The organism is Ralstonia sp. RRA (genome assembly GCF_037023145.1).
Lineage (GTDB): Bacteria > Pseudomonadota > Gammaproteobacteria > Burkholderiales > Burkholderiaceae > Ralstonia.
In genome coordinates this window covers 113,549-225,816 of sequence record NZ_CP146091.1, presented here as the reverse complement: position 1 = coordinate 225,816, position 112,268 = coordinate 113,549, and the positions used below count along the sequence as shown (strand labels likewise).

The following is a 112,268-nucleotide window of genomic DNA, read 5'->3' as shown; positions in this document are numbered from 1 at the left end:
CAAGCTGCGCACGCTGTTCGAGCAAGTACCGGTCGGCATCGCGCAAGTCAGCCTGGAGGGCCGCTGCCTGCGCGCCAACCCGTGGCTGTGCAAGCTGCTGGGGCAGCCTGAGGCCGCGCTGCAGCAGCGCACGCTGCTCGACCTCACGCACCGCGACGACCTTGCGCGCCACCTGCGCCAGTACGGCGAGTTGCTCGCCGGCACGGTGCCGACCTATGCGCTCTCGCTGCAACTGGTACGCGGCGATGGCTCGGCCGTACCGGTGCGCGTGACCACCTCACTGGCGCGCGATCCGGCCACTGAGGCGCCGTTGCACCTCATCACCGTGGTGGACTTGGTGCCTGAGGCAGGTGCTTCTTAACGCACCACCGTCACTTGACGTTGCATACGTCAACTTCTGACAAACCCGTCAATCGTTGCGACTGATTTTCCGGCATGCCTGGAGGGCCGGCTTAGACTCACCCTGAAATACCTTCAGTTAATTTCTGCACCTCCAGTAACTTACGCGTCGCCCGCATGATGCATCGCGGGCACGGCGCACAGAACAAGGAGACCGGTTTTGGCTTCATCTTCCGCCGCCCGCGCGGCACATCATCGACGTACGTTGCAGTGGGGCTACCGCTGGGCGCTATGGGCCGCGATTCTGTGGGGCGCCTGGTACGTGCCGGGCACGGCCGTCTGGCATGAATCGCCGTTCGGTGCGTTGGACCTCTCCGATCCGCGCGTCTTCCTCACCTGCGCGGCCGTCATCACGGCGTTCCACAGCTGCATGGTGGTGCTGTTCCAGTGGGTGTGGCTCGGCACGCTCGGCAAGCTGGGCGACTACTTCCGCACCATCGGCCAGTTCCGCAAGATCTCGCGCTGGTACTTCATTGCCGCCGTGGCCGGCGGGCTGATGGCCAACTTCGGCTCGTACCTGGCGATGGGCTACGTGGGCGCGGTGTTCGCGGCGGTGGCCGGCCTGCTGTATCCGGTGGTGGGCGCGACGGTGGCCAAGCTTTGGTACAACGAGCGCATCAGCGCGCGGGCGGCAGTAGGCATCGCAATCATCATCCTGGGCGGCGTGGCGATCTACGCGCCAGCGCTGATGGCCGAGTCGCACAGCGGCGGCAACCAGTGGATCGGCTACCTAGGCGGCGCCATGGCCGCCATCGGCTGGGGGCTGGAAGGCGCCATCGTCGGCCGCGCGATGGACGTGACCGACCCCGACTGCGGCGTCTCCATCCGCTACACCGCCGAGGCCATCTACTGGGTCGTCCTCATCCTGCCGGCCATCGCGCTATTCGCACATGTGCCAGTGCCCGTCACAACCATCGTCTCCGGCATCGTGCACAGCAAGGCGCTGCTGTGGCTGGCGGTGGGCGGGCTCACCTTCTCGTTCTGCGCGGTGGCCTGGTACAAGTCGTTCCCGCTGATCGGCGTGGGGCGCGGGCAGGCACTGGGCGCGTTCTACGCGATGTTCGCCACGATCTTCACCGCCGTCTTCACACTGCAGTTTCCGGAGTGGTACTTCCTGATCGGGCTGGCGCTGGTGATCTTCGGCGGCTTTGTGATGGTGTCGGAAAGCTCGGAAAACCTCGAAGTGATCCGCGGCACGGCACCTGCCATTCCCACCACAACAACAGCAACCACGGAGACACACGCATGAAGCTGCACATGAAGGGCTACATCCTGCAATTGCTGGCCGACGGCGACGGCCTGTGGGATGGCGACATCGCCCATCGCACCTGCATTGAATACGGCAAACCCGAAGACGAGTACTGGACGGGCAGCATCCGCGCCATCCTGGCCGACCTGTACTCCGGCGGCCTGGTGCAAACACCCGAAGACACGCTGGACGAAGCCACCGGCAAGGTGCACTTCCGCTATGTCATCACCGAGTTTGGCCGCCAGCGCATGGCGGATACCGGCCTGATCGAAGTCGAACCGAAGGAGACCACGCCATGACGAGCTACTGGGGCTACCCGTTTGCCGATGTGCTGGCGATCGCGATGATCGTCGGACTGAGCGCATTGGCGCTGTATCAGGCACGCACGTACACGCGGCAACTCTGATCGCGCAGCCACGAAAAAACGGCCCGCTGACAGTCACGTCAGCGGGCCGTTTTGCTTGGGCGCTGCTGGTGCGTCTTCTTATGCGCCCAGTGCCGGGTCTGACACGCTCGGGCGATCCGTTTCCACGTGGCCGGCCAGGCGGCGCTGGAAGCCGGCGTCGGTACTGGCCGTGATGGTCAGGTCGTACCAGGCGTGCTGGCCGCGCAGGTCCAGGTACACCGAGGCATCATCCCCACCACGCACTTCGCGCTGCACGGTGGCGCCCGTGTAGGCGTTCTTGATCGTGAAAGTCGTGTGCGCACGGCCGTGATTGATCAGGCGCAGCTCCAGGTTGCCGTTGGCCACGTCATAGCCTTCCTTCACTTCCAGCGCGCGGCGGCCTTGCGGATGCAGCAGGCCCGACAGCGTGAGCTTGCCGGCAAAGCGGCGCAGGAAACCATTCGGGCCGTGCACTGTGAAGTCGTATGCGCCACCGGCACCCACCGGCAGTTTGTCCGACAGGCGCTTGCCGGCTTCCACCGTGTAGGTGCGCGGCGCATCCACGCTGCCGGCCGTGTAGACGAGGAAGGCCGCGCCCACCTCGCCGGTGTTGACGAAGTCGAGCTGGAACTTGGCAGCGGCCTCGTCGTGGCGGCCGCGCACGAACAGCTCATACGGCAGCGCACGCGCCGGACGCACGCCGCGCTCTTGCTTGGGCACGGCTTGCAGCAGCGGCGGCAGCGGGATGTAGTCCGGATGACGCGCGTGGTCCTTCGGCACGTAGGCCGCGGTGCTTGGCAGCGCCGGCACCACCTCGTTGGGCGTGGCGAAGTTGAACGCGGACGTCAGATCGCCGCACACCGCACGGCGCCACTTCGAGATGTTCGGCGACTTGACGTTGTGCGTGCGCTTAAAGCGCTGCTCGATGAAGCGAATGATTGAGGTGTGGTCGAACGTTTCCGAGCAGACGAAGCCGCCCTTGGACCAGGGCGACACCACCAGCATCGGCACGCGCTGGCCGAGGCCATAGCTGCCCGCGCCGTACTTGGCATTGCCCGGGAAATACTCGCCCGTGGTGTCGACGGTGGACAAACCATTGCTGCCCGACGATGCGAACGGCGGCACGAGGTGGTCGAAGAAGCCGTCGTTCTCGTCGTAGGTGATGAAGACCGCCGTCTTGCTCCACACCTCTGGGTTGGAGGTCAGGATCTGCAGGACCTGGTCGATGTACCACGCGCCATAGTTGGCCGGCCAGTTCGGATGCTCGGAGAAGGCTTCCGGCGCGGCAATCCACGACACCTGCGGCAGCGTGCCGTTCTGTACGTCGCGCTTGAGGATGTCGAAGTAGCCGTCGCCGGCCGATGCGTTGGTGCCGGTGCGGGCCTTGTCGTACAGCGGGGTGCCCGGCTGCGCGTTCTGGTACTGGTGGAAGTACAGCAGCGAGTTGTCGCCGTAGTTGCCGATGTAGGCATCGCTCGTCCAGCCCCAGGAGCCGGCGGCGTTCAGGCCGGTGCCGATGTCCTGGTAGATCTTCCACGAGATGCCGGCGGCTTCGAGCACTTCCGGATAGGTGGACCAGCCGTAGCCGACTTCGGCGTTGTCGATCACCGGGCCGCCACCGACGTTGTCGTTGCCGACGTAGCCCGTCCACATGTAGTAGCGGTTCGGGTCGGTCGAGGTGGGCGTGGAGCAATGGTAGGCGTCGCAGATGGTGAAGGCGTCGGCCAGCGCATAGTGGAACGGAATGTCCTGACGCGTGAGGTAGGCCATCGTGGTGGTGCCCTTGTGCGGGACCCAGCCGTCGTAGCGGCCACCGTTGACGGCGGCGTGCGTGTCGTTCCAGCCGTGCGGCAGGTCTTGCAGGAACTGCAGACCCAGGTCCGGCGCACTCGGGCGGAACGGCAGCACTTCACCCACCCCGCCAGCGACCGGTTGGTGCCACACGTTCTTGCCGGACGGTAGCGTGATCGTGCGCGTATCGCCATACCCGCGCACACCCTTGAGCGTGCCGAAGTAGTGGTCGAACGAGCGGTTTTCCTGCATGAGGATCACGATGTGCTGCACGTCCTCGATATTGCGGTGCGCGGTATGGGCGGGAATCGCCAGCGCCTGGCGGATGCCTTCGGGCACCGCGCCCATGGCTGCGGATGCGGCAGCCAGTTGGGCGGCGGAACGGAGAAAACCACGGCGGCTCTTGGAGGTCATGTTCTCTACCTGATGTCTGTGTTGGGGGGTTGGGGGAACAACACGGGGCAGCGTCTGACTGATCGGGGCGTCAGTCGACGGTGTGCATCACGGGTGGCACCAAGCCGTCGCGCGCGATGGTGGGCAAAGCGGCAGCCTGCGTGGAAGACGGGGACGGGGACGGAGACAACGTGGAAGCCTGCGCCCGCACTACAGCAGGCACATGCGGGTCAGCGGTATCGCAGCCGGCCAGCGCACAGTTGAGCACCGCCGCAATGAGGATCGCGGGGCGAAAAAACGGTCGACTGGCAGCGCGGCTTGCATACACGGATGACCTCCAGATGACACTGGCGGCCTGGGCATGCAGCGCGCGCCTGTCACTCAACAGGCGCTAAGGTAGAAAGGAATCGTGTCGGCCACGTGACGGCGGCACACGCCATCAAGCAAACAGGTGAGGGGTCAGTCTTGGGGCCGGCTGGCACGCCGCTCCAGCTGGGTCTGCTCGGCCCGCCAGGCAAGGTAGCCGAGGCCGAGGAACGGCCACAGCCAGCCGATCCATTGCGACAGGCTGTTGAAATGGACAAAACGCCCGAGCCGCCAGGCCTGCGCCGACACCCACGAGTACGGACTCGGCGGCAGCACGTTCGACAGCAGGATCAGCACGATCAGCAGCGTCATCGCCAGCGCGCCGCGCAGCCAGCGCGGCAGGCGCACCAGCAGCACCAGCGCCAGCGAGCCCACCACCAGCCCGAAGCGCGCGCCCGACGAGAGCCAATCCCACGCGCCGGCCAGCGGGAACTGCAGCAGTGTCGCCCCGGCCTTCAACAGCAGCGCGCTCGCCAGCAGTGCCGCCAGCAGGCGCAGCAGCGGCGCACCACGACGCATGGCCACGGTGGCCAGCAGCCCGGTGCCGATCCAACTGCAGGCGGTAATGAGCGCCTCCAGCAATTCCTGGCGCTGCAGGGCCTCGGGGTGTGCCTGCAGCCGGTCATGCCAGTCGAACAGTTCCGGAAACCAGCTGTTGATGACGCTGGTGAGGAACGCGTCCGGCGACGGGTCCAGCACCATGCTGCGGATCACCCCGCCCATGCTGAAGAGAAATTCCTGCGGAAAGATCTGCGCGAACGGCCACAGCAACAGCAGCAGGATCGCAAAGGTGGCGTGCGGCTCGAACCAGCGGCGGCGCAGGCGGCGCAGCCCGCCCTGGTCGATCAGCCGCGCCGAGAACGGCAGCATGACAATCGCCCCCAGCAGCGCCCCCAGCGTATTGGTCGCCAGATCCACATTGGACGACACGCGCGTCGGCAGATACGTCTGGATGGCCTCCATCGCGCCCGAGAGCAGCAGCCCGGCCCCCAGCGCGATCAGCACCGCGCGCCAGCCGGTGATGCGCGGATGCAGCGCCAGCACCGTCAGCATGCCCAGCGGCATGTAGCCCCACACGTTGGTGACCACATCGAAGACGGTGTTGTAGCGCGGCAGCGGCGCGGTCAGATACGCAAACGGCGAGACGCCCATGTCCGTCCAGCCCGCGAACGGATACAGGCTCGCGTAGACCACCAGGAAGACGAAACAGGCCAGCCCGGCGCGGGCGAGCGGCGAGTGGCGATGGGGGGTGGGCGTGGAAGGTTGTGTGTGGAGGTCCGGCACCGGCGGAAGCTGCAGTCAAACTGGGGCGCAATGCCCATGATACCGTCCGACGCCGCCGGACGCGGACGGTTCCCTCTTCCGGCGGAAGGTCAGCGCGCGCGCACGGCCGGTTGCGACGCCGCCGTGGGCGTGCGGGCAGCCAGCGGGAGCCCAGCCACCCAGTCGAGCACCTCGCCGATGGCACGATCGGATGCCTGCGTGAGCGCCGCCACGCCGCCGGCCGCATCGGCGCTCGGGGCGGGTGCGTCGGCCTGCACCACACGCTGGTCGACCACCTCGCGCGACTTGAACACCGTCGCCCGCAGGCGTACCACTCCCCGGCTCGCACCCGGCTGGTCAAACACTTGCGAGAAGTCGACCAGTTCGACACGCAGCATCGGCACCTCCTGCCCGGCATAGCCGACCACCTGGCCGCGCGCGGCGGCGGCGTTGCGCAGGCGGGCGTCGAACAGATTCACCGGCGATTCCACCCAGCGGCTGTTGGCATAGGCGTCGGTACGCTGGCTTTGTGCGTAGGCGAGGCGGTAGTAGATGGCATTGCCGTCCATCCAGCTCGGGCCGGCAACCTCGGCCACGCGCAGTGCGGTGGGCAGGCGCACGCCACTGGCGGCCGTGGGCGCGAGGCCGAAATCGTAGAGCGCAGCCGGCGCAACCGGTGTGCTGGAGCACGCAGCCAGCGCCGTCACGAGCAACAGCGGGGCGGACAGCGCAAGCGCGCGGCTGAGTGTAGGACGCAAGACAGCAGACAACATCGGCATGGATTCTCCTCAGGGCTGGCGGGCAGCCGGCGCCGTGAAACCGGTCTCGCCGGGGCCGGGCGATCCGGGCGCGGGACCAAACAGCACGCTTTGCGGCCGGGCGTTGAAGCTCGTCACCGCGTTGTCGAAGCCGCGCACGGCCTGACGGGCCTCACGCGCAAAGCCATTGAGCTGCGGCAGCGTTTCGTACGTCAACACATTGGCGGCCGATTGCATCGACTGCGTGGCGGTGGCCAGGTTTGAGCCCGCGCCGGAAATCGTCGTCATCAGCGGGCCCTTGGGGTCGGACAGCGTTTGCGACAGCTTGCGCGTGGACGTGAGCGTGGCATCCAGGTTGTCGGCGATCTGCGGCAGCTTGCGCACACTCGGTTCAGCTTGCTGCGCGAGCACGGTGTAGGCGTCCATCGTCTTCTGGAACGACTGCATCGTGCTGGTGAGCTGCTGGCGGTGCTCATCGTCAAACATGATCGACAGCGAGTTCAGCGTCTGATCCAGTTTGGAGAGCATCTGGTCGCCGCGCTTGTCCAGCTCATCCAGGAAGCCCGCTTCCATGCGGATGCGTGCCGGGTCCCTGGCGGAGGTTGCGAGGTGCTCCGGATTGGGTGTGCGCTTGCTGCTGCTGTTACCCTGATCGAAACCGCGATCGTCCAGCTGCACGTAGGCAAGGCCGGTCACGCCCTGGTACGCCAGCCGCCCGTAGGTGGTGGTGGTGATGGGCGCATCCTTGTCGACCAGCACCCGCACGACGATCTGCCCCGGCACCTTGTCGTCAAAGCGGATGCTGTCGACCTTGCCAACATCCAGGCCGCGGTACTTCACGGCGGCCTGCGGGTTCAGCCCGTTGACCGTCGAGCGGGTGACCACGTCGTACGGCACGCGCACGGTCTGGTCGCGGTTGAACCACGTCACGGCCAGCGCAACAAAAATCACCAGCCCGATCGTGAACAGCCCGGCCAGGAATGCGTGGGCTTTGTTTTCCATCAATCCTCCTGCGTCGAAAGCGAGGCGGCGGCCACCGCTTCCGTCATCTCAGGGCCCAGTGCCATCAGGGCCCGCTTGCCCCGCTCACCCAGGAAGTACTCCTTGATGAACGGATGGTCGATCTGAATGATCTGCTCCACCGGCTTGGCCGCCAGCACCTTGCGGTCAGCCAGTACGGCAATGCGGTCGGACAGCGCCACCAGCGTGTCCAGGTCGTGTGTCACCATCACCACGGTCAGGCCCAACTCCTGGCGCAGCTCGCGGATGAGGGCAACGTAGTCGTCGGACGCGCGCGGGTCCAGGCCGGCGGTGGGCTCATCCAGGAAGACAAGCTCCGGCTCCAGCGACAACGCCCGCGCCAGCGCTACGCGCTTGATCATGCCGCCCGACAGGTCCGACGGCATCTTGTCGGCGTCGGTGGACTTGAGCCCCACCATCTGCAGCTTGAGCATCGCCACGCGCACGATGAAGGCATCGGGCAGCGTACGCAACTCGCGCATCGGCAATGCCACGTTGTCGATCACCGACAGCGCCGAAAACAGCGCGCCGTGCTGGAACTGCATGCCCCAGCGATTGCGCATCGACTGCAGATCGTTGCCGATCTGGCAGGTCAGCTCCTCACCAAAGATGTGGATGGTGCCCGAGGTGGGCTTCTCCAGCCCAACCACCTGGCGCAGCAGCGTGGTCTTGCCGCTGCCGGAGCCGCCCACGATGGAGAGCACCTCGCCACGAAAGACATCCAGGTCGATGTTGTCGAGCACCGTTGTGTTGCCGTAGCGCTTGGTGACGCTGCGCACCTGGATCACGCGCTCGCGCGCAGGCGTGAGGTGCGGCGCGGCCGGGTGGTCAAGCTGGGGATGGCGTGGCCGCGTCATATGCCGACGTCCTTGAAGAGGATGGCGAACACCGCGTCGGCCAGGATCACGATGGTGATCGACACCACCACCGAGGTGGTCGTGCCCTCGCCCAGGCTCTGCGTGTTCGGCTGGATACGCAGGCCGAAGTGGCACGCCACCAGCGCGATCAGCATGCCGAACACCACGCCCTTGCCGATGCCGAGCCACAGGTTGGCCACCGGCACCGCATCGGGCAGCGAGGTAATGAAATACGTCGGGCTGATGTCGAGCTGAAACTTGGCGGCCAGGATACCGCCGCCCAGCGCCAGCAAGTCGGTCCACGCCACCAGCAGCGGCATGGCAATCGCCAGCGCAATCACCTTGGGCAGGATCAGCCGGAAACCGTGCGAAATGCCCATCACGCGCATCGCATCCAACTCTTCGGTCACCCGCATCACGCCGATCTGCGCGGTGATGGCCGAGCCCGATCGCCCCGCCACCAGGATGGCCGCCAGCACCGGCCCCAGCTCGCGGATGATGGCCATCCCCAGGATGTTGACGATGAAGATGCTGGCCCCGAACACGCGCAACTGGTTGGCCGACAGGTAGCTCAGCACAATGCCGATCAGGAAGCCCACCAGTGCCGTGATGCCGAGCGCCCTGTAGCCGGTGCTGTAGATATTGGCGGAAATCTCGCGCCATGGGCCGCGGTGCGGCGCGCGCAGGAACCGCCAGAAGTCGAACATCAACTGGCCGACCATGGCGACGCCGTCGCGGGCGTGATCGAAGAAATCGAACATGCCGTTGCCGAGGATCACCACCGGGTTGATGCGCGGCGCCAGGCGTTTCTTCCAGCCACCCGGGTCGAGCTTGGCAACGCGGTCGATCATGCGGCGCTGGTCGGGGCGGGCGTCGAGGTGTTCGGGCCACGCGTTGCCCCAGGCGCGCCAGAGCAATTGCGCGCCGAAGTGATCGATGCGACCAACTTCGGTCAGGCACCACGCATTAGCGTTGTCCAGCCCGGCGCGAATCTGCTGGCGCGCGCTGCGCACGCCAGCCCGCTCGGCCAGCGCGAGCGTGGTCCAGTCGCCGGAGAGGAAGGCGACGGACTTCCCGTCGACAACGCGAACCTCAAGCTGGGGCGTACGGCAGGTGATCAAACGGGGTCTCCGGGGGTCGGGTGATGCCGGGTGATGCTGAGTATCGGTCGAATTGTAGCCAACACGCCGCCGCACGCTGTCACACTGTGGGGTTCACACGTCTCTTGGTGCAAGCGCCGTGCCCCAGTTTGGAGGCCCCGCTCGTACAATTCGCCCATTCCCTGCGCTAGCGCGAACCTGATCGATCGCCCTTTTTCCATGTCTCTTGCCGAACCCTCTGCGCGCTGGCGCCTCACGCGCGCACGCATCCAGCCCAGCGGCCCGGCCGCCGACTGGCCGGTCGAGGTGGTCGAGGCCACCGGCTCCACCAACGCCGACCTGATGGCCGCCGTGCGCGAAACCGCCTGGCCTGCACACACGGCCGGCGCCGGCCACGCACCGCTGTTGTCCGCCAGTGTGCTGGCCGCCCAGCGCCAGACCGCCGGACGCGGCCGCCAGGGCCGCCCGTGGGATGGCGACCACGGCCTGACCTTCTCCATCGCCTGCGCCTTTGCCGGTGAACCGGCGCTGCTGGGCGGCCTGAGCCTCGCCATTGGCGTGGCCGTGGCCGATGCCGTGGCACGCTACGCCGAAACCTATGGCGGCAGCGCACAGGCCCTGGCACTCAAATGGCCGAACGATGTGCAGATCGCCGGGCGCAAGCTGGCCGGCATCCTGGTCGAGACCGTGCGCACGGCACCCGGACAGACCTGGGCCGTAATCGGCATCGGCCTGAACCTGGAGCGCCCGCACGTGCTGGAAAGTACGCTGGGCCGCGAACTGTCGGGCGTGGAAGAACTGGTGGAAGCGCCCGAGCCGAACGGGGTGTTCTCCGCACTGCTCACATCGCTGGGGGAACACCTGCAGCGCTTTGGTGCGCAAGGGCTCGCGCCCTTCGTTGCGCCGTTCGCCGCACGCGATGCGTTTGCCGGCGAGCGCGTGCGCCTGTGGCAGGACGGCACCGTCGTGCTCGAAGGCGTGGCACACGGTATTGATGCGCAAGGTCGGCTGGCGATCGAATCGGGCGGGCGCGTGCAGTGGGTCCACAGCGGCGAGGTCTCGCTGCGCAGTGCAAAGGATGAGCAACTGCGGGAGCGGCCATGACACGCCTGAAGGCCCCGCACTCTGCGCCCGCGCGGCCGCTGTTGCTGGTCGACGCCGGCAACACGCGCATCAAGTGGGCATGGATTGCCAGCGATGTCGATGCACTCCCCGTGGAGCCCGGTGATACGCCGTGGCAGCACGCCGGTGCCCGCTCACACGATCAACTTGCTGAACTCGTTGAAGACTGGCGCGATTGCCATGCACTGGGTGTGGCACCGCCCGAGGTGTGGATCAGCGCGGTGGCCGGCCCCGCGCTGCGCGACGCACTCACCGCACGCATCGCGCGCGTGTTCGACGGCGCGCGCGTGCGCATTGCCACATCGGAAGCCGAGACCGCCGGCCTGCGCAATGGGTATCGCGAACCCACGCAACTCGGCACCGACCGCTGGGTGGGCGCGGTGGGCGCACGCAGCCTGTGGCCCGACACCGCCCTGCTGCTGGTGACAGCCGGCACCGCCACCACACTCGACATCGTCTCGCCCGATGGCCTGTTTGCCGGCGGCCTGATCCTGCCCGGCATCACGCTGATGATGCGCGCGCTCTCGCGCAACACGGCACAGTTGCCCGAGGTGGATATCAGCTACCTCAGCGCGCGCGATGCCGTTGCGCCGCCGTGGGCCGACAACACGCAGGATGCCATCGCCCTGGGCTGCGTCACGGCCCAGGCTGGTGCCATCGCGCAGACGTGGCAGACGCTGCAATCGCAATACCCCGGCCCGGCACGCTGCGTGCTGAGCGGCGGTGCACGTGCCGCCCTCGCCCCGCATCTGCGCATGCCGTTCCAGATGCACGATAATCTTGTGCTGCTTGGCCTACAGGTGCTGGCGCGCGCAAACCGGGAAGGTGCGGCGACGCTGGCGTGAGGGCCACCGTTTTCGTATTACCGTTGTTGCTGTCGCCGTGTTCCTGCATTCTGAGCCACCGTCCGAATCCCTCTCCGTCCGCACCATGACGCTTCGCCTCGCCCTGCTGCTCTTGCTGCTCGTCAACGGCGTGTTGCTGGCGGCCAATACCGGCGTATTCGGGCCGAACGTGCCCTCGGCCTGGTTCGAAAGCGACCGCGAGCCCGAGCGCATGCAGCGCCAGATCCGCACCGAAGGGATCCGCATTCTTGAGCCAGTGCCCGCCGCCAGCACTACAGCGCCCCAGACTGCGCCAGCGTCGTCGCCCGCAGCATCCGGCGCCTCGGCTGACACCAAGGCCAGTGCCGAACACACGGCGCTTGCCGCAGACACGGCGGGCAGTTGCACCGAACTCGGCGGCCTGACCGACGCGCAGGCTGCAAAGGGCGTCGATCAGCTCAAGCAAGTGGCTGGCGTACAGGTCGAACGCATCACGCGCCAGGAAGACAACCGCTGGTGGGTCCACATGCCCGCCCGCGACACGCGCGACGACGCCGAGCGCAAGGTGGCCGAACTCAAGCGCCGCAACGTGGCCGATTCGGCCATCGTGCAGGAAGGCAATACGTTTGTGGTGTCGCTGGGCCTGTTCCGCGACAAGGAGCGCGCGCAGCAGCTTCTGGATGAGTTGCGCGCCAAGGACGTGCGCACCGCTGTGGTTACACAAACGCGCCGGCTCGGCGCGCAGACCTCGCTGCGGGTGACCGCCACCGCCGATGCGGCCTCGGGCGTTGCAGCGCAACTCGCTACCCTCAAGAAGACGCTCGGCGCCGACGAACTGCGCGCCTGTGCCACCTCTGCGGCAAACGTCACCGCATCGCGCTAAGCGCTCAGGACGTCGCGCGCACGCGCTTGAGCAGCGCGGTGGTCGAGCGATCGTGCTCGAACGGAATCGCCAGCGCCGTGCCGCCCCAGCTGCGCACCACGCGCGTTTCCTCCAGCGCATCGATATCGTAGTCGCCGCCCTTGACGTAGATGTCGGGGCGCACGTGTTGAATCAGTTCGACCGGCGTGCGCTCGGCAAACAGCACCACCAGGCTCACCGATTCGAGCGCGGCCAACACGGCCAGGCGATCTTCCTGCGTGTTGAGCGGACGATCATCGCCCTTGCCCAGCATGCGCACCGAGGCATCGGTATTCACGCCCACCACCAGCGACGCACCCAGCTCACGTGCCTGCGCCAGATACGTGGCGTGACCGCGATGCAGGATGTCGAACACGCCGTTGGTGAATACGATCGGGCGCGGCAAGGCGCGCACGCGAGCCTCTACATCAGCGGAGTCGCAAATCTTCTGTTCAAAGGCGGGCGCGGGCTGGCGAACGGTCATGGCGCAGAGACAATCGGAGTGGAAAACAAAACGGCCCATCGAATCGATGGGCCGCCGCAGTTGGCACAGGCCAGTGGCAAAGATCAGGCCGCTTGTTCAGCGCCGCCGGCCGAGCCGAGCAGACGTGCGTTCAGTTCCTTGCGGTAGCGGTTCAGGTCTTGCACGGTTTCGAAGGTGCGCTCGAACAACAGACCCATGTTGTGCAGGATGCGCTCGATCACCTTCTTTTCCCAGCCGGCGTCGAACTTGATCTGCTCGTCGAGCCAGTGCTCGAGCCAGTCCGGGTTCGGCAGGCGGGATTGCACCGTGTCTTGCGGGAACAGCGCCTTGTTCACGTGCAGGTTGGTCGGGTGCAGCGGCTTTTCGGTGCGGCGGGCCGAGGCCATCAGCACGCCGATCTTGGCGAACGCGCTGCGGGCGTTATCACCGAACGTGCCCAGGTACTTCTTCATGTAGCGCAGGTAGGCGCCGCCGTGGCGGGCTTCATCTTGCGACAGATGCTTGTAGATCGACTTGATGACCGGCTCGGTGTGCCATTCGGAGGCACGGCGGTACCAGTGGTTCAGGCGGATTTCGCCGCAGAAGTGCAGCATCAGCGTTTCCAGCGGCGGGGCCGGATCGAACTCGAAGCGCACGTTGTGCAACTCTTCTTCGGTCGGCACGAGGTCCGGGCGGAAGCGGCGCAGGTATTCCATCAGGACCAGCGAGTGCTTCTGCTCTTCAAAGAACCACACGCTCATGAACGCCGAGAAATCGGAGTCGTGACGATTGTCGCGCAGGAACATCTCGGTGGCGGGTAGTGCAGACCACTCGGTGATGGCATTCATCTTGATGGTCTGCGCTTGCGCGTCGGTCAGCAGCGACGCATCGAACGTGTCCCACGGAATATCCTTTTCCATATTCCAGCGGACCGCTTCCAACGACTTGAACAATTCGGGATAGAGCATGGTAAGCCTTTGAATTTGCAGGCGGATTCTAGCAGACATGCTTGACCGGCCCCGGTTTTTCATGGTTACCGGGGCAAAGAACGGTGTCTGCCCGTTTCCTCATCACAACAGGCCTGCCGGTGCCACGCATGCAACGTGGCTTGGCGACCCCCTTGATACGCTGGGTTGTAGCGCATCGCCTCGCGGTATGCCGCGATGTGATCGGCGGCCGTCTGGTGAGCGTCGGGCCGTCGTCTTCTGTGGGGCAGGCCCGTTCGTCATCTGGAACGTCGGGCGCGCCTTCCAGTATAGGAAGCACCGCGCCTCAGATGCGAGACAAGCAATGGCTGGCGCGCAACGCATAAAGCACTTTTGGTGCAGCACGGCCCTGGGGCGTTATACCCTAGACTGAAGACAAATCATGCAATACCGCTTACCGCTGGCTTCCGGAGGCTTGCCATGTTGTTTTCCGCCATCGCCGTCACGTCGAATCGACACCCGCACTGGCGTCTGCACCCGCGCGCGTCGGGCGTACTGCGCCGGCACCACTTGCTGATCGTTGCGATCGCTATCGTCATCGCCATCATTGCCCTGCTGCTACCGCGCACCGGGCACGCGGCAACAGCGGCGCCCGCAGCGTCCGCGGCCCACCCGCCAGTTGTTGCCACGGCGGGCAACTGCCCCGCCAGCCTGAACTTCCGGGTCAAGCGACTGCAGGACGATGCACCGCAAGACCTCTGCCAGTACGCGGGCCGCGTGGTGCTGGTGGTCAATACCGCCAGCTATTGTGGCTACACGTATCAGTACGAAGGGCTGGAAGCGCTCTATGCAAAGTACCGCGACAAGGGTCTGACGGTGCTCGGCTTTCCGTCCAACGATTTCGAGCAGGAACCCGGCAATAGCAAGCAGATCGCCGATTTTTGCTACAACACGTACGGTGTGAAATTCCCGATGTTCTCGAAGACGGCGGTGGTGGGGCCAGGGGCATCGCCGCTCTACACGTGGTTGACCGAGCAGACGAAGCAACCGCCCAAGTGGAACTTCCACAAGTACCTGCTGGACCGCAGCGGCCGCGTAGCGGCGGTGTATCCAAGCAAGGTCGAGCCGGGCGATCCGGCGCTCACCAAGCGCATCGATGCGCTATTGGCGGAACCCGCGCCGCATTGATGGATCAGGCCGCACGCATGGTGTCCGGCACGACGCCGTACAGGAACGCGGCCAGCTCATCGCGCCGCGCCTCAACGTCGCGCTCACCCAGGTCGATCAGTTCCTGCGTGTACTCCGGCTCGAACAACAGATAGCTGGCGAACGCCGCACCGCGTGCCTCAGTACCACCCAGTGGCTTGAGCAGCGCGCGCACCGTGCTCGGCAGGCGCTGCACGTGGCGCGAGGCAATCAGCTCGATGCGCTCGGACGGCGCCATCACCAGCACTTCGATCTTGCGCCAGCCGTCGCGCGCGTCGGAAATCTCGGGGTTGCGGCTGACCATTGCGTTGATGTGCTGCAATCGTTCGATGTCGGCGGACAGCCCATCGAGAAAGATGCTCGCTAGCGCCTGCCCGGCAATCTGCGCCAGTGACGGATAGCCGGAAGCCGGCACCGTGTCGTACCACCCCGGTTGCGCACGCGAGGCCGCCCCCACCACCAGAATGCGATTCGCGCCCAGGTGGATGGCCGGGCTCAGCGGCGACATCTGCCGCATCGTGCCGTCACCAAACCACTCGTCGTTGCCTTCAAGCTGCACCGGTTCCGCCGGAAAGATGAACGGGATGCTCGACGAGGCCAGCATGTGCGACACGCCAATCTGGTCGGCTACCGCAATCCGCTGCGAACGCCGCCACGGCAGTACCACGTGCGGCGACTGATAGAACGTGACATGGCGCCCCGTTGTGTACGACAACGCGGTGATGGCCAGTGCGCGCAACGCACCGGCATCGAACGCAGCCTGCACCTGCTGGCCGTCGTGCTGCGACGCCAGCAGTTCACGCAGCGGCGTGTTGTCGAACAGGGCACGCGGCGTATGGCCGGTCAGCCAGCCAAAAGCCAGCGCGGTCAGCCAGCGCGTACCGCTTGCGCCAACGCGGCCGACATCGGTGCGATAGACGCGGTCCGCATGGAGGTTCGCCCAGAGCTCTGTGAGTGCCTCCGTAGCCTGCGTGAAGTCCTGCGCGCCACGCGCCATGCCCAGGCTGTTGATGGCTCCGGCTGAGGTGCCGCAGATCACGTCGAACGGCGTACGCACCACGCTTGGTGCGTACTCGCGCGCCAGTCGCGCAATGCCGCGCAGCACGCCCACCTGATAGGCGGCACGGGCGCCGCCGCCCATCATCAACAGCGCGGTGCTATCGACCGACATCGATCAGGGCGTGTCGTTGGCCGGCTTGTGCGGCGCAGTCTTGGCCGACGCCTTCTTGGCCGCGGTCTTGGCGGGGGCCTTCTTGGCGGCAGCTTTCTTCGTAGCCGGCCCGGCAGACTTGCCCGCAGGCGCCTTGGCGGCCGGCTTGGATGTCGCCTTGGCCGCTGCACGCTTCGGCGCGGCCGGCGCGGTCTTTTCTTCGATGTCCTCTGGCGCCGAGTCGAGCCCCTCCGCACCCGGCGCGCCGCCAAACCCAGGGAAGCCGCCGGGGAAGCCCGGCATCAGGTTCTGCGGCATGGGCATGGCAGCCGCGGCGGAACTGGCGATCTGGTTGAACTGCTGCTGCAGCATGTTCCACCACGGTGACGGGTCCAGCGCGGCTGCGGCTGCGCGCGCTGCAGCGTGGGCCTGAGCTTGCGCCTGCGCAGCGGACTGCGCCCGAGCCTCGGCTTCGTCATCGTCGGCGTCTTCGGCTTCGATCTCGGCCTCGTCTTCGGGGGTGGGCTCGTCAGCTTCGGCCGCTTTGGTGGTGGCGGTATGTGGCCAGGCCGGCTTGGACTCTGCGGCAGGCTTGGCCTCGCTGCCTGACAGCCCGTCGAAGGTGGCTTTCATCGCATCGGGCGACAGCGCCGAGCCGAACGTTTGCAGTGCGACCAGCGTGGCACGCTGCACCTCCAGCCCCTGGATGGCGGTGCGCAGCAGGCTGGCATTCAGCTGCAGCCAGCTCTCCACGGCGCGCAGGTCGTGGATGCGCTTGTCGAGCTCCTCCAGGTCCATCGGCGGCGCCGCAAAGTTGGCCATGCTGGGCATTCCCGCACCGGCCATCCCCGCCAGGCCGCCGCCCCACAGCTTGCGCAGAAATTCAAAGCCGCCTTCAGCGAAGTTGGGCATCTGGGTGAACATGGTGTCTCCTACAGGATCGGTCTTGGATCGGGCGCCGCTCAGGCGCCGTCGAACGTGGGTGGGCGCTTCTGGCGCAGGCTCGCAAGGCCCTCGCGCACGTCGGGGCCGGCAAACCCCATGAATTCAAGCGCCAGCGAGGTATCAAAGCTCGGCCCCGCCAGACGCAGCCAGTTGTTGAGTGCGTACTTGGTCCAGCGGATGGCCGTCTGTGAACCGGCAGCCAAACGCTCGGCTATCTCGAATGCGCGGTTGACGAGGTCCGACTCGTTCACCGCCAGCGACACGAGGCCGATGCGCTCGGCTTCGTCGCCCGTCACGGATTCGCACAGCAGCAGGTAGTACTTGGCCTTGGCCATGCCGCACAACAGCGGCCAGACAATCGCGGCATGATCGCCCGCTGCCACGCCCAGACGCGTATGGCCGTCAACGATGCGCGCATCCTTGGCGGCAATCGAGATATCCGCCAGCAGTCCGGCCACCAGCCCCGCGCCCACAGCTGGGCCATGCATGGCGCTGACGATCGGCTTGTCGCAATTGATGAGGTTGTAGACGAGGTCGCGCGCTTCGTGCCAGACACGGGTGCGCACCTCAAAATCGTCGGCCATCTGCTCGACCAGGTGCAGGTCGCCGCCGGCCGAGAAGCCCTTGCCCTCGCCGCGAATGAGCGCCACGCGCACCGAGGGCTCGGCGGACACGTCGCGCCAGATCTCGGCCAGTTCGCGGTGCAAGCTGGCGTCAGCAGTGGACAGCTTGCGGTTGGCCGACTGCGCGGCACCCATCACGATCTCGAGGATGGGGCCATGCTGAACAAGCGTGAGCGCCTGGTAGCGGGCGAAGCGGGGAGCGAGCGAGGTCGTCATGATGGATCGGAATGTGAATCAAGCATAGCGGATGAGGCCGCGCCTGCAACGCCGGATGTGCGTCATGGTGACTTTGCCTCGTCAGCCAGACGCCATTCGCCACGACGTATCTGCGCCATCACCCGAGCGCGCTGGTCCAGGCCGACGTGGTCCTGCGGGCTCATATTGACGACGCCGGTACTGGTCGGCAGGTCACGCACATGTTCCAGCGCATCGCGCAGCGCTTCACGAAAGGCTGGCGTGCCCGGCTTGGCGCGCTTGAGTGCCACCGGCACGGCGCGTTGCAGTAGCAAGCCGATGTCGCCCGTGTAGGCGGCGAAGATCGACACGGTGCGTTTGCCGAACGCGGCCTCGTAGCGGCGGGTGAAGTCGAGCGCCTGCGCCTTGGCCGGATTGCTGTCGGGCAACTGTGTGGCGACCATCACCGGCCCGGTGGGCACGTAAGCGCCCTCGCACTCCTTGCCGCAGAGCTTCACGAACTCGTTGTTGGACACGCCGTGGTTGAAGTAGATCTTGCCGGTGTAGCCGCGTTCGGCCAGCGCGCGTGCCGGCAGCGCGGCGGGCGTGCCCGAGCCACCGATGACCACCGCATCCGGTTTGCTCGCCAGCAGGTGCAGTACCTGGGCGGTCACGCTGTTGTCGGTGGGCGAGAAGCGCTCGGTGTCGGTGATGCGGATGTGCTTGAGATCGGCAAAGCGTTGCACCTCGGTCAGGAACGCCTCGCCCAGTGCGTTGGAAAACCCGATATAGGCGATGGTCTTCACGCCATGCGCGGCGGCGTGCTCGGCAATGAGCGACGCCATGTGCGAATCCGAATGCGGTGTCTTGAAGATCCAGCGGCGCTGCGCATCCATCGGCTCGATCAGCCGGGCGGACGACGCCAGTGAGATCACCGGCGTCTTGCCTTCGGCCGCCACGTCGATCATTGCCAGCGTGTTGGGCGTGGTGGACGAGCCGACGATCAGGTCCACGTTGGACTCGGTCATCAGCTTGCGCGTGTTGGTGACGGCGCGCGTGGTGTCGGAGGCGTCGTCGAGCACGATCACCTCGACCTTCTCGCCTGCGATCTCGCGCGGCCACAGCGTGGTGGCGTTCTTCTCAGGAAACCCCAGCGATGCCTGCGGGCCCGTGGCGGACACCGTCACGCCGATGCGGATGTCCGCCAGCGCGGTGGAGGAAAGCAACGCCAAACCCACCACTACGCTTGCATGTCGCCAATTCGGTCGCTGCATCAGTCGCCGCATGGGTGTCTCCTCCCGTGGTTTTGGGAGAAAGCGTAGCGGTTTTGCGGCGATTTGGCGATGCGGGCGCGCCCGGGCATCCAGCGCCTGCTCAGGCGGCTGCGGTCTGCTCCGGCACGCGCTCGCCCAGTTGGCGCAGTGCGTCGCCATAGGCATCGGCATCCATTTCCGCGCTGGACTTGGCCAAGTAGTACGCCAACCCAAAGCGCGACGACGTGCGCGTGAAGAGTTGGTAGAAATCGCCCAGATCATGCAGGCGCGCGACCTTCTGCCACGGGATCACCGCCGTCTTGCCGGAAGGCCCCTGTACCGACAGCGCCAACGGCGACAGCTCCCACCGATGAAGCCCCTCTAGGCGCGCGACACTGCTCTGCACCGATCGCCGCGTGATGTTCGTGACAAAGGGATCGGTGACCCGGTCGAGCCGTGCCCTGAGCCACTGGGCGATGCGCAGAATGAAGCGGACCACCGCTGCGCCGCAGCGCCACCAGAGCACACCGTAGATGAGCGCGACCACCGCAAAGGGCAGTGGCGTTCCGGTAACGCTCCCGCGAGACGGCATCGTCAGCGCCACCAGCGCGGCCCCCGCAAGGGGAAAGACCAGCAGCATGAACGCCAGAAACCGCTGAAAAAACGCATCAATGCGCGCCTGCATGGCCACCTTCCTGGCGGCGATCCGCGCAATGCGCTTGGTGGTGATGCGGTCAGCCAGCGCCTGGCATTGCTCGGCGCTGATCCGAAAACGTAATTCCATGGCAGTGCCCTCGGCTCGGTTCGGCCGTGATTCTAGGGCCGCACCCGCCGAATGAGAATCTAGGCAGCCAGTGCCGTCAGCCCCGCGCGCGGCAGCGCATCCTGCACCAGCGCGCGCATCGATTCGAGCACGACGGGCTGCGGCATCAGACCAAAGTTATGCAGCGCCATGACGTGGTCGACGCCCATGTCGGACAGCCGCGCGAGCTTGTCAGCCACCGCATCCGGTGTGCCGAACAGGGACAACCCGCTCGCCAGCACATCGTCATACGTTTGCCGACGCGCGTAGAGCCGCGTCGCGACATACAGGTCGAACGGCGCCGCAGCAGCCTCGCGCACCGCAGCGTCCGTCGGGCCGACATGCGTGTGCAGCGCCACCGCCGCCATGCCGCGCGTGTCGTGGATGCCGGCTTCTGCCAAACCGCGCCGGTAGTCGTCCATCAGCAAGCGAATATCGTCGAAGCCATCCACCGAGGCATACGGCACGAACAGCATGCGCCGCCCCTGCCGGCCGATGTGATACGCCGCCTCGCGCCGCAGGATCGCCACGTGGATCGGCACCGTTGCCTGCACAGGCAGCACGTTCAGGCGCACGTCGCGCAGCGTGTGGAACTGGCCTTCGTGGTGCACGCGCTCGCCGGCGAGCAAACGTTGGACCAGCATCAGCGCCTCATCAAAGCGCTCGCGCTTGATGGCCGGGTCCACGTCGTAGCCCTCGAACTCGTGCTTCAGATACCCCGAGCCCACGCCCAGCGACAGCCGCCCGCCCGAGAGCGCGTCGACCATCGCGTAGTTCTCGGCCACGGTGGCCGGGTGGTGAAACGTGAGGATGGAGATGGCGGTGCCCAGCCTCAGCCGATGCGTCTGCGCGGCCAGGTGCGACAGGAAGACCGCTGGATTGGGTACGGCACCGTATTCGTGAAAGTGGTGCTCGGCCACCCAGAAGGTGTCGTAGCCCAGTGCCTCGGCGTGGCGCGCCTGGGCGATGACGTCTGCGTAGAGTTGCGGCAGACTGCGGTGCCGGTCCGGATAGTGGTCCTGCACGGAAAAGATCGACAGCTTCATGGCGTCTCCGGGGTTCTCGGTGTCTTTTCCAGCGCGCAGGGCCGCCGCGCCGGTTGTATCTTTTTGCGTAACGCGTATCTTATAAAGCGACACCCGAGACTTCAAGATGCTTCCTGAAGACACCCTACCGATTGGCGATTCCCCTGACGCGCTGCCCGCGGAAACGCTGGACGAAAATGCGCCCCCCGAGCGCACCAGCGCCGGTATCCAGTCCGCCGAAATCGCGCTGACGGTGCTGTCGGAGATGGCGCGCACGGGCGGCGCACACGCCGTCTCGGAACTGGGCCGCCAGCTGGGCATGCCGCGTGCCAAGGTGCATCGCTATCTGGTGTCGTTGGAGCGCATGGGCTTTGTCGAGCAGGACCCGGCCTCGGCACGCTACCGGCTGGGCGCGCAGGCATTGCAGGTGGGGCTGTCGGCGCTATCCGACGTGGACTTCGTGCGCGAGGGCAGCAACATGCTGCCCAAGCTGGCCGAGCGGCTGAACGAGAGCGTGTTCCTGTCGGTCTGGACCGAGCGCGGCCCGGTGATCGTGCGCTGGGAAGACGGCGGCCGGCCGGTGACGGTCAACGTGCGCGTGGGCTCGGCCATGCCGCTGCTGAACTCGGCGACGGGTCAGGCGTGCGCGGCCTGGATGCCCGAAATCCAGATCGTTTCGCTCATCGACCGCGAGCTGCGGGGCCCCGGCGCCGGCAAGGCGGGCCTGACGGATTGGCTGAACTGCCGCGCACGCTGGCAGACGGTGCGGCACGAGGGCGTGGCGCGCATCGCCGGCACGCTCATCAACGGCATCGATTCGGTGGCCGTACCGGTGCTGGATGCCCAAGGCAAGCTGGCGGGGGCCATCACGGCGTTGGGGTTGTCCAGCGTGTTCGATGCCACCCTGGAGGGGCCGGCCTCACGGCTATTGCGCGAGGCCGGACGGGCGCTGTCGCTGCGCCTGGGCTACCACGGTCAGGCCATGACAGCCGGTGCTGCGCAACCCAAGCGCGGGCGCCGTGCAAAGGCCGCACCTGAATCCGCGTAGCGCCCAGAACCTGTTCACGATCCGTAGCGAGCGGCACGAGGTTGGCCTGGGAAGCACAGCCGTACATGGGTACGGCGAGCATCGCAAGATCAAGATCGGGACGCGCAGCAGGATCGTGAGCAGGTTCTCAGCTTTGCGTGCCGGGCGCGACCACTTCCTGGTCGATCGCCCCGAAAATCGACACGCCGTTGGCGTCGAACATCTCGATCTTCACCGTGTCGCCATAGCGCATGAACTCGGTCGCGGGCGCGCCGGATTCGATGGTCTCCAGCATACGTTTTTCGGCAATGCAGGCGTACCCCTTGCTGCGGTCCACGTTAGAAATCGTGCCCGATCCGACGATGCTACCCGCGCACACGTTGCGTGTCTTGCAGATATGCGCGATCAGCTGGCCAAAGTCGAACACCATGTCGGTGCCGCACTCGGGCTGGCCCACCTTCTTGTTGTTCCAGCGCACCGTCATCGGCAGGTGCACGCGGCGCTCGCGCCAGGCATCGCCCAGCTCGTCGGGCGTCACGGCCACGGGCGAGAACGCGGTCGCCGGCTTGCTCTGGAAGAAGCCAAACCCCTTGGCGAGTTCCGCCGGAATCAGGTTGCGCAGTGACACATCGTTGGCCAGCACGATCAGGCGGATGCCTTCGGCGGCGGCGGCGGGCTCGGTGCCCATCGGCACATCGCCGGTGATGACGGCCACCTCGGCCTCGAAGTCGATGCCGAACGCCTCGCTGCGGCAGACGATGGGGTCATGCGCGCCAGCCAGGTCATCGGAGCCGCCCTGGTACATCAGCGGATCGGTCCAGAACTCGGGGGGCATCTCAGCGCCGCGCGCCTTGCGCACCAGTTCCACGTGGTTCACATAGGCCGAGCCGTCCGCCCACTGGTAGGCGCGCGGCAGCGGCGCCATGCAGTTGGCCGCGTTGAACGCAAACGGATGCCGGGCACGGCCAGTGTTGAGCTGCTCGTACAGTTCCTGCAGTTGCGGTGCATAGAAGACCCAATCGTCGAGCACGCGTTGCAGCGTTCCGGCGATGTGCGTGGCGTAGTGTGCGGTCTTCAGGTCGCGCGAGACCACGGCCAGTTGGCCGTCGCGCGAGCCATCCTTGAGGGTGGCGAGTTTCATGGGCGTCGTGTGCAGAGAAAGGCTGCGCGGATGGTACACCTTGCATCGGCTAAACTGGGCCGAACCGATCCACCGCACCTGCCCCATGTCCACGCTGCCCACCGACGCTGATCTCGACCTGGAGACCGATGTTGACGGCGACATCGCGTCCGACCTCATGTCCGACGAGTTGCCTGCGCGCTCGGGCATCCAGTCCATCGAGGTTGGCTTCCGGCTACTGGACGTGCTCACGCACACCAATGGTCCGATGATGCTGCGCGACCTCGCGCGCGCCGCGCCGATGAACCCGGCCAAGGCCCACCGCTACCTGGTGAGCTTCGCGCGGCTCGGACTGGTCACGCAAACACCCGAGGGCCGCTACGACCTCGGGCCCTTTGCGCTGGAAATGGGCCTGGTGAGCCTGAACCGGCAAGACCCGATGCGCCGCGCCCGCCCCGCTGCTGCCGCGCTGCGCGACGAAATCGATCACACCATCGGCCTGGCCGTGTGGGGCAACCTGGGCCCGGTCATCGTGCACTGGGAAGAGGCCAGCCACCCCGTCACGGTCAGCCTGCGCCTGGGCGATGTGATGCCGATGCTCAACTCGGCCACCGGCCGCGTGTTCGGCGCCTACCTGCCACGCGCGCAGACGCTGCCCTTCATCCAGCGCGAACTGGAACGCGCCGCCGCCAGGCATGACAACAGCGCGGACGACAACCCCGAACTGCCGCGCACGCTCGACGCCTACGACACCCTGTGCGCGGACGTGCGCACGCATGGCGCCTCGCGCATCCACGGCGGTGTGCTGCCGGGTATCAACGCGATGTCGCTGCCGGTGTTCGACGCCAACGGCCAGTTGTGCCTCGTACTGATCGCCCTGGGCGCGCAGAGCACCTTCGACACCACGTGGAGCAGCCCGCTGGAGCGGCGCTTGCGGCAGGCCGCACAACAGCTTTCCGCCGACCTTGGATACGTCGCCCCCCTTGCCTCGCAGTCCTGAAGACCAAACAGCCATGCGCGCACGCCGCTGGCGCCGCTGGGGGCTGATCGCACTGGCCGTACTGGTCGCACACGGCATTGCCGTCGTGTGGATTGCACGCAGCCACCCGATGGCGTGGCCGCCGGAGCCGGAACAGATCATTCCGACCTTGCTGCTGCAGCCGGAACCCGTCAAGCCGCCAGCACCACCCGCCGCCAAGGCGCAGCCGAAACCCTTGCCGCCCAAGCCGCGCTCGGCACCGCCGCAGCCTGCCCCGGCAGCAGTGCCGGCCCCCGAAGATGCTGACATCCCGACGGGGGCCGCCGCAGGCGCCTCTGCCGACACCGGCATGGTCCGCGACCTGAGTGGCGAGGGTGGACAAGGCAGCGCGCCGGCCGCACCCGAAGCGCGCTTCTCGCCGCCGCCCTCGACCACGCTGCATTACGCCACCTATGTCAACGGTGTGCGCAATGAGGATGGTGTGATCCGCTGGACCACAGACGGCAAAACTTACACGCTGTCGGTCGAAATTCCGCTGCCGCTGTTCTTCGGGTCGCTGGCCTTCCGCAGCAATGGCGTCATCGATACGTATGGCCTGACCCCAACACGCTATGAAGAAGTGCGCGGGCGCCGACAACCCGACGTGACGACCTTCCACTACACCGAGGCGGCGTCGGCGTCCGGTGTGTCGGGCGCCCCCACCATCACATTCACACGTACGCCCAACGTGCTGCCGCTGCCGGTGGGCACGCAGGATCGCTTCAGCGTGTTTCTGCAACTGACGGGACTGGCACGCGGCAACCCCGAGCGCTTCATCAGCCCGGGCCTGACGCTGGAAATCCCCATCGCCGATACCGACAGCGTGGAAGTTGCGCGCGTGCAGCATGTGGGCGAAGACACCATTGACACGCCGGGGGGCACGATCCGTGCACAGCACTTCGTACGGCTGCCGCGTCGTGAGGGCGATCAGCGGCGCGTCGAGATCTGGCTGTCTGCCGAGCGCGGCTGGCTGCCCGTGCGCCTGCGCCAGACCGAGCCCAGTGGCATGCAGTTCGAGCTCGTCTATCAATCCCAGGAAGGAGGCCAACCATGAGCGCCAATACCATCCCCGGTTCAGGCACCGTGCACGCCAACGGCATCGACATCTACTACCGCATCGACGGTGTCGATGGCCCCTGGGTCATGCTTGCGCACGCGCTGGGCGTCGACCACCAACTGTGGGACGGCATCGCCCAGCACCTTGCCGCGCGCCACCGCGTGCTGCGCTACGACGCACGCGGGCACGGCAAGACCACGGCGCCGCATGGCGCCTACACGCTGTTCCAGATGGCCGACGATGCGGCTGGCCTGCTTGATGCACTGGCGATTCCGCAGGTGCATTTCATCGGCCTGTCGATGGGCGGGATGGTGGCCCAAATCATGGGCGTACGGCATCCACAGCGGCTGCTCTCACTCACGCTATGTGACACCGTGTGTGTCACGCCAGTGACGGCGCATGCGATGTGGGACGAACGCATCGGCCAGGTCGAGGCGCACGGCATGGCTGGCATCGTCGAACCCACGCTGCAACGCTGGCTGACCACACCCTATCGTGAAGCGCATCCCGACGTGGCCGAGCGCATCCGCGCCCTACTGCGTGCCACGCCGCCGCACGGCTACGTTGGCGCATGCCTCGCCATCAAGGCACTCGACACGCGGGGCGGGCTCGCTCGCATTGCCTGCCCCACACTTGTCATGACGGGCGAGGAAGACGCCGGCGCCCCAGTGGAAGTCGCACGCGAGATAGCCTCGCGCATTCCCAACGCGCGCTTGAAAGTGATGCCGCGCGCAGCTCATCTCGCCCCCATCGAACAGGACGAGGCCTTCCTCACCGATCTGGATGAATTCCTCGGGCATGCGGGATGCGGCAGTCAGTGTGAAACGCCCTGACGGATGTTTGCCCTGCCGGTAGTTGCAGGCGCCACGCACACCGCCCGTCGTCTACCCGCCGAATGGCGGACGACGGCTTGCGCCTTTCGATGCAGACATGGAAAGGTCTTGTTACGCGATAACAACGTCCGTCACACATTCCGCCTCGCGTTCGCGAACTTTCTGACCCATGCTTAAGCCCAAGGAGTAGATGGGGCAAGACACGATCTGGAACGCGGGAAATGATCGGCCCTTGAAGTCAGGATCGCGAGCCCCATCTACCCGGTGCAGCAGTAGAGCAGTCCCCACAACAGCAAGACGATTGACGCCTCGGAGGTGCACCATGCAAATGATCTACAACAGCGACAACTACTGTGTTGTCGAGTTCGGTGTAGACGGCCAACACGCCATGCTTGCCGCAGGCGGCTACGAAATCGTCGACAAGAACCTCAAACGTGAAATCTTCCTCGGCGGCGAGCTTGCCGAGCATTTCCGCGAGGATGTGAAACGCCTGATCGCCAGTGAACCAACCGCAGAAGAAGTCGACGACTTTCTCGGCAAGTTCGACTCGGTGATGACGCAACCGGTGACAATGCACTAAACAGCGTGCATCGGGGCGGCGGCGAGGTTATCCAACTGCGCTAACCGCGCCCGCCCAACGAACAAGAAAAACGCCCGGAGCTTGGTGCCGCCGGGCGTTTTTTCATGTGTCAAACAACTATCGCACTGATAGCGTCAGGCTAAATGCGGCTTAGCACTGCTCCCACGGCATGCCTGCGTGGCGCCAGCCATTGAGCGTGTTGCGATGGCGCGTGCCATCCAGATCGCCCTCAAACCCGTGACGAACGACACGGACATCGCGGAACCCCGCGTCCTCCAGCGCATGCGCCGCTGCCGACGAGCGATTGCCGCTGCGGCAGATCAGCACGATCGGGCGATCGGTACCGTGTCCGGAAAGCTTGCGCACGGTCGGCACGAACTCCGGATTCACCTCCCAGTGCGGACCGTCGTTCCACGACACATGGTGCGAGCCGACCGGATGGCCGACAAACAGGTGTTCCATTTCGCTGCGACAGTCGATGAACAGCGCTGCGGGCGTGCGTTGCAGAAAGGCGTGGGCGTCGGTGGGATCGAGCAGTTGCATGGCGGCTATCAGGGTAGAGCTTATGGCGTGATGTGGATTATAGGAGCCCGATTGCCCACAACGGCGGCAAGTCATTGATGCGACTGGTAAAATTCGCCTTTGGCCGCAAATTTTGAATATCTGACCGGCCGCTGCACCTCGGAGTCCTTCATGACCGCGCCCCTGCCCTACACCCGTGCCGCCAACCTGCCCGCGCTGCTGCGCGAGCGCATCCTGATCCTGGACGGCGCAATGGGCACCATGATCCAGCGCTACAAGCTGACCGAGGCGCAATATCGCGGCGAGCGGTTCGCCGATCACCCGATCGACGTCAAGGGCAACAACGAGCTGCTGCTGCTCACGCGGCCGGAAGTCATCCGCGAGATTCACGAGCAGTATCTGGCCGCCGGCGCCGACCTGATCGAAACCAACACCTTCGGCGCGACGACCATCGCGCAGGAAGACTACAAGATGGCGGACCTGGCCTACGAGATGAACGTGGTGGCCGCCCGCATCGCACGCGAAGCCTGCGACAAGTACAGCACGCCCGAGCGCCCGCGCTTCGTGGCCGGCGCCTTCGGCCCGACGCCCAAGACGGCCAGCATCTCGCCTGACGTGAACGACCCGGGCGCGCGCAACGTCAGCTTCGATCAACTGCGCGACGCGTACTACGAACAGGGCAAGGCGCTGCTCGAAGGTGGCGCGGATGTGTTCCTGGTCGAGACCATCTTCGACACGCTCAATGCCAAGGCGGCGCTGTTCGCCATCGACCAGCTCTTTGAGGACACCGGCGAGCGCGTGCCCGTGATGATCTCCGGCACCGTCACCGACGCCTCCGGCCGTATTCTCTCGGGCCAGACCGTCGAGGCGTTCTGGAACAGCCTGCGCCACGCCAAGCCGATTACCTTCGGCCTGAACTGCGCGCTGGGCGCCGCGCTGATGCGCCCGTACATCGCCGAGCTGGCGAAGATTTGCGACACCGCCGTGTCTTGCTACCCGAACGCCGGCCTGCCCAACCCGATGAGCGACACGGGCTTTGACGAAACACCCGACGTCACCTCCAGCCTGGTCGACGAATTTGCGGCCGCCGGCCTGGTGAACTTGGTGGGCGGCTGCTGCGGCACCACGCCCGAGCACATCAAAGCGATTGCCGACCGCGTGGCCAATCGCAAGCCGCGCGGCTGGCCGGGCCAGTACAAGGACGCCGCCTGAGCCCGAGCCGATACGCCATCGCCCGCCTGCCCCTTATTTGCTTCAGAAGAACATGACCGACCATCCCATGCGCCTCTCCGGCCTCGAACCGTTCAACATCGGTGAGAGCACGCTGTTCGTCAACGTCGGCGAGCGCACCAACGTCACCGGGTCCAAGGCGTTCGCGCGCATGATCCTGAACAGCCAGTTCGACGAGGCGCTGGCCGTGGCGCGCCAGCAGGTCGAGAACGGTGCGCAGGTCATCGACATCAACATGGACGAGGCGATGCTCGATTCCAAGGCGGCGATGGTTCGCTTCCTGAATCTGATCGCCTCCGAGCCCGACATTGCGCGCGTGCCAATCATGATCGACTCATCCAAGTGGGACGTGATCGAGGCGGGTCTGAAGTGCGTGCAGGGCAAGGCGATCGTGAACTCGATCTCGCTCAAGGAAGGCGAGGAACAGTTCGCGCACCACGCCAAGCTCATCAAGCGCTACGGCGCGGCTGCGGTGGTGATGGCGTTTGACGAGCAAGGCCAAGCCGACACGTTCCAGCGCAAGACCGAGATCTGCAAGCGCAGCTACGACTTCCTGGTGAACCAGGTCGGTTTTGCGCCGGAAGACATCATCTTCGATCCGAACATCTTTGCGGTCGCCACCGGCATCGAAGAGCACAACAACTACGCGGTCGACTTCATCGAAGCCACGCGCTGGATCAAGCAGAACCTGCCGTACGCGAAAGTGAGCGGCGGCGTGTCGAACGTGTCGTTCTCGTTCCGCGGCAACGAGATGGTGCGCGAGGCGATCCACACCGTGTTCCTGTACTACGCGATTCAGGCTGGCATGGACATGGGCATCGTCAACGCGGGTCAGCTCGGCGTGTACGAAAACCTCGACGCCGAGCTGCGCGACCGCGTGGAAGACGTGGTGCTCAATCGCCGCCCGGATGCGACCGACCGCCTGCTGGAAATCGCCGACCGCTACAAGGGCGGCGGCACCAAGCGCGAAGAGAATCTCGCCTGGCGCCAAGAGCCGGTGGAAAAGCGCCTGGCTCACGCCCTCGTGCACGGCATCAACGACTACGTGGTCGAAGACACGGAAGAAGTCCGTCAGAAGATTTTTGCGGCCGGCGGCCGCCCGATCCAGGTGATCGAAGGCCCGCTGATGGACGGCATGAACATCGTGGGCGACCTGTTCGGCGCCGGGAAGATGTTCCTGCCGCAGGTGGTGAAGTCCGCCCGCGTGATGAAGCAGGCGGTAGCCCACCTGATTCCGTTCATCGAAGAAGAGAAGCGCCAGATTGCCGCGGCCGGCGGCGACGTGCGCTCGCGCGGCAAGATCGTCATCGCCACGGTCAAGGGCGATGTGCACGACATCGGCAAGAACATCGTCACGGTCGTGCTCCAGTGCAACAACTTCGAAGTCGTGAACATGGGCGTGATGGTCCCGTGCAACGACATCCTGGCGAAGGCGAAGGTGGAAGGCGCGGACATCATCGGCCTGTCGGGCCTGATCACGCCATCGCTCGAAGAGATGGCCTACGTGGCCTCGGAAATGCAGCGCGATGACTACTTCCGTGTGAAGAAGATCCCGCTGCTGATCGGCGGCGCAACGACGAGCCGCGTGCACACCGCCGTGAAGATCGCGCCGAATTACGAGGGCCCGGTGGTGTACGTGCCAGACGCCTCGCGCTCGGTGAGCGTGGCGTCGAGCCTGCTGTCGGACGAAGGCGCCGCGCGCTACGTCGAAGAACTGCATGCGGATTACGACCGCATCCGCACCCAGCACGCCAACAAGAAAGCCCAGCCGATGGTGTCGCTGGCCGCCGCACGCGCCAACAAGACCAAAATCGACTGGTCCAACTACACGCCGCCCAAGCCGAAGTTCATCGGCCGCCGCGTGTTCAAGAACTACGACTTGAACGAGCTCGCGCAGTACATCGACTGGGGCCCGTTCTTCCAGACGTGGGACCTGGCCGGCAAATTCCCCGACATCCTCAACGACGAGATCGTGGGCGAATCGGCCCGCAAGGTGTTCTCGGACGGCAAGAGCATGCTCGCGCGCCTGATCGCCGGGCGCTGGCTCACGGCCAACGGCGTGATCGCGCTGCTGCCCGCCAACACCGTCAACGACGACGACATCGAGATCTACACCGACGAATCGCGCTCGGAAGTCGCGCTCACCTGGCGCAACATCCGCCAGCAGAGCGAGCGCCCGATCATCGACGGCGTGATGCGCCCGAACCGCTGCCTGGCGGATTTCATCGCACCCAAGAGCACCGGCATTGCCGACTACATCGGCCTGTTTGCCGTCACCGGCGGGATAGGGGTCCAGAAGCGTGAAGCCGCTTTTGAAGCCGACCACGACGACTACAGCGCGATCATGCTCAAGGCGTTGGCCGACCGCTTTGCCGAAGCCTTTGCCGAATGCCTGCACGCCCGCGTGCGCCGCGACCTGTGGGGCTACGCACCGGACGAAACGCTCGACAACGACGCGCTCATCCGCGAGGAATACAAGGGCATCCGCCCCGCGCCCGGCTACCCAGCCTGCCCGGAGCACACGGTCAAGCGCGACATGTTCCGCGTGCTCGACGCGCAAGAGATCGGCATGGACCTGACCGAAGCGCTGGCCATGACGCCGGCCGCCTCCGTGTCGGGCTTCTATCTGTCGCACCCGGACAGCACGTACTTCACGCTGGGCAAGATCGGCCAGGATCAGGTGGACGATATGGTCGCCCGCAGCGGAGAAGACCGCGCGTTTGTGGAGCGAGCCCTCGCGCCGAATCTCTAATCTGTGACAAGACGTTTAGAACATGGCGGATCATTCGCCATGTCTTACGACTGTGAAGCCTTGCCGGCGTTGGCTTTGCCGGCATTTCAAGAGGGGGGATGCTTTCATTACAAAGGCTTACACCCCCTAACAGTCGTAACCGGAAGGGCTCCATACACTGAACCCATTCACTCAACACACACACAGAGTGATGCCGCGACGAATCCCTCGCGTGGCCGTTCAGAGAACATAAGGAGTCTCTCCATGAACAAGCTGCTGATCTCCCTGTCCGCCATCGCTATCGCTGCTGCCTCGGCTTACGCCAACGCACAAACTCCGTCGGCCAACGCAGGCGCTGCACTGCAAACCAACGGCACGGCCGCAGTCGCCCCGGCACCCGCCCAAGCGAATGTCGGCACAGGCCTGAAGGTCGACGCCGGCGCCAAGCTCGACACCGATGCGGCCAAGCACCAACTGACCACCAAGGCCGAACACGGCGCCAAGGCTGCACACGAGCACAAGGCCAAGGCTGAAGCCGGCGTGGACAAGACTGCAGACAAGGTCGGCGAATCGGTCGGCAAGGCTGAAAAGTCGGCCCACAAGACGGTGAAGGCTGCCAAGGCAGACGCTACCGGCAGCACCAGCGTTGACGCCAGCGTGAACGCCGGCGCGGCAGCGCAGAGCAAGTAAGCCAGCCAGACGTGCGCCGGGCTCCAAACCCGGCGTCAGTCCACAGTGGCCATCACGGGGCGGATACCACCGCCCCGTTTTCTTTTTTCTGGGCGCCCCCTGCATGTTGTGACTCGAGCACACTCGCAGGCACCAATGGAAGCCCAGAGAAAATCACCGGAACCGGCAAGGCGAATCGAACACGCGGGCGACTCCGGTTTCACGCTACAGTCCGATACAATTGCTGTCGTATCGAACCAACAAGCGCAGCGCGCACACCGGCATCCTGCCGGGCGTGCCGTCCACGAGGAGCAGCATGATTCGCGTCCTGATTGCGGACGACCATGAAATCGTCCGCGCCGGCCTTCGGCAGTTTTTGTCTGAAGAGCGGGACATCGAAGTTGCAGGGGAAGCAGCGAGCGGGGAAGAGGTGATGGAGCAACTCCGCACCGGCGCCTTCGACGTGGTCGTGCTCGACATCTCCATGCCCGACCGCAACGGCATCGATACGCTCAAGCTGGCGCGCCAACGCCATCCGGATCTGCCCGTGCTGATCCTGTCCACCTTTCCGGAAGACCAGTACGCGATCAACCTGATCCGCGCCGGTGCCTCGGGCTATCTGACTAAGGAAAGTGCGCCGGATGAGCTCGTCAAGGCTATCCGCACCGTGTCGCAGGGCCGCCGCTATGTGAGCCCGACCGTCGCCGAACTACTGATCGGCGGTCTGGAAAAGCCGACCGACCAGCCCCTGCACCAGACGCTGTCCAAGCGCGAATTCCAGATCTTCTGCAAGCTCGCGCGCGGGCAATCGGTGTCGATCATCGCGGAAGAGCTGTTTTTGAGCGTCAAGACGGTCAGTACCTACCGCACCCGCATCCTGGAAAAGATGGGCATGAAATCCAATGCCGATCTGACCTATTACGCCATCAAGAACGGCCTGGTGGAGTGACGCTTCACCGGGTGGAAAACCAAGGCAAAACGGCCCGGCCAAAACGCTAACCGGCCGGAAACCCTGTTGGCATGTAGGACAACGCCTGATACCACCCAGGCGGCCCGCTGGCTACCATCAACCCATGCTGGATCAAGCTGTCACCCTCTCCGCCCGTGGATTGCGCGTCCTCCTCATCGAGGACTCCCCCGTGCTTCGCGGCATGGTGCTGGAGTACCTCAAGGCATCCGCCTTCGTAGCGGTTGTCGAATGGGCCGACACGGAAGATTTGGCGCTGCACCAACTGGCGCAAGGCCACTACGACGTCGTGATCGTCGATCTGCAATTGCGCCAGGGGAATGGTTTCAAGGTTCTCCAAACGTTGCGCGATCAAGCATCGCCCAGCGTGCGCATCGTCTACACCAATCACGCGCAGGTACCGACCTATCGGCAGCGCTGCTTTGAAGCCGGCGCCAACTACTTCTTCGACAAGTCGCTCGAACTCGACAAGGTGTTCGAGGTGATCGAAGAACGTGCCGGCGTGGCACGCCCCCGTCAGCAGACCGTGCACCATCCGCACGCCTGAGATCTGCCTGCCTGCGGCCGCCATGCTGCGAAACCGAACATTGCCCACATTGCTTTCGACCCCCACAAGGAGCGTTTCATGAAGACCCTGTGTGCCGCAATTGCGTTGACGTGCATCTTCCTGGCCGGCTGCAACACCATGGCGGGTGCCGGCAAAGACATCCAGAATGGTGGTCAGAAGCTGGAAAATGCGGCTGACAACGCCAAGCAGAAGATGTAAGCGCCACGTTGTAAGACGCGCATGAAAAAAGCCCCTTAACTTGGTTAAGGGGCTTTTGCTTTTCTACTTTTCAGACCAGCGCGCCGCCCTCGCCCGAGCCCGGCGCCACACTACCGGGCAGTGTGTGCGGACCAGCAGGCCCGCTGTCGCTAACGCCCTCGCGATAGAACACCGCGTCAGTGGGGGGCAACTCAGCAATGATGGTCACCCCACCGCCGGGCGTGGAATCGATGGTCAACGTGCCGCCCAGCGCAATGGCGCGCTGCTCCATGCCCAGCAGGCCGTGATGGCCCACCATGCGACGGCGTTCGATATCGGCCGGGAAGCCACGGCCGTTGTCGCGCACGCGCAGGCGCACGCCCTCTTCGCTGGCATCGAGCGCCACGGACACCGTCGTCGCATGCGCATACTTCGAGGCGTTGGTCAGCGACTCCTGCACGATGCGATACAGCGCGATCGCCGCATCGTCGGTGAGCTTGGGCATCTCATCAGGCAGGCTGACCTCGGTATGCCAGCCGTTGCGCACGCCAACGTCCTCGGTCAGCTGCGAGAGCGCTTCAACCAAACCCAGGTTGAGCAGGATGGTCGGGCGCAGGTCTTCAATCAGGCGACGTTTGATCTGGATGCCCTGGTCCACATGCGACATCACACGCGTAATTTTTTCACCAACAGCCGGCTCGATGGACGTGATGCGTGAGCGCAGCCAGTGCAAGTCCATCTTGGTGGCAGTGAGGATGGCCCCCAGCTCGTCGTGCAGCTCGCGCGCAAGGCGCGTCTTCTCGTCTTCGGTCACGCGTTGCAAGTGGGCGGCCAAGTCAGACAGCTGACGCGTGCGTTCGCGCACCATACGGTCGAGCTTCTGGCTTTCCTCTTCGAGCAGGTCACGCTCCTGCTCGGTGGCGGCGAGGCGCTTGGCGTGCTGCATGCCCAACGTCACCAGCAAGATGATGTTGACCGCGGTGATGAGCGCGATGCCGTAGCGCGAGAGCGCCAGATCGCGCTCGGCGTGCTCCAGGCTGCGGGCCACGGTGCCGATCTCGCGCTGGCGCAGCCGGTCCAGGCCCTGCCGCACGGCTTCCATCGAAGCCTTGCCGAAATCGGTGCGGACGAGGTCGAGCGCCACCTCCAAGTCACGCTTGCCGTAAATCAGCGTGAGTTCCATCTCAGTGAGCTTGCGGCTGACCTGCAGCGCGGTCTCCGAGAACAGCTTGAGCGCTTCCGGATCGTTGGCGTAGTGATCGCGGATCTCCGCCATCAATGCGTGGATATGCGGAATCGCCTTGTTGTACGGATCGAGGTATTCGTCCTTGCCCGTGAGCAGGAAGCCGCGCTGCCCGGCCTCTGCGTTGACGAGTTCGGCAAGCAGTTCGTTGATGGCGGTTTCTGCCTGCTGAGACTGAATCACCTGCCGATACCCCTGGCTCAGGCGGATGTTGCCCGTCTCCGAGGCAATCAGCACGCCCAGCGTCAGCAGAATGCCGCCGGCGAGCAGCAGGGTGGAGCGCAAGGATGACCGCATGGCATGCAGACCCATGTGAACGCATGAAACGCATCCGGCCGCCCGACGCGGCGCACGTTGCGTGTGTTTTTTATGGCAATACCCATGATACCCCGTGGGCGAGCCTGGCGACACCTAGGACGCACCCGCGCAGGCACGCGGTGTGCTTAGGAGTACGCCAACAGGGAGCCTAGTCCTGGCGCAATGCAGCACAAGACACATCCTCCCTGCGATACACCGCATTCCTACCCCCTATCCGGAGGCAACAACATGCTGAAGTGGGCACTCATCTTCGCCATCGTTTCCGTGGTGGCCGGCGTACTGGGTTTTACCGGCATTGCCGCGGGCGCGGCGAGCATCGCCAAGATCCTGTTCTTCATCTTTGTCGTGCTGTTCGTGCTGTTCCTGGTGCTTGGCGTCACGATCTTCAAGGCGGTTGATTAGCACCGGCTGCGCAGACGAGAAGGCACGGCCCATGTCTTGCTAACTCACATGGCAGAGGGCCCGCCTTTTCATGATTCGCTGGGGCCGAAATCGCAATTGACCAACTGCGCCGCCGGTATGTGCTTGCCGCAGCGCCACGACGAGGAGCTTCGCCATGTCTCTCTTTGCCAGCCAACGCATTCGCAATCGGATCGATGACATCGACGACCGTGCACACCGCGCCATGCGCAGCGCCGGTGACGCCGTGGACAATGCCCGCCACGCCGCACGCCCCGCCGTGGACGACGTACAAAGCCTGTTGCGCTCTCTCGAAAGCGCCATCTACACCCTGACCGATGAGGGCAGCGCGGAAGCCCGCCGGGCCAGTCGCACGCTGCGTGCGCGCGCTGACCAGCTGCGCCGGGCTGCCAACGACCGTGCTCACCAGGCGCGTGACCGCATGGATTGGGCGCTGGGCCGCACGGAAGACACCATCACTTCAGCGCCGTTCAAGTCAGTGGGCGTGGCCGTGGCGATTGGCGCGGCGATCGGCCTGGTCGTGGCCCTGGCCGGCGGCAACCGGCGCGAGCCCAGCGAGTAACCCCAACCCCGGCCCGCACTCCCCCAACTCTGCAGGAGCCCTCACATGAGTTCGACGCTTGTCGCTGCCCCGGAAAGCAGCTTCCTCACCGATATCAAGACCTTGCGCGAACGTGCCCGCCAGCACATCCAGGAAGGCGCGGTGACCGAAGATTACAAAGCCGATCGAGAGACGGTGTTGCGGCTGCTGAATGAGGCGCTGGCCACGGAGTTGGTCTGCGTGCTGCGCTACCGGCGCCATCACTTCATGGCCCGCGGCATCAACGCCGAGCCCATCGCCGCCGAGTTTCTGGTGCACGCCAATGAAGAGCAGCAGCACGCAGACAGCATCGCCGCCCGCATCGTACAGTTGGGCGGCGAGCCCAACTTCAGCCCTGAAGGGTTAGCCACGCGCAGCCATTCGGAGTACGTAGAAGCCGATGGCTTGGTCGAAATGGTCAAGGAGAACCTGGTGGCCGAACGCATCGCGATCGACAGCTACCTGGAGATGGTCCGCTATATCGGCGACCGAGACCCCACCACGCGGCGCGTGCTGGAAGCCATTCTGGCCGTGGAAGAAGAGCATGCGGACGAGCTGTCCGACATGCTGCACGACCAGTAACAGCAAGACGCAAGACGGGAGAAGACCCAGCAAACAGGCGCGCTCGCCCCTTCCCTTCCCCCGCTGCCGGCCCCCATGGCCGGATGCCCGGACCAACCCGTTTGGCGGCCGGGCATTTTTTTGAGCGTTGCTCAGACGCCCCACATCACGGGCGTCTGCTCGACCTGCGATTCCTCCAGCATGTGCAGCAGCGGGTACGCGCGTTGACCGAGGTGCGGCGGCTCTTCCTCGCCGTCTTCGTCATCCTTGGCGGTCAGTTCGGCCACATGGATATGCGCCTGATGCGTATCGTCCTTGATGGCGCGCTTGAGGCGGTCGATGGCGTGGGGCATCTCTTCGGGCGTAATGACGCCGCGCTCGCCCAGCGTCTTGCCGATCACGCCCAGCAGCACCATGGCGAGGTCCTTCTGCATGGAGAACTTTTGCGAAGCGTGCGAAGTAAAGGTGATCATGATGTTGAGGTTTCCTCGGTTGGGTCGGTTTTGGGAGCCGAAGGTTGCCACGGCGGAGGGCGGATACGCCTGAGACTGCGGCTCACCTGATAAAATTTCGTACTTTTCCCCGAACAACGCAACTGGCGGCGCCGGAACTGGATTTCAACCGGTTTCAGCACTGCCGGCGTCATGGTTTCTTTATGCTGCCCTCCCACAAACAGACGATCGCCCAATTGCTGTCCGACGCCGTCGGCTCCCTGCTGCCCGAAGGCCAGGCCCGACCGGAGATCGTCCTGGAGCGCCCCAAGCAAGCCGCGCACGGCGACATCGCCTGTAACGTGGCGCTGCAACTGGCCAAGCCGCTGGGCAAGAACCCGCGCGAACTCGCCGGCAGCATTGCCGACGCCATCCGCGCCGATGCGCGCGGCCAGCGCCTGGTTTCCGCCGTGGAAATCGCCGGCCCAGGCTTCATCAACCTGCGCCTGTCGGCCGCCGCGCGTGCCGACGTGATTGCCGCCGTGTTTGCCGAGGGCGACCGGTTTGGTGCCGCCAACACGCATGACGGCGCGCCGGTGCTGGTGGAATTCGTCTCGGCCAACCCGACCGGCCCGCTGCACGTCGGCCACGGCCGCCAGGCCGCGCTGGGCGATGCGCTGGCCAGCCTGCTCGACTGGCAGGGCCACACCGTCCACCGCGAGTTCTACTACAACGACGCCGGCGTCCAGATCCAGAACCTGGCCGTCTCCGTGCAAGCCCGCGCGCGCGGCTTCAAGCCGGGCGACGCCAACTGGCCCGAAGCCGCCTACAACGGCGACTACATCGCCGACATCGCCGCCGATTACCTGGCCGGCAAGACCGTACGCGCCTCCGATGGCGAGCCTGTGACGGGCGCCGGCGATGTGGAAGACATCGAAGCCATCCGCCGCTTTGCCGTCACGTACCTGCGCAACGAGCAGGACATCGACTTGCAAGCCTTCGGCGTGAAGTTCGATCGCTACTACCTGGAATCGTCGCTCTACACCGAGGGCAAGGTGCAGCAGACGGTGGACGCACTCGTCGCCGCCGGCAAGACGTACGAGCAGGAAGGCGCGCTGTGGCTGCGCACGACCGATGACGGCGACGACAAGGACCGCGTCATGCGCAAGTCCGACGGCGCCTACACCTACTTCGTGCCCGACGTGGCCTACCACACCACCAAGTGGGGCCGCGGCTTCACGCAGGTCATCAACGTGCAGGGCAGCGACCACCACGGCACCATCGCCCGCGTGCGCGCCGGCCTGCAGGGCCTGAACATCGGCATCCCCAAGGGTTACCCCGACTACGTCCTGCACAAGATGGTCACCGTGATGAAGGACGGCGCGGAGGTGAAGATCTCCAAGCGCGCCGGTTCGTACGTGACCGTGCGCGACCTGATCGAATGGTCCAACGGCGATGCCGAATCCGGCGTCGACACCATCCGCGCCTGCGTGGAAGCCGGTGAGCCGAACTGGCCGTCGCACTTCACGCGCGGCCGCGACGCCGTGCGCTTCTTCCTGCTGTCGCGCAAGGCCGATACCGAGTTCGTGTTCGACGTGGATTTGGCGCTGAAGCAGAACGACGAGAACCCGGTGTACTACGTGCAGTACGCCCACGCGCGCATCTGCTCGGTGTTCGAGCGCGCCGGCGTTGATGCCGCCTCGCTCACCAGCGCCGACCTGGCCGCAGTGACGGGCCCGGACGTCAGCCCCCAGGCAACCGCCCTGGTGCAGCGCCTTGCGGCCTTCCCCGACATGCTGACCGATGCCGCGCGCGAGCTGGCCCCGCATGCCGTGGCCTTCTACCTGCGCGACCTGGCGGGCGACTTCCACGCGTTCTACAACGCTGACCGCGTGCTGGTCGACGACGAGACCGTCAAGCGCGCGCGCCTCGCACTGCTGGCCGCCACGCGCCAGGTGCTGCGCAACGGGCTGGCAGTGATTGGCGTCTCCGCGCCTCAAAAGATGTAAAGCCCGCAGCGACGACCGCAGTGACGACACACGGCGCTCTTATAATCGGGCGCTTCTAGAAGGATGGACATGGCACGCAATACGCAATCTTCCCGTGCCCGCTCGCAACGGGGCGGCACGTTTCTGGGTCTGGTGCTTGGCCTGATCGTCGGTTTGGCGATCGCCGTCGTGGTGGCGGTGTACATCACCAAGGCGCCGGTGCCGTTCGTGTCGCGCAACGGCGCGCAGCCCAAGCCGAGCGAGCCTGGCACCGTGGTCAACCCGCTGCCGACGCCCGCGCCGGCCGCACCGCAGGCCAGCGGCCCGGCCGCCGATCCGAACGCCCCGCTGTGGAGCCGCGTGCCGGCCAAGCCGGTCGACCAGGTGCCGGAGCCGAACGCCCCGCCGCCGGTAGCGACCACCCGCCCGGCCGAACCGGGCGCGACCACGCAGCCGGCCAGCACGCCTGCCGCGCGCCCGCCCAAGCAGACCACCCAGCCCACGCCGCCCGCAACGGCCTCCAACGAGAAACCCGTGGCGGACCCAATCGCCGAGATCGCACGCCAGGATGCCGCCAAGACGGGCTATTTCCTACAAGTGGGCGCTTACAAATCGGCCGACGATGCCGAGCGCCAGAAGGGCAACCTCGCCATGCAGGGCTTCGAGGCCAAGGTGACGCAGCGTGAAGTGAACGGCGCCACCATGTTCCGCGTGCGTATGGGCCCGTACAACTCGCTGGACGAGATGACCGCCGTGCGCAGCCGCCTGCAGGCTTCGGGCGTGGAATCGTCGGTCATCCGCTTCGCCCGCCAGCAGTGACATGAAAACACGCAGCCCGCTTGAACCCGGCGGGCTGTGATCTGTCAGAAACCTGAGATTCAGTTACGCTGGCACCCGCCTTGGGCTGCACAGATTCGGTTTCCCTGGCTTTCCCGCCTATTTCGTCCATTCGCCATGAAAAAACTCGCTGCTTTCCTGATCGCCCTCGCTACCGGCGCCGGTTTCCTGATGACTGCGCCGGCCCAGGCCGCGCCCACCGCCGGCAAGGAATACAAAGTGCTGCAATCGCCGCAGCCGGTGCCCGCAGGCAAGATCGAAGTCACGGAGTTCTTCTGGTACGGCTGCCCCCATTGCTACGACTTTGAAAACACCTGGACGGCCTGGGTGGCCAAGCAAGGCAAGGACGTGGTGATCAAGCGCGTGCCAGTGGCCTTCAACGCCAAGCTGGAACCGCATACGCGCATCTACTACACGCTCGAAGCGCTGGGCAAGCTGGACGCCAAGGATGCCAGCGGCCGCACGCTGCATGACCGCGTGTTTGACCAGCTGCACAAGAACTACCGCTCGATGTCGGAACTGGATGACATTGCCAAGTTCATGGCCGCCAATGGTGTCGACGAGAAGCAGTTCCGCGATGCCTACAACTCGTTCAGCGTAAACTCCAATACCAAACGCGCCGCACAACTGGCCGATCAGTACAAGATCGAAGGTGTGCCGACCATCGTGGTGCAAGGCAAGTACACCACGTCGCCGGCCGATGCTGGCAGCAACGTGGGCGCCGCGCAGACGCTCGACTACCTCGTCCAGCAGGTGCGCGACCGCAAACTGTGATGGATGACCGCACCTGGGGCCTCGCCCCAGGGCGAGATACCACCACCAGCGCCCGCCTCCGTGCGGGCGTTTTTTGTGCCAACTTTCCTTGCCCTCCTTCGACAGGACACCCGACATGAGTCAAACCGTCTTCATCACCGGCGCTTCCAGCGGCATCGGCCAGGCGCTGGCGCGGCAGTACGCTGCCCAAGGCGCCACGCTGGGGCTGGTTGCACGGCGCGTCGACGTGATCAAGGACTTCGCGCAGACGCTACCGACAGGCATCCGCGTACATTGCAATGCCGCCGATGTATGCAACGCTGAGTCGATGCGCGCCGCCGCTGAAGCCTTCATCGCTGAGGCTGGCGTGCCTGACGTGGTGGTCGCCAACGCCGGCATTTCGGAAGGCACCGACCTGCGCGAACCGGGCGATCTGGCAGCGTTTGCCCGCGTGATGGACACCAACTGGATGGGTACGCTCAACACCTTCCAGCCCTTCGTCGAGCCGATGCTGGCACGCGCCAAACCTGGCCAGCCCGGCGGCACGCTGGTCGGTATTGCCAGCGTGGCGGGTGTGCGCGGGTTGCCGGGTGCGGCGGCGTACAGCGCGTCCAAATCGGCGGTGATCAAGCTGATGGAAAGCCTGCGCGTGGAGTTTGGCCCGCTCGGTTTGCGTGTGGTGACCATCGCCCCCGGCTACATCCGCACGCCGATGACCGCGCACAACCCGTATCCGATGCCCTTCCTGATGCCGGTGGACGTGTTCGCACAGAAAGCCGTGGAGGCAATCCACCGCGGCGTGCGCTTTACCGTGCTGCCCTGGCAGATGGGGATCGTGGCCAAGCTGCTGCACGTGCTGCCGCGTTGGCTGTATGACCTGGCCTTTGCGCGCGCGCCGCGCAAACCCCGCAAACCTGAGATTTCGTCATGACGTTTACCGACGCGCTAGGCGTTGCTCACGCCCCCGTCGACATCACACCGCGCATCGCAAGCCTGGTGCCGTCCATTACCGACCTGCTGTTCTCGCTCGACCTGGGCGATCAGCTGGTCGCCCGCACCGGCTTCTGCATCCACCCGCGCGAGGCCGTGCGCAACGTGCCCAAGGTGGGCGGCACCAAGACGGTCAAGCTCGACAAATTGCGCGAGCTTGCGCCCACGCACGTCATCGTCAACATTGACGAGAACACGCGCCCGACCGTCGACAAGCTGCGCGAGTTCATCCCCAACATCATCGTCACGCACCCGTGCGCGCCGGAAGACAACCTCGCGCTATACCAGTTGCTGGGCGGCATCTTCCGCCGCGAGGCGCAGGCGCAGAAGCTGTCAGACACGCTCACGCAAGAGCTGGAAGCCCTGCGCGGCCGCCACTTCCTGCCGCACCGCGTGCTGTACGCCATCTGGCAGGACCCGTGGATGACGGTGTCGCGCGACACGTATATCTCGCGCATGCTCAAGCTCATCAATTGCCATACGTGGCCAGACGATCCTGCGCCCATGCAATGCGGCACCGAGAAGAGTGGCGACTGTGCCCGCCCCAACCGCCCCGACACGCGCTACCCCACCTTCCGCTGGAGCGACGAGGTGGTGCGCAACATCGACTGCGTACTGCTTTCCACCGAGCCCTACAGCTTTACCGAAGAGCACGTCGACGCGCTGGAAAAGCAGATCGGCAAGCCGGTCTCCCTGGTCGATGGCGAGATGGTGTCGTGGTACGGCAGCAAGGCCATTGAAGGCGTGCGGTATCTGGCGCAGTTCGGAAAGACATTGCGCCTGTAAAGCAGCAACCACCCAAAACAAAACCCGCCAGCAGGCGGGTTTTTCGTTGGTGGTGGGCCAAGTACCAAGTGCTAGCGCAGGAAGTTGTAGTCGTACTCCACCTTGGCAATCCGCAGGTGATACGTCGCATACCACTGCTCGCGCCCCATCTTCTGCGCGGTCAGGTGCTCGACCTGGTTCTTCCACTCGCGAATGGCCTCCAGCGACGACCAGTACGACACCGTAATGCCAGGTCGTCCCTGCTGCGTTGCACCCTCGTCGCGCACGGACTCGATGCCCAGGAAGCCGGGCATGTCGCGCGCCAGCTCGACCATGCGATCGGCCATCGCACCGTAGCCGTTGTCACCTTCGGTGCGCGTGGACGAGAAGATCACCGCGTAGTACGGCGCTGTGGGCGTGGCGGCGGGAAACGGCAGAACGGCGGCGCTGTCATCAAGAACGTCGTGCTGGTCGGCCATGTTGGGCTCCGGTGGAATGCGCTTTATGTTGCTACGTGAAAGCGGATGATGCCATCGGTGCCGGTCTCGCGCACCAACTCGCCCCGATGCCACAGGGCGTGCAGGTGTGCCAGCGCCTCGCCCATCGCAAAGGTCATCTGGTGCACGTCAAACTGGCGCTTGAAGATGACGTTGACGATGTCGCGTGCGGATTGCGGCGCAGCCTTGCACGCGGCCAGCGTATCGGCCAGGCGATCGACGTGGTGATCCCGCAGTTGGCGGATGCGCGTATGCAGCCCACGGAACGGCCGCCCGTGCGACGGCAGGATCAGCACATCTGCCGGCAGCGGCTCGTACTTGCCGAGCGAATCCAGATACAGCGTCAGCGGATCGGCCTCGGGTTCCAGATCGAACACGCTCACGTTGGTGGAGATGCGCGGCAACACCATGTCGCCAGAAATCAGCATGTTGGCGTCTTCACTGTAGAGCGCGACATGCTCGGGCGCATGGCCGAAGCCGGTGATGACGCGCCACTTATGTTGGCCGATGGTGACGACGTTGCCGTCCATCAAGCGGCGGTACTGGCCGGGGACGCCCGGCACCAGCGTGCTGTAGTAATCCTTGCGGTTGCGGATGCCATCGATGGAGGTGGGGTCCGTCAGGCCGTGGCGCTCGAAGTGGCGCGCGGCAAATTCGCCGCCGGCGTTCGAGGCACCCGTACCGCCCACCAACATGCGCGCGAACGCATAGTCGCCCAGGCTCATCCACAGGCGCACGTTCCAGCGTTTCTGATCGCCGCCCTCGCACAGCCAGCTGGAAAGGCCAACGTGATCGGGGTGGCAGTGCGTCACCAGCACGCGCAGCACCGGCAGGCCGTCGAGATGGTTCGCGAAGATAGTTTCCCAGTACCCGCGAATGGCTTCGTGGTTGATGCCGCAGTCGACGATGGTCCAGCCGTCTTGCCCATCCTGGTGATCGCGCAGCAGCCAGAGGTTGATGTGATCGAGCGCAAACGGCAGCGGCATGCGCAGCCAATAGATGCCGGGGGCGACTTCAAACCGCGTGCCGCCTTCAGGCAGCGTGTCGCCAAAGGGATAGTCGAGTTGGTGTTCGAGCGCGTTCATGGGTGTGGTCTCAAGTGCCGCCTTCGGAAGGCAGTCTTCATGCATTGCGGTTTGACGCCATTGACGCTAACGTAAACGTCAATTCGTCGCCGGTCTCCCATCTTAAGCGAAAACTTAAATTGGCTGCCCGATGCGCACCCGCCATCACAGGATCACCCGCCGTATGTCTGCTTCCACCCCGTCTGCCGCCGCTGAGCTTGCCGCTGATCTCGAATCCGGCGAGAGCTGCCTGAGTGACCCCGGTGACGATATCAGCTACACCATCACCGACCTCGCCCGCGAATTCGACATCACCCCGCGCGCCATCCGCTTCTACGAAGACCAGGGCCTGCTGGCGCCGGATCGCCAGGGCCCGGGCGGACGCCGCCGCGTGTATTCCGCCGGTGAGCGCACGCGCCTGAAGCTGACCCTGCGCGGCAAGCGGCTCGGCCTGTCGCTGGGCGAGATCAAGGAGATCCTTGATCTATATGAATCGCCGCGCGATACGGTGCCGCAACTGGAGCGCTTCCTGGCCTCGCTGGCGCAGCACCGCGCCGTGCTCACGCAGCAGATGGACGACCTGAACGCCCAGTTGGCCGAGATCGACCAGCACGAGCGCCAGTGCCGTCGCCTGCTGGAAGACGCCCAGGCAGGCACGGCCAAACCGCCAAAGCGACGCAAGGCAGCCTGATTCCGCAGTCTTACGTGGTTGACGCTTATTGACGTTTACGTAAACGTCAATACAATACGCAACACCCTGTAGCACCCTCCCGGCACCGGTGCGCCCGCCACAAGCGACACGCACTTCACAACGCCAGAACACTTACCCAGAGACACGCGCGGCCTGATTTCCATGCACGCGCCCAAGGAGACCCACCATGATTGAACTGCCCGGCCTGAAATTCGACTTGGGCGAAGACATCGAGATGCTGCGCTCAGCCGTGCGCGACTGGGCGCAGGGCGAGCTGGCACCGCGTGCAGGAGAAATCGACCGCACCGACCAGTTCCCGATGGACGCGTGGCGCAAGATGGGCGAACTGGGTGTGCTCGGCATCACGGTGGCCGAGGAATACGGCGGCGCCAACATGGGCTACCTGGCGCACATGATCGCCATGGAAGAAATCAGCCGCGCGTCCGCCTCGGTGGGCCTGTCGTATGGCGCGCACTCGAACCTGTGCGTGAACCAGATCCACCGCAACGGCACGGCGGCCCAGAAGGCCAAGTACTTGCCCAAGCTGGTGTCGGGTGAATGGGTGGGCGCGCTGGCGATGAGCGAGCCGAATGCTGGCTCCGACGTCGTCAGCATGAAGTTGCGCGCCGAACTCAAGGGTGACCGCTACGTGCTCAACGGCACCAAGATGTGGATCACCAACGGCCCGGACTGCGACGTGCTGGTCGTCTACGCCAAGACCGAGCCCGAGCTGGGTGCGCGCGGCATGACCGCGTTCATCGTCGAAAAGGGCATGAAGGGCTTCTCGGTGGCGCAGAAGCTGGACAAGCTCGGCATGCGCGGCTCGCACACAGGCGAGCTGGTGTTCGACAACGTGGAAGTGCCGGTGGAAAACATCCTCGGCCAGGAAAACGGCGGCACCAAGGTGCTGATGAGCGGGCTGGATTACGAGCGCGCGGTGCTCTCCGGCGGGCCGATCGGCATCATGCAGGCCTGCATGGACGTGGTCACGCCCTACATCCACGACCGCAAGCAGTTCGGCCAGAGCATTGGTGAATTCCAGCTCATCCAGGGCAAGATGGCCGACATGTACACCACGCTGCAGGCGTGCCGCGCGTACCTGTACACGGTCGGCAAGAACCTCGATTCGCTGGGCCGCGACCACGTGCGCCAAGTGCGCAAGGACTGCGCCGGCGTGATCCTCTACACCGCCGAAAAGGCCACTTGGATGGCCGGCGAAGCCATCCAGATCCTGGGCGGCAACGGTTACATCAACGAGTTCCCGGTCGGCCGCCTGTGGCGTGATGCCAAGCTGTACGAGATTGGCGCCGGCACCTCGGAAATCCGCCGCATGCTGATCGGGCGCGAGCTGTACGCAGAAACGATGTAAGGCGGGCGCCGGGCGGTCGTCGCGGACAGGCGGGTGGCACGGAGCCATCGGCCAAACGGATAAGGAGGCGGAACGGTTTCAGGGCGTGGACACAGCAGCAGAGGCCATACAATCTAGGTCTTCGTGGTTGGCTGCTTTTCTGATTGCTTTTCTGCCCTCCCCCGCGCACACGCCATGTCCCATTTCCCCAAGCTCCTGTCCTCGCAGATTGCCTTCGACGTCGCCCGCACGATGCTCGACGGGTTCGACAAGCACTACCGCTTGTTCCGCGAGGTGTGCATCCAGGCCAAGGTGGCGTTCGAGCACGGGGACTGGTCTGCCATGCAGCAATTGCAGCGCGACCGGATCGCCTACTACGACGAGCGCGTGCGCGAAGCGTCGGTCATCCTGGAAGACGAATACGACGCCGAGAACATCGACGACGAAATCTGGCGCCAGATCAAGCTGCACTACATCGGCTTGCTGACCAACCATCACCAGCCGGAACTGGCCGAGACCTTCTTCAACTCGGTGTGCACGCGCATCCTGCACCGCTCGTACTTCAACAACGATTTCATCTTCGTGCGGCCGGCCATCTCGACGGAATACATCGAGAACGAGGAGTCGCCCACCAAACCGACGTACCGCGCCTACTACCCCGGCTCGCGCGATGGCCTGGGCACCTGCTTCGAACGCATCGTGCACAACTTCCAGCTCAACGCACCATTTGAAGACCTGAGCCGTGACGTCGGCTACCTGGTGCGCGCAGTGGAAGAGCAGTTTGGCGATTTCCGTATCTCGCCGAATTTCCAGGTGCATGTGCTGTCGTCGCTGTTCTTCCGCAACACGTCGGCGTACATCATCGGGCGCGTAATCAACGGCGACAAGTCGTACCCGCTGGCCGTGCCGATCATGCGCAACGCCGATGGCCAACTGCGCCTAGACACCGTGCTGCTGCGCCCGGAACAGTTGATGATCCTGTTCTCGTTCACGCACTCGTACTTCATGGTGGACATGGAAATTCCGTCCGCCTACGTGACCTTCCTGCGGGATCTGATGCCGCGCAAGCCGCGCGCCGAGATCTACACCTCGCTCGGCCTGCAGAAGCAGGGCAAGAACCTGTTCTATCGGGATTTCCTCCACCACCAGCAGCACTCGTCGGACAAGTTCATCATCGCGCCCGGCATCAAGGGCCTGGTGATGCTGGTGTTCACGCTGCCGTCGTACCCATACGTCTTCAAGGTCATCAAGGACTACTTCCCGCCGCCGAAGGAAACCACGCGCGAGCTCATCAAGAGCAAGTATCAGCTGGTGAAACGACACGACCGCGTGGGCCGCATGGCCGATACGCTGGAATATTCCGACGTGGCCTTCCCGCTGTCGCGCTTTGATGAGGAGCTCATCAAGGAACTGGAGAAGCACGCCCCCTCGATGGTCGAATACCAGCGCGCCGAAGACGGCAGCGAAGAGATCGTCATCCGCCACGTCTACATCGAGCGCCGCATGACGCCGCTGAACATCTGGCTGCACGAAGGCACCGATGCGCAGGTCGAGCACGGCATCATCGAATACGGCAACGCCATCAAGGAACTGATCGCCGCGAACATCTTCCCGGGCGACATGCTGTACAAGAACTTTGGCGTGACCCGCCACGGCCGCGTGGTCTTCTACGACTACGACGAGATCGAATACCTGACCGACTGCAACGTCCGCAAGGTGCCACAAGCTCGCACCGAAGAAGAGGAAATGTCGGGCGAGGTCTGGTACAGCGTCGGCCCGCACGACATCTTTCCGGAGACGTACGGCACATTCCTGCTGGGCGATCCGCGCGTGCGCGAGTCCTTCCTCAAGCACCACGCAGACTTTTTCGATCCGGCCATGTGGCAGTCCTACAAGGACCGCCTGCTGTCCGGACACATTCACGATTTCTACGCGTATGACGCAAGCGAACGCTTCGTCAACCGATACGGCGCCAGCGCACAGGGGACTGCAGCCGAACAGACGACCGAACCGGTCACAACAACGCTGCAACGCGCCGCCGCCTAACTCTCTCAACACGACGGGAAACCATGCCACATCGCATCAAAGAACTCTTCGAGAACAACCGCAAGTGGGTCGAACGCGTCAACGCCGAAGATCCGGAATTCTTCTCGAGCCTGGCCAACCAGCAGAACCCGGAATACCTGTGGATCGGCTGTTCGGATTCACGCGTGCCCGCCAACCAGATCATCGGCCTGCCGCCGGGTGAGGTGTTCGTCCACCGCAACATCGCCAACGTGGTGGTGCACTCGGACTTGAACTGCCTGTCGGTGCTGCAGTTTGCGGTGGAAGTGCTGAAGATTCGGCACATCACCGTGGTGGGCCACTACGGCTGCTCGGGCGTGAAGGCGGCGCTGACCAAGCAGCGGTTCGGGCTGGCAGACAACTGGATTCGTCACGTGCGTGACGTGGCTGAACAGCACGAGACGTATCTCGGCACGGTGGTCAATGACCAGTCGCGACACGACCGCTTGTGTGAATTGAACGTGATCCACCAGGTCAACAACGTGTGCCTGACGACGGTCGTGCAGGACGCGTGGGATCGCGGGCAGCCGTTGACTGTGCATGGCTGGATCTATGGCGTGAAAGATGGGATGTTGCGCAATCTGGGCATGGCGGTGAATTCCAATGAGGAATTGCATGCGCAACTTTCGGATGCGTGGCTGAACTATGGGAAGGATGGGAGTGCACCGACTCCTACGGGATATTGAGTTTGTTGTTGGGAGTGGTCTTTTGTTGGTGGTCCATCCCCTGTTTCATCCCCTGCCGGGGCTGACTCACTTTCTTTGTCTTGCCAAAGAAAGTAAGCAAAGAAAGGCGCGCCCAAGATGGCGAAACACTCCTTGAATTTATGTCGCAGGGAGGGAGGAGAGGCAAACTCGCTTCGCTCAAACAGCCTCCCCTCTTTTTCCTCCCTGCAACAGAAATTCAAGGCGCCATCTAGGGCATCAACGGCCACACCATCTGGATACGAACGCTGTAGTGGGTACGCGGCAAGACGCAGAGCGAAGCAAGCAGCAACACAGCAACAAACAAGAGCCTGACGGAGCACGCACACCAACGGTTTGGCCGTTGACGTTCCTGCCCTAGATGGCGCCTTGAATTTGTGTAAGCGGGCGGAAGAAAGAACGGGAACTGTCTGAGCGAAGCGAGTTTTCCCGTTCTCCGCCCGGTTACACAAATTCAAGGAGGGTGTCGCCATCTCGGGCGCGCCTTTCTTTGCTTACTTTCTTTGGCAAGACAAAGAAAGTGAGTCGGCCCCGGCAGGGGACGAAACGGAGATGGACCAACAAGGCCCACCCAAGAGCAAGAGACACATAGAACCTGCACCACAAGTGCAGAACCATGTCGACAGCACACCAGGAGATCACCATGTCCGACCGCATCATCATCGCCTCCGCCGCCCGCACCCCCATGGGCGCCTTCCAAGGCGAACTCGCCTGCCTCACCGCCCCGCAACTCGGCGCCGCGGCCATCCGCGCGGCAGTCGAGCGCGCCGGCCTGAAGCCTGAGCAGATCGAAGAAGTGATCATGGGTTGCGTACTGCCCGCCGGCCAGGGCCAGGCCCCGGCCCGCCAGGCAGCACTCGGCGCAGGCCTGCCGCTATCGGTCGGCTGCACCACGGTCAATAAGATGTGCGGCTCGGGCATGCGCGCCGCGATGAATGCGTACGACGCACTGCTAGCGGGCTCGCTGGACGTGGTCGTGGCCGGTGGCATGGAAAGCATGACCAACGCCCCGTACCTAATCCCGAAAGGCCGCGGCGGCTACCGCATCGGCCACGGCATGATCTACGACCACATGATGCTGGACGGCCTGGAAGACGCCTACGACAAGGGCCGCGCCATGGGCACCTTCGGCGAGGACTGCGCCGAGAAATACGGCTTCACCCGCGAGGCGCAAGACCACTTTGCAATGACCTCCGTGCGCCGCGCACAAGAGGCCACCGAGTCCGGCGCGTTCCGTTGGGAAATCACGCCCGTGACCGTCTCCAGCAAAGCCGGCGACACCGTCATCGACACCGACGAAGGCCCGCGCCGCATCAAGGTCGACAAGATCCCTTCGCTCAAGCCCGCCTTCAAGAAAGATGGCACGGTGACAGCGGCTTCGTCATCGTCGATCAACGATGGCGCCGCGGCGCTGGTGATGATGCGCGAATCCACTGCCAAGCAACTCGGCATCACCCCGCTGGCGGTAATGCTGGGCCACACCACGCATGCGCAGGCACCGGGCTGGTTCACCACCGCGCCGGTCACGGCCATCGACAAGCTGTTCAAGAAGCTCGACTGGAACTCAGGCAACGTCGACCTGTTCGAGATCAACGAAGCGTTTGCCGTGGTGCCGATGGCGGCGATGCACGATCTGCACATCCCGCACGAGAAGGTGAACGTGAACGGCGGTGCGTGTGCGCTGGGCCATCCGATCGGCGCATCGGGTGCGCGCGTGATCGCGACGCTGCTCGGCGCGCTGCGCCACCGCGGCGGAAAGCGCGGCGTGGCGAGCCTGTGCATCGGCGGCGGTGAAGCCACCGCCGTCGGCATCGAACTCTACTGAACGGAACGGCCAGCACGACGATGACGATAGCGAATGCAACATCCCGCCGCACGCGCACCGCACTCATCCTGGGTGCGTCGCGCGGTATCGGCCTGGAAACCGTCAAGCAGTACCGTGCCGACGGCTGGCGCGTGATCGCCACCGTGCGCTCGAAAGAGGCCGCGCAGGAGCTGCAGACCCTGGGCGCGGAGACGCATGTGCTGGACCTGACCGACGCCAACGCCGTCGCCGGCCTCGTGTGGAAACTCGACGGCGAAGCACTGGACGTGGCGATCTACGTGGCGGGCATCTACGGCCCACGCACGCAGAACGCCACGCCCGTCAGCCAGGCCGACTTTGATGCAGTGATGCACACGAACGTGTGGGCGCCGATGGGCGTGCTGCCCGCCGTGCTGCCGATGGTGGAAGCTGGCCGCAATAGCGCGGATGAAGCCGGCGGCGTGCTGGCCGTCATCTCCAGCCGCATGGGTAGCATTGGCGATATGGGCAGCAGCACAGGCTGGTTGTATCGCACCAGCAAAGCGGCGGTGAATGCCGCTTTGCACGCGCTGTCGTTCGACGCCAAGAACGCGACGTGCCTGACCTTCCACCCGGGCTGGGTGCAGACCGACATGGGCGGCGCCAGTGCGGCCATCACGCCGGAAGTGAGCGTAGCCGGCATCCGCAGCGTGATCGCATCGGCCACGCGTGCCGACAACGGCGCATTCCGCAACTACGACGGCAGCGTCATTGAGTGGTGAGACCAGAACGATGCTGCTGACCCAAGAGCAGGAAATGATCCGCGATGCCATCCGCACCTTCGTGCGCGAGGCGATTACCCCACACGCCGCCGCATGGGACCGCGATGCAACGTTCCCGAAAGACGTGCACCGCCAGCTCGGTGAACTCGGTGCGTATGGCGTGGCCGTGCCGGAAGAACTGGGCGGCGCGGGGCTCGACTATTTGTCGCTCGCGCTGATTCTTGAAGAAATTGCGGCCGGCGATGGCGGCACCTCCACCGTCATCAGCGTGAACAACTGCCCGGTGTGCAGCATGCTGATGGCGTTTGCGAACGACGCACAGAAACAGCAGTGGCTCGTGCCGCTGGCGCGCGGCGAGATGCTGGGCGCGTTCTGCCTGACCGAGCCGCATGTCGGGTCGGACGCTTCGGCCCTGCGCACCACCGCCACGCGCGATGGCGACCACTGGGTGCTCAACGGTGTGAAGCAGTTCATCACCAGCGGCAAGCATGCCGACGTGGCGATCGTCATGGCCGTGACGGACAAGGCAGCGGGCAAGCGCGGCATCAGTGCATTCCTGGTGCAGACCAAGACGCCGGGCTACATCGTCGCGCGGTTGGAAGACAAGCTCGGCCAGCACTCCTCCGATACGGCGCAGATCGTGTTTGAAGATTGCCGCATTCCCGCCGATTGCCTGCTTGGCGAAGAGGGCGCGGGCTACAAGATGGCGCTGTCGGGCTTGGAAGGCGGGCGCATCGGCATTGCGGCGCAAAGCGTGGGCATGGCACGCGCAGCCTTCGAGGCAGCGCTGGCCTACGCCAAAGAGCGCGAAAGTTTCGGCCAGCCACTGTTTGCCCACCAGGCGGTGCAGTTCCGCCTGGCCGAGATGGCCACGCGCGTTGATGTAGCGCGGCAGATGGTCTGGCACGCCGCCAGCCTGAAAGACGCGGGGCTGCCGTGTCTGAAAGAGGCGGCCATGGCCAAGCTCAACGCCAGCGAGATGGCCGAGCGCGTGTGCTCCGACGCCATCCAGATCTTCGGCGGCTACGGCTATGTGAGCGACTTCCCAGTCGAGCGCATCTACCGCGACGTGCGCGTGTGCCAGATCTACGAAGGCACCAGCGACATTCAAAAAATCTTGATCGCCCGCGCATTGGCGTAGGCACTTTTGGGGAAGCCGCAGCACAACAGGGGGAGCACATCATGAACGGGGCCATCGATTTCTACTTCGACTTCTCATCGCCGTATGGCTACTTCGCCAGCACGCGCGTGGAGGAACTCGCCCAGCGCTACAACCGCGCAACGGCGTGGCACCCGATCCTGCTGGGGGTCGTGTTCAAAACGACTGGCGGCTCCCCGCTGCCGCAAGTGCCGCTCAAGGGCGACTACGCGTGGCGCGACTTCGAGCGCACCGCACGCTTCAACGGCATCGAATACCGCAAGCCGACACACTTCCCGCTGCCCACGCAATACGCAGCGCGCGCCACGCTGTGGGTGCACGACCACCACGGTGGCGACCGTGCCATCGACTTCGCCCGCGCCATCTACCGAGCGCTGTTTGTCGATGACATCAACATCGGTGAGCCGACCGAAGTGATGAAGATTGCCGACGCCATGGGCATCGACGGCGCAGCACTCAATGCCGGTGCAAGCACGCAGCAGATCAAGGACCAGCTCAAGGCCGAGATCGACCTGGCGATGTCGCGCGGTGTGTTCGGCTCACCGTACGTGATCGTCGATGGCGAAGCCTTCTGGGGCTTCGACCGCTTTGACCAGATCGAAGCGCTGCTGCGCGACGGTCGCGTCTGAAGGAGTATGAAGAACGCCATGGCCATGACGAAAGGATTCCGCGCACTGGTGGACGAAGCCATGGCGCAGGTGCAAACGCTCTCCGTGGATGAGGCGCGTGCCTTGCTCGACGCCCCGCACGTGCAGTTTGTCGACGTGCGCGAGATCCAGGAGTTGGCACGCGACGGCGTGATTCCGAACGCGTTGCATGCCCCGCGCGGCATGCTGGAGTTCTGGGTGGATCCGGACTCCCCGTATTACAAGCCGGCCTTTGCAGAGGCCAAGACCTTCGTCTTCTTCTGCGCGGCCGGCTGGCGCAGCGCGCTGGCCACCAAGACCGTGCAAGACATGGGCCTGGAGCGCGTCGCCCATATCGAGGGTGGATTCACCGCCTGGAAGGCAGCCGGGGCCCCGGTTGCCGCTTACGAAAAACCAACAAAGAAAGCATGACTGCAGTCTCTCAATCCGCCCCCCGCCATCCTCGCTTTGACGCCATCCTCTTCGATTGCGACGGCGTGCTGGTGGATAGCGAACCCCTCGTCAACAAGCTGATCTGGCAGATGCTGAATGAACTCGGCATCGAGATCAGCCAGGAAGACTCCATCAAGCGTTTCCTCGGCAAGGCCATCCGCGAAGAACTGGACGCGATTGCCGAGATGCGCGGCGCACCGCTTCCCGCCAACTGGCTTTCCACCTTCCACGCCCGCCGCAATGCACTGCTCGAAGCCGAAGTAGAAGCCGTGCCCCACATTGCGCACGCCATTGATGTGCTCTCCAAGCTGGGCCTGCCGATGGCAGTGGCCTCCGGCGCCGATCGCGTGAAGGTGGAGTTGCAACTGAACCGCACCGGTTTGATCGAGCACTTCCAGCCGACGCATGTGCGCATCTTCTCGGCCACCGAGGTCGCGCGCAGCAAGCCCGCGCCCGATGTGTACCTGCTGGCGGCCAGCAGCCTGGGGGTCTCGCCGTCGCGTTGCCTGGTGATTGAAGACAGCCCCACGGGTGTGACCGCCGGCCACGCTGCGGGCATGACCGTGCTGGCCTACGCTGGCCGCAATGCGCCCGGCCCGCTGCTTGCCGCAGGTGCTACGCAAACCTTCACCGATATGCGCCACCTGCCGGAGCTGCTGGCCTGATGTCCGCCGCCCAAGCCAAGCCGATCCACCCGACCGACGCCTGCCCCTGCGGTGGCGTTGCGTACGCGCGCTGCTGCGGCCCGTTCCATGCGGGCAAAGCGGTGCCGGCCACGGCCGAGCAATTGATGCGCTCGCGCTACAGCGCGTATGTGCTGGGCGACACGGCGTATCTGCGCAACACGTGGCACCCGTCCACCTGCCCCGCTGATCTGGAAACCAGCGAGGCGGACGCCACCGCCACGCGCTGGCTCGGCCTGGACGTCAAGCGCCACACACCGCAAGACGCTGTTCACGCGACGGTGGAATTCGTCGCGCGCTACAAGGTGGGCGGCCGCGCGCATCGCCTGCATGAAACCAGCCGCTTCGTCCGCCTGGACGCCAGCGGCGCTGAATCCGCCGAAGGCCGTTGGCTGTACGTCGACGGCACCTTCCCTGACTGAACCTGACCGCACTTCCTGCACTGCTGCCATGCCGACGCTAGACACCAAGCTGAACCCCCGTGCCGAAGACTTCAAGGCCAACGCCGATGCCATGCGCACCCTCGTCGCCGACTTGCGCGACAAGGTCGCCCGCATCGCCCAGGGCGGCGGTGACGACGCCCGCGCCAAGCACCTCGCCCGCGGCAAGCTGCTGCCGCGCGACCGCGTGCAGCAACTGCTCGACCCGGGCACGCCGTTTTTGGAGTTCTCGCAGCTGGCGGCGTATGGCATGTACGACGACGCGGCACCGGGCGCCGGCATCATCACCGGCATCGGCCGCATCTCGGGGCAGGAGTGCGTGATCGTCTGCAATGACGCCACGGTCAAGGGCGGCACCTACTACCCGATGACGGTGAAGAAGCACCTGCGCGCGCAGGAGATCGCCGAGCAGAACCACCTGCCCTGCGTGTATCTGGTCGACTCGGGCGGTGCAAACCTGCCGAACCAGGACGACGTGTTCCCCGACCGCGACCACTTCGGCCGCATCTTCTACAACCAGGCCAACCTGTCGTCGAAGGGCATTCCGCAGATTGCGGTGGTGATGGGCTCGTGCACCGCCGGCGGCGCGTATGTGCCGGCCATGAGCGACGAGTCGATCATCGTGAAGGAACAGGGCACGATTTTCCTGGCAGGCCCGCCGCTGGTGAAGGCCGCGACGGGTGAAGTGGTGAGCGCCGAAGACCTGGGCGGTGCCGATGTGCACACGCGCCTGTCTGGCGTGGCGGACTACTTCGCCAACAACGATTCGCACGCGCTGGCACAGGCCCGCAGCATCGTCGCGCACCTGAACCGTCGCAAGCCGGATCAGGTGCAGATCCACGCGCCGGTCGAGCCGCGCTATCCGGCGGAAGAACTGTATGGCGTGATCCCCACCGACACGCGCAAGCCGTTCGATGTGCGCGAAGTCATCGCCCGCATCGTCGACGACTCCGCCTTCGATGAATTCAAGGCGCGCTATGGCACCACGCTGGTCTGCGGCTTTGCGCGCATCTGGGGTTATCCGGTCGGCATCATCGCCAACAACGGCATTCTGTTTTCAGAGGCGGCTCTCAAGGGCGCGCACTTCATCGAGCTGTGCTGCCAACGCAAGATCCCGCTGGTGTTCCTGCAGAACATCACCGGCTTCATGGTCGGCCGCAAGTACGAGAACGAAGGCATCGCCAAGAACGGCGCGAAGATGGTGACGGCGGTGGCCACGGCGCAGGTGCCCAAGTTCACGGTCATCATCGGCGGCTCGTTTGGCGCAGGCAACTACGGCATGTGCGGGCGCGCGTATTCGCCGCGCTTCCTGTGGATGTGGCCGAACGCGCGCATCTCGGTGATGGGCGGCGAACAGGCGGCCAGCGTGCTCGCTACCGTGCGCCGCGACGGCATCGAGGCCAAGGGCGGCCAGTGGAGCGCCGACGAGGAAGCCGCCTTCAAGGCGCCGATCCGTGACCAGTACGAACGCCAGGGCCATCCGTACTACGCCAGCGCACGCCTGTGGGACGACGGCGTGATCGACCCGGCGGATACGCGCAGCGTGCTGGGCTTGGGCCTGTCGGCCAGCCTGAACGCGCCGATTGGCGATATGAACTTCGGCGTGTTCCGCATGTAAGCGGACCGCCATCAAACATCAGACAAGGAACTTGCAGTGAACAGCAACACCGCGCGAACGTGGCGCAGCGCCTGGACAGCTATCGGCTGTGCGCTGCTGCTTGCCGTCGCGCATGCGCAGGACAAACCGTTCAGCTCACCCAACGCATCAAACGCGTCCGGCATCAGCGAAGAGGTGGTGGAGGTACCCAAGTCAGCGGGCATCTTCACCATCAAGCTGGAGACCACCGTCTACAAGCCAGCAGGCGCCGGCCCCTTCCCGCTCATCGTGCTCAATCATGGCAAGTCGCGTGGGAACGCGACCTTCCAGTCGCGTGCCCGTTACAGCGAGCAGGCGGCGGCGCTGGTCGCGCGCGGCTACGTGGTGGCCATCCCGATGCGCCAAGGCTTCTCCAAGTCGGGCGGCGCCTATATCGGCAGCGGCTGCAATGTGGAATCGAACGGCCTCATCCAGGCCGAAGACGTGGTGGCCGCGCTCGACTACATGACCACGCAGCCGTATGTGGACCGCAGCCGCATCGTCGTCATGGGCCAGTCGCATGGTGGCCTAACCACGATGGCCTTCGGCACGGTCAGCTACCCCGGCGTGCGTGGCCTGGTGAACTTCGCAGGCGGCCTGCGCAACGACACCTGCGCCGCCTGGGAGAACAACCTCGTGCGCGCCTTTGAGACGTACGGCCGCCAGTCGCGCTATCCGTCGCTTTGGTTCTACGGCGACAACGACAGCTACTGGCCCAAGCCGATGCCCGAGAAGATGTTTGCGGCCTACACAGGCGCAGGCGGCAAGGCGCGGCTGGTGGACTACGGCAACTTCAAGGGCGACTCGCACGGCATGTTTGCCAGCCATGCCGGCCTGGCCATCTGGCTGCCGCAGGTCGATGCCTTCCTGCGCGAACTCGGCTTGCCTGCAGGCCCTCTCACACCTGCAGCAGAAGCCTCGGGCGCCGATGACCCCAAGGGCGACACCAAGGTTGACACCAACAAGGATTCCGAATGAACGCTTTCGAGACCCTCGCCTTCGCCCAGCACGGCGCCGTTGCTACGCTCACGCTCAACCGGCCGGATGTGCGCAACGCTTTCAACGAGACCGTCATCGCCGAGCTGACCGGTGCATTCCGTGCACTCAGCGATGAGCCCAGCGTGCGCGCCATCGTCCTGTCGGGCAACGGCCCGGCCTTCTGCGCCGGTGCCGACCTGAACTGGATGAAAAAGATGGCCGGTTACTCGGATGACGAGAACCGCGCCGATGCGCTGCGCCTGGCCGAAATGCTGCGCGCCATCTACACCTGCCCCAAGCCCGTGATCGCGCGTGTGCAAGGCGACACGTATGCCGGCGGCGTCGGCCTGGTCGCTGCGTGCGACATCGTCGTCGCCGTGGACACGGCCAACTTCTGCCTGTCGGAAGCCAAGCTCGGGCTGATTCCGGCCACCATCAGCCCGTACGTGATCCGCGCGCTGGGCGAGCAGGCTTCGCGCCGCTACTTCATCACCGCCGAGCGGTTCTCTGCTGCCGAGGCGCATCGCCTGGGCCTCGTGCACGAACTGGTGAGTGCTGACACGCTCGACACCAAGGTGAACGACATCACCGCCGCACTCGTCGCCAACAGCCCGAACGCCGTGCGCGAGAGCAAGCGCCTCGTGCGTGAAGTGTCCGGCGCCGCCGTCAACGACGCGCTGCTGGCGGATACCGCTGAACGCATCGCCGCCATCCGCGCTTCGGAAGAAGGCCGCGAAGGCGTGCAAAGTTTCCTGGGCAAGCGCAAGCCGAACTGGCTGCTGCCGGCCTGACCCGCATAACTAGAAACCACGCATTACTTGAAGGAAGTCCTCATGCAACCCACTCCGCTCAACTTCGTTCCGAACGCCGCCAAGGTGCCCGTCACGCCCGGCCAGGCCCCCGATGCACGCTGGAGCCGCGAAGCCATCGAAGCGCTGTTCGCGCTGCCGTTCAACGACCTGCTGTTCCAGGCGCAGCAGGTGCACCGCGCCAACTTTGATGCGAATGCGGTGCAGCTCTCGACGCTGCTGTCGATCAAGACCGGCGGCTGCCCGGAGGATTGCTCGTACTGCCCGCAATCGGCGCGCTACGACACTGGCGTTGAGGCCGAAAAGCTGATGCCGATCGACGAAGTGCTGGAAGCCGCATCGCGCGCCAAGCAAAACGGTGCGAGCCGCTTCTGCATGGGCGCTGCATGGCGCAACCCGAAGCCGCATCAGCTCGATGCCGTGGCCGACATGGTGCGTGGTGTGAAGGCGATGGGGCTGGAGACCTGCGTGACGCTGGGCATGCTCAAGCAGGAACAGGCTGCGCAACTGAAGGACGCCGGGCTGGATTACTACAACCACAACCTCGATACCGCGCCGGAGTTCTACGGCGAGATCATCACCACGCGCACGTATCAGGATCGGCTCGACACGCTGGAGCATGTGCGTGATGCGGGCATCAACGTGTGCTGCGGCGGCATCGTCGGGCTGGGGGAATCGGTGCACGAGCGTGCTGGCCTGATTGCCGAGCTGGCGAACATGGAGCCGTATCCGGATTCGGTGCCGATCAACAATCTTGTGAAGGTGGAAGGGACGCCGCTGGCGGGCAACGAAGAGCTGGATCCGTTCGATTTCGTGCGCACGATTGCCGTGGCGCGGATCACGATGCCCAAGGCGATGGTGCGACTTTCCGCTGGCCGCGAGGCGATGGATGATGCGTTGCAGGCGCTGTGCTTTATGGCGGGCGCGAATTCGATCTTCTATGGCGAGAAGCTGCTGACTACCGAGAACCCTGAGGCGGATGCGGATCGCAAGCTGCTGGCGCGGTTGGGGATGCGGGTTGAGGTGCAGGATCACATGCATCAGAGCGCTGATGCTGCGCACTCGCATTCGTCGCATTGCCATATCGACATTACGCCGGCTGATTGATGGGTTTTGTGGGGGCCGGTTTTTGTTTTTGTGTTGGTGGTCTGCCTCCCTTTCGCCCCCTGCCGGGGCCGACTCACTTTCTTTGTCTTGCCAAAGAAAGTAAGCAAAGAAAGGCGCGCCCGAGATGGCGAAAGACTCCTTGAATTTATGTCGCAGGGAGGGGAAGGGAAAAACTCGCTTCGCTCAAACAGTTTCCCTTCCTTTTTCCTCCCTGCAACAGAAATTCAAGGCGCCATCTAGGGCAGGGTACGGCCACACCATCGGAGCACAAACGCAGTAGTGGGTACGCAGCAAGACGCAAAGCTAAGCCGGCAAAAGCAGTCGGGGATCGCGGGCGAAGCGAAGCAGCAAACAGCAAACAGCAAACAGCAAACAGCAAACAGCAGCAAACAAGAGCCTGACGGAGCACGCACACCAACGGTTTGGCCGTTGACGTTCCTGCCCTAGATGGCGCCTTGAATTTGTGTAAGCGGGCGGAAAAAAGAACGGGAACTGTCTGAGCGAAGCGAGTTTTCCCGTTCTCCGCCCGGTTACACAAATTCAAGGAGGGGGTCGCCATCTCGGGCGCGCCTTTCTTTGCTTACTTTCTTTGGCAAGACAAAGAAAGTGAGTCAGCCCCGGCAGGGGATGAAACAGCAGATGCACCACAAGTGCAAAAGACGCAGAACACTGGAGACAAACACCAAATGATCACCAAACTCCTCATCGCCAACCGAGGCGAAATCGCCTGCCGAGTCGCCGCCACCTGCCGCAAGCTGGGCATCCGCACCGTCGCGGTCTATTCGGATGCCGACGCCAACGCCCGCCACGTCGCGGCTTGCGACGAAGCGATCCACATCGGCGAACCCGCCGCCCGCGACAGCTACCTGCGCGCCGACCGCATCCTCGAAGCCGCCCGCGCCACCGGCGCGCAGGCCGTCCACCCCGGCTACGGCTTCCTCTCGGAAAACGAAGCCTTCGCCAAAGCCTGCGCAGAAGCCGGCATCATCTTCGTCGGCCCGCCGGCCTCGGCCATCGAAGCGATGGGCAGTAAGAGCGCGGCCAAGGCGCTGATGGAAAAGGCCGGCGTGCCGCTCGTCCCCGGCTACCACGGCGACAACCAGGACGCCGCCTTCCTGCGCACGCAAGCCGACCGCATCGGCTACCCCGTCCTCATCAAGGCCAGCGCAGGCGGCGGCGGCAAGGGCATGCGCGTGGTGGAATCGAGCGATGCGTTCGAAGCCTCGCTCGCCTCTGTCAAGCGCGAAGCCTCTAGCAGTTTTGGCGATGACCGCGTACTGATCGAGAAGTACCTCACGCGCCCGCGCCACATCGAAATCCAGGTCTTCGCCGACAGCTTTGGCGATGCCGTCTACCTGTTCGAGCGCGACTGCTCCGTGCAGCGCCGTCACCAGAAGGTGCTGGAAGAAGCCCCGGCCCCCGGCATGACGCTGGACCGCCGCCGCGCGATGGGCGAAGCCGCCGTGGCGGCCGCGCGCGCCGTGGGCTACGTCGGCGCCGGCACCGTCGAGTTCATCGTCGATGAAGACGGCACGTTCTACTTCATGGAGATGAACACGCGCTTGCAGGTCGAGCACCCCGTCACCGAAATGATCACGGGCGAAGACCTCGTCGAATGGCAATTGCGCGTGGCGTCCGGCGAACCGCTGCCGCGCTCGCAGGACGAATTGCACATCCACGGCCATGCGCTCGAAGCGCGTATCTACGCAGAGAACCCGGACCGCGATTTCCTGCCCTCCATCGGCACGCTGAAGGTGCTGCGCACGCCCACGGCGGTGGAGTTCACCGTCGGCGCGCAAGCCAATGGCGAACCGGCAGCCATTCGCATCGACGCCGGTGTACGCGAAGGTGATGCCATCAGCCCCTACTACGACCCGATGATCGCCAAGCTGATCGTCTGGGGCCGCGACCGCGAAGAAGCGCTCGCGCGCATGCTGCAAGCGCTGGGCAGCTTCCATTTGGTCGGGCTGTCATCCAACGTAGCGTTCCTGCGTCGCCTCGTGGCATCGAAGCCGTTCGCGACGGCGGACCTGGACACGGGCCTGATCGCGCGCAACCACGACACGCTGTTCCCCGCCGCGCCCGAAGTGCCGCAAGACGCCATCGCTCTGGCCGTTGCTGCGCTGCTGGCACGGGAGGCACGCAGCCTGCGCACGGATACGCGTGATCCGCATTCACCGTGGGCACGCGGCAGCGGCTGGCGCCTGAACAGCGCGGCGGAACGCACGCTGACGTTCACGCACGGCGAACATGCAATCGACGCCACGCTCGTCTACGGCCGCGACGGCTCGCGCCTGAAGACCAACGGCAACGAAGCCCCCTTCACCTCGCAGCGCCATGGCGAGACCTTCACCGTCATGCTCGGCTCGCACAAGGCGACGGGGCAAGTGCACGCCGACGGCGACGCCTTCCACGTCTTCACCGGCGGCGCACACTGGACGCTGGAGCGCCACGACCCCCTCGCCCACGCCGGTGAGGCCGACGACGAAGGCGGCAAGCTGACCGCACCGATGCCCGGCAAGGTCATCGCCGTGCTCGCCACGCCGGGGCAGAGCGTCACCAAAGGCGCGCCGCTCGTCGTCATGGAAGCCATGAAGATGGAGCACACGCTCACCGCCCCGGCGGACGGAGTAGTCGAGTCCGTGCTGTATGGCGTGGGGGATCAGGTGACGGAGGGCGTGCAGCTGCTGGCGTTCAAGCCGGCGGAGTGACGTCACAGGGGGCCACCGCGCACGTCGGCGGCCCCTGCTACACTGCTTGACGTATACGTCAACCACGCACTCCGAAGTCGCCCCACATGCACATCCAGATCTACACGCCCGACGGCAAGCCCCAACCCTGGCTCGATGGTTTTGCGCAGGCGCTGCCTGATGCACGGCTGTCGGTGTGGGAACAAGGCGCGGCGCAGGACGCCGACTACGCCGTGGTCTGGCAGCCTCCCGCTGACATGCTGCGCGGGCGCACGGATTTGCGCGCGGTGTTCAACCTGGGCGCGGGTGTCGATGCCATCCTCGGCTTGCGTGCACAGTCGCCCGATGCCATTCCCGAAGGCCTGCCGATCGTGCGCCTGGACGACGCCGGCATGGCTGCGCAGATGGGCGAGTACGTCACGCACGCCGTGCTGCGCTTCTTCCGCCGGCTCGACGAATACGAGCGCCAGCAGCAAGCCAAGATGTGGCGCTTCCTCAAGCCGTTCAATCGCGACGAGTTTGTCGTCGGCGTGCTGGGGCTGGGCGTGCTGGGTACGCACATCGCCAAGACGCTGGCGGGCTTCGGCTTTCCGGTGCGCGGGTGGAGCCGTTCGGCCAAGAGCATCGAAGGCATCGACTGCCGCGCCGGCACCGATGCACTGCCGGAATTCCTATCCGGCACCCGTGTGCTGGTGAACGTGCTGCCGCTCACCGCCGACACCGAGAACGTGATCGACGCCAAGCTGCTCGCGCAACTTGCGCCGGGCGCGTTCCTCGTCAACGTGGCGCGCGGCAAGCACGTGGTGGAAGACGATCTATTGGCTGCTGTGCGCAGCGGACAGATTGCCGGCGCCGCGCTCGACGTGTTCCGCAAGGAGCCGCTGCCCGCCGATCACCCGTTCTGGACCGAACCGCGCATCCACATCACGCCGCACATTTCGGCGCTGACGCTGCGCGAGGTGAGCATTGCCCAGATCGCGCGCAAGATCCGCGCACTGGAAGCCGGCGAACCGATCGCCGGCATCGTCGATCTGCAACGAGGTTACTGAGATGAGCTATCCGCATTTTGTGAAGGTGGTCGAAGTCGGCCCGCGCGACGGTCTGCAGAACGAGAAGGCGCCGGTCTCCACCGACACCAAGGTCGAACTGGTGAACCGCCTGTCAGACGCCGGTTTCGTCAACGTGGAAGCCGCGTCGTTCGTGTCGCCCAAGTGGGTGCCGGCGATGGCCGACGGCGCAGACGTGATGGCGCGTATCCAGCGCCGGCCGGGCACGCTGTATTCGGTGCTCACGCCCAACATGAAGGGCTTCGAGGCCGCAGCCGCCGCAGGTGCGGATGAGATCGTGATCTTCAGCGCGGCCAGTGAGGCGTTTGCGCAGAAGAACATCAACTGCTCGATTGCCGAATCGATCGAGCGCTTCGTGCCGGTGGCCAAGGCTACCAAGGATGCGGGCATCCGCGTGCGCGGGTCGATCTCGTGCTCGCTGGGCTGCCCATATCAGGGTGAGGTGCCGGTGTCAGCCGTGGTCGACGTGATCAAGCGTATGGCCGATCTCGGCTGCGACGAGATCGACATTGCCGACACCATCGGCGTGGGCACCGCAGGGCGCGTGAAGAGCGTGATGGAGGCCGCTGCGGCAACGTTCCCGATCGATCGACTCTCCGGTCACTTCCACGACACGTATGGCCAGGCGCTAGCGAACATCCTCGCCAGCCTGGAAGTCGGCATCCACATCTTCCACGCATCGGTGGCGGGGCTGGGCGGCTGCCCGTACGCCAAGGGCGCGACCGGCAACGTGGCGACCGAAGACGTGCTGTACCTGTTGCATGGCCTCGGTATCCGCACCGGCATCGATCTGGATAAGGTCGTGCTGGCGGGGGATTTCATCTCGCAAGCGATTGGCCGCCCGACCGCTTCGCGCGCGGGCCGCGCACTGCTGCTCAAGCTGCAGGACCAGATCGCCCAGGCCTGTATCTGAACCAACAAAAGAACAACGACGATGACCGCTACCGATACGAACGCCCCTCTGCCTGAATCTGCCCAGCGCGTGGCCGACCACCTGCGCACGCTCGGCTACGAAAAAGCCATCGTGATGCTGCCGGCCACGGGCAAGACGTCTGCCGAAGCCGCCGCCGGCCTGGGCTGCTCCGTGGCGGAGATTGCCAAGTCGATCATCTTTCGCCGTGCCAAAGACGACGTGCCGGTGCTGGTGATTGCCAGCGGCACCAATCGTGTCGACGAGGCAAAGGTTTCCGCGCACGTGGGCGCACTGGCCAAGGCCGACGCCAAGTTCGTGCGCGAGAAGACGGGTTATGCGATTGGCGGCGTGTGCCCGGTCGGCCATGCGGTCAAACCGGTCATGCTGCTTGACCAGGACCTGTTCCAGTACGCCAGCGTGTGGGCCGCTGCGGGGCATCCGCACGCGGTGTTCAACCTCACGCCGGCCGAGTTGGAAGCGATGACCGGCGCGCCTGTGGCCGACATCGCCCAGCGTGATTGATCGAACATCGATGGACAGTTGCACCCGCGCACAACTGAAGCTCTCGCTGGGCAAGCTGCGCAATAGTCGTGCGCAGGCCGAGCGCGCGCAGCCGGTCACGTCGCCGTGCATCAGCGTTTGCAAGATGGATGACGCGCGTGGCCTGTGCCTCGGTTGCATGCGCACGATCGACGAGATCGCAGCGTGGTCCACCATGAGTGACGCTGCGCGACTTGCCGTGTGGGAAACGCTGCCTGAACGCGCGTGTACCTGGCTCAACGATATGCCCCGCGCCTGACCTCACACCAACATGGCCGAACACGACATCATCACCCTCCCAGATTCGATGCGCGTGTTCGAGCGCGGCTGGCTGTCGTCCAACAACATCCTCTTCTTCGACGACGACGCGCACGGCGGCTGCGCGCTGGTCGACTCTGGCTACCTCACGCACGCACCGCAAACGGTGGCGCTGGTCCAGCACGCGCTGCAAGGCAAGCCACTGCGGCGCCTGCTGAACACGCACCTGCACTCCGACCACTGCGGCGGCAACGCAGCGCTGCAAGCGCTGTACGACTGCCACACCCGCGTGCCCGCAGCACAAGTCGACGATGTGCGCCGCTGGGACACCGACGCTCTCAGCTATGGCCCCACCGGCCAGGAATGCGCGCGCTTCACACTGCCCGACAGCGACGCCGAGGCAAGCTTGGCTGACGGCATGACCGTGCACCTGGGCGGCTTCGACTGGCAGGTCATCAGCGCGCCGGGGCATGATCCTAATGCCGTCATCCTCTACAGCCCGGAGTCGCGCGTGCTGCTCTCAGCCGATGCACTGTGGGAGCGTGGCTTCGGCATCATCTTTCCCGAGCTGGAGGGCGAAAGCGGCTTTGCGGAACAGCAGGCAATCCTGGAGCGCATTGCACAGCTCGATGTGCGCGTGGTGATCCCTGGACATGGCAGGCCGTTCACTGAAGTCAACGCCGCCATCAACGCATCGCTCGGGCGGCTCGCGTATCTGCGTGCCGACCCCGAGCGCAATGCGCTGCACGCCATTCGCGTGCTGGTGAAGTTCAAGCTGCTGGAGCAGCAGGCGCTATCGCACGCAGCGTTGTTCGCGTGGTTCACGCAGACCACGCTGATGACAGGCCTGCAGGCGCGCTTCTTTGCGAGCCAGTCGATGACGGACCTGCTGGATGCCGCCATCGGCGCGCTGGTCAAGGCGGGTGCCGCCACGGTCGAGCAAGGGCAAATCCGCAACCGCGATTGAGCTGCCGGTCGCTACAATGCAGCGAAGCCGTTTCTCTTCGCCAGGCATGTCGACACCCGCAACACCCAACCCGCCAGAATCCACCACGCAAGCCGATGCACCGCGCCGCAAGCGCGGCCGCCCTGCGCAGGATGCCAATGAAGGCCTGCGTCGCGCACTGATTGAGCAATCCGCCAGACTGTTCCGCGAGAAGGGCTATGGCAACACCACGGTACGCGACATTGCCGCCGCCACGGGTGTACATGCGGGCAGCTGGTTCTATCACTTCAAGACCAAGCAGGACATTCTGCAGGCCGTGATCGAGCACGGCCTGACGGTGGCGCTCGCCGACATCGAAGCCATCGATGTCGAAGGGCTTCCGCCGCGCGAGGCCATGCGCCAGTTGGTGCGCGCGCACCTTTATACGATCCTCGCGCCCAACCAGGACTTCATCCCGGTGATGCTGTATGAGTGGCGTTCGCTCGATGCACAGGCGCAGGAACGCATCATCGCGCTCAAGGATCGCTACGAGGGCATCTGGAACCGCATCATCGACCGCCTGCATGCCTCAGGCGAATGGGCGCAACCAACGCCGGTGGACCGTCTGCTGATGTTCGGCGCGCTCAACTGGACGGCGCAGTGGTACCAGGCCGGCGCCGGCATCAGCATTGATGCGCTGGCCGATCAGGCGGTGCTCTTCATCCTGCGCACGCCGCCCCAGCCGGCGGCTTAGTCGTCCTTAACGGGCATCGCTCTCGAACAGCGTCTGATTGGCGCTGCGCAGCACGTGCTTCTGGATCTTGCCGGTGGCCGTCATGGGCAGCTTGTCGACCACGGCGATGTGCTTAGGCACTTCAAAGCTGCCGAGATGCTCGCGACAATGTGCCTGCAACGCTGTCGCATCCGCCTGCGCATCCGGCTTGAGGCAGACGAAGGCCGCCACTGCCTCCACCCAATGCGCATGCGGCAGTCCAACCACTGCGGCATTCGCCACGGCCGGATGGCGCAGCAGTACCTCTTCCACCTTGAGCGAGGGCACGTTCTCGCCGCCGGTCTTGATCATGTCCTTGATGCGGTCCTTGAACTGGAGCTGGCCGTCGGCGTCCCACATGCCCAGGTCACCCGTGTGGTGCCAGCCGAAGCGGCGCGCATTGGCTGTGGCCTGCGGGTCCTTGTAGTAACCGAGCATGACGTTGGGGCCGCGGTGCACGATCTCGCCCAGTTGGTTGGGGCCGAGCAGGTTGCCTTGGTCGTCCATCACCGCTGCCTCGTTGACCATGCAGGGCTGGCCCCAGTAGTTGCCGGTGCGCTGCAGTTGCTGGTCGGGCGCGAAGTACATCGTCATCGGGAAGATTTCGGTCTGGCCGGAGCCGAGTGCAAAGTTCTGGCAGACCTCAGCAATCAGCCGTTCGAGCAGCGGCTTGGCCATCGGCGCCATCGCGTATAGGCATAGGCGCAGGCTGGAGAGATCGCGTTGGGTACGCAACGGATGGTGCAGCAGCGCGGCGTACATGAGCGGCAGGCCGAACAGTTGCGTGATGCGCTCGTTGGCAATCGCGTCGAGCAGCGCCGTTGGGTCAAAGCCGCGCTGGATGACGAGCGTGGCGCCCACCGTCATCGCGGAAGCAGCGGTCGAAAACTGAGCGCAGTGGAACATCGGCAGGATGCACGAGAACACGTCTTTCTCGTTCAGGTTCAGGCCGGCGATGTTGGACATCAGCGCCGCGTGCACGGAGCGGTGCGAGTGCATCGCGCCCTTGGGCCGGCCCGTGGTGCCGCTGGTGTACATGATGAGCGCGAGATCGCGGTCATCGATCACCACGGCGGGCAGTGTGTCGGCGTGGCCTTGCAGCGCCTGCTCGACAGTCTGCGGGCCACCGGCAACCGGTTCGCCAAAACACTGGTGTGCGGGTAGACCGAGCGCCCCAAGCGTGTCACGCAGCACCGGGTACAGCGCCGCGTCGATCACCATGTGCCGCGCTTCGGCATGTTCGAGGATGTAGCGCACATCGTCCGGCCCAAGCATCGCGTTGATGGGCACCCACACCAGCCCCGCCTTGAGGATGCCGTAAGCCGCCACCAGGAACTGCGCCGAGTTGCCGCAAAGCATGGCGACCTTGTCACCCGGCTTGAGCCCGCTGGCCAGCAGGTGATGCGCGTAGCGGTTGCTGTCTGCATTGAGCTGGGCATGCGTCATGCGGCGCGGGCCGTCGACCAGCGCGACCTTCGCGCCGAACTTGCGTGCGCTGCGATGCAACGTATCGCCCAGCGTCACCCGGTTCAGCAGGTTGGCTTCAAGCGTGATGTCTGGCGTGGCTTCGGACATGGGACGTCTCCTGTGGACCGCATGAACTGCACGACGAAACGATGGACGACAACAACGACGATGCAGCCCTCAGGCCGCGGCAATCTCCATCAGCAACCCACCCGGCGCCACCTGTGCGCCGACCTGGGTGAACAAGCCCTTCACTTCACCAGCGAGCGGCGCGGCAATGCTGTGCTCCATCTTCATGGCCTCGACCACCAGCAATACTTGGCCGGCGGAGACGGCTTCACCTTCGGCCACGTGCACAGCCACCACACGGCCGTTCATCGGTGCGCTGATGCGGCCGCTGCCGGCTTGTGCGCCGTTGCGTTCCGCCTTGGCGTAGGTGGTGTCGATGACAACATGCTCGACGCCATCCAACACGAAGTGGCAAGCGGTTCCGGTGATCGCGTATTCGAGCGGATACAGCCTGTCGCCCAGTGCGAGCGTGAGGCGGCCACCGGCTTCGGACACGATCTCAGCCTGCGCGGTGCCACCGTCCCAGTTCACCTCCCAGCGTTGCGCGGCGAGCGCACGCACGCGCATCTCGATGGCTTCGCCGTCAAGCGTGAAGCGGCAGAGCGTGGGGTAGGTGCGGCTGCTGGCCCAACCTTGGAGCTCAGCGGGATAGCGGCGCGCGGTGTCCTTGCGCAAGTGCGTGAGCAGCACGGCGCCGGCCTGGCAGACCGCTGCATCGGGTACGGCCGCTTGGCGCATCACCGCCGGGAAATGCCGATCGATAAACGCGGTGGAGACGTCGCCAGCGAGGAAGGCCGGATGCGTCACGCATTGGCGCAGGAACGCGCGGTTGGTTGGCAAGCCCAGCAGCAGGCAGTCGTCCAGCGCGTACGCCAGCCGCCGGCACGCGTCGGTACGGTCGGTACCGTGCGCGACGATCTTGGCGAGCATCGAGTCGTAGTACGGCGAGACCACCAGTCCATCGGCGAGTGCGTGGTCTGTGCGCACCTCGCGCGGCGCACGCCAGCGGGCGACAGTACCGCTTTGCGGCAAGAAGTTCTGCTGCGGGTCCTCCGCGCACAAGCGCACTTCGATTGCGTGGCCGCCCTGCGCACGGCGCGCGTCAATCTCGTCCTGCGTGAGCAGCAACGGCTCGCCCAGCGCCACGCGTAGCTGCCATTCGACCAGATCGACGCCGACGATCGCCTCCGTCACCGCGTGCTCGACCTGCAGGCGCGTGTTCATCTCCATGAAGTAGAACGCGCCATCCGAGGCGAGCAGAAATTCCAGCGTGCCCGCGCCCACGTAACCGATCGCACGTGCCGCCGCCACGGACACGGCACCCATGCGTGCACGCAGTTCCGGCGATACGGCAGGCGACGGGGATTCCTCAATCACCTTCTGGTGCCGGCGCTGCACGGAGCAGTCGCGCTCGCCAAGGTGCACCACGTTGCCATGCGTGTCGGCAAACACCTGGATCTCGATATGGCGTGGCTCGATGATGGCCTTTTCGAGGATCAACTCGCCGGAAGCGAACGCGTTCTCCGCTTCGGAGCGTGCGGACTGCAACGCGGCAGCAAAGTCTTCTGCGCGATCCACGCGCCGCATGCCACGCCCGCCACCACCGGCTGCGGCCTTGATCATGACCGGGTAGCCGATGCGTTCCGCTTCCTGCTGCATGCGTGGATCGGATTGGTCTTCACCTTGGTAGCCGGGCACGCACGGCACACCGGCGGCCTCCATCAAGCGCTTGGCGCCGGCCTTATTGCCCATCGCGAGGATGGCCTCCGCAGGTGGGCCGATAAAGACAAGGCCCGCTTCTGCACAGGCATTGGCAAAGGCATCGCTCTCGGCCAGGAAGCCATAGCCGGGGTGCACAGCCTGCGCGCCAGACTTGCGCGCCGCCTCCAGCAACGCCGCAATGTTCAGGTACGACGCCTGCGGTTGTGACACGCCAATCGGCAAGGCCAGGTCCGCCGCGCGGCAATGCGGGGCATCACGGTCGGCATCGGAGTACACGGCAACGGTGCGCATGCCGAGGCGCCGCGCGGTGCGTTGGATGCGCAACGCGATCTCGCCCCGGTTGGCAACCAGTACTGTGCGGAAAGCAGCGTGCGGCGCGCCCATCGCTCAGCCCTTCTTGCCCGGCAGCGTGTTCATGTACTTGCAGATGATGCCGAGCATCACCTCGTCCGCACCGCCGCCGATGGAGCCCAGGCGCCCATCGCGGTAGAAACGCGAGACCGGGTTGTCCCACGTGAAGCCCATGCCGCCCCAGAACTGCAGGCAGGCGTCGGGCACGATGCGCGAGAGGCGCCCGGCCTTGAGCTTGGCCATCGATGCGAGTTCCGTCACATCCTGCCCGTTGATGTAGAGATCGCACGCGCGATACGTGAGCGCACGCAGCGCCTCCACCTCGGTCTTCAGTTCGGCCAGCTTGAAGTGCACCCATTGGTTATCGAGCAGGCTGGCGCCGAACAGCTTGCGCTCGCGGCCGTACTCGATGGTGCTGTCGATGCACATCGTCATCGTCTGCAGGCTGCTGGCTGCGGCCCACATGCGCTCCTCCTGGAACTGCAGCATCTGGTACGTGAAGCCCTTGCCCTCTTCGCCGATGCGATAGCGCTGCGGCACGCGCACGTCGTCAAAGTAGATGAGGCCCGTGTCCGACGAGTTCATGCCGATCTTGCGGATCTTCTTGCCGACCGATACGCCCTTGGTATTCATCGGCACGATGATGAGCGACTTGTTGCGGTGTGCCGGGTCGTCCGAGGTGTTGGCCAGCAGGCACATCCAGTCGGCTTGCAGGCTGTTGGTGATCCACATCTTGCTGCCGTTGATGATGTAGTCGTCGCCGTCCTTGCGCGCGGTGGTCTTGATGCCCGCCACGTCGGAACCGGCGCTCGGCTCCGATACGCCCACGCACGCCACCGCATCGCCGCTGATGGCGGGCGCGAGAAACTGTGCGCGCAGCTCGTCGGAGCCGAAACGCGCCAGCGCGGGCGTCGCCATGTCGGTCTGCACGCCGATCGCCATCGGCACACCGCCGCAGTGGATGTGGCCGAGCGTCTCCGCCATCGCCATCGCATACGAATAGTCGAGGCCCAGGCCGCCGAATTCCGTCGGCTTGGCAATGCCGAGAAAGCCCAGCTCGCCCATCTTCTTGAAGAGCGCCTTGGCGGGGAACATCTCCGCCGCTTCCCATTCATCGACGTGCGGGTTGATGTCGCTGTCGATGAAGCGTTTGAGGTTGCGCTGCAGTTCCTGATGTTCGTGGGTGAAGTGCATGGTGTCTCGCTCCGGTAGTCCTGGGCTGTTCGTATGGGATGGCGCTACGGTCGGGCAACGCCGAATTGGATGGGGTGCAGCGTGCGCCTGCGCGCTTCGTCGCACACGGCCAGCACGCAGGCCAGCACCTTGCGCGTGTCGCGTGGGTCGATCACGCCGTCGTCCAGCAGGCGGCCCGACACGGTGAACGCGCCGGACTGCCGCTCGAACGTGTCGATCACCTTGGCGCGCATCGCCTCGATGGCTTCGTGATCGACGGTCTGTGTCTTGCGCTGCATGCTCGCGGCCATGACGGTGGCCATCGTTCCTGCCGCCTGCTCGGCGCCCATCACGGCGGTCTTGGCGTTGGGCCAACTGAAGCAGAAATCTGGGAAGAAGCCGCGCCCCGACATGCCGTAGTTGCCCGCCCCGAACGACGCACCGCAATGCACGGTGATGCGTGGCACGGTGGCATTGGCCATGGCCTGGATCATCTTCGAGCCGTGCTTGATCATGCCCGCCTGCTCGGACTGCTTGCCGACGATGAAGCCCGTGGTGTTTTGCAGGTACAGCAGCGGCGTATCGGACTGGCAGCACGCCTGGATGAAGTGCACGACCTTCGTGGCGCCGGCCGGGTCCAGCGGACCGTTGTTGGTGATGATGCCGACTTGCATGCCGCAGATGGCGGCATGTCCGGTGACTGTGCCCGGCCCGTAATCCGGTTTGAACTCCAGGAAGTCAGAGCCATCGACAATGCGTGCGATCACCTCGCGCATGTCGAGCGGCTTGCGGTGGTCGGTCAGCGCAATGCCGAGCAACTCTTCCGCATTGAAGCGTGGTTGTGCATAAGTCCGATCAGCCGCCGGCACATCGCGATTCCAACCCAGCGCAGCAACGAGTTCGCGTGCGATGCGCAATGCATCCGCATCGTCTTCGGCCAGATACTCAGCGAGGCCCGAGGTGGTGGCATGCATCTCAGCGCCGCCCAGTTCCTCTTCGGTGGCGATTTCGCCGGTGGCGGCCTTGAGCAACGGCGGACCGGCAAGGAACGCGCGTGCGCGATCGCGCACCATCACCACATAGTCCGACAGGCCGGGCATATACGCCCCGCCCGCCGTGCTCGACCCATGCACCACGCTGATCACCGGAATGCCCGCCGCCGACAGCCGCGCAAGCCAGTAGAAACCGCTGCCGCCATGGATGAAGGTTTCCACGCGATACGTCAGCAGGTTGGCGCCGGCCGATTCGACCAGGTGAATGAACGGCAGCTTCTGTTCCAGCGCAATGGCCTGCGCGCGCTGAAATTTTTCGATGCCCATCGGCTGCACGGCGCCGGCATCGATGCCCGCGTCGTCCACGATGATCATGGCGCGCACACCGCTCACCCAGCCGATGCCGGCGATGAAGCCACCGCCGGGGATCGAGCGCGTCGGGTCCGCGTGGTCCAGGCAGAAGCCGGCCAGCGAGGACAGCTCAAGGAACGGTGCACCGGCATCGAGCAGGCGGCCGAGCCGGTCACGCGGCAGCAGTTGCCCGCGCTGCTCGAAACGCGCACGCGAGGCTTCGGACTTGTCGCGCGTACGGTTCTCCAGCGTGCGCAGTTGGTCGACGAGTTCCGTGAGCGCGGCGTGGTTCTGCTGGTACGCGTCGCTTTGCGGGACGATGCGCGATTCAAGCGCCGGCATCGTCGGTCTCCTTGTCCTGCAGCACCTTGGGCGTGGCGGCCAGGTGGAAGCCGTTGAACGGCGCGGCACCATGACGCGGTGCCTGCATGGGCGTACCGGGCCGCACGTTGGGCCGGCCACCGTCCACGCGCAGCGTTGTGCCCGTGATGAACGCCGCCGCTTCCGACAGCAGATACACGATCGCCGACGACACCTCCGCCTCGGTGGCAAAACGCCCGGCAGGCACGGTGCGCGGCATGCTGCGGATGGTCTCGGCCATCCACGGCGGATAGGCGTCCATGCCCGACGACGCCACATAGCCCGGCGCTACCGCATTCACGCGCACGCCGTACTGCGCCCATTCGAACGCGGCCGTCTCCGTAAAGTTGATCATGCCCGCACGCGCCGCACCGGAGTGCCCCATGTTCGGCATGCCACCCCACATGTCAGCGACGATGTTGACGATGGCGCCGCCGCGCTGCTGCATCGCCTGGTTCAGGCACTCGCGCGCCATCAGGAAGCCACCGGTCAGGTTGGTCTGCACGACCGCCTCCCAACCCTTGACGGAGATGTCCTTGAGCGGCGACGGAAACTGCCCGCCCGCGTTGTTGACCAGCGCGTCGATGCGGCCGTGCTCGCCGAGGATCTGCGCGATCGTTGCCTGCACGGCAGCCTCGTCGCGGATGTTGCAGACGTAGGCGTGCGCGGTGCCGCCGGCTTCGACGATCTCCGTGCGCACGGCAGCGAGCTTGTCCGCATTACGCCCCACCAGCGCCACCGCCGCGCCGAGCGACGCCAGCTCATGCGCCGTGCACCGGCCGATGCCGCTGCCGCCACCCGTTACCACCGCAACTTGCCCCAGGAATAGTCCCGGTCGAAAGACTGAGCGATACATGTGTGTCTCCTCAAACCCAACCAAGCTGGCGGGCAGCGAGATCACTCAGGACCTCCTCCGCGCCGCCGCCGATCATGTAGACCTTCACTTCGCGATAGATCCGCTCCGACTTCGTGCCGCGCATGAAGCCCATGCCACCCAGCAGTTGCACAGCGGTGTCCGCACAGAACTGCAGGCTCTGCGTGGCGAAGTTCTTGAGCATGCACAGTTGCGCGACGGGCGACTCGCCCGCCTGCATGCGGCGCATCAGGTCTTCGAGCAATGCGCGCGTGGCTTCAATGCGCGTGGCCATCGCCACCAGCTTCTGCCGCGCCACCTGGTGTTGCACGAGGCGCTTGCCGAAGGTTTCACGCTGGCTGGCCCATTCCACTGCTTCCGCCAAGCACGTGCGCGCAAGGCCGTAGGCTTGCATCGCCAACGCAAGGCGCTCGTGGTTGAAGTTGCGCATGACAAGCTCGAAGCCGCGGTTCTTTGCGCCGAGCAGATTGCCGATCGGCACACGACAGTTGTCGAAATGCAGTTGCGCCGTATCCGAACACCACCAGCCCATCTTCTTGAGCGGCGTGCGCGACAGGCCTGGCGTGTCACCATCCACCAGCAGCACGGAGATGCCGGCCGCTCCCGGTCCGCCCGTGCGTACGGCCACGGTCAGGTAGTCCGCGCGCATGCCCGAGGTGATGAAGATCTTGCTGCCGTTGACGATGTAGTGATCACCATCACGCACCGCACGCGCGGTCAGATTGGCGACATCCGACCCGCCCGACGGCTCGGTGATGGCCAGCGCGCTGATCTTCTTGCCCGAGAGGATGTCGGGCAGCACGCGCGCTTTCAGGTCCGCCGAGCCGCCCGCCACGATGGGCGGCGCGCCGATCGTGTGGCTGAACAGCGAAGCGAGCAGACCACCGCTGGCTGCACGCGTCAGCTCTTCGATCATCGCGAGTTCGAGGAACAGGTCGGCAGGCGTGCCGCCGTATTCCTCGGGAAAACCGATGCCGAGCAAACCGAGATCCGCTGCCTCGCGATACAGCTCGCGCGGAAAGGTTTCCGCCTCTTCCCAGGCATCGATGTTCGGCAACACCGCCTTGTCGACAAAGCGGCGCACGGTCTCGCGAAAGGTGTCGTGCTCGGCATTGAAGAGCACGGACGTCAGCAGGCCTGCGTACATGGTCGCCTCGTCGGTTAGGGGTGATCGACCGGCACGCGCACCGGCATCGTCAACAGCACCTGCGCCATGCCCTTGCCTAGCGGGTCGTTGCGCAGCGAGGCCATGCCACCGCCGCCCAGCGCCTGCTCGCAGACAAAGTTAAGGGCGTGAATGCCGGGCAGGTCGTAGCGTGTCACGGAACCCTTCACAACGTGTGCAAGGTAAGCGGCTACGGCGTCCTCAGTCAGCTGTGCGCGCAGCAGCGGCAGGTCTTCCGGCCGGCGTGCGATGACGCCGATGTTGGAGGTGTCGCCCTTGTCACCGCTACGAGCGTAGGCGAGTTCGATGAGCGGGACTTCACGTGTTGGGCCGCTCGGCAGTGCGTCCGTCACCGTCGCGGCGGTTGAGGCTTCCAATGGCGCGCCGCCCGTCGGTACAGCCACATCGAAGCTCTCGCCGCCGAGCAAGGTCACGCGCGGCTGCACGCGTGCCTTGTCGATCAGGAAAGCGTATTGCTTGACGGCAGGAACGACGCTCGGCCGCCCACCCGCGCCGGTCGTGCCAGGTGCCCACGATGTGCCGGCCGGCGCGATCTCGCGCGCGAACAGTTCGAGCGCTTGCTTGTTCGGGTGCGCAACGGCCAGCCACATCACCGATTCAAAACGCGGCACGCTTGGTTGATGCGGCCCGAACAGGTAGGCCGAGCCGAGCGTCTCGATGTGCGTGGCGCTGTAGTCGGGCAGGCCGAGCTTGCGGAACAGGCCGCGCGTGCGTTCCAGGATCGCCTCGGCTGTGCGATGCGCCTTGCGGTCTGCATCGATGCCGACGATGGTGAGCTGACCAGTGGCGCGGTAGCCGTCGGCGTAGGTGGCGCTCACCTTGTAGTCGGGTGTGGGGGCACGGCCGCGCGCACCCTGCACTGCAACGCGGTGCTCGCCGGCCTGCGTCATCGTCACCTGTGTGAAATCGCAGACGACATCGGGCAGTACATAGCGCGCAGGGTCGCCGATCTCGTACAGCAACTGCTCACCCACCGTGGCAGGCATCACCAACCCGCCGGTGCCTTCCGGCTTGCTGACGACAAAGCTGCCATCGCCACGACACTCGACGATGGGGTAGCCGCTGTGCGCCCAGTCGGGCACGGATTCCCAGTCGGTGTGCAAACCTCCGGCCCCCTGGCAGCCGCATTCGAGGATGTGTCCGGCGAGGCTGCCGGCGGCGAGCCGGTCGTAGTCATCCGCCGGCCAGTCGAACGTATGCATCAACGCGCCGAGCGTGACCGCGCTGTCGACACATCGTCCGGTGATGACCACCTGCGCGCCGGCATCGAGCGCCGCCTTGATCGGCAAGGCGCCCAAGTACACATTGGCGCTCACCACCTTGTCGGGCAGCGGACGGCCGCTTTGCAGCTCGCGCACGCCTTCGTCGCGCAGCGCGGGCAGCAACGGCATCACGTCGTCGCCCTCCACCACGGCAATGCGCACGCTCACGCCCAGCTCATCGGCCAGGGCTTGCAGCGCGGTTGCACACCCGCGCGGGTTCACGCCGCCCGCGTTGGCGATGATGCGGATGTTCTGCGCCAGCGCGTCCTTGAGCACCGCACGCATCGCCACGCTCACGAAGTCGGTCGCATAACCCAGCTCGGCGTTCTTCATGCGCGCGCTGGCCAGCAGCGACATGGTCAGTTCGGCTAGGTAATCGAAGACGAGGAAGTCGATGCGACCGGAGGCGACCAGTTGCATCGGCCCGGTAACACTGTCGCCCCAGAACCCACTGGCACCGCCGATGGAAACCGTGTCTTTGCGCATATCAGCGGGCCGTCCAGTTGGGGGCGCGCTTCTCGCGGAAGGCGGCCTGCCCTTCCTGTGCGTCCTCGGTCAGTGCAAACAGGCCAATCTGGCTTTCGGTAAAAGCCATCGCCTGCTCGAAGCTCAGATGCTCAACCTGCTTGAGCGTGTACAACCCGCGCCGGATGGCTGACGGCGATTTATCGAGCAGCCGCGCGAGCAGCGCATCGACAGCGGCATCGAGCGCTTCGGGCTCGGCCACGTCGTTGATCAGGCCGGCAGCGAGGGCGCGGTTTGCGCTCATGGGCTCGCCGGTCAGACACAGCTCGTTGAGCACGCGGCGCGGCAGTTGATGCTGCAACACGGCCAACACCTGCGCCGGGAACAGTCCGACCTTCACCTCCGGCAGCCCAAACATGGCGCTACGGCTGGCCACCGCCATGTCGCACATCGCCAGCAAACCCATGCCACCGGCCATGCATGCGCCATTCACCCGCGCGATGAGCGGCACCGTGCAGCGGCGCGCCTGCCGAAACAGATCCGCCAGGCCCTGGTGCGGCTGGGAATAGTCGAAGCGGAAGGATTGGCCGCTCTGCAGATCGGCCCCGGCACAGAAGGCGCGGGTGCCAGCCCCGGTCAGCACCACGGCGCGCACAGCGGTGTTGCGGCTGGCATCGGCCAGCGCCGCCGTCAGTGCTTCGAGCACCGCGCCGTTGATCGCGTTGCGGCGCTCTTCGCGCTGAATGGTCAACCACAGCGCCTGGCCGCGCTGCTCGATGAGGAGTTCCGGGTCCGTGCTCACGCGATGCTCACCTTCAAGAGAGATTCGGTTGGACAGCCTGCCCGGCAATACTAAATCATCTGCTTGAATAAATGGAAGTCTTCAAACACGAAACGTGCAGCGTTTTGCCGCACCCCGCAGCTCGCTGGGCATAACACATTGATTTATCGGAGATTTTCTTCATCCAATAAGGAAATCGACAGATTTCGCGTTGACTCCTTCACATGCGAACGATAACAATTCTCATTTGCATCAAACATGTAACAAGCTTTTTCAGGGGAGCGGGCACCAAGCCATGCAAGCAGCACAGACGGAACGCAAGCGCGCCGAACATTCGGTGGTGGGATACCTGACAGGGGCCATGAGCTTTGCCGTGGCGGCCACACCGGCCGTGGCGGAAACCAAGAAGGATTCGGTAACGGCCACCCTGCCGACCCACACGGTCACCGGCAGCAGTGGCTTCAAGACCGACGAAGCCTCGAGTGGCAAATTCACCGCGCCGCTGCTCGACACGCCCAAGTCCGTCACGGTGATCCCGGCGGAAGTGCTGCAGGACACCGGCTCCGTCACGCTTACCGAAGCGCTGCGCACGGTGCCCGGCATTGCATTTGGTGCGGGCGAAGGCGGTAACCCGGTGGGCGATCGCTCGTTCATCCGCGGCTACGACGCACAGGCCAGCACCTTCCTCGACGGGCTGCGCGACATCGGTGCGCAATCGCGCGAGATGTTCAACGTGGAATCGGTGGAAGTCATCAAGGGGCCGTCGGGCGCATATGAAGGGCGTGGCTCGGCCGGCGGGGCGATCAACATCGTCTCGAAGGCGCCCAAGCTGGAGCACTTCACCGAAGGCACAGTGTCGGTAGGCAACGCCGCGTACAAGCGCGCCACGGCCGATGGCAACTACCAGATCGGCGAGCACGCGGCCTTCCGCCTGAACGCGATGTATCACGACGCCGGCACGCCCGGCCGTGACGTGACGAGCTTCAGCCGCTGGGGCATCGCGCCGTCCATCGCCTTCGGGCTGGGCACGCCCACGCGCGCCACGCTGTCGTACTACCACCTGCAGTCGAACGACACGCCGGACACCGGCATCCCCTACAACAACGGCACGTTCAACCGCCGCACCGATGGCCGCCCGCAACTGTTCGCACCCGGCGACGGCTCGCCGGTGGGTGTCGGCCGCAACACCTACTACGGCCTGGGCCGCGACTTCCGCCGTGACCGCGTCGACATGGGCACGTTCTCGCTGGAGCACGATGTGTCCAGCGCGCTGAAGCTGCGCAACACCACGCGCATCGCGCGCACCAGCCAGGACTATGTCTGGACACAGCCCGACGACAGCCAGGGCAACATCTACTACGGCATGGTCTGGCGCCGCGCCAACACGCGCTACTCGGTGGCCAACACCGTCGCCAACCAAACGGAAGCGACCGGCAAGTTCGAGACCGGCGGCTTCAAGCACAGCTACGCAGCAGGCCTGGAGTTCTCGCGCGAGCACAGCAGCAACGACACCTACAACGTCCCGACCGGCAGCAACCGCTGCCCGAACGGGATCGGCGCGGCCGGCGGCTACAACTGCACGAGCCTGTTCAACCCGAACCCGAACGACCCGTGGACGGGCAACATCACGCTCGCCAACAACCCGGCCGAGACCACGGTGCGCACGCAATCGGCGTACGTGTTCGACACGATCGAGCTGTCGCCGCGCTGGCAGATCAACGGCGGCCTGCGCTTTGATCGCTACTCGGCATCGGCCACCACGTCGGCTGATGCGAAGGGCGTGCGCTCCAGCTTCTCGCGGGACGACAACCTGCTGAACTACCAGCTCGGCCTCGTCTTCAAGCCTGCGCAGAACGGCAGCATCTACGTAGCGTATGGCACGTCGTCCACGCCGTCGGGCTCCGTAGCCGGCCAGGGTGCCGATGGCAGCGCGCTCACGCCAGACCGCTCCGGCAACCGCGGCGACGTGCTCGCCCCCGAGAAGAACCGCGCCTACGAACTCGGCACCAAGTGGAACGTACTGGACAACAAGCTGGCACTCACCGCCGCCATCTTCCGCATCGAAACCACCAACGCACGCATCGTGCTGCAGGACGGCACCGCCGCCATGGCCGGCAACAAGCGCGTGGACGGCTTCGAGCTGGGCTGGTCGGGTGCGCTCACCAACAAGTGGCAGGTGTTTGGCGGCTACACGTACCTGAAGAGCGAGCTGCGCAACAACGGCGGCTCGGGCTCGGCCTTCGGCGCCACCAATGGCACCGAATTCCCCAACACGCCCAAGAGCAGCCTCAGCCTGTGGACCACCTACCAGCCGATGCCGAAGTTCACGCTGGGCGGCGGTGCGTACTACGTCTCGAAGGTGTGGGGCAGCGCCAACCCTGCCAACCCGAAGTGGGTGCCGGCCTACTGGCGCTTTGATGCAATGGCCTCGTACCGCATCGACAAGCACATGAACCTGCAGTTGAACGTGCAGAACCTGTTCGACAAGAAGTACTACAACCAGGCGTACGCATCGCACTACGCATCGCTCGCACCGGGGCGCGCGGCGATCCTGACGCTGGGTATCCGGTACTGATGGCAGCACTTGCCCAAACCACCGCAGCCGATGCTGCGGTGGTGGATGCCATCCACGCCGTGCTGACCGGCCCGGCCGATCGCGCGGCGGATTGGCTTGCCGGCGCCGCTCGTCGTGGTCATACCGAAGCGCAGACCATCCTTGGCCAATGGCTGCTCGATGGTCACGGTGTCGAACGCAATCACACCGAAGCCCTCTTCTGGTTCAAGACCGCCGCGGTGTCCGGCCACGCCATGGCCGCCAACATGCTCGGCCGCTGCTACGAGCACGGCTGGGGCGCCCCCGCCTGCGACAAGACCGCCGCGCACTGGTACGCCCGGGCGGCGGATGCCGGCCTCGACTGGGGCCAGTACAACTACGCCACCAGCCTGCAGCTCGGGCGCGGCGTGCCGCAGGACCGTGCGCAAGCTTTCGCCCTCTTCCAGGCCGCCGCTGCGCAAGGCCACGCCAAGTCGATTAACGTCGTCGGCGGCTTCTATGAAGACGGCTGGGAAGTCGAGGCTGACCTGGGGATGGCTCTGACCTGCTACCTGCGTGCGGCTGAGGGTGGTGACTTCCGTGGCCAGTTCAACGCGGCACGACTCTTCGCGCTCACCGACCGCGCCGACGAAGCCCTCACGTGGATGCGAGCCGTACCGCGCAGCGCGACACCCGCCTTCCTCGCCAAGGCGCATGACTTTCTGGCCGGCCACCCCGATGCGCGCCTGCGCACGTTGGCCAGCACACTCGAAACCGAATCGCCATGCTGTTGAAGATTCCCGCCGTCCTCACCAAGGATCAGGTTGCGCACTACCGCGCCATCATCGACGCAGCGGAATGGGTGGACGGCAAGGTCACCGCCGGCGCGCAGTCGGGCCAGGTGAAGCACAACATGCAGCTGCCCGAAGGCTCGCCCGCTGCGCGTGAGGTCGGCACCTTCATCCAGGATGCGCTGGCGGCCAACACGCTGTTCTTCTCGGCCGCGCTGCCCCTCAAGGTGTTCCCGCCGCTGTTCAATCGCTATGCCGGCGGACAGACCTTCGGCAACCACGTCGACAACGCTGTGCGCCATCTGCGCGGTACCGACTTCCGCATCCGCAGCGACCTCTCCTGCACGCTGTTCCTGGCTGAGCCCGAAGACTACGACGGCGGCGAACTCGTCATCGACGACACCTTTGGCGAGCATCGCGTCAAGCTCGCAGCGGGTGACATGGTGCTCTACCCGAGCAGCAGCCTGCACCGTGTCACGCCGGTCGCGCGCGGCGCACGGGTGTGTTCGTTCTTCTGGCTGCAGAGCATGGTGCGCAGTGATGCGCATCGCACGCTGCTGTTCCAGATGGATATGGAACTGCAGCGACTGATGGGGCTTTTAGGGCAGGACGACACGTCCGTCATTGCGCTAACGGGGACGTATCACAACCTGTTGCGGGAGTGGGCCGACGCCTAGCTCTGCGCCAAATACGCTCCAAGCTGGTCGAACGTACCGCCATACCCTTCGTTGAGCGAGGGCCGCAGGTCTTCGAAGTACTGGCGCTCCGCCGGCGTCTCGCCAAACGGCTGCGCGCGTAACTGCACCGTCGTCACACCATCACGCTCGGTGAACGTGACCGGTTCTCGATCTCCAGCGGACACAGCTCGCTGAACGGCGCCCGTGCGATGCCGCACTGCGCATTCGCAAACGAGTTCAGCCAGACGATGCGCTCACCCGCGACGATCTCGCGGTAGTTGAATCGCCCCCACATGGCGGGTGCGTCGCCAAAATGCATCGCGTAGTGGAAGAAACCACCGGGTTGGAACTCGAAGCGCAGCGCTTCGACGGTGCAGCCTTTCGGCCCCCACCAGCGCTCCAGTTGCGCGACATCGCTCCAGGCCTGCCAGACGCGCTCGCGTGGTGCCTTGAAGACGCGGGTGATCTCGAACGCCGCCTGCGCGGCGATCCGTTCATCGCTTTCGGTCATGACGCTTTCCTTTCGCAGAGGTGGGACCGTCCGATTGCAGCAGCGCATCGAGCCGGTCGAAGCTGGCCTCCCACACGTCGACGTAGTGCTCGACCCAGGTGGTCGTCGCCTTAAGCGTCGCAACTTCCAACCGGCACGGCCGCGTCTGCCCCTCCCGTCCGCGTGAAATCAGACCGGCGGTTTCCAGCACCTTCAGATGCTTGGAGATGGAGGGCTGCGCCAGATCGAACGGTTCAGCCAGTTCGTTGACGGTGGCCTCGCCTGCAGCAAGACGGGCGACGATGGCGCGGCGCGTGGGATCGGCCAGCGCGGCGAAGACGAGGTTCAGGTGGTCGGGAGACATTACATAGCCAATCAGGAATATATCCTGATCGGAATATAGAAACCCGCGCCCACGCCGTCAAGCTGGAAATCGCGTAGTGCCCTTTAAGCGAAGAAGCTGCGCATCTCCGTCAACAACGCCTCCGGCGCTTCCTCCGGCACATAGTGCCCGCATGGCACCGTGCCACCGCTCACGTCATTGGCCACGGCTTGCCACAGCTCCAACGGCTTGAAGCACCGCTGGATCACGCCATGCTCGCCCCACAGCACCCGCAGCGGCACGCTCACACGCTTGCCGGCGTCGCGATCGGCGCGATCGTGTTCAAGGTCGATGGTGGCCGCAGCACGGTAGTCCTCGCACATGGCGTGCACGCAGGCGGGCTCGCGCATGGCGGCAGCGTAGGTGGCCATCGCTTCCGGGGCGAACGGTTCGAGCCCCGCGTGGCGCAGGCCCATTAGCTTGCCGATGTAGAAGTCCGGCGTGGCATTGATGAGCGTCTCGGGAAACGGCGAGGGCTGGATCAGGAAGAACCAGTGCCAGTAGGCGGACGCAAACGCCATGTCGGTGTTCTCGTACATCGCCAGCGTGGGGGCGATGTCGAGCAGCATGGCGCGCTCCACGTGCACAGGGTGATCCACACACAGCCGATGCGCCACACGTGCGCCGCGATCATGCGCGCACAGCCGGAAGCGGCCGAAGCCGAGTGCGCGCATCACCTCTACCTGGTCCTGCGCCATCATGCGCTTGCTGTACTCCGCATGCCGGGCGCTGCCGGCCGGCTTGGATGACGCGCCGTAACCGCGCAAATCCGTCGCGACGACGGTGTAGTCGCGCGCCAGCTCCTGCGCCACCTTGTGCCAGATCACATGGCTTTGCGGATGACCGTGCAGCAACAGCAACGGCGGCCCGCTGCCACCAATCACACCGGCAATTTCCACCCCGTTGACCGTCTGGCGGAAGGGGCGAAAGCCAGGAAACAGCGCGGCATCTGCGGCGGCGGTGGCGGCGTCGATGGAAAGCGGCGTGGTCATGCAGGTCTCCGATGGTGTGTGATGCGCAAGGAATGCTCCGCATGCTAGCGCAGAAGCCGCCGGCACATTCGGCGGCAACACGTGGCGCCCGCTTCCTATAATCGAACGACGCTGTCTGCCTTCCTCTCCTCAGGAGACGCCATGCCCGCCGCCAAGCATCTGCCGCCCGCACTGCAACACCTGACGCTGCCGGTGATCGGCTCGCCGATGTTCATCGTCAGCTATCCGGAACTGGTGTTGGCGCAGTGCAAGGCCGGCATCGTCGGGGCGTTTCCGGCGCTCAATGCACGGCCGGCCGAGGTGCTGGACGAATGGCTCACGCAGATCAACGCAGACCTCGCTGCCCACCGTGCCGCACATCCGCACGCGGTGGTCGGGCCCCTCGCGGTCAACCAGATCGTGCACCACTCCAACGCGCGGCTGGAGCAGGACGTGGCCACCTGCGTCAAACACAAGGTGCCGATCTTCATCACCTCGCTGCGCGCGCCGGTCAAGGAGATCCTGGATGCGGTGCACAGCTACGGCGGCATCGTGCTGCACGATGTGATCAACCTGCGCCATGCGGAGAAGGCGCTGGAAGCCGGGGTCGACGGCCTGATCCTGGTGGCCGCGGGCGCGGGTGGGCACGCCGGCACGCTGTCGCCGTTTGCGCTGGTGGGTGAGGTGCGGCGCATCTTCGACGGGCCGATCGCGCTGTCGGGCGCCATCGCCACGGGGGATGCCATCCTCGCCGCGCAGGCCATGGGCGCCGACCTCGCCTACATCGGCACGCGCTTCATCGCCAGCAAGGAGGCGCATGCGGCGGAAAGCTATAAGCAAGCCATCGTGCGCGCGGCGGCGTCCGACATCATCTATACGAACCTCTTCACAGGGGTGCACGGCAACTACATCCGCGAGAGCATCGAGCTGGCGGGCCTGGACCCGGCAGCCCTGCCCGAGGCCGACAAATCGAAGATGAACTTTGGCGACGGCAGCTCCCGTGCCAAGGCATGGAAAGACATCTGGGGCGCCGGCCAGGGGGTGGGCCAGATTGCCGACCTGCCGCCCGCCGGCGAGATCGTCACGCGGCTCAAAGCCGAGTACGATGCCGCCAAATTGCGCCTCGCCCTGCATCTGCGGCTGTAGGCGCATCCGCATGCATCCTAGCGCGCACCCTACCGAGCGCACCCCACCGCACTTCGATTGACTTGCGAGGGCGGCACTTCTAAATTCAAAAGATGCTCAACAACAAGCGTGGCGTCGTGACGGGCGACCGCGCAACCGTATGCGCAAGCATCCTTTGGGGGGATGTTCGACAGGCGTCTGGTTTCCTGTTGCCGCGTACCGACAAGATGGAGAACACCATGACGCACTGCCATGCGCCCGTGCGCCCGCTCACAAGGCTGGCGGCGGTGGCGCTGAGCGCAGCGGCCCTGACCCTGACCGGCTGCGCCACCCAGAACCCCGACCCTGCCGCCGCCAACGAACTGCGCCTGCCGCAAGCCGGCGAGGCGCAAGTCCGCTCCGCCTATGTCTATGCGTTTCCGTTGATGATGACGGACGCGCTGATGCAGGTCACTTCCGCCATCGCGCCCGATGGGCGCTTCATGCACCAGCGCACGCTGGAAGACGAAGCCCTGCCCGCCGGTGTGCGCGCCCGTGTGGACGTGCTCGCCAGCAGCGCCTTCGTTGATTTGCGCAACGGGCCCGTCGTGCTGAGCGTGCCCGATGTCGGCCGCCGCCACATCTGGGTGGCCGTGCACGATGCCTGGACGGACGTGTTCGAATCCATCGGCAACCGCACCACGGGGGCACGTGCAGCCAGCTACGCCATCACGCCGCCGGGCTGGGAAGGCACACTGCCGGCAGGCGTCAAGCAGATTGCCGCGCCGACGAACCTGGTATGGGTCGTTGCCCGCACGCAGGTCGCAGGGCGGCGCGACGAAGCTGCCGCACGCCGCGTGCAGGATCGCTACCGCATCACGCCGCTGGACGCTTTCGGCAAACCCGGCGCACGCGAAACCGAGGCGGAAGCCAAGGCTGAGGCGACCAGCGCCACCGACATCGACGTCAGCCTGAGTGCTGCGCGCCGCCGTGTGACCGCGCTCGATGCCAACGCCTACTTCACCCGGTTTGCCGAACTGCTCAAGGACAATCCGCCGCACGCGGCAGATTCCACGATGGTGGCGTCGCTGCGCAACCTCGGCATCGTGCCCGGTGCGCCGTTTGACGCCAAGGCAGTGGATTCGACCAGCCTGAAGGTGATGGATGCCGGCGTGAGCGCCGCGCGCGAGACGCTCTCGATGGCGGCCAAGCAGCCGCAGATCACGCAGAACGGCTGGTTCATCCCGCGCATGATCGGCGCGTATGGATTGGACTATGCGCAACGCGCGATCGTCTCGTGGTCGGGCGGCGGTACCGACGTGCCGCAGGACATGCTGATCGCCACCGCCACAGCGGACGCCAACAGCCTGCCGCTGGACAGCACGCACCGCTACGTGCTGCATTTCGATCGCAACCAGCTTCCGCCGGAGAACGCCGGCTGGGCCGTGGCCGCCGTGCAGCAACCGCGCCGGACCGCCGAGCGCCCGAGCCTGCGCAACCTCCTCAGCGAAGCCGATCACCCGCGCCTGAACAGCGATGGCTCGCTCGACATCCTGATCCAGCGCGCGCCGCCCAAGGGCATGCGGAACAACTGGCTGCCACCACCGGTCGGCCCCTTCCTGCTGCGCATGCAGCTGACGTGGCCGAAGGAAGCGGCGCTGGATGGGACATGGCTGCCGCCTGCTGTGCAGCGGCGGGAATAGCGCGCCACGCTCGCCGGCCCAACGCTGGCGAGTGGTTCGCTTAAGGCTGCCCCTTGCAGGCAGCTGAGCACAGCACCTTGTCCACGCCCGCGAAAAAGCCATCGTAGACTTCCCGCTTCAGCACGGTCTTCGTGCGCGCATCGCCGTTGCTGTCCCACACTGTGCTGTCGAACCGGGCACGGACCAGCGTCGACTGACTACCCGTGCCCGCCTTGACCGCGATGACGGCCGACACGCGTTCGTGGTCCGGCTTGGCCGGAAACATGCCGGTGTAGTTCTTGAGCGCCCCACGCAGCAACTGGCGCCACTTGGGTACCAGCGTGTCACTCAGCCCTGCTTCCACCAGGCCGGTTTCGTTGTCGACCGACACTGGCGCGTAACCCAGTTCGGTCAACGCCTTGGCCACCGCACTCAGTGCACGATCCGGCGCGATGTTGGTGTACGTACGGTCGCGCATGGCTCGCAGGCTCTGCTGCTCCGCATCGGTCAGGTCCACGCTCACCTGGCGTGAGCTGTATCGCACCAGCGTTCCGCCGCTGCCGGTTTCACGCTCGTTGGGGGGTGGGCCTGAGCAGGCGACCAGTATCAAGATGATGCCGGCCAACGCCAGGTAGCGGCTGGCTTGACGGATCCTCCGCTGCATCCAAAGCGGCATCCAGCAACCGAACGGAAATGATCGCCACGCAGCGCGCTGCACCGATGTCTTGAGTAGGTTGGGTAATGCAATCATCATCTTCCAATCCAATGTGGCGCCTATGATAGGAAGCCGCTTTCATTGCCACAAACGAGTTTTTTTCCACGACGCTTTAGCTGTTCTTTGACATTGCGCCATGCGCCGACTCCCCCCTCTCAATGCCCTGCGCAGCTTTGAAGCTGCCGGGCGCCTGAACAGCCTGACCCTTGCCGCCGAAGAGTTGAATGTCACGCAGAGCGCGGTCGCCCAGCAGATCCGCGTGCTGGAAACATTCTTTGGACAGAAGCTCTTCGAGCGCGATGGACGCTCCCTGCGCCTGACCTTGCGGGCGCGGCACTACTTGGTGGATGTCGCAAGTTGCATCGGGCGTCTGACCGAGGCCACCGAGCAGATGTTCGAAGCACCGGACCGGCGCCAGATCCGGATCAATACTTCGTCATCGTTCGCCCATGGCTGGCTGCTTCCGCAACTGGCGCACTTTCATGTGCAGCACCCAGGCATTGAAATTGAGCTGGTGTCCACGCCTGACACAGACGTGGAGCGCATCGATGAGTCGAGCGATGTGGTCATCCGCCGCTACACGCCGGAGTTGCGACGGCGGGGGTTCGTGTCGAAGCCCCTGGTGGGCAACGTAGCGGTGCCGGTCTGTGCGCCGCATCATCCCGCGCTGGCGGCAGTGCACGCTCCGTCTGACTTGCGCCATGCACCGCTGCTGCACTACGCGGGCTTGCCGCAGGCTTGGCAGTACTGGTTTCACCAGGCAGAAGTCGCCATCGGCGAAACCCTGCGCGGGCCGTTCTACGACGAATTCGCCCTGCTGGTGAAGGCCGCGATGAGCGGGCTGGGGATCTGCCTGGCCCCGCGGGCAGTCATTCAGGACGACGTCAACCACGGGCGTCTGGTCATGCTGTTTCCGGAGGTCAAGCTGGAAGGGCCGCCGTTTCATTGCCTGTACCGGGATGCAGCGGACGACCGGTCGCTCAACAGCTTCCTCGCGTGGCTGTTCGAGCGCGCCGGCGAGGTGCATAGTCCCTCGTAGCCCGGGCGGCACTCGCCCCAGTTGCCGAGGCGAAGCGCCTTCCCTCAGGCGGTAGTGGCCGGTGCAGACCGTGGCCGCACGATACGTTGCCGAAGCGCGCGGTTAAGCGGCTCTGCGTAGTACCGCGCAATGCCCGCCGCCAGCATGAACGAGAACAGCATGAACGCCGCCAGCAGCACGAGTTTCTCGTCACCGAGAACCGTGGCGCGCGGGAACCCTGTTTTGAGTACCGCCAGCGGAATCAGGTGAAACAGGTACAGCTCGTAGCTGTTCTTGCCGCACCATGCCACCGCTGCACCAACGCGGTTGAAGCGCTGCGCACCACTCGCCACTGAACGCTGCACCGGCCACAGCAGCACCGCCGTACCAAGCGCCATCGCCGTCACACCCAGGACGTTGCTCTGTGCGATCGGCCACCACAGATAAAGAAACGTCATCAAGGCCACGACCGCGGTTTGTACGAACCAGGTCGTCATGCCGGCCAGGGCGAACCGCCTGGAAAGAACGGCAGCACCGCAACCGATGGCGATGCCGTCAAAGCTGGCGAAGTACGCGTAGAGAAATCCAGCCTCATCCCCCTGGTGGGTCAGCCGGTACAGCGGGCCGACCGCAATGATCGCCGCCCAGAACAGGCAGAGCAGCGACTCACGCCGAAGCACGAGACACAGCAACGGGAACGTGAGGTAGAACACCTCTTCCACTGAGAGCGACCACAAGACGCCCAACGGATAGTTGACCCATCCGACCCGCGCAATCAGCACGTTCATAGTGAAGGTCAGGCTCGCCAGATTGACGTGCCATAGCGGAACGGGCTCGCCCGTTGTGATGTGGTTCTGGAAGATCGCCACACCACACAGCGCGAACACGTTGACGATGGCGAGCAGCAACAGCAGACACGGCACGATGCGCGCGATGCGCAGTCCGTAGAACGCCCACGTGTCGATGCGCCCCAGTTGCCCCCAACGGCGCAGGGCATTCGAGGTGATCAGGTAACCCGAGACCACGAAGAACAGGGTCACCCCATAGTTGCCGTTGCGGGCCAGGGCCTGCACCAGTTCCGGCCCGAGCACGGCAGCAAGCGACGTATCGCTCAGGCGGTAGGCGATGTTGAAGTGATGAAACAGGACGAGCAGGATGGCGACCCCACGGATCACGTCGATCCGCCTGTTGCGCATATCGGTGGGCATGGTTGTCCTATCGCGTCACGCCATCGGCCAGCGATGGCAACTCGCTCAGCAGCGCATCGCGCGTACGCATGCCGGCGGGCGTCGGCTGCATTTGTGCGTCCTGGGTCAAGCGTGCGAACACCAGCGTGCGCGGCCCCTTCGTTGCCCAGCCGACAAACCAGCCGTAAGCGCGCGCGCGGTCGTAGTCGCCCTCATGCGTGATCGGCGCACCCGGAGAGCCCGTGCCCGTCTTGCCGTGAATTGCCCATCCATCCGGGCGCGTGGCGATTTCCGTCACGCGCCAGGTCATGTCCAGGGCGTTAGCGCTCACCGGGAGCGTGCGGTTGGCCACCTTGCGCAGGAAGGCCACCTGCTCCAGCGGCGAGATCTGCAGCGACGAGTTGATCCACGCACCGGCGTTACCGTTGTGCTTGCCCGGCTCGCCGGAGACGTCTCGGTTCCCGTAGTCGAACACGTCGGCGTAATGCTGGAAGCGGGTGTCGCCCAGCGACTGCGCCACCCGCTGCGAGAACCAGACCACCGAGTACTGGATCCACCGCGCGGGGTCCGTGGGCTGCTGCCACGCATCACCACCCCACGCGACATCGCCGTCACGGTAGGCCAGCGTGGGCGTATGTTCATCCTTGAGAATGCCGGCATCGAACCCCATCAGGCTGAGCGCGATCTTGAAGGTGGAGGCCGGCGTCACGCGCGTGGCGCAATCGCCCTCTTGCATCAACACATTGCCCGATGCCGCATCCGCAATAACGGTGCAGAGGGTTCGGGCATGCGCCGTCGGGCTCACCAGGTTGACGGCCAGGACGGCCGCCGCGATACACCAGCGTTTCATACGTCTCTCTCTTGAGAGTGCCCCGATCCGGTTGCCGATTCGGCAAGGATGAGGCGGGGTTGCAGGTTAAAACTTCAGACGAACGCCTCCCCACCCGGCCGAACGCAATCGGCCAGACAGGAAAACAAAACACGGGAACAAGGCGACGGACACCGGCCACTCAGGCGGGTGCCGTGGCGCGCAGGATGCAGATCAGGACATGGTCGGAACGGTCACAGCCCGGTGCCCATTGAGCAGGACCATCGTGATGCTGGTGCCCGCAGACCGGATCTGCATGATCAGGCAGCGGCCGGCGTCCTCGGTAAAGCCGGTCTTGGAGAGCTGGATGTCCCAGCCGCGCGCGCCGACCAGCGGATTGGTGTTGCGGTACTCCACCGGCTGGCCGTTGATCTGGAGGGTCTCGCTCGCGTCGGTGGTATCGCGGCGGATCTCCGGATAGTCCGCCGCTGCCTTGGCGATGATGGCAATGTCGCTGGCCGTTGACCGGTTGTGCGCCGACAGGCCCGTCGGTTCATTCAACGCGGTATGCGTCAGCCCCAGTGCGGCGATCTTTGCCTGCAATGCCCGCTCGAACGCAGGCAAGCCTCCGGGGTAGGTTCGCGCCAGGGCAAAGGCGGCCCGGTTGTCCGATGACATCAGGGCAAGCTGCATGACGTCGCGCAGCGGCAGGTTCGTCCCGACAGGCACCCCCGCGCGACGCAACGCCGGCGTGCCCGCATCGGCCGGGGCGATCTGCACCACGCGATCCAACTCGGGCCGCGCATCCAGCACCACCATGGCGGTCATCAGCTTGGTCAACGATGCAATCGGGACAACACTGTCTGCATCGCGCTGGAGCAAGACCTTGCCGCTGCCGTCTTCCACCACGTACACATGTTGGGATTGGATCAGGCCGACAAGCGCCTCGACCTTGCCGATGGCCGAAGCGTGGACGAGCATGCGCTGCGCATCATCCGACACCGACAACGCCTCGCGGGCAAAGGCGGCGCCAAAGTACTGCGGCACGATGACCGCCGACACCACCAGTGCAGTGCCCAGCGCCGCGGTCAAGCCAACCGAAGTCCATCCGGCGTGCCGCTGCGGCCTGACGAGCCGGCGGATGCGCTCCGACAGCGCGCCGCCATGCGCCCACAGTGCCGCGCCCGCCGGGGCCGCCTCCACGCCCTGCTGCTGACTCAGTTGATTGAGTGCCAGCGCCAGATGCCGCGGGTTGCCGGTCAGGCTCGCCGCCAGCGCATCCGCAATCAGCTCCCGCTCCACACGGATGCGGCCGGACAGCCACCACACGCCCGGGTGATAGAAGAGCAACGCCTCGATCGCCCGCTGCATGAGATTGACGAGATAGTCGAAACGGCGGATGTGTGCGACCTCGTGCGCCAGCAGCGCTTCGATCAGGTCCGGCGGCATCTGCGTCAACAGTGAGGCCGGCACCAGTACGACGGGGCGCCACCAACCGGCAGCGGCCGGACTGGGCAGGTTTGGCACTACCCGAAGCCGGACCGGGCGACGGATTCCGCAGCGTTGCGCAAGTGCAGACACACAGGCCTGCCACGCATCGTTGGCGCAGGCATGCGACGCATGCGCGAGCCGATGCACCCAGGCCAGGCCCACGATCACACGCACCATCATCAGGCCGACGCCGCACAGCCAGGCCATCACCACCCACAGCATGGGCTCTTGCGAGAAGGCGGGCGCTACGGTGTGCTGTATCCAGACGGGCAACGCTGGCACCGGGTTGATGGCGGCCATTGCCGCGAACTCGCGATAGCCGTCGACGAGCGGAACCACCACGCACAGCGCCAACGCCATGCACAGCACGATGTACCGGACCTGCGGACGACCGCCGCGCGTCAACCGCAGGAACAGCGCGGCGGCAAGACTGAGCAGTGTGCCCTTCCAGAGGAAGTGCAGCAGCGCCCAGCCCACTGCCGGAACCAGGATGGCAAGCGTTGTGCTCACAGGTCTTCCTCGCGCAGCAACGCCTCGATCTCGGCGCGCTCTTCCTTGGTGACATGCCCGCGCAACGCCGCAAGAACCAGCGCCTTGCCGGAGCCCGCAAACGCCTTGTTGATGAACTCGTTCAGCAGACCGCTCTGCAGAACGTTCTGGCGCTGCGCCGGCGCATACACGTGCGAACGCTCACGCTCGTCGCGTACCAGCATCCCCTTGGCATGCATGATCTGCAACTGGCGCAGCACCGCAGCGTAGGTCGTCTCCGGCTTCTCGACCTGCACCGCCTGATGGACCTGCTTGACCGTGCCCGGCCCCAGTTGCCACAGCACACGCAGGAGGTTCAACTCAGCAGTGGTGGGCTTGATGCGAGGCGAGGTCTTGGTCATGGCGATGCGTCGGTTCTGTAGCGATCGGCATGTAGACTAACTTTTCTAGAAAAACTTGTCTAGAAAATCCTGTCTACTTCCCGCACGACGTCTCGCGCAAAACCGCATAGCAATCGCCCCTTTAAATTCCAGTTTACTGGATGAAAATTTCCATTAAACTGACTCTCATGGATATCCACCACCGCATCGCCCACCGCCTGCGCGAACTGCGCGACGCGCAGGGCCTCTCGCTCGACGCCCTGGCCGAACGCAGCCAGGTCAGCCGCTCAGCCATCTCCCTGATCGAGCGCGGCCAGAGCAGCCCGACGGCCGCCGTGCTCGACCGGCTCAGTTCTGCGCTGGGCGTGACGCTCGCCTCGCTGTTCGAAGAAGGCGCGGCGCCGGCCGCCGAACCTTCGCCCGTGGCACGCGCGGCCGACCAGCCCGAATGGACCGACCCGGGCTCGGGCTACGTACGCCGCAACCTCTCACCGGCCGCGCGTTCGCCCATCCAGTTGGTGGAGGTGCACTTTCCGCCCGGCCAGCGCGTGGCCTATGACACTGGCGTGCGCGATGCCGAGGTCTACCAACAGGTGTGGATCGTCGAAGGCACGATGGAGATGACCGTCGGCGACGTGCACTGGCGCCTCGCCGCGGGCGATTGCCTGGCGATGCAGCTGGACCGCCCAATCGTCTTTCACAACCCGACGCAACGGCCGGCGCGCTATCTGGTGGCACTCACCACCGTCGCCTCGGTTGGCTGGAGAACCAAATGACCGACACCGTGATCGTGCGCCGCGTGGGCGCCAATGAGGCAAGCGCCTGCGTCAATGCGCTGGCCGATGTGTTGGTCGATTGCGTGGCGGGTGGTGCGTCGGTCAGCTTTATGTGGCCGTTGTCGCATGACAAGGCGCAGGCGTTCTGGCGCAACGTGGCCGAAGGGGTCGCTCGTAACGAGCGCGCGTTGCTGATCGCGGAAGATGCGGACGGCGCCGTGCTCGGCACCGTGCAGTTGGTTCTGGCGCAGCCTGAAAACCAGCCGCACCGCGCAGACGTGGCGAAGATGCTCGTGCACCGCCGCGCGCGTCGGCGGGGCATTGCGCAGCAATTGATGGCGGCGCTGGACGACATCGCACGCGCCGAGGGCAAGACGGTGCTGGTGCTCGACACCGTGACCGGCGGCGATGCCGAGCGGCTGTACACACGCGCCGGCTGGCAGCGCGTGGGCGTGGTGCCCAACTATGCCTTGATGCCCGACGGCGCGCCTTGCGGGACGACGTTCTTCTGCAAGGAATTGAACGCCGCCGCTTAACCCGTCAGATCGTCAGCGTGCCGCGGCCGACCTCGATCACGCGGCCACCCACGTGGATGGTGCCGTCGGCATCGACTTGCAGCGTCAGGTGACACGGCCGCCCCACCGCAGCACCCTGCTCGATGCGATAGCTTGCCGGCAGCGTGTGGCCGGTCGCACGCAGCCAGCCGCCCAGGTTGGCGCATGCCGAACCGGTGCCCGGGTCTTCCCACAGACCGGTGCCGTATTCGAAGAAGAAGCGCGACACCACCGGGTCATCGCTGCCCGGCTTGGGCATGGTGAACACGTAGGCATTGCGCCCATCATTGCGGCTGCGCGGCCACGCATCGAAGGCGGCGGGGTCTGGGCGGGCGCGCTCCACATCGGCACGCGTCTTGACCGGCACCATCAACTGCTCAATACCGGCATCGACCCAGAGCGGCGTGCCCGCCAGCGCGTCGGCATCCAACCCCAGCATCTTGGCGATGGCCGGATCTTCCTCCCGCGTATTCAGCGCCCCCGAGCGCGGCGGCACCAGAGACCACCCCTCGTCCTGCGCCGTCAGCGAGACGATGCCCGACTTGCAGCGCAGCGTCAGCTCATTGCCGGGGCCGTACAGCTCACGCACCACCTGCGCGGTGCCCAGCGACGGATGCCCGGCAAACGGCATCTCGTAGTCCGGCGTGAAGATGCGGAAGCGCGCCGTGGCGCCCTCTGTGTCATCGGGAAAGATGAAGGTGATCTCGGACAGGTTGAACTGGCGTCCGATGGCCTGCATGGTGGCGTCGTCCAGGCCGCGCCCGTCTTCAAAGACGGCGAGCTGGTTGCCGCCAAAGGTGGATTCAGCAAAGACGTTGAGCAGGCGGAAGGCGTAGCGCGACATGGTGGCGTCCGGTGTGTGGGAATGAAAAAACGGTGTGGCGATGCGTCATCATCAACGCACCGCCACACCGCCTCCATGCACACTTGCGGACAGTTTGCGCGAATCCCGCCTGACAGTTGGCGGGCAGCCGTTACAGCAGCCGGTAGTCGTCCGTACGGGGCGTGCCTTCCATCACAGCAAACAGCGCTGGTGGTGGCGCGGCGACCTTGCGTTCGGCAAGGTCAAACCACGCGCACATGCTGGTGATCTCCGCGCACAACTCGCCCGCTTCATCGCGGATGCGGTTGACCATGATGAACCGCGAGCCGCGCTCGTTGCGGCCCGCCGTCTCCACGCTCACGGTAAAGGTGTCCATCAATCGCAGTTCCTTGCGATAGGCAACGCGGTCTTCAAACACCACCGGCCCGAGCTTGTGCTGTGCAAAGGCTTTCGGCCCAAACCCGTGCTCAGTCAGAAACCGAAAGCGCGTGTGCGCCGCATAGTCCAGATAGCGCGTGTTCTTCAAATGCTGGTTGCCGTCCAGATCGGCCCACAGCACTTGGTACGTATAGATCGACATGGACAGCTCCGGGTGCAGGCGCTTACTTGCGGTAGTCGTACACGCCGCGACCGGTCTTCCGCCCCAGGTAGCCTGCCGCCACCATTTCGCGCATCAGCATGGCCGGGCGGTATTTCGGATCGGCAAACTCGGTGTACAGCACTTCCATTACAGCCAGCATGGTGTCCAGGCCGATCATGTCGGCCAGAGCCAGCGGCCCGATCGGGTGGTTGCAGCCAAGCTTCATGCCCTCGTCAATCTCTTCCGGGCTCGCCAGGCCCTCGCCCAGCACGCAGAACGCCTCGTTGATCATCGGGCACAGGATGCGATTGACCACAAAACCCGGGCTGTTCTTGACCGTGATCGGCGTCTTGCCGAGTTGCTTGGCCAGCGCCTCGACGTCGGCGTGCGTGGCATCGCTCGTCTGCAGACCGCGGATGACTTCCACCAGCGCCATCATCGGCACCGGATTGAAGAAGTGCATGCCGATGAAGCGGCTGGCATCCTGCAGCACGGCAGCCAGCTTGGTGATCGAGATCGACGACGTGTTCGACGCGACGATGGCGTGCGGTGCGGCCACCGCTTCGAGCTGCTTGAGGATCTTCACCTTCAGGTCGAAATTCTCGGTGGCGGCTTCGATGACGAGGTCGGCGCGCTTCAGATCGTCGTACGACGTCGAGCCCTGGATGCGTGCCAGCGCTGCCGTCTTGTCGGCTTCGGTCAGCTTGTCCTTCTTGATGAGGCGGTCCAGGCTGCCGGCCACGGTCGCAATGCCCTTCTGCACAGCGGCATCGCTGATGTCCACCATCACCACATCCAGCCCGACCACGGCGCACGCTTGCGCAATGCCGTTGCCCATTGTTCCGGCACCGACGATGCCGACGACTTGAATTGCCATGACTGCTCCTCGCTTGGTATTGGAATTGGCGTTTTGAATACAACAGGTTGCAGAGGATAAACGACACGGCGATGCGCAGAAAAGCCCGCCGGCGGGAACATCACATTCCACCCGATCACCGTATGATGGCTGCCGTCGCGCCACCCTTTTGAGCCCAGGCGCCAGGACGCTGGAAATGGACCGCTTTCTCAGTATCGAAGCCTTTGTGCGCGTGGCCGAAACGCGCAGCTTTGCCGAAGCCGCACGCCAACTCGGCGTGACCAACTCCGTGGTCACCCACCGCGTGCAGCAACTGGAGCGCTTTATCGAGGCGCCGCTGTTCCACCGCAGCACGCGGCATGTACGGCTCTCGGAAGTGGGCGAGACCTACTACAAGCAATGCGCCGAAGCCGTCTGCATGCTGACGGACCTGACCGACCAGATGCGCGGCCTGCGCGCCACGCCCGCCGGCAAGCTGCGCATCCGCATGCTGCCCGGTTATGCGCTGAGCCACTTTGCCGCGCCGCTGGCCAGGTTTGGCGCGCAGTACCCCGACATCCAGCTCGACGTGGTGGTGGACGACAGCGTGGTCGACCCGATTGCCGAGGGGTTCGACGTGGCCTTCCAGATCTTCCCGCCCATCAATGATTCGCTGATCGAGAAGCGCCTGTTCGTGCTGCGGCGCGTGTTCTGCGCGACGCCCGCCTACGTTGAGGAATACGGCCTGCCGCAGCAACCGGCGGATCTGCTGCAGCATTCACTCGCGCTGTACTCCGGCTACCCCACCCGCAAACGCTGGACGTTCACGCAAGGCGGTGAAGTGCGGGCGGAACTCGATCTGCCCGAGCAGGTGCGCTCGAACTCTGTGCACTTGCTGCGCGACTATGCGCTCACCAGTGCCGGCATTGCCTGCCTGCCCACGCTGGTGGTGAGTGACGACCTGATCGCGGGCCGGCTTGTACCGGTGCTGGCCGAGTACGACCTCGCCCCGCTGCATTTTTCTGCGGTTTATCCCGCAACGCAGCGACAAGCCGTCAAGGTGTGTGCGCTGATCGACTGCCTGGCCAACCATCACGCAGGAGAACTGGCCTGGGACGTGCCCCTGCTTGAGCGCGGCTGGGTCCGCTAGCGGCGGGCGAGCCGGTTCCAGCGGCCGGCGCGGGTGCAGGTTAGTCGCGCAATATTTCGCGAAGCAGCACGGATTGTTCGTCAATCGCAAAAACTGCACTCGCCATTTCTGACGTTGTGTACGGGGCGCAACTTCCTATGATGGATGGGCCGCTGATTGCCGTGGGTTCCGCACGGCACCCGCACAGCACCCGCATGACACCCATGCGACAACCACACGGCGGCACTCTCTCATTTGCATCACGCCCCCAAGGGATACGGCCATGACGAACCCCAAGCTGGAAGTCCTCACCCCGCAGAACTGTCAACTGATCTTCATCGACCATCAGCCGCAAATGGCCTTCGGCGTGCAATCGATGGATCGACAAACGCTGAAGAACAACACCGTCGGCCTTGCCAAGGCGGCGAAGATCTTCAACATCCCCACCACCATCACCACCGTCGAGAGCGAGAGCTTCTCCGGCTACACCTACCCTGAGCTGCTCGACGTATTCCCGGGCAAGGAACTGCTCGAACGCACCTCGATGAACTCGTGGGATGACCAGAAGGTGCGCGACGCGCTGGCCAAGAACAACCGCAAGAAGGTGGTCGTCGCTGGCCTGTGGACGGAGGTGTGCAACTGCACCTTCGCGCTGTCGGCCATGCACGATGCCGACTACGAGATCTACATGGTGGCCGACGCCTCGGGCGGCACCTCCAAGGAAGCGCACGACTACGCCATGCAGCGCATGGTGCAGGCCGGCGTGGTGCCCGTGACGTGGCAACAGGTGCTGCTGGAATGGCAGCGTGACTGGGCACACCGCGATACGTATGACGCCGTGATGAAGCTGGTGAAGGAACACTCCGGCGCCTACGGCATGGGCGTGGACTACGCCTACACGATGGTGCACAAGGCACCGCAGCGCACCGCCACGCCGCATGAGGCACTGGCGGCGGTGCCTGCCCGCTGATCGCGCTGTCACCCAAGCCACATCCCTGCCCTCGGGCGACGCCTGTGCAGCAACGCTGCTGTCGCACGCGCCGCCCGATTCGCCATCACGCACACCTCCATTCCCATCATGCAAACGATCACGACTCAAGACGGTACGCGCATCTTCTACAAGGATTGGGGCACCGGTAAGCCGGTCGTCTTCTCTCATGGCTGGCCGCTCAACGCCGACGCCTGGGACGCGCAGATGCTGTTCCTCGTGCAGAAGGGCTTTCGCGTCATTGCGCATGACCGGCGTGGCCACGGCCGCTCCGACCAGCCGTCGCAAGGCAACAACATGGATACCTACGCCGACGATCTGGCAGCCCTGCTCAACGCCCTCGACATCCAGGGTGCCACGCTGGTCGGCCACTCCACCGGCGGCGGCGAAGTCGCGCACTACATCGGCCGACACGGCACCAAGCGCGTCGCGCGCGCCGTGCTGATCGGTGCCGTGCCGCCCATCATGCTCAAGACGGCATCCAACCCGAAGGGCTTGCCGATGGAGGTATTCGACGGCATCCGCAAGGGCGTGGCGGACAACCGCTCGCAGTTCTATCGCGATCTCGCCACGCCGTTCTTCGGCTTCAACCGGCCGGGCGCGAAGGTTTCGCAAGGCACGATCGACGCCTTCTGGGCGCAGGGCATGACTGGCGGCATCCACGGCCAGTACCTGTGCATCAAGGAGTTTTCGGAGGTCGACTACACCGAAGACCTGAAGAAGATCGACGTGCCCGTATTGTTCCTGCACGGCGACGATGACCAGATCGTGCCGATCGACGATTCGGCCAAGCTGGGCGTGGAGCTTGTGAAGCACGGCACGCTGAAGGTCTACCCGGGCGGCTCGCACGGCATGTGTGTGACCGAGGCGGACAAGGTCAACGCGGATCTGCTGGCGTTCCTGTCGTCCTAAACTGGGTGAGCCGGTGCGCCAGCGCGCGTGCACCGGCCCCCGACGACTCCGACAACCGCCCGACTGGAGGCCTCATGAAGCCCTATCTCATCTCGATTGGCGTCGGCATGCTGGTCGGCGTCATCTATGCGTTGCTGCACGTACGCTCGCCTGCGCCGCCTGCGATTGCGCTGGTCGGGCTGCTCGGCATGCTGATCGGCGAGCAGATCGTGCCGACCGCGCAGCGCCTGCTGGCGGGGGAGCCGATCACAATGGCATGGTTCCGCCAGGAGTGCGTACCCAAGATCACGGGGGCTCCGCCCATGGCACCGGACGCCGATGTGGCGGTGGCGGCGGATCGCACACCGCCCAATCCAACGTAACTGGACAGAGGCGATAGCCATGACACGCCTTTCGCTCGATTCGACCAACGCCGCAGTACCAGCCGACACCACGCTGCATGCTGGCTTGCTGTTCCTGCGCGTCACCGGCAGCGCACTGCTGATTGCCGTGCACGGCCTGCCCAAGGTGCTGCACTACAGCCAAGAACTCACGCGCATCGAAGACCCGTTCCACCTGGGTGCCGCCCCCACGCTGTTGCTGGCGATCCTGTCGGAGACCGTGTGCCCGCTGCTGATTGCGCTGGGCGTGCTGACGCGCCTGGCGTGCCTGCCCATCATTGCCACGCTGCTGGTGGCGATGCTGGTGGTGCATCCTGACTGGTCACTCGCTGACGGGCAGTTCGGCTGGATGCTGCTGATCATCTTCACCACCGTCCTGATTGCAGGGCCGGGACGTTTCTCGCTGTTTCCCAAGTACTGACACCGACACCATGACTGCCGACCTCATCCTGCACAACGGCCGCATCCACACGGTCGACCGCGAACGCCCCACCGCCAGCGCCGTTGCCGTGCGCGATGGCCGCTTTATTGCCGTGGGCGACGATGCCACGGTGATGGCGCAGCGCGGCGCCACGACCCAGGTGATCGACCTGCGCGGGCGCACCGTCATCCCCGGCCTGAACGATTCGCACCTGCACCTGATCCGGGGTGGGCTGAACTACAACCTGGAGCTGCGCTGGGAAGGCGTGCCGTCCCTGGCCGACGCGATGCGCATGCTCAAGGAGCAGGCCGCGCGCACGCCGTCTCCGCAATGGGTGCGCGTGGTGGGCGGCTGGACGGAGTTCCAGTTTGCCGAGCGCCGCATGCCCACATTGGAGGAGCTGAATCAGGCCGCGCCCGACACGCCCGTGTTCGTGCTGCACCTGTACGACCGCGCACTGCTCAACCGCGCCGCGCTGCGCCAGGTCGGCTACACCAAGGACACGCCGAACCCGCCGGGCGGCGAGATCCAGCGCGATGCATCCGGCGAGCCCACCGGCATGCTGATCGCCAAGCCTAACGCGATGATCCTGTACTCCACGTTGGCCAAGGGGCCGAAGCTGCCGCCCGAGTACCAAGTCAATTCCACGCGCCAGTTCATGCGTGAACTCAACCGCCTGGGCGTGACCAGCGCCATCGACGCAGGCGGTGGCTTCCAGAACTATCCGGAAGACTACGAAATCATTCGCGAGCTGTCGGCGCAGAACCAGCTCACCATCCGCATCGCCTACAACCTCTTCACGCAGAAGCCGAAAGAGGAACTGGCCGACTTCAAGAACTGGACCGGTAGCGTGCAGTACCGCCAGGGCGATGATTTCTTCCGCCACAACGGTGCGGGCGAAATGCTGGTCTTCTCCGCAGCCGACTTCGAAGACTTCCTGCAGCCGCGCCCCGACCTGCCCGAGACGATGGAGCAGGAGTTGGAGACCGTGGTGCGCCACCTCGTCGCGCAGCGCTGGCCGTTCCGTCTGCACGCCACGTACGACGAATCCATCTCGCGCATGCTCGACGTGTTCGAGCGCGTGAACCGCGACATCCCATTCAACGGCCTGCCATGGTTCTTCGACCATGCGGAGACGATCTCGCCGAAGAACATTGAGCGCGTGCGCGCGCTCGGCGGCGGCATCGCCATTCAAGATCGCATGGCCTTCCAGGGCGAATACTTTGTCGACCGCTACGGTGCAGCCGCTGCTGAACAGACACCGCCCATCAAGCGCATGCTGGCCGAAGGCGTGCCGGTGGGTGCCGGCACGGATGCCACGCGCGTGTCGAGCTACAACCCGTGGACGTCGCTGTACTGGCTGGCGAGCGGGCGCACCGTCGGCGGCATGGCGCTGTATCCGGAAGGGCTGCCGCGTGAAGTGGCGCTGGAGCTGTACACGCACGGCAGCGCGTGGTTCTCGGCAGACCAGGGCAACAAGGGGCAGATCAAAGTCGGGCAGCTCGCCGATCTGGCGGCGCTGTCGGCGGATTTCTTCAGCGTGCCTGAGGCCGACATCAAGACCATCGAATCGGTGCTGACGGTGGTGGGTGGGCGCATCGTCTACGGCGCGGCGGAGTTCACCGAGTTCGGCCCGCCGCCGATTCCGGTGCTGCCGGAGTGGTCGCCCGTGTCGCGTGTGCCCGGGCACTGGCGACCGGCGGCGCCGCTGCAGCAGCAAGTGCACCACTGCGCGGGCACTTGCACGGTACACGGCCACGCGCATCAGAAAGCGCGCACGGCCAACGTGCCGACCACCGATTTCCGCGGTTTCTGGGGCGCCTTCGGGTGTTCATGCTTTGCCTTCTGAAATCGCAGCAACGCCGGCGGCAGCGTCGCCGTCGGCACGCTTCCTGATCGCGCAGGGCAGCCTGCTGGCCTTCGTGGCGGGTTATGTGGATGTGGTGGGCTTCGCTGCGCTGTTCGGGCTGTTCACCGCACACGTCACGGGCAACTTCGTGATGATCGGGCTGGAATTGGCCGGCACCGGACAAGGCGTGCTCGCCAAGCTGCTGGCGCTGCCAATGTTCGTGCTGGCCGTGGCCGCAACCAAGTTGGCGGTGGCGGCGCTCACGCGGCGCGGCGTGGCACCGCTGCGGCCGCTGCTGCTAGCCCAGGCAGCGCTGCTGCTGGCATTCATGGTGGCGGGGTTGCTAGCGCTGCCGATTCAATCGGCCGATGCACCGGCCACGATTGTCGTCGGGCTGATCGGCGTGGCGGCCATGGGCGTGCAGAACGCCAAGGCGCGCATTGTGCTGTCGGAACACGCGCCCACGACCATCATGACGGGCAACACCACGCAGATCGTGATCGATGTGGTGGAACTGCTGTCGCCAGGAAGTACGCAGAAGGAAGCGGCGCGCACGCGGTTGCGGAAGATGGTGCCGCCGCTGTGCGGGTTCGCCATTGGCGCGGTGTTGGGGGCGCTGGCGTTTTCTTTCTTGTCGTTCTGGTGTGTGCTGCCACCGGTGTTGATTTTGCTGGCGCTGGCACTCATGCAGCGCTAGGCCATCGCCCTGCCGCCTGTCAGACCTTGACGCGGTGGAACAGCTTGGAGAAATCGATCGCCTCCACTTGGCGCGGCTCAATCTCCAGCGCGGCGATGTACTCCCCAAGGTGCTCGCCCATCAGCCGGGCGGCGCGCTCGCCATCGCGGCGCTCCACCGCATCCAGAATGGCCAGGTGTTCGTCATGGCCGCAACTGGGGCGCGCCGGAGATTCATAAAGACCAATCAGCAGCGAGGTGCGCGCCACCAGCGTGCGCAGCATCGACGTGATGATGGGGTTGCCGTTGGCCTCGGCCAGCTGGATGTGGAAATCACCCGAGAGGCGAATCCAGTCCCGCCAATTGCCGGATTCGCGGGTGGCATGTTCGGCAGCCGCCAGCGTGCGCAACTCGGCTAATTGCTGCGCAGTCGCGTGCTGTGCCAGTTCACGTACCGAGCCGGTTTCCAGAATCAGCCGCGCACCAAAGACCTGCCGCGCTTCCGTGGCGTCGTGCACGGCAATCGTCGCGCCGCGGTTGGGCTGCAGCTCGACCACCCCTTCATGCGCCAGCTTCACCAGCACCCGGCGCAATGTCCCCCGCGTGATACCGAAGGCCTTGCAGAGTTGCGCCTCGACCAGGCGGGTGCCCGGCGGCAGCTTCTGTTCAAGGATGGCGTCGTACACCGCATCGGAAATGCGGGCGTCGACTTCGGCGTTGTTGCGGCGGGGGGTGGAGGTCATGGGCTCGGGCATCTCGTCATTCTAATCGAGCAAACCATGATTGGATTGTGCACAAACCTGAGGCCAATTCGGCCAACGTTGGTGCGACACCCTCAAGAAAAATCCCCCGCCCCCTAGTGTTTTTGCACCAGAAGCAAGCGAAACCCCGCGATTTTGCTTGGCACGGTTACTGCATAGTGACAAGCGTGATTGTGCACAATCCAAACGAAGCTTGTACTCAACATAAAACGCAATGCCGGGAGCGGCCACTGACCTTGCAAAGGCGGTCGCGCCAATTCTTTGAGGGGAATCACCTGTCATGAGCACCACTATCAAGCTGGGCGTTGCCGCCCTGGCATTCGGGCTGTCTGGCGTGGCCGCTGCGCAATCCAGCGTCACGCTGTCGGGCGTGATCGATACCGGCGTGAGCTGGACCAACCATGCCGGCAACGGCTCGCAAAGTCTGACCGGCGTGTCGGACAGCATCCTCGGCGTGTCTAACTTTGGCCTGAGCGGCAAGGAAGACCTGGGCGGCGGCGTGAGCGCGCTGTTCAACCTGCAGGCCGGTTTCAACCCGAGCAACGGGCGCATGTCGTCCAACGGCACGCTGTTCTCGCGCAATTCGTATGTCGGGCTGACGTCGGCATCCGGCACGCTCACCGCCGGCAAGCAATGGAACTTCAACGACGACTGGCTGGTGGGCAGCGTCTTCAAGGGCGGCTACAACTCGGGCTCAATCTTCAAGTTCAGCGAGTTCGACGCCGTGAGCGAGCTGTACAACAACACGGTGAAGTACGTATCGCCCACGCTAGGCGGCGCGCAGTTTGGCGCGATGTACGGCTTTGGCGAAACGGCAGGCTCGCTGTCGCAAGGCTCGCTGTTCAACCTGGCGGCACGCTATAGCGGTGGCCCGGTGTACCTGGCCGCCAGCTACGACCAGGAGCGCGATGGCAGCGGCACAGGCTCGCTCTACAAGCTCTTCACCGTGGGCGGCAGCTACACGTTTGGCGCGGCCAAGCTGCGGCTGGGCGCAGCGCGGGCGGATGTGGGCGGCACGGGGGCATTCCAGTCGATCCCGAGCATGTCGGCACGCAAGGCCTACGCAGTGGAAGGCGGCGTCGATTACGCCTTCACCACGGCCTTTACCGGCTCGGCCGACGTGCTGTATCGCCGTAACTCGACGCTGTCGAACAGCTCGATGGTCTATCGCCTGCTGGGGCTGTACAGCCTGTCGAAGCGTACGACGCTGGTCGCCAACGTGGCGTACCTGAAGAACTCGTCAAGCGCGACGGAAGCGCTGGTCAACACCACGTCGGGCGCCATCGGCGGCGGTGTGGCGGGGACGAGCCAGACGTCGGTCGCGCTGGGCGTGCGCCACACCTTCTGACCCACGCGCAAGCCACCACGCCACGTGCCCCGGTATGTGGCGCGGTTGCCCTCCGATGCGACGGCACGCACCAGAACGACGCATGCCACGCGTGCGCGCGGCGAAATGGCCACGCGCAGACAGGCACACCTATTGCACCACCCCGACATGACCCGCGCACCCACCGCCCCCACCGACTCCCTCGAACTCGTTGCGCTGACCAAGCGTTACGCACACGACGCTGTGGCCGTCGACGCCATCAACCTGCGCGTGCCGGCCGGCAGCTACTGTTGCCTGCTTGGGCCATCGGGCTGCGGCAAATCGTCCACGCTGCGCATGATTGCCGGCCACGAGCACGTGAGCGACGGCGACATCCTGCTGGGCCACCGCAACATCACCAACCTGCCGGCAGCCGCACGCGGCACGGCCATGATGTTCCAGAGCTACGCGCTGTTTCCGCACCTGAGCGCGCTCGACAACGTGGCCTTTAGCCTGAAGATGCGCGGCATCAGTGCGGGTGAACGGCGCAAACGCGCGCAGGCCCTGCTGGAGCGGGTGGCCATGGGGCACCTGGCGCAGCGTCGGCCAGGCGAGTTGTCGGGCGGCCAGCAGCAACGCGTGGCGCTGGCACGCGCGCTGATCATGGAGCCGCGCGTGCTGCTGCTCGATGAGCCGCTCTCCGCGCTCGACCCATTCCTGCGCACGCAGATGCGCGCCGAGCTGCGGCGCTGGCAGCAGGAGCTGGGCCTGACCTTCGTGCACGTCACGCACTCGCAGGAAGAAGCGATGGCGCTGGCCGATCAGATGGTGGTCATGAACCAGGGCCGCATCGAACAGGCCGGCAGCCCGCGCGAGGTCTACAACCAGCCGGCCAGCGCGTTTGTCGCCACCTTCATCGGCGGACACAACCTGCTGGAAGACGCGGATGGGCCAGTGGCCGTACGCATCGACCGCATGGCATTGCATGCCGATGAATCCACAGCCGGAGATCGGCCACGCGTGCGGGGCCGCATCTGCGACATCGAATACCAGGGCACGCACGTTCTGGTGGGGATGGAGGGCGTCACGCTGGCGCCCTCGCAACGCCTGACCGTGAGCCTGCCCGAAAGCGACAGCGCCATCCCCCACCTGACGCTGCATCAGCCGATCTGGGCTTCGTGGGATGCCGCGCAGGCACATCGCCTGCCCGCAGCCTGACACCCGGTCTCAACCATTCCAATCCGCAGCCTGACGGCTTCAGGCGATGCCTTCACCTTCCTATCAGGGGTTGCTTCATGTCTGACGATTCCATCGACTTCAAGGCCGGCCGCCGCACCGCACTCAAGGGCATGGCCGCCATTCTGGCCACCGGCGTGGCGCCAGTCGTCCTCGCGCAGGAAAAACCGACGCTGCGCTACCTCGGCACGGCGGTCAACCAGGACAAGGCCATCGCCGAGAAATTTGAAGCCGACACCGGCATCCGCATCCAGTATGTGGCCGTCACCACCGATGAGGTGACCAAGCGCGCCGTGACCGCGCCGAGCAGCTTCGACCTGATCGACACCGAGTACTTCTCGCTCAAGAAGATCGTGCCGACCGGCAACCTGCTGGGCATCGATGCGCGCCGCATCAAGAACGCCGACAAGATCACGTCGCTGTTCACCAAGGGCGAAGTGGCCGGCAAGAAGGTGGGCGACCAGGGCACCGCGCCGAAGAAGGTGATGTACCTGCCGGGCGCGAATGCAACCACGTTTTCCGCGTCGCCTACGCAGTTCATGACGTTGATCCCGACCGTGTACAACGCCGACACGCTGGGCATCCGCCCCGACCTCATCAAGCGCCCGATCAGCTCGTGGGCCGAGCTGCTGAACCCGGAATTCAAGGGCCGCGCGTCGATCCTGAACATTCCGTCGATCGGCATCATGGACGCGGCGATGGTGGTGGAGGCCAAGGGCATCCACAAGTACGCCGACAAGGGCAACATGACCCGCGCCGAGATCGACCTCACCATCAAGACGCTGATCGAAGCCAAGAAGGCCGGCCAGTTCCGCGCGCTGTGGAAGGACTTCAACGAAAGTGTGAACCTGATGGCCTCGGGCGAGGTGGTGATCCAGTCGATGTGGAGCCCGGCGGTGACGGCCGTGCGCAGCAAGGGCATCGACTGCACGTTCCAGCCGCTCAAGGAAGGCTATCGCGCGTGGGCAGCCGGCTTTGGCATTCCGAAGACGGTGTCGGGCAAGAAGCTGGATGCGGCGTACGAATTCATCAACTGGTTCCTCGACGGCTGGGCCGGTGCGTACCTGAACCGCCAGGGCTACTACAGCGCCGTGCTGGAAACGGCCAAGGCCAAGATGGCGCCATACGAGTGGGCGTACTGGATGGAAGGCAAACCCGCCGCGAAGGACATCAAGAGCCCCCACGGTGACGTGCTGGCCAAGGCCGGCAGCGTGCGCGATGGCGGCAGCTACGAACAGCGCATGGGCGGCATCGCCTGCTGGAACGCGGTCATGGACGAGAACGAGTACATGGTCCGCAAGTGGAACGAGTTTGTCGCTGCCTGATCGCCCCACCATCGTCATGACGCCCACCACACCGCCCACTCCGACCGCTGCCGGTACCTTGCGTCCGGGCCTGCAGGCGCTGCCGTTTGCGGCGGTGTTCGTCGTGTTCTTTCTCATCCCGCTGGGGCTGGTCGCGATGGTCAGCTTCTGGGATTTTAACGAGTACGCGCTGCTGCCAACCTTCACCTTGCGCAACTACGCCAAGCTGTGGGAAGGCTGCAGCCATCTCAATGAATACGGTGACTTGTGCGTGACGGCGTCGACGTATCTGTCGACGCTGCGCTTTGCGCTCGGCACCTGGGCGCTCACGCTGGTGCTGGGTTTTGCGCTGGCGTATTTCCTGGCGTTTCACGTGCGATCGGCTGCGGTGCAGACACTGCTGTTCGTGATCTGCACGGTGCCATTCTGGACCTCCAACGTGATCCGCATGATCTCCTGGATCCCGCTGCTGGGCCGCAACGGCCTCGTCAACCAGACGCTGCAGGCCATGCACCTCATCAACCAGCCGCAGGACTGGCTGCTGTATTCCAACTTCTCGGTGCTGCTGGCCTACGTGCACCTCTACACCATGTTCATGATCGTGCCGATCTTCAATTCGATGATGCGCATTGATCGCGCCCTGCTCGAAGCCGCGCGCGACGCCGGCGCCAGTGCGTGGCAAACGCTGTGGCACGTGATCGTGCCGCTCTCACGCAGCGGCATCCTGATCGGCTCCATCTTCATCCTGACCATCGTGATGGGCGACTTCGTCACCGTGGGGGTGATGGGCGGCCAGCAGATTGCGTCGGTCGGCAAGATGATCCAGGTGCAGACGTCCTACCTGCAGTTTCCCCTGGCGGCCGCCAACGCCGTCGTGCTGCTGCTGACGGTGCTGATGATCATCTGGGGCCTGACCCGCGTGGTCGACATCCGCAAGGAGCTCTGACATGCGCCCACGTTTTCGTGAACCACGCGCCCCTGGCTTCTGGCCACTGGCGTGTCTCTTCGCGCTGTTCGTGCTGTTTCTCTACGGCCCCATGCTGACGATCTTCGCGCTTAGCTTCCAGGGGCCGGAGGGTGGGCTGACGTTTCCGATGAACGGGCTGTCGCTGCATTGGTATCGGCAGCTTGCGGAGGGGCTCGGCGTGGTCGACATCGGCGCGGCATTCCGGCGTTCACTGGCGCTCGGTGCCGTGGTGATGGCGCTGACCATGGGGCTCTCGCTGCTGGCGGCATTGGCGTTTCGCAAGCGGCTGCGCGGCGGCGGTGCGCTGTTCTACGTGACGGTGGCGAGCCTGATCATGCCGTCGATCGTGGTGTCGCTCGGCATCGGCCTGCAGTTCCGGTTGGTCGATACCGGCATCAAGGCGCTGCTCACCGCCTTCGGGCTGGGAGAGCAGGCCGACAGCTTCGGCTCCTCGCTCGGGCTGTGGACATCTGCGCTCGGCGCGCATCTGACATGGACGCTGCCCTTCGGCCTGCTCATCATGTTCGCCGTCTTCAACCGCTTCAACCCCGCCTACGAGGAAGCCGCGCGCGACCTGGGGGCCACGCCGTGGCAGACCTTCCGCCACGTGGTGTTGCCGTTGATCGCGCCATCGCTCATCGGCGTGGGCACGTTCGGCTTCACGCTCAGCTGGGATGAAATCGCACGCACCTCGCAGGCCATTGGCGATGTCAACACGCTGCCGCTCGAACTGCAGGGGCTGACCACCACCGTCACCACGCCGGCCATCTACGCGCTGGGCACGCTCACCACCGTGGTGTCGTTCGTAGTGATGGGGCTGACGATGCTCGCCATCGTGCGGCTGCGCCGTCGCCAGAGCGCAGGACGCGTTGACTGAACCCACGCGAATGACCATGGCTCCTGAATCGGCCGGCCAGCGCCGACTGTTGCTGATCAACCCGAACACCACGGCCGCACTCACGCAGACGCTTGCCCGCTTCGTGCAAGCCGCGTTGCCGAGCGATGTGGTTGTGGAATCCGTCACCGCCCGTTTTGGTGCGCCGTATATCGCCACCGAAGTCGGCTACGCGGTGGCCGCGCATGCGGCGCTCGACGCGTGGACGACAGCGCTGCAGCGTCCACCCGACGCCGCCATCATCGGCTGCTTTGGCGACCCGGGGCTCTTCGCGCTGCGCGAGGTGGCGCCCTGCCCCGTCACCGGCCTCGCGGAAGCTGCGCTGATGGAAGCGGCCACGCACGGCACTTGCGCGGTCGTGACGGGTGGACATGCATGGGGGCCGATTCTGGAGCGCTTGCTCCCAACGCTGGAACACGGCCACACCGTGCGCGACATCCATACCGTGGAACTCGACGGCGCAGCGCTGTATGCGGCGCCAGACGCAGCGGAGCAGATCCTGCTGGGCGCGTGTACAACGGTGCTGCGCCGCCAGCCGGTGGATGCCATCGTGCTGGGTGGTGCCGGGCTGGCGGGCATGGCGCAACGCCTGCAGCCCTACGTGCCCGTACCGCTTATCGATAGCGTGACAGCTGCGGCGCGCCAGGTGTGGGATGCACCGCGCGGGGGGCATGGTGCGCTACCGGCGTGGGTCGCGCACGCCATGCAGGCGTGAGCTCACACAACGCAGCTACATGTTGCGACGGTACTGCCCGCCCACCTCAAACAGCGCATGCGTGATCTGGCCGAGCGAGCAGACGCGCACCGCCTCCATCAGCACCGCAAACACGTTCTGATCCTCAATCGCAGCGCGCTGTAACCGTTGCAACATGGCGGGCGCCTCCCCCGCATGCCGCGCATGGAAATCCTGCAAGCGAGCAAGCTGACTCTGCTTCTCCTCCTCGCTTGAGCGCGCCAGTTCAATATGCGGCGGCACCACGTTTTCCGCCTCCGGATTGCGGAACGTGTTCACCCCAATGATCGGCAGCGAGCCATCGTGCTTGCGCTGCTCATACAGCATCGACTCTTCCTGAATCTTGCCGCGCTGGTAACCAGTCTCCATTGCACCCAGCACGCCACCGCGCTCGGCAATGCGCTCGAACTCCTGCAGCACGGCCTCTTCCACCAGGTCGGTCAGCTCGTCGATGATGAAGCTGCCCTGGTTCGGGTTCTCGCACTTGGCCAGCCCCCACTCGCGGTTGATGATGAGCTGGATGGCCAGCGCGCGCCGCACCGATTCCGCCGTGGGCGTGGTGATGGCCTCGTCGTAGGCATTCGTGTGCAGGCTGTTGCAGTTGTCGTAGATGGCGATGAGCGCCTGCAGCGTCGTGCGGATGTCGTTGAAGGCAATCTCCTGAGCGTGCAGGGATCGGCCCGACGTCTGCACGTGGTACTTCAGCTTTTGGCTGCGCTCGTTCGCACCGTACTTGTCGCGCATCGTCACCGCCCAGATGCGTCGGGCCACGCGGCCGAGCACGTTGTATTCCGGGTCCATGCCGTTGGAGAAGAAGAACGACAGGTTGGGCGCAAAGTCATCGATGTGCATGCCACGCGCAAGGTAGGCCTCGACATACGTAAAGCCGTTGGCGAGCGTGAATGCGAGTTGCGAAATCGGGTTCGCCCCGGCCTCGGCAATGTGGTACCCCGAGATCGACACCGAGTAGAAATTGCGCACCTGCTGGTGCACAAAATATTCCTGGATGTCGCCCATCACCTTGAGCGAAAACTCCGTCGAGAAGATGCAGGTGTTCTGCCCCTGATCCTCCTTGAGGATGTCCGCCTGCACCGTGCCGCGCACGTTCTGCAGCACCCATGCGCGGATCTTCGCCTCCTCATCGGCCGTCGGCTCGCGCTGGTTGTCGTCGCGGAATTTGGCAAGGTTCTGGTCGATGGCGGTGTTCATGAACATTGCCAGGATCGTCGGCGCAGGGCCGTTGATTGTCATGGAGACCGACGTATTCGGGCTGGTCAGATCAAAGCCGTCGTACAACACCTCCATGTCGTCGAGCGTGGCGATCGACACGCCCGAATTGCCGACCTTGCCGTAGATGTCGGGGCGCACGGCCGGGTCTTCGCCGTACAGCGTGACCGAGTCGAACGCGGTGGATAGCCGCTTGGCCTCCATACCCTCGGAGACGAGCTTGAAGCGGCGGTTTGTGCGGAAGGCATCGCCCTCGCCCGCGAACATGCGCGTGGGGTCTTCGTTCTCGCGTTTGAAGGCGAACACGCCGGCGGTATAGGGGAACGATCCGGGCACGTTCTCGCGCATCAGCCAGCGCAGCACTTCGCCGTCGTCTTCGTAGGGCGGTAGCACGACCTTGCGGATGACGGTGCCGGAGAGCGTGGTGTGCGTGAGCGCGGTGCGGATTTCCTTGTCGCGGATTTTGACGACGTACTCTTCGCCGGAATACGCGCGGCGCAGGTCCGGCCACATGGCGAGCAGCTTGCGTTCGGTGGCACCGAGTTGCGCATCGCGCTCGGCGGCTTGCTTATCGAGCGCGGAGAGCGTCTGCACGCTCGCACCTGCGCGTTCCAGCATGAGCCGGCTGGCCTGCAACTGCTGACGCTCGCGCGCGAGGCAGCTTTGCATCTGCACGCGGCGGTGATAGCCGCGCACCGTATCGGCCAGTTCCGCCAGATAGCGCACGCGCGCAGGCGGCACGATGGCGTCATGGCTGGTCGAGCATTTTCCCGCTGGGCGCGGCAACGTGCGATCGTTCAGCGCCATACCGCGCTCAGCCAGCCCGTCCGTCAGCCGGTCGGCCAGCGCGTGATACAGCGCCGTCACGCCATCGTCGTTGAAGTGCGAGGCCTGCGTGCCGAACACCGGCATGTCTTCGGGCCGGGCGTGCCATTGCTCGCGGTTGCGCTGCACCTGCTTGGCGACATCGCGCCATGCGTCCTGCGCGCCCTTGCGGTCGAACTTGTTGATCGCCACCAGGTCGGCAAAGTCCAGCATGTCGATCTTTTCCAACTGGCTGGCGGCGCCAAACTCGGGCGTCATCACGTACAGCGACAGGTCGACGTGCGGCACGATGGCCGCATCGCCCTGGCCGATGCCGGAGGTCTCCACGATGATGAGGTCGAAGCCCGCCGCGCGGCAGGCGGCAATCGCGTCGGGCAGCGCCTCGGAAATCTCGCTGCTCGCCTCGCGCGTGGCCAACGAGCGCACGAAGATATTCGGATGGTTGATCGCGTTCATGCGGATGCGATCGCCCAGCAACGCGCCACCCGACTTGCGCCGCGATGGGTCAATCGAGATGACAGCGATGCGCAGCCGGTCTTGCTGATCGAGCCGGAAGCGGCGGATCAGCTCATCGGTCAGCGACGATTTACCGGCACCGCCCGTGCCCGTGATGCCGAGCACCGGCGTATGCGTCACAGCGGCGCGCTCGTGCACGGCTTGACGCAATGCCGGATCGACGCGGCGCGATTCCAACGCTGTAATCAGTTGCGCGAGTGCACGGCGATCGCCGTTGACGATCGGCTCCAGCGTGGTCGGCGCATAAGTGGAGAGGTCGATATCGCAGCGCCGCACCATGTCGGCAATCATGCCGGCCAGGCCCATGCGCTGGCCGTCTTCTGGGCTGTAGATGCGCGCCACGCCGTAGTCCTGCAGCTCACGGATCTCGGTGGGCACGATCACCCCGCCGCCGCCGCCGAACACCTGGATGTGCTCACCGCCGCGCGCGCGCAGCGCG

The 112,268-nt window shown here is 65.0% G+C and carries 110 protein-coding genes and 1 pseudogene (2 of these 111 running past the window's edge); 69 read left to right on the top strand and 42 right to left on the bottom strand.

Annotated features, from left to right (window positions below; all coding sequences use genetic code 11):
- From V6657_RS01095 to V6657_RS01085, 3 genes are all read left to right on the top strand, one after another.
- Positions 1-361 carry the end of a helix-turn-helix transcriptional regulator gene (locus tag V6657_RS01095; protein ID WP_082170154.1) on the top strand. The gene continues 1,085 nt to the left of window position 1, outside the view, so 361 of the gene's 1,446 nt are visible here — the last part of the coding sequence; its start codon lies beyond the left edge, outside the window; the stop codon is at positions 359-361.
- A gap of 198 nt (positions 362-559) precedes the next feature.
- The gene (locus V6657_RS01090; protein ID WP_021196283.1) at positions 560-1,648 is read left to right on the top strand and encodes a DMT family transporter; all 1,089 of its coding nucleotides are present in this window, start codon (positions 560-562) and stop codon (positions 1,646-1,648) included.
- Positions 1,645-1,947 (top strand): hypothetical protein, encoded by a 303-nt coding sequence (locus V6657_RS01085; RefSeq protein ID WP_048933308.1) that lies wholly within the window; start codon positions 1,645-1,647, stop codon positions 1,945-1,947. Before V6657_RS01090 ends, V6657_RS01085 begins: the two co-directional genes overlap by 4 nt.
- Before the next feature lie 185 nt (positions 1,948-2,132).
- Here the strand turns inward: V6657_RS01085 and V6657_RS01080 are convergent, their stop codons facing one another.
- From V6657_RS01080 to V6657_RS01055, 6 genes are all read right to left on the bottom strand, one after another.
- Positions 2,133-4,238 carry a phospholipase C, phosphocholine-specific gene (locus V6657_RS01080; protein WP_048933307.1) on the bottom strand — a complete coding sequence of 702 codons (2,106 nt, stop codon included), beginning with the start codon at positions 4,236-4,238 and terminating at the stop codon, positions 2,133-2,135.
- A 438-nt stretch (positions 4,239-4,676) separates the two neighbouring features.
- Positions 4,677-5,882 (bottom strand): VanZ family protein, encoded by a 1,206-nt coding sequence (locus V6657_RS01075; RefSeq protein ID WP_048933306.1) that lies wholly within the window; start codon positions 5,880-5,882, stop codon positions 4,677-4,679.
- 74 nt (positions 5,883-5,956) lie between these two features.
- Positions 5,957-6,625, bottom strand: a complete 669-nt coding sequence (locus tag V6657_RS01070) for an ABC-type transport auxiliary lipoprotein family protein (protein ID WP_048933305.1) — start codon at positions 6,623-6,625, stop codon at positions 5,957-5,959.
- Between the two features lie 9 nt (positions 6,626-6,634).
- A complete protein-coding gene (locus V6657_RS01065; RefSeq protein ID WP_048933304.1) occupies positions 6,635-7,606 on the bottom strand; it encodes an MlaD family protein in 972 nt (323 codons plus the stop codon).
- Positions 7,606-8,481 carry an ABC transporter ATP-binding protein gene (locus V6657_RS01060; protein WP_048933303.1) on the bottom strand — a complete coding sequence of 292 codons (876 nt, stop codon included), beginning with the start codon at positions 8,479-8,481 and terminating at the stop codon, positions 7,606-7,608. The genes V6657_RS01065 and V6657_RS01060 overlap by 1 nt, the downstream gene beginning before the upstream one ends.
- A complete protein-coding gene (locus V6657_RS01055; protein WP_048933302.1) occupies positions 8,478-9,602 on the bottom strand; it encodes an ABC transporter permease in 1,125 nt (374 codons plus the stop codon). The genes V6657_RS01060 and V6657_RS01055 overlap by 4 nt, the downstream gene beginning before the upstream one ends.
- A 198-nt stretch (positions 9,603-9,800) precedes the next feature.
- Here V6657_RS01055 and V6657_RS01050 point away from each other — a divergent pair, with 198 nt between their 5' ends.
- The 3 genes from V6657_RS01050 to V6657_RS01040 all read left to right on the top strand — a co-directional run bounded on the left by V6657_RS01050 (position 9,801) and on the right by V6657_RS01040 (position 12,410).
- Positions 9,801-10,685 (top strand): biotin--[acetyl-CoA-carboxylase] ligase, encoded by an 885-nt coding sequence (locus V6657_RS01050; RefSeq protein WP_048933301.1) that lies wholly within the window; start codon positions 9,801-9,803, stop codon positions 10,683-10,685.
- The gene (locus tag V6657_RS01045) at positions 10,682-11,548 is read left to right on the top strand and encodes a type III pantothenate kinase (protein ID WP_048933300.1); all 867 of its coding nucleotides are present in this window, start codon (positions 10,682-10,684) and stop codon (positions 11,546-11,548) included. The genes V6657_RS01050 and V6657_RS01045 overlap by 4 nt, the downstream gene beginning before the upstream one ends.
- An 85-nt stretch (positions 11,549-11,633) precedes the next feature.
- Complete coding sequence (locus V6657_RS01040) at positions 11,634-12,410, top strand: SPOR domain-containing protein (protein WP_048933299.1); 777 nt, start codon at positions 11,634-11,636, stop codon at positions 12,408-12,410.
- Between the two features lie 4 nt (positions 12,411-12,414).
- Here V6657_RS01040 and rfaE2 read toward each other — a convergent pair whose 3' ends face one another.
- Positions 12,415-12,912, bottom strand: coding sequence for a D-glycero-beta-D-manno-heptose 1-phosphate adenylyltransferase (gene rfaE2, locus V6657_RS01035; protein ID WP_048933298.1), 498 nt, complete (start codon positions 12,910-12,912; stop codon positions 12,415-12,417).
- Positions 12,913-12,995: 83 nt separating this feature from the next.
- Positions 12,996-13,898, bottom strand: a complete 903-nt coding sequence (locus tag V6657_RS01030) for a ferritin-like domain-containing protein (RefSeq protein ID WP_248694798.1) — start codon at positions 13,896-13,898, stop codon at positions 12,996-12,998.
- A gap of 399 nt (positions 13,899-14,297) precedes the next feature.
- On the opposite strand from V6657_RS01030, the gene V6657_RS01025 reads away from it, so the two are divergent.
- Positions 14,298-15,005 (top strand): glutathione peroxidase, encoded by a 708-nt coding sequence (locus V6657_RS01025; RefSeq protein WP_048933296.1) that lies wholly within the window; start codon positions 14,298-14,300, stop codon positions 15,003-15,005.
- Positions 15,006-15,009: 4 nt separating this feature from the next.
- On the opposite strand, the gene V6657_RS01020 is transcribed toward V6657_RS01025, so the two are convergent.
- From V6657_RS01020 to V6657_RS00995, 6 genes are all read right to left on the bottom strand, one after another.
- Positions 15,010-16,194 (bottom strand): patatin-like phospholipase family protein, encoded by a 1,185-nt coding sequence (locus V6657_RS01020; RefSeq protein ID WP_048933295.1) that lies wholly within the window; start codon positions 16,192-16,194, stop codon positions 15,010-15,012.
- 3 nt (positions 16,195-16,197) lie between these two features.
- Positions 16,198-17,097 (bottom strand): PhaM family polyhydroxyalkanoate granule multifunctional regulatory protein, encoded by a 900-nt coding sequence (locus V6657_RS01015; protein ID WP_048933294.1) that lies wholly within the window; start codon positions 17,095-17,097, stop codon positions 16,198-16,200.
- 38 nt (positions 17,098-17,135) lie between these two features.
- Positions 17,136-17,957, bottom strand: coding sequence for an enoyl-CoA hydratase/isomerase family protein (locus V6657_RS01010; RefSeq protein WP_048933293.1), 822 nt, complete (start codon positions 17,955-17,957; stop codon positions 17,136-17,138).
- A 62-nt stretch (positions 17,958-18,019) separates the two neighbouring features.
- Entirely contained in the window at positions 18,020-19,189 is a 1,170-nt protein-coding gene (locus V6657_RS01005; protein ID WP_048933351.1) for an ABC transporter substrate-binding protein, read from the bottom strand.
- Between the two features lie 100 nt (positions 19,190-19,289).
- Entirely contained in the window at positions 19,290-19,952 is a 663-nt protein-coding gene (locus V6657_RS01000; RefSeq protein WP_048933292.1) for a hypothetical protein, read from the bottom strand.
- A 59-nt stretch (positions 19,953-20,011) separates the two neighbouring features.
- Positions 20,012-21,016, bottom strand: coding sequence for an LLM class flavin-dependent oxidoreductase (locus tag V6657_RS00995; RefSeq protein WP_048933291.1), 1,005 nt, complete (start codon positions 21,014-21,016; stop codon positions 20,012-20,014).
- A gap of 106 nt (positions 21,017-21,122) precedes the next feature.
- Between V6657_RS00995 and V6657_RS00990 the strand changes: the two genes are divergently transcribed.
- Positions 21,123-22,043 carry an IclR family transcriptional regulator gene (locus tag V6657_RS00990; protein ID WP_048933290.1) on the top strand — a complete coding sequence of 307 codons (921 nt, stop codon included), beginning with the start codon at positions 21,123-21,125 and terminating at the stop codon, positions 22,041-22,043.
- Between the two features lie 127 nt (positions 22,044-22,170).
- Here V6657_RS00990 and V6657_RS00985 read toward each other — a convergent pair whose 3' ends face one another.
- On the bottom strand, positions 22,171-23,163 hold the full coding sequence (locus V6657_RS00985) for a fumarylacetoacetate hydrolase family protein (protein ID WP_048933350.1): 993 nt from the start codon (positions 23,161-23,163) through the stop codon (positions 22,171-22,173).
- 85 nt (positions 23,164-23,248) lie between these two features.
- On the opposite strand from V6657_RS00985, the gene V6657_RS00980 reads away from it, so the two are divergent.
- The 4 genes from V6657_RS00980 (at position 23,249) to V6657_RS00965 (ending at position 26,630) form a co-directional block, all read left to right on the top strand.
- On the top strand, positions 23,249-24,142 hold the full coding sequence (locus V6657_RS00980; RefSeq protein WP_048933289.1) for an IclR family transcriptional regulator: 894 nt from the start codon (positions 23,249-23,251) through the stop codon (positions 24,140-24,142).
- A 13-nt stretch (positions 24,143-24,155) separates the two neighbouring features.
- Positions 24,156-25,214: a DUF3108 domain-containing protein gene (locus tag V6657_RS00975; protein ID WP_048933288.1), complete on the top strand. Its 1,059-nt coding sequence runs from the start codon at positions 24,156-24,158 to the stop codon at positions 25,212-25,214.
- Complete coding sequence (locus V6657_RS00970) at positions 25,211-26,050, top strand: alpha/beta fold hydrolase (protein ID WP_048933287.1); 840 nt, start codon at positions 25,211-25,213, stop codon at positions 26,048-26,050. The genes V6657_RS00975 and V6657_RS00970 overlap by 4 nt, the downstream gene beginning before the upstream one ends.
- A 322-nt stretch (positions 26,051-26,372) precedes the next feature.
- On the top strand, positions 26,373-26,630 hold the full coding sequence (locus V6657_RS00965; RefSeq protein WP_021196257.1) for a DUF3567 domain-containing protein: 258 nt from the start codon (positions 26,373-26,375) through the stop codon (positions 26,628-26,630).
- Between the two features lie 150 nt (positions 26,631-26,780).
- Here V6657_RS00965 and V6657_RS00960 read toward each other — a convergent pair whose 3' ends face one another.
- Positions 26,781-27,173 carry a rhodanese-like domain-containing protein gene (locus V6657_RS00960; RefSeq protein ID WP_048933286.1) on the bottom strand — a complete coding sequence of 131 codons (393 nt, stop codon included), beginning with the start codon at positions 27,171-27,173 and terminating at the stop codon, positions 26,781-26,783.
- 150 nt (positions 27,174-27,323) lie between these two features.
- Between V6657_RS00960 and V6657_RS00955 the strand changes: the two genes are divergently transcribed.
- From V6657_RS00955 to V6657_RS00930, 6 genes are all read left to right on the top strand, one after another.
- Positions 27,324-28,364, top strand: coding sequence for a homocysteine S-methyltransferase family protein (locus V6657_RS00955; protein WP_048933349.1), 1,041 nt, complete (start codon positions 27,324-27,326; stop codon positions 28,362-28,364).
- A gap of 52 nt (positions 28,365-28,416) precedes the next feature.
- Positions 28,417-31,134 carry a methionine synthase gene (gene metH, locus V6657_RS00950; protein WP_048933285.1) on the top strand — a complete coding sequence of 906 codons (2,718 nt, stop codon included), beginning with the start codon at positions 28,417-28,419 and terminating at the stop codon, positions 31,132-31,134.
- A 243-nt stretch (positions 31,135-31,377) separates the two neighbouring features.
- Positions 31,378-31,803, top strand: coding sequence for a hypothetical protein (locus V6657_RS00945; protein WP_048933284.1), 426 nt, complete (start codon positions 31,378-31,380; stop codon positions 31,801-31,803).
- 295 nt (positions 31,804-32,098) lie between these two features.
- On the top strand, positions 32,099-32,731 hold the full coding sequence (locus tag V6657_RS00940) for a response regulator transcription factor (RefSeq protein WP_009277190.1): 633 nt from the start codon (positions 32,099-32,101) through the stop codon (positions 32,729-32,731).
- A gap of 124 nt (positions 32,732-32,855) precedes the next feature.
- Positions 32,856-33,296: a response regulator gene (locus V6657_RS00935; RefSeq protein WP_048933283.1), complete on the top strand. Its 441-nt coding sequence runs from the start codon at positions 32,856-32,858 to the stop codon at positions 33,294-33,296.
- A gap of 78 nt (positions 33,297-33,374) precedes the next feature.
- A complete protein-coding gene (locus V6657_RS00930) occupies positions 33,375-33,515 on the top strand; it encodes an entericidin A/B family lipoprotein (protein ID WP_048933282.1) in 141 nt (46 codons plus the stop codon).
- Between the two features lie 70 nt (positions 33,516-33,585).
- Here V6657_RS00930 and V6657_RS00925 read toward each other — a convergent pair whose 3' ends face one another.
- A complete protein-coding gene (locus V6657_RS00925) occupies positions 33,586-35,034 on the bottom strand; it encodes a CHASE3 domain-containing protein (RefSeq protein ID WP_048933348.1) in 1,449 nt (482 codons plus the stop codon).
- Positions 35,035-35,283: 249 nt separating this feature from the next.
- On the opposite strand from V6657_RS00925, the gene V6657_RS00920 reads away from it, so the two are divergent.
- From V6657_RS00920 to V6657_RS00910, 3 genes are all read left to right on the top strand, one after another.
- Positions 35,284-35,457 (top strand): DUF1328 family protein, encoded by a 174-nt coding sequence (locus V6657_RS00920; RefSeq protein WP_021196248.1) that lies wholly within the window; start codon positions 35,284-35,286, stop codon positions 35,455-35,457.
- A gap of 154 nt (positions 35,458-35,611) precedes the next feature.
- Positions 35,612-36,037, top strand: a complete 426-nt coding sequence (locus tag V6657_RS00915) for a DUF883 family protein (RefSeq protein WP_048933281.1) — start codon at positions 35,612-35,614, stop codon at positions 36,035-36,037.
- A 45-nt stretch (positions 36,038-36,082) separates the two neighbouring features.
- Positions 36,083-36,637 carry a ferritin-like domain-containing protein gene (locus V6657_RS00910; protein ID WP_048933280.1) on the top strand — a complete coding sequence of 185 codons (555 nt, stop codon included), beginning with the start codon at positions 36,083-36,085 and terminating at the stop codon, positions 36,635-36,637.
- Between the two features lie 131 nt (positions 36,638-36,768).
- Here the strand turns inward: V6657_RS00910 and V6657_RS00905 are convergent, their stop codons facing one another.
- Positions 36,769-37,089 carry a DUF1840 domain-containing protein gene (locus V6657_RS00905; protein ID WP_048933279.1) on the bottom strand — a complete coding sequence of 107 codons (321 nt, stop codon included), beginning with the start codon at positions 37,087-37,089 and terminating at the stop codon, positions 36,769-36,771.
- A gap of 182 nt (positions 37,090-37,271) precedes the next feature.
- Between V6657_RS00905 and argS the strand changes: the two genes are divergently transcribed.
- From argS to V6657_RS00880, 5 genes are all read left to right on the top strand, one after another.
- A complete protein-coding gene (gene argS / locus V6657_RS00900; RefSeq protein WP_048933278.1) occupies positions 37,272-39,056 on the top strand; it encodes an arginine--tRNA ligase in 1,785 nt (594 codons plus the stop codon).
- Positions 39,057-39,125: 69 nt separating this feature from the next.
- On the top strand, positions 39,126-39,854 hold the full coding sequence (locus V6657_RS00895) for an SPOR domain-containing protein (protein ID WP_048933347.1): 729 nt from the start codon (positions 39,126-39,128) through the stop codon (positions 39,852-39,854).
- A gap of 135 nt (positions 39,855-39,989) precedes the next feature.
- On the top strand, positions 39,990-40,646 hold the full coding sequence (locus V6657_RS00890) for a thiol:disulfide interchange protein DsbA/DsbL (RefSeq protein WP_021196243.1): 657 nt from the start codon (positions 39,990-39,992) through the stop codon (positions 40,644-40,646).
- Positions 40,647-40,761: 115 nt separating this feature from the next.
- A complete protein-coding gene (locus V6657_RS00885; protein WP_048933277.1) occupies positions 40,762-41,556 on the top strand; it encodes an SDR family oxidoreductase in 795 nt (264 codons plus the stop codon).
- Positions 41,553-42,401, top strand: a complete 849-nt coding sequence (locus V6657_RS00880; protein ID WP_048933276.1) for a helical backbone metal receptor — start codon at positions 41,553-41,555, stop codon at positions 42,399-42,401. Before V6657_RS00885 ends, V6657_RS00880 begins: the two co-directional genes overlap by 4 nt.
- Positions 42,402-42,472: 71 nt before the next feature.
- Here V6657_RS00880 and V6657_RS00875 read toward each other — a convergent pair whose 3' ends face one another.
- Positions 42,473-42,859: an antibiotic biosynthesis monooxygenase gene (locus tag V6657_RS00875; RefSeq protein ID WP_048933275.1), complete on the bottom strand. Its 387-nt coding sequence runs from the start codon at positions 42,857-42,859 to the stop codon at positions 42,473-42,475.
- Positions 42,860-42,882: 23 nt separating this feature from the next.
- Positions 42,883-43,962, bottom strand: a complete 1,080-nt coding sequence (locus V6657_RS00870; RefSeq protein WP_048933274.1) for an MBL fold metallo-hydrolase — start codon at positions 43,960-43,962, stop codon at positions 42,883-42,885.
- Positions 43,963-44,125: 163 nt separating this feature from the next.
- Here V6657_RS00870 and V6657_RS00865 point away from each other — a divergent pair, with 163 nt between their 5' ends.
- The 22 genes from V6657_RS00865 to V6657_RS00760 all read left to right on the top strand — a co-directional run bounded on the left by V6657_RS00865 (position 44,126) and on the right by V6657_RS00760 (position 66,351).
- A complete protein-coding gene (locus V6657_RS00865) occupies positions 44,126-44,632 on the top strand; it encodes a MerR family DNA-binding transcriptional regulator (protein WP_048933273.1) in 507 nt (168 codons plus the stop codon).
- A 187-nt stretch (positions 44,633-44,819) separates the two neighbouring features.
- Complete coding sequence (locus V6657_RS00860; protein ID WP_048933272.1) at positions 44,820-46,001, top strand: isovaleryl-CoA dehydrogenase; 1,182 nt, start codon at positions 44,820-44,822, stop codon at positions 45,999-46,001.
- A gap of 174 nt (positions 46,002-46,175) precedes the next feature.
- Positions 46,176-48,026 (top strand): bifunctional isocitrate dehydrogenase kinase/phosphatase, encoded by a 1,851-nt coding sequence (aceK, locus tag V6657_RS00855; protein ID WP_048933271.1) that lies wholly within the window; start codon positions 46,176-46,178, stop codon positions 48,024-48,026.
- A 23-nt stretch (positions 48,027-48,049) separates the two neighbouring features.
- Entirely contained in the window at positions 48,050-48,730 is a 681-nt protein-coding gene (gene can / locus V6657_RS00850) for a carbonate dehydratase (protein WP_048933270.1), read from the top strand.
- 661 nt (positions 48,731-49,391) lie between these two features.
- Positions 49,392-50,573 carry an acetyl-CoA C-acetyltransferase gene (locus V6657_RS00845; protein ID WP_048933268.1) on the top strand — a complete coding sequence of 394 codons (1,182 nt, stop codon included), beginning with the start codon at positions 49,392-49,394 and terminating at the stop codon, positions 50,571-50,573.
- A gap of 26 nt (positions 50,574-50,599) precedes the next feature.
- On the top strand, positions 50,600-51,313 hold the full coding sequence (locus V6657_RS00840) for an SDR family oxidoreductase (RefSeq protein ID WP_048933346.1): 714 nt from the start codon (positions 50,600-50,602) through the stop codon (positions 51,311-51,313).
- A gap of 10 nt (positions 51,314-51,323) precedes the next feature.
- Complete coding sequence (locus V6657_RS00835; RefSeq protein WP_048933267.1) at positions 51,324-52,454, top strand: acyl-CoA dehydrogenase family protein; 1,131 nt, start codon at positions 51,324-51,326, stop codon at positions 52,452-52,454.
- A 41-nt stretch (positions 52,455-52,495) separates the two neighbouring features.
- A complete protein-coding gene (locus V6657_RS00830) occupies positions 52,496-53,101 on the top strand; it encodes a 2-hydroxychromene-2-carboxylate isomerase (RefSeq protein ID WP_048933266.1) in 606 nt (201 codons plus the stop codon).
- 18 nt (positions 53,102-53,119) lie between these two features.
- Positions 53,120-53,530 carry a rhodanese-like domain-containing protein gene (locus V6657_RS00825; protein ID WP_048933345.1) on the top strand — a complete coding sequence of 137 codons (411 nt, stop codon included), beginning with the start codon at positions 53,120-53,122 and terminating at the stop codon, positions 53,528-53,530.
- The gene (locus V6657_RS00820; RefSeq protein WP_048933265.1) at positions 53,527-54,216 is read left to right on the top strand and encodes an HAD family phosphatase; all 690 of its coding nucleotides are present in this window, start codon (positions 53,527-53,529) and stop codon (positions 54,214-54,216) included. The genes V6657_RS00825 and V6657_RS00820 overlap by 4 nt, the downstream gene beginning before the upstream one ends.
- Complete coding sequence (locus V6657_RS00815; RefSeq protein WP_048933264.1) at positions 54,216-54,656, top strand: YchJ family protein; 441 nt, start codon at positions 54,216-54,218, stop codon at positions 54,654-54,656. The genes V6657_RS00820 and V6657_RS00815 overlap by 1 nt, the downstream gene beginning before the upstream one ends.
- 28 nt (positions 54,657-54,684) lie before the next feature.
- Positions 54,685-56,292 (top strand): carboxyl transferase domain-containing protein, encoded by a 1,608-nt coding sequence (locus V6657_RS00810; RefSeq protein WP_048933263.1) that lies wholly within the window; start codon positions 54,685-54,687, stop codon positions 56,290-56,292.
- A gap of 36 nt (positions 56,293-56,328) precedes the next feature.
- A complete protein-coding gene (locus V6657_RS00805) occupies positions 56,329-57,288 on the top strand; it encodes a prolyl oligopeptidase family serine peptidase (RefSeq protein ID WP_048933262.1) in 960 nt (319 codons plus the stop codon).
- Positions 57,285-58,079 carry an enoyl-CoA hydratase/isomerase family protein gene (locus V6657_RS00800; RefSeq protein ID WP_048933261.1) on the top strand — a complete coding sequence of 265 codons (795 nt, stop codon included), beginning with the start codon at positions 57,285-57,287 and terminating at the stop codon, positions 58,077-58,079. The genes V6657_RS00805 and V6657_RS00800 overlap by 4 nt, the downstream gene beginning before the upstream one ends.
- Before the next feature lie 42 nt (positions 58,080-58,121).
- Positions 58,122-59,204: a biotin synthase BioB gene (gene bioB / locus V6657_RS00795; protein ID WP_048933260.1), complete on the top strand. Its 1,083-nt coding sequence runs from the start codon at positions 58,122-58,124 to the stop codon at positions 59,202-59,204.
- A 686-nt stretch (positions 59,205-59,890) separates the two neighbouring features.
- Positions 59,891-61,915, top strand: a complete 2,025-nt coding sequence (locus tag V6657_RS00790) for an acetyl/propionyl/methylcrotonyl-CoA carboxylase subunit alpha (protein ID WP_048933259.1) — start codon at positions 59,891-59,893, stop codon at positions 61,913-61,915.
- Between the two features lie 86 nt (positions 61,916-62,001).
- Positions 62,002-62,943, top strand: a complete 942-nt coding sequence (locus V6657_RS00785; RefSeq protein WP_048933258.1) for a glyoxylate/hydroxypyruvate reductase A — start codon at positions 62,002-62,004, stop codon at positions 62,941-62,943.
- A 1-nt stretch (position 62,944) separates the two neighbouring features.
- Positions 62,945-63,874 (top strand): hydroxymethylglutaryl-CoA lyase, encoded by a 930-nt coding sequence (locus V6657_RS00780; RefSeq protein ID WP_048933257.1) that lies wholly within the window; start codon positions 62,945-62,947, stop codon positions 63,872-63,874.
- A gap of 21 nt (positions 63,875-63,895) precedes the next feature.
- Positions 63,896-64,396, top strand: a complete 501-nt coding sequence (locus V6657_RS00775; protein ID WP_039599414.1) for a YbaK/EbsC family protein — start codon at positions 63,896-63,898, stop codon at positions 64,394-64,396.
- Between the two features lie 10 nt (positions 64,397-64,406).
- Positions 64,407-64,673, top strand: a complete 267-nt coding sequence (locus V6657_RS00770) for a DUF1289 domain-containing protein (protein ID WP_048933256.1) — start codon at positions 64,407-64,409, stop codon at positions 64,671-64,673.
- Positions 64,674-64,685: 12 nt separating this feature from the next.
- Positions 64,686-65,639, top strand: a complete 954-nt coding sequence (locus tag V6657_RS00765) for an MBL fold metallo-hydrolase (RefSeq protein ID WP_048933255.1) — start codon at positions 64,686-64,688, stop codon at positions 65,637-65,639.
- A gap of 46 nt (positions 65,640-65,685) precedes the next feature.
- Positions 65,686-66,351, top strand: coding sequence for a TetR/AcrR family transcriptional regulator (locus tag V6657_RS00760; protein ID WP_048933254.1), 666 nt, complete (start codon positions 65,686-65,688; stop codon positions 66,349-66,351).
- Between the two features lie 6 nt (positions 66,352-66,357).
- On the opposite strand, the gene V6657_RS00755 is transcribed toward V6657_RS00760, so the two are convergent.
- The 8 genes from V6657_RS00755 to V6657_RS00720 form a co-directional block, all read right to left on the bottom strand.
- Positions 66,358-67,944 (bottom strand): AMP-binding protein, encoded by a 1,587-nt coding sequence (locus V6657_RS00755; RefSeq protein WP_048933253.1) that lies wholly within the window; start codon positions 67,942-67,944, stop codon positions 66,358-66,360.
- Between the two features lie 69 nt (positions 67,945-68,013).
- Entirely contained in the window at positions 68,014-70,008 is a 1,995-nt protein-coding gene (locus V6657_RS00750; RefSeq protein WP_048933252.1) for a biotin carboxylase N-terminal domain-containing protein, read from the bottom strand.
- Between the two features lie 3 nt (positions 70,009-70,011).
- Positions 70,012-71,169, bottom strand: a complete 1,158-nt coding sequence (locus V6657_RS00745) for an acyl-CoA dehydrogenase family protein (protein WP_048933251.1) — start codon at positions 71,167-71,169, stop codon at positions 70,012-70,014.
- 44 nt (positions 71,170-71,213) lie between these two features.
- The gene (locus V6657_RS00740) at positions 71,214-72,833 is read right to left on the bottom strand and encodes a carboxyl transferase domain-containing protein (protein ID WP_048933250.1); all 1,620 of its coding nucleotides are present in this window, start codon (positions 72,831-72,833) and stop codon (positions 71,214-71,216) included.
- Positions 72,820-73,707: an SDR family oxidoreductase gene (locus tag V6657_RS00735; protein WP_048933249.1), complete on the bottom strand. Its 888-nt coding sequence runs from the start codon at positions 73,705-73,707 to the stop codon at positions 72,820-72,822. The genes V6657_RS00740 and V6657_RS00735 overlap by 14 nt, the downstream gene beginning before the upstream one ends.
- A 10-nt stretch (positions 73,708-73,717) precedes the next feature.
- Positions 73,718-74,872 carry an acyl-CoA dehydrogenase family protein gene (locus V6657_RS00730; protein WP_048933248.1) on the bottom strand — a complete coding sequence of 385 codons (1,155 nt, stop codon included), beginning with the start codon at positions 74,870-74,872 and terminating at the stop codon, positions 73,718-73,720.
- A gap of 14 nt (positions 74,873-74,886) precedes the next feature.
- Complete coding sequence (locus V6657_RS00725) at positions 74,887-76,659, bottom strand: acyclic terpene utilization AtuA family protein (RefSeq protein WP_048933247.1); 1,773 nt, start codon at positions 76,657-76,659, stop codon at positions 74,887-74,889.
- A gap of 1 nt (position 76,660) precedes the next feature.
- Complete coding sequence (locus V6657_RS00720; protein ID WP_048933246.1) at positions 76,661-77,440, bottom strand: enoyl-CoA hydratase/isomerase family protein; 780 nt, start codon at positions 77,438-77,440, stop codon at positions 76,661-76,663.
- 274 nt (positions 77,441-77,714) lie between these two features.
- On the opposite strand from V6657_RS00720, the gene V6657_RS00715 reads away from it, so the two are divergent.
- Genes V6657_RS00715 through V6657_RS00705 form a run of 3 tightly spaced genes read left to right on the top strand, consistent with a single transcriptional unit; the run spans position 77,715 to position 81,420 of the window.
- Complete coding sequence (locus tag V6657_RS00715) at positions 77,715-79,994, top strand: TonB-dependent siderophore receptor (RefSeq protein ID WP_048933245.1); 2,280 nt, start codon at positions 77,715-77,717, stop codon at positions 79,992-79,994.
- On the top strand, positions 79,994-80,746 hold the full coding sequence (locus tag V6657_RS00710) for a tetratricopeptide repeat protein (protein WP_048933244.1): 753 nt from the start codon (positions 79,994-79,996) through the stop codon (positions 80,744-80,746). Before V6657_RS00715 ends, V6657_RS00710 begins: the two co-directional genes overlap by 1 nt.
- Complete coding sequence (locus V6657_RS00705; RefSeq protein WP_048933243.1) at positions 80,737-81,420, top strand: Fe2+-dependent dioxygenase; 684 nt, start codon at positions 80,737-80,739, stop codon at positions 81,418-81,420. Before V6657_RS00710 ends, V6657_RS00705 begins: the two co-directional genes overlap by 10 nt.
- Here V6657_RS00705 and V6657_RS00700 read toward each other — a convergent pair.
- The 4 genes from V6657_RS00700 to V6657_RS00685 all read right to left on the bottom strand — a co-directional run bounded on the left by V6657_RS00700 (position 81,417) and on the right by V6657_RS00685 (position 83,284).
- Positions 81,417-81,557, bottom strand: coding sequence for a hypothetical protein (locus tag V6657_RS00700; protein ID WP_248694799.1), 141 nt, complete (start codon positions 81,555-81,557; stop codon positions 81,417-81,419). The two genes, V6657_RS00705 and V6657_RS00700, sit on opposite strands and share 4 nt — an antisense overlap.
- Complete coding sequence (locus V6657_RS00695; RefSeq protein WP_248694800.1) at positions 81,554-81,931, bottom strand: SRPBCC domain-containing protein; 378 nt, start codon at positions 81,929-81,931, stop codon at positions 81,554-81,556. Before V6657_RS00695 ends, V6657_RS00700 begins: the two co-directional genes overlap by 4 nt.
- A complete protein-coding gene (locus V6657_RS00690) occupies positions 81,915-82,274 on the bottom strand; it encodes a metalloregulator ArsR/SmtB family transcription factor (RefSeq protein WP_048933242.1) in 360 nt (119 codons plus the stop codon). Before V6657_RS00690 ends, V6657_RS00695 begins: the two co-directional genes overlap by 17 nt.
- Positions 82,275-82,357: 83 nt before the next feature.
- On the bottom strand, positions 82,358-83,284 hold the full coding sequence (locus V6657_RS00685) for an alpha/beta hydrolase (RefSeq protein WP_048933241.1): 927 nt from the start codon (positions 83,282-83,284) through the stop codon (positions 82,358-82,360).
- Between the two features lie 141 nt (positions 83,285-83,425).
- On the opposite strand from V6657_RS00685, the gene V6657_RS00680 reads away from it, so the two are divergent.
- Together V6657_RS00680 and V6657_RS00675 are read left to right on the top strand one after the other, a co-directional pair.
- Positions 83,426-84,409 carry a nitronate monooxygenase family protein gene (locus V6657_RS00680; RefSeq protein WP_048933240.1) on the top strand — a complete coding sequence of 328 codons (984 nt, stop codon included), beginning with the start codon at positions 83,426-83,428 and terminating at the stop codon, positions 84,407-84,409.
- A 218-nt stretch (positions 84,410-84,627) separates the two neighbouring features.
- The gene (locus V6657_RS00675) at positions 84,628-86,070 is read left to right on the top strand and encodes a DUF1254 domain-containing protein (RefSeq protein ID WP_048933344.1); all 1,443 of its coding nucleotides are present in this window, start codon (positions 84,628-84,630) and stop codon (positions 86,068-86,070) included.
- A gap of 40 nt (positions 86,071-86,110) precedes the next feature.
- Here the strand turns inward: V6657_RS00675 and V6657_RS00670 are convergent, their stop codons facing one another.
- On the bottom strand, positions 86,111-86,713 hold the full coding sequence (locus V6657_RS00670) for a hypothetical protein (RefSeq protein ID WP_274923309.1): 603 nt from the start codon (positions 86,711-86,713) through the stop codon (positions 86,111-86,113).
- A 187-nt stretch (positions 86,714-86,900) separates the two neighbouring features.
- Here V6657_RS00670 and V6657_RS00665 point away from each other — a divergent pair, with 187 nt between their 5' ends.
- Positions 86,901-87,803, top strand: coding sequence for a LysR substrate-binding domain-containing protein (locus V6657_RS00665; RefSeq protein ID WP_048933239.1), 903 nt, complete (start codon positions 86,901-86,903; stop codon positions 87,801-87,803).
- Positions 87,804-87,889: 86 nt separating this feature from the next.
- On the opposite strand, the pseudogene V6657_RS00660 reads toward V6657_RS00665, so the two are convergent.
- From V6657_RS00660 to V6657_RS00645, 4 genes and pseudogenes are all read right to left on the bottom strand, one after another.
- Positions 87,890-88,990: pseudogene (locus tag V6657_RS00660) on the bottom strand (acyltransferase); the annotation flags it as partial.
- A gap of 7 nt (positions 88,991-88,997) precedes the next feature.
- Positions 88,998-89,819 (bottom strand): class D beta-lactamase, encoded by an 822-nt coding sequence (gene blaOXA / locus V6657_RS00655; protein WP_048933237.1) that lies wholly within the window; start codon positions 89,817-89,819, stop codon positions 88,998-89,000.
- A gap of 192 nt (positions 89,820-90,011) precedes the next feature.
- The gene (locus tag V6657_RS00650) at positions 90,012-91,778 is read right to left on the bottom strand and encodes a M56 family metallopeptidase (protein WP_053166356.1); all 1,767 of its coding nucleotides are present in this window, start codon (positions 91,776-91,778) and stop codon (positions 90,012-90,014) included.
- Entirely contained in the window at positions 91,775-92,158 is a 384-nt protein-coding gene (locus V6657_RS00645; protein WP_048933236.1) for a BlaI/MecI/CopY family transcriptional regulator, read from the bottom strand. Before V6657_RS00645 ends, V6657_RS00650 begins: the two co-directional genes overlap by 4 nt.
- A 167-nt stretch (positions 92,159-92,325) precedes the next feature.
- On the opposite strand from V6657_RS00645, the gene V6657_RS00640 reads away from it, so the two are divergent.
- On the top strand, positions 92,326-92,913 hold the full coding sequence (locus V6657_RS00640; RefSeq protein ID WP_048933235.1) for an XRE family transcriptional regulator: 588 nt from the start codon (positions 92,326-92,328) through the stop codon (positions 92,911-92,913).
- Positions 92,910-93,449: a GNAT family N-acetyltransferase gene (locus tag V6657_RS00635; protein WP_048933234.1), complete on the top strand. Its 540-nt coding sequence runs from the start codon at positions 92,910-92,912 to the stop codon at positions 93,447-93,449. The genes V6657_RS00640 and V6657_RS00635 overlap by 4 nt, the downstream gene beginning before the upstream one ends.
- Before the next feature lie 4 nt (positions 93,450-93,453).
- Here the strand turns inward: V6657_RS00635 and V6657_RS00630 are convergent, their stop codons facing one another.
- The 3 genes from V6657_RS00630 to V6657_RS00620 form a co-directional block, all read right to left on the bottom strand.
- On the bottom strand, positions 93,454-94,311 hold the full coding sequence (locus V6657_RS00630) for a PhzF family phenazine biosynthesis protein (protein ID WP_048933233.1): 858 nt from the start codon (positions 94,309-94,311) through the stop codon (positions 93,454-93,456).
- 130 nt (positions 94,312-94,441) lie between these two features.
- Positions 94,442-94,870 (bottom strand): acyl-CoA thioesterase, encoded by a 429-nt coding sequence (locus V6657_RS00625; RefSeq protein ID WP_048933232.1) that lies wholly within the window; start codon positions 94,868-94,870, stop codon positions 94,442-94,444.
- Between the two features lie 22 nt (positions 94,871-94,892).
- On the bottom strand, positions 94,893-95,747 hold the full coding sequence (locus V6657_RS00620) for a 3-hydroxybutyryl-CoA dehydrogenase (RefSeq protein WP_048933231.1): 855 nt from the start codon (positions 95,745-95,747) through the stop codon (positions 94,893-94,895).
- Between the two features lie 175 nt (positions 95,748-95,922).
- On the opposite strand from V6657_RS00620, the gene V6657_RS00615 reads away from it, so the two are divergent.
- The 7 genes from V6657_RS00615 (at position 95,923) to V6657_RS00585 (ending at position 102,081) form a co-directional block, all read left to right on the top strand.
- Positions 95,923-96,855 (top strand): LysR family transcriptional regulator, encoded by a 933-nt coding sequence (locus tag V6657_RS00615; protein ID WP_048933230.1) that lies wholly within the window; start codon positions 95,923-95,925, stop codon positions 96,853-96,855.
- A 262-nt stretch (positions 96,856-97,117) separates the two neighbouring features.
- Positions 97,118-97,804 carry a hydrolase gene (locus V6657_RS00610; RefSeq protein ID WP_048933229.1) on the top strand — a complete coding sequence of 229 codons (687 nt, stop codon included), beginning with the start codon at positions 97,118-97,120 and terminating at the stop codon, positions 97,802-97,804.
- Between the two features lie 108 nt (positions 97,805-97,912).
- Positions 97,913-98,734 (top strand): alpha/beta hydrolase, encoded by an 822-nt coding sequence (locus V6657_RS00605; RefSeq protein ID WP_048933228.1) that lies wholly within the window; start codon positions 97,913-97,915, stop codon positions 98,732-98,734.
- Positions 98,735-98,808: 74 nt separating this feature from the next.
- Entirely contained in the window at positions 98,809-99,096 is a 288-nt protein-coding gene (locus V6657_RS00600) for a XapX domain-containing protein (RefSeq protein ID WP_048933227.1), read from the top strand.
- A gap of 19 nt (positions 99,097-99,115) precedes the next feature.
- A complete protein-coding gene (locus V6657_RS00595) occupies positions 99,116-99,535 on the top strand; it encodes a DoxX family protein (protein ID WP_048933226.1) in 420 nt (139 codons plus the stop codon).
- 10 nt (positions 99,536-99,545) lie between these two features.
- A complete protein-coding gene (locus V6657_RS00590; protein WP_048933225.1) occupies positions 99,546-101,384 on the top strand; it encodes an amidohydrolase in 1,839 nt (612 codons plus the stop codon).
- Complete coding sequence (locus V6657_RS00585) at positions 101,374-102,081, top strand: YoaK family protein (protein WP_048933224.1); 708 nt, start codon at positions 101,374-101,376, stop codon at positions 102,079-102,081. The genes V6657_RS00590 and V6657_RS00585 overlap by 11 nt, the downstream gene beginning before the upstream one ends.
- Positions 102,082-102,100: 19 nt before the next feature.
- Here V6657_RS00585 and V6657_RS00580 read toward each other — a convergent pair whose 3' ends face one another.
- Positions 102,101-102,802, bottom strand: a complete 702-nt coding sequence (locus tag V6657_RS00580; RefSeq protein WP_053166354.1) for a GntR family transcriptional regulator — start codon at positions 102,800-102,802, stop codon at positions 102,101-102,103.
- 298 nt (positions 102,803-103,100) lie between these two features.
- Between V6657_RS00580 and V6657_RS00575 the strand changes: the two genes are divergently transcribed.
- From V6657_RS00575 to V6657_RS00550, 6 genes are all read left to right on the top strand, one after another.
- Positions 103,101-104,168 (top strand): porin, encoded by a 1,068-nt coding sequence (locus V6657_RS00575; RefSeq protein ID WP_048933222.1) that lies wholly within the window; start codon positions 103,101-103,103, stop codon positions 104,166-104,168.
- Positions 104,169-104,315: 147 nt separating this feature from the next.
- The gene (locus V6657_RS00570) at positions 104,316-105,344 is read left to right on the top strand and encodes an ABC transporter ATP-binding protein (protein WP_048933221.1); all 1,029 of its coding nucleotides are present in this window, start codon (positions 104,316-104,318) and stop codon (positions 105,342-105,344) included.
- A gap of 77 nt (positions 105,345-105,421) precedes the next feature.
- Complete coding sequence (locus tag V6657_RS00565) at positions 105,422-106,687, top strand: extracellular solute-binding protein (RefSeq protein ID WP_048933220.1); 1,266 nt, start codon at positions 105,422-105,424, stop codon at positions 106,685-106,687.
- 16 nt (positions 106,688-106,703) lie between these two features.
- Complete coding sequence (locus tag V6657_RS00560; protein ID WP_048933342.1) at positions 106,704-107,612, top strand: ABC transporter permease; 909 nt, start codon at positions 106,704-106,706, stop codon at positions 107,610-107,612.
- Position 107,613: 1 nt separating this feature from the next.
- Complete coding sequence (locus tag V6657_RS00555) at positions 107,614-108,510, top strand: ABC transporter permease (RefSeq protein WP_048933219.1); 897 nt, start codon at positions 107,614-107,616, stop codon at positions 108,508-108,510.
- Positions 108,511-108,526: 16 nt separating this feature from the next.
- Complete coding sequence (locus V6657_RS00550) at positions 108,527-109,243, top strand: aspartate/glutamate racemase family protein (protein ID WP_048933341.1); 717 nt, start codon at positions 108,527-108,529, stop codon at positions 109,241-109,243.
- 15 nt (positions 109,244-109,258) lie between these two features.
- Here V6657_RS00550 and icmF read toward each other — a convergent pair whose 3' ends face one another.
- On the bottom strand, positions 109,259-112,268 hold the 3' portion of the coding sequence (icmF, locus tag V6657_RS00545; protein WP_048933218.1) for a fused isobutyryl-CoA mutase/GTPase IcmF. 290 nt of this gene lie beyond the right edge of the window; 3,010 of the gene's 3,300 nt are visible here — the last part of the coding sequence; the start codon falls outside the window, past its right edge; its stop codon occupies positions 109,259-109,261.

Bases quoted from the DNA above. Each gene is read 5' to 3' on its own strand.
- V6657_RS01085 (WP_048933308.1), top strand. From the start codon at position 1,645: ATGAAGCTGCACATGAAGGGCTACATCCTGCAATTGCTGGCCGACGGC.
- V6657_RS01080 (WP_048933307.1), bottom strand. From the start codon at position 4,238: ATGACCTCCAAGAGCCGCCGTGGTTTTCTCCGTTCCGCCGCCCAACTG.
- V6657_RS01070 (WP_048933305.1), bottom strand. From the start codon at position 6,625: ATGCCGATGTTGTCTGCTGTCTTGCGTCCTACACTCAGCCGCGCGCTT.
- V6657_RS01065 (WP_048933304.1), bottom strand. From the start codon at position 7,606: ATGGAAAACAAAGCCCACGCATTCCTGGCCGGGCTGTTCACGATCGGG.
- V6657_RS01060 (WP_048933303.1), bottom strand. From the start codon at position 8,481: ATGACGCGGCCACGCCATCCCCAGCTTGACCACCCGGCCGCGCCGCAC.
- V6657_RS01050 (WP_048933301.1), top strand. From the start codon at position 9,801: ATGTCTCTTGCCGAACCCTCTGCGCGCTGGCGCCTCACGCGCGCACGC.
- V6657_RS01045 (WP_048933300.1), top strand. From the start codon at position 10,682: ATGACACGCCTGAAGGCCCCGCACTCTGCGCCCGCGCGGCCGCTGTTG.
- V6657_RS01040 (WP_048933299.1), top strand. From the start codon at position 11,634: ATGACGCTTCGCCTCGCCCTGCTGCTCTTGCTGCTCGTCAACGGCGTG.
- rfaE2 (WP_048933298.1), bottom strand. From the start codon at position 12,912: ATGACCGTTCGCCAGCCCGCGCCCGCCTTTGAACAGAAGATTTGCGAC.
- V6657_RS01030 (WP_248694798.1), bottom strand. From the start codon at position 13,898: ATGTCTGCTAGAATCCGCCTGCAAATTCAAAGGCTTACCATGCTCTAT.
- V6657_RS01025 (WP_048933296.1), top strand. From the start codon at position 14,298: ATGTTGTTTTCCGCCATCGCCGTCACGTCGAATCGACACCCGCACTGG.
- V6657_RS01020 (WP_048933295.1), bottom strand. From the start codon at position 16,194: ATGTCGGTCGATAGCACCGCGCTGTTGATGATGGGCGGCGGCGCCCGT.
- V6657_RS01015 (WP_048933294.1), bottom strand. From the start codon at position 17,097: ATGTTCACCCAGATGCCCAACTTCGCTGAAGGCGGCTTTGAATTTCTG.
- V6657_RS01010 (WP_048933293.1), bottom strand. From the start codon at position 17,957: ATGACGACCTCGCTCGCTCCCCGCTTCGCCCGCTACCAGGCGCTCACG.
- V6657_RS01005 (WP_048933351.1), bottom strand. From the start codon at position 19,189: ATGCAGCGACCGAATTGGCGACATGCAAGCGTAGTGGTGGGTTTGGCG.
- V6657_RS01000 (WP_048933292.1), bottom strand. From the start codon at position 19,952: ATGGAATTACGTTTTCGGATCAGCGCCGAGCAATGCCAGGCGCTGGCT.
- V6657_RS00995 (WP_048933291.1), bottom strand. From the start codon at position 21,016: ATGAAGCTGTCGATCTTTTCCGTGCAGGACCACTATCCGGACCGGCAC.
- V6657_RS00990 (WP_048933290.1), top strand. From the start codon at position 21,123: ATGCTTCCTGAAGACACCCTACCGATTGGCGATTCCCCTGACGCGCTG.
- V6657_RS00985 (WP_048933350.1), bottom strand. From the start codon at position 23,163: ATGAAACTCGCCACCCTCAAGGATGGCTCGCGCGACGGCCAACTGGCC.
- V6657_RS00980 (WP_048933289.1), top strand. From the start codon at position 23,249: ATGTCCACGCTGCCCACCGACGCTGATCTCGACCTGGAGACCGATGTT.
- V6657_RS00975 (WP_048933288.1), top strand. From the start codon at position 24,156: ATGCGCGCACGCCGCTGGCGCCGCTGGGGGCTGATCGCACTGGCCGTA.
- V6657_RS00970 (WP_048933287.1), top strand. From the start codon at position 25,211: ATGAGCGCCAATACCATCCCCGGTTCAGGCACCGTGCACGCCAACGGC.
- V6657_RS00965 (WP_021196257.1), top strand. From the start codon at position 26,373: ATGCAAATGATCTACAACAGCGACAACTACTGTGTTGTCGAGTTCGGT.
- V6657_RS00960 (WP_048933286.1), bottom strand. From the start codon at position 27,173: ATGCAACTGCTCGATCCCACCGACGCCCACGCCTTTCTGCAACGCACG.
- V6657_RS00955 (WP_048933349.1), top strand. From the start codon at position 27,324: ATGACCGCGCCCCTGCCCTACACCCGTGCCGCCAACCTGCCCGCGCTG.
- metH (WP_048933285.1), top strand. From the start codon at position 28,417: ATGACCGACCATCCCATGCGCCTCTCCGGCCTCGAACCGTTCAACATC.
- V6657_RS00945 (WP_048933284.1), top strand. From the start codon at position 31,378: ATGAACAAGCTGCTGATCTCCCTGTCCGCCATCGCTATCGCTGCTGCC.
- V6657_RS00940 (WP_009277190.1), top strand. From the start codon at position 32,099: ATGATTCGCGTCCTGATTGCGGACGACCATGAAATCGTCCGCGCCGGC.
- V6657_RS00935 (WP_048933283.1), top strand. From the start codon at position 32,856: ATGCTGGATCAAGCTGTCACCCTCTCCGCCCGTGGATTGCGCGTCCTC.
- V6657_RS00930 (WP_048933282.1), top strand. From the start codon at position 33,375: ATGAAGACCCTGTGTGCCGCAATTGCGTTGACGTGCATCTTCCTGGCC.
- V6657_RS00925 (WP_048933348.1), bottom strand. From the start codon at position 35,034: ATGCGGTCATCCTTGCGCTCCACCCTGCTGCTCGCCGGCGGCATTCTG.
- V6657_RS00920 (WP_021196248.1), top strand. From the start codon at position 35,284: ATGCTGAAGTGGGCACTCATCTTCGCCATCGTTTCCGTGGTGGCCGGC.
- V6657_RS00915 (WP_048933281.1), top strand. From the start codon at position 35,612: ATGTCTCTCTTTGCCAGCCAACGCATTCGCAATCGGATCGATGACATC.
- V6657_RS00910 (WP_048933280.1), top strand. From the start codon at position 36,083: ATGAGTTCGACGCTTGTCGCTGCCCCGGAAAGCAGCTTCCTCACCGAT.
- V6657_RS00905 (WP_048933279.1), bottom strand. From the start codon at position 37,089: ATGATCACCTTTACTTCGCACGCTTCGCAAAAGTTCTCCATGCAGAAG.
- argS (WP_048933278.1), top strand. From the start codon at position 37,272: ATGCTGCCCTCCCACAAACAGACGATCGCCCAATTGCTGTCCGACGCC.
- V6657_RS00895 (WP_048933347.1), top strand. From the start codon at position 39,126: ATGGCACGCAATACGCAATCTTCCCGTGCCCGCTCGCAACGGGGCGGC.
- V6657_RS00890 (WP_021196243.1), top strand. From the start codon at position 39,990: ATGAAAAAACTCGCTGCTTTCCTGATCGCCCTCGCTACCGGCGCCGGT.
- V6657_RS00885 (WP_048933277.1), top strand. From the start codon at position 40,762: ATGAGTCAAACCGTCTTCATCACCGGCGCTTCCAGCGGCATCGGCCAG.
- V6657_RS00880 (WP_048933276.1), top strand. From the start codon at position 41,553: ATGACGTTTACCGACGCGCTAGGCGTTGCTCACGCCCCCGTCGACATC.
- V6657_RS00875 (WP_048933275.1), bottom strand. From the start codon at position 42,859: ATGGCCGACCAGCACGACGTTCTTGATGACAGCGCCGCCGTTCTGCCG.
- V6657_RS00870 (WP_048933274.1), bottom strand. From the start codon at position 43,962: ATGAACGCGCTCGAACACCAACTCGACTATCCCTTTGGCGACACGCTG.
- V6657_RS00865 (WP_048933273.1), top strand. From the start codon at position 44,126: ATGTCTGCTTCCACCCCGTCTGCCGCCGCTGAGCTTGCCGCTGATCTC.
- V6657_RS00860 (WP_048933272.1), top strand. From the start codon at position 44,820: ATGATTGAACTGCCCGGCCTGAAATTCGACTTGGGCGAAGACATCGAG.
- aceK (WP_048933271.1), top strand. From the start codon at position 46,176: ATGTCCCATTTCCCCAAGCTCCTGTCCTCGCAGATTGCCTTCGACGTC.
- can (WP_048933270.1), top strand. From the start codon at position 48,050: ATGCCACATCGCATCAAAGAACTCTTCGAGAACAACCGCAAGTGGGTC.
- V6657_RS00845 (WP_048933268.1), top strand. From the start codon at position 49,392: ATGTCCGACCGCATCATCATCGCCTCCGCCGCCCGCACCCCCATGGGC.
- V6657_RS00835 (WP_048933267.1), top strand. From the start codon at position 51,324: ATGCTGCTGACCCAAGAGCAGGAAATGATCCGCGATGCCATCCGCACC.
- V6657_RS00830 (WP_048933266.1), top strand. From the start codon at position 52,496: ATGAACGGGGCCATCGATTTCTACTTCGACTTCTCATCGCCGTATGGC.
- V6657_RS00825 (WP_048933345.1), top strand. From the start codon at position 53,120: ATGGCCATGACGAAAGGATTCCGCGCACTGGTGGACGAAGCCATGGCG.
- V6657_RS00820 (WP_048933265.1), top strand. From the start codon at position 53,527: ATGACTGCAGTCTCTCAATCCGCCCCCCGCCATCCTCGCTTTGACGCC.
- V6657_RS00815 (WP_048933264.1), top strand. From the start codon at position 54,216: ATGTCCGCCGCCCAAGCCAAGCCGATCCACCCGACCGACGCCTGCCCC.
- V6657_RS00810 (WP_048933263.1), top strand. From the start codon at position 54,685: ATGCCGACGCTAGACACCAAGCTGAACCCCCGTGCCGAAGACTTCAAG.
- V6657_RS00800 (WP_048933261.1), top strand. From the start codon at position 57,285: ATGAACGCTTTCGAGACCCTCGCCTTCGCCCAGCACGGCGCCGTTGCT.
- bioB (WP_048933260.1), top strand. From the start codon at position 58,122: ATGCAACCCACTCCGCTCAACTTCGTTCCGAACGCCGCCAAGGTGCCC.
- V6657_RS00790 (WP_048933259.1), top strand. From the start codon at position 59,891: ATGATCACCAAACTCCTCATCGCCAACCGAGGCGAAATCGCCTGCCGA.
- V6657_RS00785 (WP_048933258.1), top strand. From the start codon at position 62,002: ATGCACATCCAGATCTACACGCCCGACGGCAAGCCCCAACCCTGGCTC.
- V6657_RS00780 (WP_048933257.1), top strand. From the start codon at position 62,945: ATGAGCTATCCGCATTTTGTGAAGGTGGTCGAAGTCGGCCCGCGCGAC.
- V6657_RS00775 (WP_039599414.1), top strand. From the start codon at position 63,896: ATGACCGCTACCGATACGAACGCCCCTCTGCCTGAATCTGCCCAGCGC.
- V6657_RS00770 (WP_048933256.1), top strand. From the start codon at position 64,407: ATGGACAGTTGCACCCGCGCACAACTGAAGCTCTCGCTGGGCAAGCTG.
- V6657_RS00765 (WP_048933255.1), top strand. From the start codon at position 64,686: ATGGCCGAACACGACATCATCACCCTCCCAGATTCGATGCGCGTGTTC.
- V6657_RS00760 (WP_048933254.1), top strand. From the start codon at position 65,686: ATGTCGACACCCGCAACACCCAACCCGCCAGAATCCACCACGCAAGCC.
- V6657_RS00755 (WP_048933253.1), bottom strand. From the start codon at position 67,944: ATGTCCGAAGCCACGCCAGACATCACGCTTGAAGCCAACCTGCTGAAC.
- V6657_RS00750 (WP_048933252.1), bottom strand. From the start codon at position 70,008: ATGGGCGCGCCGCACGCTGCTTTCCGCACAGTACTGGTTGCCAACCGG.
- V6657_RS00745 (WP_048933251.1), bottom strand. From the start codon at position 71,169: ATGCACTTCACCCACGAACATCAGGAACTGCAGCGCAACCTCAAACGC.
- V6657_RS00740 (WP_048933250.1), bottom strand. From the start codon at position 72,833: ATGCCGGCGCTTGAATCGCGCATCGTCCCGCAAAGCGACGCGTACCAG.
- V6657_RS00735 (WP_048933249.1), bottom strand. From the start codon at position 73,707: ATGTATCGCTCAGTCTTTCGACCGGGACTATTCCTGGGGCAAGTTGCG.
- V6657_RS00730 (WP_048933248.1), bottom strand. From the start codon at position 74,872: ATGTACGCAGGCCTGCTGACGTCCGTGCTCTTCAATGCCGAGCACGAC.
- V6657_RS00725 (WP_048933247.1), bottom strand. From the start codon at position 76,659: ATGCGCAAAGACACGGTTTCCATCGGCGGTGCCAGTGGGTTCTGGGGC.
- V6657_RS00715 (WP_048933245.1), top strand. From the start codon at position 77,715: ATGCAAGCAGCACAGACGGAACGCAAGCGCGCCGAACATTCGGTGGTG.
- V6657_RS00710 (WP_048933244.1), top strand. From the start codon at position 79,994: ATGGCAGCACTTGCCCAAACCACCGCAGCCGATGCTGCGGTGGTGGAT.
- V6657_RS00705 (WP_048933243.1), top strand. From the start codon at position 80,737: ATGCTGTTGAAGATTCCCGCCGTCCTCACCAAGGATCAGGTTGCGCAC.
- V6657_RS00695 (WP_248694800.1), bottom strand. From the start codon at position 81,931: ATGACCGAAAGCGATGAACGGATCGCCGCGCAGGCGGCGTTCGAGATC.
- V6657_RS00690 (WP_048933242.1), bottom strand. From the start codon at position 82,274: ATGTCTCCCGACCACCTGAACCTCGTCTTCGCCGCGCTGGCCGATCCC.
- V6657_RS00685 (WP_048933241.1), bottom strand. From the start codon at position 83,284: ATGACCACGCCGCTTTCCATCGACGCCGCCACCGCCGCCGCAGATGCC.
- V6657_RS00680 (WP_048933240.1), top strand. From the start codon at position 83,426: ATGCCCGCCGCCAAGCATCTGCCGCCCGCACTGCAACACCTGACGCTG.
- V6657_RS00675 (WP_048933344.1), top strand. From the start codon at position 84,628: ATGACGCACTGCCATGCGCCCGTGCGCCCGCTCACAAGGCTGGCGGCG.
- V6657_RS00670 (WP_274923309.1), bottom strand. From the start codon at position 86,713: ATGCAGCGGAGGATCCGTCAAGCCAGCCGCTACCTGGCGTTGGCCGGC.
- V6657_RS00665 (WP_048933239.1), top strand. From the start codon at position 86,901: ATGCGCCGACTCCCCCCTCTCAATGCCCTGCGCAGCTTTGAAGCTGCC.
- blaOXA (WP_048933237.1), bottom strand. From the start codon at position 89,819: ATGAAACGCTGGTGTATCGCGGCGGCCGTCCTGGCCGTCAACCTGGTG.
- V6657_RS00645 (WP_048933236.1), bottom strand. From the start codon at position 92,158: ATGACCAAGACCTCGCCTCGCATCAAGCCCACCACTGCTGAGTTGAAC.
- V6657_RS00640 (WP_048933235.1), top strand. From the start codon at position 92,326: ATGGATATCCACCACCGCATCGCCCACCGCCTGCGCGAACTGCGCGAC.
- V6657_RS00635 (WP_048933234.1), top strand. From the start codon at position 92,910: ATGACCGACACCGTGATCGTGCGCCGCGTGGGCGCCAATGAGGCAAGC.
- V6657_RS00630 (WP_048933233.1), bottom strand. From the start codon at position 94,311: ATGTCGCGCTACGCCTTCCGCCTGCTCAACGTCTTTGCTGAATCCACC.
- V6657_RS00625 (WP_048933232.1), bottom strand. From the start codon at position 94,870: ATGTCGATCTATACGTACCAAGTGCTGTGGGCCGATCTGGACGGCAAC.
- V6657_RS00620 (WP_048933231.1), bottom strand. From the start codon at position 95,747: ATGGCAATTCAAGTCGTCGGCATCGTCGGTGCCGGAACAATGGGCAAC.
- V6657_RS00615 (WP_048933230.1), top strand. From the start codon at position 95,923: ATGGACCGCTTTCTCAGTATCGAAGCCTTTGTGCGCGTGGCCGAAACG.
- V6657_RS00610 (WP_048933229.1), top strand. From the start codon at position 97,118: ATGACGAACCCCAAGCTGGAAGTCCTCACCCCGCAGAACTGTCAACTG.
- V6657_RS00605 (WP_048933228.1), top strand. From the start codon at position 97,913: ATGCAAACGATCACGACTCAAGACGGTACGCGCATCTTCTACAAGGAT.
- V6657_RS00600 (WP_048933227.1), top strand. From the start codon at position 98,809: ATGAAGCCCTATCTCATCTCGATTGGCGTCGGCATGCTGGTCGGCGTC.
- V6657_RS00595 (WP_048933226.1), top strand. From the start codon at position 99,116: ATGACACGCCTTTCGCTCGATTCGACCAACGCCGCAGTACCAGCCGAC.
- V6657_RS00590 (WP_048933225.1), top strand. From the start codon at position 99,546: ATGACTGCCGACCTCATCCTGCACAACGGCCGCATCCACACGGTCGAC.
- V6657_RS00580 (WP_053166354.1), bottom strand. From the start codon at position 102,802: ATGACCTCCACCCCCCGCCGCAACAACGCCGAAGTCGACGCCCGCATT.
- V6657_RS00575 (WP_048933222.1), top strand. From the start codon at position 103,101: ATGAGCACCACTATCAAGCTGGGCGTTGCCGCCCTGGCATTCGGGCTG.
- V6657_RS00570 (WP_048933221.1), top strand. From the start codon at position 104,316: ATGACCCGCGCACCCACCGCCCCCACCGACTCCCTCGAACTCGTTGCG.
- V6657_RS00565 (WP_048933220.1), top strand. From the start codon at position 105,422: ATGTCTGACGATTCCATCGACTTCAAGGCCGGCCGCCGCACCGCACTC.
- V6657_RS00560 (WP_048933342.1), top strand. From the start codon at position 106,704: ATGACGCCCACCACACCGCCCACTCCGACCGCTGCCGGTACCTTGCGT.
- V6657_RS00555 (WP_048933219.1), top strand. From the start codon at position 107,614: ATGCGCCCACGTTTTCGTGAACCACGCGCCCCTGGCTTCTGGCCACTG.
- V6657_RS00550 (WP_048933341.1), top strand. From the start codon at position 108,527: ATGGCTCCTGAATCGGCCGGCCAGCGCCGACTGTTGCTGATCAACCCG.